The organism is Cohaesibacter haloalkalitolerans (assembly GCF_003574655.1).
Classification (GTDB): Bacteria; Pseudomonadota; Alphaproteobacteria; order Rhizobiales; family Cohaesibacteraceae; genus Cohaesibacter; species Cohaesibacter haloalkalitolerans.
On sequence record NZ_QNUM01000002.1, the window covers coordinates 288358 to 403700 of the forward strand.

The following is a 115343-nucleotide window of genomic DNA, read 5'->3' on the forward strand; positions in this document are numbered from 1 at the left end:
TCTTGTTTGCTGGCGGTTCGGCCAGAGGGCGGTGCGGGGCTTGAAACGCCAAGGCTCGAGCGATCAAGCCTTGGCGACGGGCCTCCTCACTTGCCCTTTACCCCCTAGCGAATACGGGGCAATTCTTCCCACTGGTGGAACGGTGGCGGTGAAGACAGCTGCCACTCGAGGGTATCGGCCCCTTCGCCCCATGGATTGTCTCCGGCCACGCGTTTCTTGGAAAAGGCCTCGAAGACGCCGTAAAGGAAAATGCAGACCGCCACGAAGGTGATGTAATAGCCGTAGCTCGAAACGGCATTCCAGCCGGCATAGGCATCGGGATAGTCGGCGTAGCGGCGCGGCATGCCCTGAAGCCCGAGGAAATGCTGCGGCATGAAGACGAGGTTGACGCCGATGAACATCACCCAGAAATGCAGCTTGCCGAGGGTCTCGTTATACATGATGCCGAACATCTTCGGGAACCAGTAGTACCAGGCAGCGAAGATGGCAAAGACAGCGCCGAGCGACAGCACATAATGGAAGTGTGCCACCACATAGTAGGTATCATGCAGGGCGCGGTCGAGGCCAGCATTGGCCAACTGGACGCCGGTGACACCACCAATGGTGAACAGGAAGATGAAGCCCACCGCCCACAACATTGGCGTGCGGAAGCTGATTGAGCCGCCCCACATGGTGGCGATCCAAGAGAAGATCTTGATGCCCGTTGGCACCGCAATCACCATGGTCGCAAACAGGAAGTAGGCCTGCGTGTCGACATCGAGACCGACCGTATACATGTGGTGCGCCCAGACGATGAAGCCGACGACACCGATGGCCACCATGGCATAGGCCATGCCGAGATAGCCAAAGATCGGCTTGCGCGAGAAGGTGGAAACGATGTGCGAGATGATGCCGAAGCCCGGCAAGATCAGGATATACACTTCCGGATGGCCGAAGAACCAGAACAGATGCTGGTAGAGCACCGGATCGCCGCCGCCTTCAGGCTTGAAGAAGGAAGTGCCGAAGTTGCGGTCCGTCAGCAGCATGGTGATGGCCCCGGCAAAGACCGGCAGGCTGAGCAGCAGCAGGAATGCGGTGACCAGCACCGACCAGGCAAACAGCGGCATCTTGTGCAGGGTCATGCCTGGCGCGCGCATGTTGAAGATGGTGGTGATGAAGTTGATCGCACCAAGGATCGAAGATGCGCCCGAGATGTGCAGCGCGAAGATCGCCAGATCCATCGCCGGTCCGGGGTGTCCCGTCGTGCTGGAAAGCGGCGGATAGGCCGTCCAGCCACCGCCAAAGCCGGTGCCGCCCGGAGGACCTTCAACAAACAGCGAGATGATCAGCAGCGCAAAAGACGGCGGCAGCAGCCAGAAGGAGATGTTGTTCATGCGCGGGAAGGCCATGTCCGGTGCGCCGATCATGATCGGGACGAACCAGTTGCCAAAACCACCGATGAGCGCAGGCATGACCATGAAGAAAATCATGATCAGCCCGTGGCCGGTGGTGAACACGTTGAACATGTGCGGGTTCTTGAAGAACTGCAGCCCGGGCTCGTGCAGCTCCAGACGGATGCCACCGGACAACAGGCCACCGACGATCCCTGCCGCAATGGCAAAGATCAGATACATGGTGCCGATATCCTTGTGGTTGGTCGAATAGACCCAGCGCTTCCAGCCGGTCGGAATTGCGTGCGCATCACCATGCGCAGTTGGGGCAGTGGTTACAGACATGAGTTTGCTCCCTTGTGCGTTGGCGCTATTGCGCGGCCAGTTTGAGGTTGGACTGCGGATAGATCCCGGCGAGCAGCGCCTTGTTGGCGGCTTCGACATCATCGGCGGCAGCGGCCAGCCACTGGTCGAACTGCTCCTGGCTCACCGCGCGCACCGCAAGCGGCATGAAGGCGTGATCCTTGCCACAAAGCTCGGAGCACTGGCCGTAATAGATGCCTTCGCGCTCGGCCATGAACCAGGTTTCATTGAGACGGCCGGGCACTGCATCCATTTTCACGCCCATGGCAGGCATGGCATAGGAATGGATGACATCGGCGGAGGTAATCTGCAGACGCACCACCTTGCCGACCGGGACAACCATCTCGTTGTCAACGGCCAGAAGGCGCGGCTCGCCTGTGCCTTTGGTGACCCGTTCCTCGTCGGAGAGCATCAGCGAGTCAAAGCTGACCCCTTCCGTGTCGGGATATTCATAGCCCCAGTACCACTGGTATCCGGTCACCTTGACGGTAAGGTCGGCGGCGGGCACCTCCATCTGCTTGTAGAGCAGGCGGAAGGAAGGAACCGCCAGCACCATCAGAATGAGGATCGGAACCACGGTCCAAGCAACTTCCAGCAGCGTGTTGTGCGATGTCTTCGAGGGAACCGGGTTGGCCTTGGCGTTGAAGCGGACAAGAACGATGACCAGCAGAAGCGCCACGAACAGCACGATCGGAATGACGATCCAGAAGGTGAAGCTGCCGAACCAATGGACGTCTTCCATCACTGGTGAGGCCGCCGGTTGCAGGGACGCGCCCCATTTGACGGGCTGTGACGCCAGCGCCGGTGCGCCTGCCGACATGCACCAGACGACTGCTGCGGCGATGAATGCCGCCATGCCCCGTCCCGCCGTGCGGATGAGGCATTGCCTGTTGAAACCCTGTTTGGCGATCACCACGGTCGCACCTCCCTTGTCAAACCTCTCAAATCCGGGGCGCCGGTCAACACGCATCGCCGGATGTCTTGCTGATCTGCTTTCTGGAATGATGGTTCGACGCGCCGTCATGGCCTTGAGCAAGGTCTCTGGCAAGGTCTCTGGCCAGATCTCGTGCAAGCTCTCGGGCCACAGGGCCTTTCCGCTCATGGACCGGTCGGTTTCCGCTTGTCTTGCTTTTCTGGAAACCGGCCTAAGAACAGGGTCGTACCGAATTTCAATTTGATTCAGATCAAGTCGGGAATATTCAGACACATGCGACCGGATGTCGCAACCTCTGCGCATAGTCCATTAGTGCGACAGAATGCCCTACTTCACAATTTATTCTTTATTATTCAAAAATATCCACATGCGTCATTCCCCGAACGAGACGCAATGCACTGGAAATATCCCCAATATTTTATTGCCACAATTGAAGCCTAGTGCTGTCTGTGGAAGCATTTCCAAGACAGCGGGTCGGCGAATCAGGCAAATAGAGTCCGGTTTTCGTCCCACACGCTTCATGCCCCTTCATGCCCTTTAGGGCGATAGTCATGGTGACACCTTCAATGACCTGCAAGCACGCCCCGGTTCGTTATTTCAGCAAGTTGCCATCTGGCGCCTTGTTTGCCGTAGCCCTTCTCCTGACATCTCTCGTGACCATCGGCTTTTCGGCCAGTGACGCCAATGCACAAGGGGCCGTGCGCTCCAAGCATGGCGATTGGGAAATCCGCTGCGATACGCCTCCGGGTTCACCGTCCGAGCAATGCGCGCTGATGCAGTATGTGACTGCGGCAGATCGTGACAATGTGGGGCTCACCGTGATTATCCTGAAAACCGCAGACAAGTCGGCTCGCATCCTGCGTGTGCTGACGCCGCTTGGCGTGCTGTTGCCCCATGGCCTCGGCCTGCATGTGGATAGCACTGATGTGGGCAATGCAGGCTTTGTGCGCTGCCTGCCACAGGGCTGCATCGCCGAAGTCATTATGGATGACCAGTTGCTCAAGCTTCTGGAAGAGGGCAAGACCGCGACCTTCATCGTCTTCCAGACGCCGGAAGAAGGCATCGGCATTCCTATCGAGCTCAATGGCTTCAAATCGGGCTTTGATGCCCTGAAGTAACGGCAGACGTTCGCTCAAGACGACATGACCAGAGGCCTCGCAAGGAGGCCTTTTGTTTGCCCGGCCAACGCTGATGCCAGCGGTTATTGATACCCTGCCGACACCCCCTATAGACCTGCGAAAAGGAGCATCCCATGTCTCATACCGAACAGACCACGCATCAAACGGACCATCACACGGGAAGCTGCCTGTGCGGCGGTGTGGCCTTCGAGATCAATGGCCCCTTCGAGCATTTCTTTCTCTGCCACTGCCAGCGCTGCCGCAAGGCCAGCGGCACGGCCCACACCGCCAATCTGTTCAGCACGACGGCAACTGTGGTCTGGCTCAGCGGCGAAGACCTGCTGTGCCATTATCATGTTCCCGAGAGCCGCCATGCGCGCTGCTTCTGCAAAAACTGCGGCTCGCCCCTACCCCTGGCCCAACCCGAACTAGGATTGGTTCTGGTGCCGGCAGGATGTCTCGACACACCGTTGGCGATGCGCCCCGAAGCCCATATCTTCACCAGCTCGCGTGCCGAGTGGGATGACGATCTGGCCGCTCTGCCGGAGTTCGACGGACTGCCCGGCTAGATGCCGAAAGGCGTGGCCAGCCCTCTAGTGCAGACGGTGGATGTTTGAAGGGGTATCATCGTTGCGATCAGATCCGTTCTGGCCACCATTGATCACCTTCAGGCGACCACGCCAGCGATCCGAGAGTGCCCGCATGCCGGAAACCTCGACCATGCCGTGGGAGCGGAAGCCCATCAGCTCGCGGATTTTTTCGGCCTCTTCCTCGGATGGAAAGGCCCCGAAGGCGGGCAGGCTGTCGCCATTTTCCAGAATGGGATGGATCTCGATCACCGTCTCGTCGGTCGCCCAGTTGGGGCGGTGAAACTCCAGAATGGAAATATCCGCAAAGGGCGTCCGTGTCTCGCGGCGGCGCAACAGCCAGTCGCGGGTGGTCTGGATCAGCTGCTGCCCTTCAAGATCGAGTCGTGTATCCCGCGCCTCCCCCATGAGCGCCGAGAGCAGGAAGGACGTTCCGCCCGCCGCGCCGAGCAGCCCCAGAAGACCATAGGGGATCAGCACCCAGTTGAAACGGTTCCACTGGGGCGCGACCAGCAGCGCATAGGGCAACAGCCACAACACCACCCCGAACAGTCCGATCATCACGCGAACCGGCAGGGGATAGTGATTGTGAAACAGGAAGGGATCATCCTTGGCCTTTGTCCCGGTGTTGATGCCGCAACTGCTCATCCTGTCCCTCTGTGCTGTCGCCGTTGATCCGGCCTGATCCTAGCGCTCGATGCCATAATCCATCGGTGTCCGGATGGAGCGATGGAAGCGAAGTTTCTTGAGATATTCGATCGGATCCTTGGGCGTGACCTGCGCCCCTTCCGGCACATTCAGCCAGTCATAGAGGCGCGTGAGATGGAAGCGCAAGGCTGCCCCGCGAGCCAGCAGCGGCAGGGCATTGTATTCCTCCACCTGTAGCGGACGCACCGACTGGTAGCCTTTCAGCATGGCGCGGGCCTTGGTAACATTGAACATGTCGTCAGGCTCGAAGCACCAGGCGTTGAGGCAGATGGCAATATCATAGGCCAGAAGGTCATTGCAGGCAAAGTAGAAGTCGATGATGCCCGACAGGGCGCCCCTCAGGAAGAAAACATTGTCAACGAACAGGTCGGCGTGAATGATGCCCTTGGGCAGATCGCGCGGCCAGTGAGCCTCGAAGAACTCAAGTTCCTTCTCGATTTCCGCCTGCAACCCCTTCTGCACCTCGTCGGCCCGGTTGGCGCACATGGCAAACAACGGCCGCCAGCCACCGACCGACAATGCGTTGGGACGCACAATCTCGAAGCCCTCGCCAGCCTTGTGCATGCGGGCCATGGCTTCTCCAAGCTGCTCGCACTGCTCGACGGAAGGACGCCGTACCCACATGCCCTCAAGGAAGGTGACCATGGCGGCGGGCCGTCCGGCCAGGTGCCCCAAGGCCTTGCCTTCGCTGTTCTTGAGCGGGGTCGGGCAGTTGAGGCCACGAGCCGAGAGATGTTCCATCAGCCCCAGAAAGAAGGGCAGATCGGTCGGGTTGACCCGTTTTTCATAGAGCGTGAGGATATAGGGGCCGGTTTCGGTTTGAACAAGGAAGTTCGAGTTCTCAACGCCTTCCGCGATGCCCTTGTAGGAGGTGAGTGCGCCCACATTGTAGTTGTCTACAAAGGCGCTCAGTTCTTCATCGCTGACTTCCGTATAGACCGCCATATCGGTCCCCTTTCAACTTGTCTTCTCTATTTCCGATGCAAGGGGGCCGCTTGTGCCCGGCCCTTCCCCATTGTTTCTATTCGAGCCTTTCAGGCTTGATGGCTCCGGCCGTTATCTGACGGGCTCTGCCTTGGGGCCTTCTTCCAGCACGCCTGCGGCGATGGCCGCTTCACGCAATTCGCGCGGGATGTTGAAGACCATGTCTTCCTTGGCGATGGTGACAACCTCGACGGTTACCGCATAGCGGGCGGAAAAGGCTTCGATGACTTCCTCGACCAGAATTTCCGGGGCCGAGGCGCCCGCCGTGATGGCAACCGACGAAATGTCGCCAAGGCTGCCCCAGTCGATGTCGGCGGCGCGCTGAAGCAGCAGAGACTGGCGACAGCCAGCCCTCTCGCCCACTTCGCGCAGGCGCTTGGAGTTTGAACTGTTGGGCGCACCGACCACAATCATCACATCGGCGCGGGGGGCGACGGTCTTCACCGCTTCCTGCCGGTTGGTGGTGGCGTAACAGATATCGTCCTTGTTCGGCCCCTGAATGTTGGGGAAGCGGGCCTTCAGCGCATCGACAATCCCCGCGGTGTCATCCACCGACAGGGTCGTCTGGGTGATCCAGGCCAGATTGTCCGGGTCGCGCGGCTCGAAGTCGGCCACATCGTCCACCGTCTCGATGAGCTTGACCACATTGTCGGCAAGCTGCCCCATGGTGCCGATCACCTCGGGGTGGCCGGCATGGCCGATCAAAACCACCTCGTGGCCGCGCTTGTCATGCAGCATGGCTTCCTTGTGAACCTTGGAAACCAGCGGACAGGTGGCATCGAGATAGAAGAAATTCTTCGCCCTTGCCGCTTCCGGCACCGATTTGGGCACACCATGGGCCGAGAAGATCACCGGTTGGTCGGTCTCGGGAATCTCGTCCAGTTCCTCAACGAACACCGCGCCCTTGGCCTTCAGGCTTTCAACCACATATTTGTTATGGACAATCTCATGACGCACATAGACGGGAGCTCCGAAGGTCTTGAGAGCCAGATCCACGATCTGGATCGCCCGGTCAACGCCTGCGCAGAAGCCACGAGGGGCGCACAGAAGAATTTCCAGCGGCGGGTTCGTCTTGCTCATGTTGTCTTCACCTTGAGGGAGGGGTTGAAGCAAATCGCTCATAACAGGGATATGAAGAGTGTGAACCGGCTCCTGTCAAGGTGAGAAGGTTTGGAAAAGTCATTCTCAGGCAGAATCCCCTGTAAAGAGAATGGATTTTTGCTGCCAGACTATGCAAGAAAGGAACGGTGGACAGCAATTTGGCTTTCCTGATGAATTGCAATTGGCAGGATGCCGGTTATTATTCGCCATCGGCCTCAATTATGCTATAAGTCTGGGCCAAACAAGGGCATGGGCCAGGATCGAGTCGCTCTGAAGACACCGGATCCCCTTTGCCATGGATGCGTAGTAAGTGGTGCGTTTAGAAAGAGTGGATGATGTCGGTATCTTTTTCCAATATCTGCAAACTGGCAGCCGTGGGCGCCTTGGGGCTTTCCCTTTCGGGTTGCATAACCGGCCCCGGCGGCATGAAGATGCCTTCCTTTGGCAACAAATCCACAGATAGTCAGGCCACCTCCCCAGCATCGGCCCCTGCAACACCGGGGGTGACGTCGAGCGCTGCGGATGTGGCCAACGGTGGCGCGATCGTTGACAGCACCACCAATCTCATTCTTTCCAACGCCAAGAATATCAACGGCTATTGCCCTTCGGTCAGCATTCTGGGTGACACCAATGTCTACCAGTCCTACGCCAAGGGTGGCGAGGGCAATGCCAATATGCTGATCCATCAGGCCAACATCACCCAGACCGCGCGGGAATGCACCGACATGGGCGCAGAGATGTTCATCAAGGTCGGCGTTGCAGGCCGGGTTCTCGGCGGGCCGAAGTCCACCGACAAGGACAAGGCCGTATTGCCGCTGCGCATCGTGATCAAGCAGAAGGACACCGTGCTCTATTCCCAGCTGCACAAGGTGCCGGTGATGCTGGCCCCGCCGGATCGCTCCGGCCTGTTTGCCAAAGTCGACGAGGGTATTGCCATTCCGACGCCGCGTGAGCGCAACGTTCAGATTCTGGTCGGCTTCGATTCCGGCCCGAGCAAGCGCTAGGCTTCCCTGCTCAACATGATCACGGCGACGAGAAGGGCCTTTTTCAAAGGTCCTTCCTCAGTGCATTAATGTAACCGGGAACGTCCCTCGGATCGACTGAGGCTTGCCGTATCAACCGGTCGAAATGGCTGGTCAGCGAAGCCACCCGTGCGCTCTCGCGAAAGGCGAGGTAGAACTCTCCGATATAGACAACGGCCAGCTTGGGGCCAAAGATGGTCACTGGCGCGCTGAATATGTGGTGCGCGTCAAACAGAAACAACCTCAGACGCGGGTAGAGATCCTCACACAAGCGGGAGATGGAGGAAAGTTGCTCCAGCCTCACCTCGCGCGCCAGCCCCGCGTAATAGGCACTACCCGAGGCAAGGGCGTTCAACTCATGCATCGGCATGGCGATCTCATAGTCCGATTGACCGGAGCGAAGCCACGCGAACAGCTCCTGCATGGCTTCGATGGCCAGTTGTGAAGTGTTTTCAAAGGCAGAGGCATATTCCCACTTCAGCATCGCCTCGGTCTTGAGCATGTCCGGCAGGGTTGCGGGCACATGCCGCAGCTTGTAGCCAGCCGCTTCCTTGTGCCAGCCCAGAATCTGGGCATCGGCTGCGCTGCGTTCGGCCGGGCTCAGCGCCAGAGACGCGGCCACGATGTCTCCCGGTCGTTCGGGCCGATCGGTGAGCCCAAGCAGCCAATCGGTGCTAACCCCGAGCGCCATGGCGGCATCGGCCGCAAGCTGGGCATTGGGCAAACGGGCGAGATCCTCTTTCAGCAACTGCCCGATGGTCGAGCGATCCACCCGGGTTGCCCGCGCCAAGGCACTGCGCGACATGGCACTGTGGTCCATCGCCGCCAGCAACCGTTCACGAAAGAGGGTTGCGCGGTCTCGCCTGTCCATTTTCTTCACCAATGTTGATTTAAGTCTGCAAACTGCATTTTATGCAGCAAAAGCACAGACTGTCTAGCCCCCGGACTCTGCGCTACAAACGAATAGCCGAGAAATCAAAGATACCTGTTCAGAAGGTCTCCCTCCCCCGGCATCCAGTTTATTTTCATTGATCAACCAGACTGCTGCGCGGGACGACCGCACAGCAAGGACGCAATGTGCCTGCCTGTCGCTCAGGGACAGCACAACAGCCAACCCAAAGTCGTGTCACATGGACAGGAATAATGGATAGGAAAAATGGATAGCAGAACAAGAACAATCGCCAAGGCCATCAGCTGGCAGCTCATGGGGCTCGTTTCCATGACCCTCGTGGGTTATCTCTTCACCCGCTCGCTGACCGCGAGCAGCGGCATAGCCATCGCTTCCGCCATCGTCAGTTTCATCTTCTACTGTTTTCACGAAAGGCTGTGGTCGCGGGTTCGCTGGGGCCGGGTGTCCGACCTGTCATCGTGAGGACGCTATTTCGTCCGGGTCTGCATCCTCGGCGACGGCGGCCTTGATGCGCGCCACGATGTCTTCGGCTTCGGCGCGGGTTGCGAAAGTCTCAATCTGCAGCAGAATGCCACCATGGATATCGGCCAATTCCACATTGGTCCTGCCTGCCGGATCACTGGAGCTATCAGCGGGAAGCAACTGGAACCCGGCAATGCGCACGAAAGGTACGACAAACGGTCTGGAACGCCCCAGTATCGATGCCGTTACCTGCGTCAACTCTCGGCGGTCCAGATCAATCTCATACTGGCGAGACCAGCCCATGATTCCTTGTGACGCGAAGGCCCAGCCAAAGCCGAAAGAGGCAAACGCCACAATCAGAACACCCGCAAGAAGATAGACATTTTCGCCATCGAAAGACATTCCGAAGACCAGATAGTAGGCAAGGATCAACAACGCGATGCCGCCGGTCCCCTTGATCGCGCGGGTCCGACCCGGAATCTGGTTCTTGACCCTTGTGAGTTGCGGACGGTTCTTGCGCATGATGCTGTCAGTCTCTTCGGTTACAGGTGGCTATAGACCACATAAAGACTGTATAGCGACATCATGGTCAAGCCGCAAAAGACCGCAAAGGACCCCAGATCCTTGGCCTGTCGGGCGAATTCGGCGAATTCATTGGTCAAATGATCCACCAGAACTTCCACAGCCGTGTTCAGGGCCTCGATGGCAATGGTCAACAGGAAGAGAAAGCCGAGAATGGCAAACTGTCCTGCATCAGCCCCCACGGCGACATAGACAGCCAGCAGGATGGCAAAGAACATGCATTCGGCCTGAGCGGCGGTCTCCTGCAAAAGCCGGAGAAACCCGGCGTAGGAGTAGGTCGCAGCGTCAAGGACATGCCGGATATGGTTCATTTGCTCATTCGCCTGTTGGTTTGAAGATGGGACATCAGCCAATCTGGATTTGGGGACTGTTTCACTTGATTGGTATGACAGGGAGATGACGAGCCCCCTCGCCTTTTCGCCGACAGGGGGCAAAAAGCAGGGGATAGGCAGGAAGCTTCGGCTCTCGGCGCCTGTTTTCGATGTACCCACAACCATATACACGACAAGATTGCGGGCCTCCAACGCTGCCTCAAAGGGAATCATCATGAAGGCTGTCAGACCCTGCCCTGCCGTTGCCTCGGGATTTCGGGGCGCAATCTGGGCCATGCTGCTCCTGCTTGCCAGCGGTTCCATTGTCGGCTGTTCCGGCGTGACCGAGGATGTGACTTCAATCACCGATGTGCGCCATGTGGAGCTTGATGGTCAATCCTATCGCATCATGGAAAATGTCGAGCAGAAGACGGTGACCACGACGCCATCGCTCGGAGCGTCCCTCAAGGGAGGCCTGATCAACGGGCTGGCGCTGGGCATGGCCAATGTCTTGCCCGGCAAGGAGACCCACCTCCGAGCAGCACGCAAATATCTCGATGAAACGGGCCGCAAGGATTGCCCGATCAGCAAGGGCCGACTGGTGGTCGAACCGCGCTATCGCTTCACCTATGCCTGTCCGGAGGCTGAGGATACCGGCAAGGATATCCCGACAATCGAATAGGGCCCCCGCGCGCGTGGTTGCTAGCTTCGGCCGAACAGCCGTTCAATGTCGCTCAGCTTGAGCTCTACATAAGTCGGGCGGCCATGGTTGCACTGACCGGAATGCGGCGTGGCTTCCATTTCGCGCAGCAGCGCATCCATTTCCTCGGCCCGCAGGCGACGACCGGACCGCACCGAGCCATGGCAGGCCATGGTGGCAGCCACATGCAGGATTTTTTCCTCGACGCGGGTCGACTTGTCCCACTCGGCCAGATCGTCGGCGACGTCGCGCACCAGCCGCTCGATATTGGGCTTGCCCAGAATGGCCGGGGTCTCCCGCACCGCAACGGCACCCGGCCCGAAGCTTTCCAGCGTCAGGCCAAGACGTTCCAGATCCTCGCCTGCTTCGAGCAGGCGGTGAACATCATCCTCATCGAGTTCCACCACATGGGGGATCAACAGCCCCTGCCGGGCGATGCCGCGTTGGGCAAGAGAGGCCTTGAGCTTCTCATAGACAAGGCGCTCGTGGGCGGCATGCTGGTCGACAATCACCAGACCATCCTCGGTCTGGGCGATGATGTAATTCTCGTGGATCTGCGCCCGTGCGGCGCCCAGTGGCCGGGCCAGTGCAGCGGCATCGAGGTCGCTATCGTTGGCGCGGGCATCTGCCGAGGGGATCGCAACATCAGCCATGCGGCCCTGAATTTCGAATGGGGGCATTTCGGATGGGGGCATCCCCGATACAGGCATTCCGGCAAAGTCACTGCTCATGCCAGCCTCGGCCAGCCCTGACGCTGCGCCGACGGATGATTGGGAAAAGCCGCTCTCAGCGCTATCCTGCCCTTCGGACAGGCTACCGGCTGCGGCTTCATCATCGGCATCGCCGGGGGCGTAGACACTCTGGCGCCAATCCCAGTTGAGTGGTTTGGCGGGCTGGTAGGCCTGCGGGCGCAGCCCTGTCACTGGACGCTCGGGCGTGCCTGTAGCAAGGGCCGGAGAAGTTCCTGAAAGGATCGCACTGCCAGCCCCGGTCGCCCGCACCCCGTCCGGACGCAGGGCGGCCAGCGTCGCCGAGCCTCCGGTGTTGGTGGAGCGATGCCCGGCTGCGGCGATGGCCTGCCGGATGGCCCCCACCACCAGCCCGCGAATATGACCGGCATCGCGAAAGCGCACGTCGGCCTTGGTGGGATGCACGTTGACGTCCACCTCGTGGGGATCGAGGTCGATGAACAGCACGACACAAGGGTGGCGGCCTCCGAAGAGATAGTCCGCATAGGCGCCCCGAATGGCGCCAAGCATCATCTTGTCACGCACCGGGCGGCCATTGACGAAGACGAACTGCTGCAGGCTGTTGGCGCGGTTGAGGGTTGGCAACCCGGCAAAGCCGGTGAGCCGCACCGTGTCACGCAGGGCATCGATCTCGACCGCATTGTCGCGGAAGTCCTTGCCCATCACCTGCCCCATGCGCACCAGATGGGCGTCCGGGCCATTGACGGAGGCATATTCGAGGCGGGAGCGGTCTTCTCCGGTCAGGCTGAAGCGCACCTTCGGATTGGCCATGGCGATGCGCTTGACGACCTCGGAAACGGCCATATTCTCGGCCCGGTCGGTCTTGAGAAACTTGAGGCGGGCGGGCGTCGAGAAAAACAGATCCTTGACGTCGATCCGCGTGCCGATGTTGAGGGCGGCAGGTTTGGGTTCGCTCTCCTTGCCCCCTTCCACTGCAATCTCCCAGGCGTGCGGCTCGGAGGCATGGCGCGAGGTAATGCCGAGCCGGGCGATGGAGCCGATGGAAGGCAAAGCCTCGCCGCGGAACCCCAGATGGCGGATGTCCATCAGATCATCGGGATTGAGCTTGGAGGTGCAGTGGCGCCTGATGGCCATTTGCAGATCCTGCCGGGACATCCCCAGCCCGTTATCCGATACACGGATCAGGTTCTTGCCACCACCGGCGGTCACCACCTCGACCCGGTCAGCCCCGGCATCGATGGCATTTTCCACCAGTTCCTTGACGACACTGGCAGGCCGTTCAACCACTTCGCCAGCGGCGATCTTGTTGATGGTTGCTTCGTCTAGCTGTCGGATCTTGGAAAGGCTTTCGCTCATCGAGAAGGGCACACATGATCTGGAGGAAAAGAAAGGCAGAATCACCACGATCGGCTTGTCTGGTCGCCGAGTCTGCCACAGACCGGACCGCGCTTCAAACAGCTTCGGACGATCCGTGATTTCGGCTCTGGATGGAGCGACTTGCGGCCCATTGTCAGGCGGCTGGACATTATCGCGATGCAGCCTGACCTTCAATATGGCCCGGCAGGTCTATGGCATCGCTCGGAAGGAGAACACCGTGTCGACTGAGCCCCATTCCCGATGCCTTTCTGCCGTCCGTCACCGTCTGGCGTTCAGTCTCGCCGCGATTTGAAGAAGGACGTCAACAGCTCAGCACATTGTGTCTCGCTGATACCGGAATAGACATCCGGGGCGTGGTGGCAGATTGGCTGGTTGTAAAGCCGGGGACCGCTTTCGACTGCTCCCCCCTTGATATCCACGGCGCCATAATAGAGCCGACGGATCCGGGCGAAGGAAATGGCGGCAGCGCACATCGGGCAAGGCTCCAGAGTCACATAGAGATCGCACTGAGGCAGTCGCTGGCTCCCCAGTTGCACACAGGCCTCGCGGATCACGACGATCTCGGCGTGGGCGGTCGGATCATTGGTTTCGATGGTCCGGTTGCCCGCCCGCGCCAGAACATTCCCCTCATGGACGAGCACCGCGCCGATCGGCACTTCCCCGCGTGCCTCGGCCTTGCGGGCTTCCTCAAGCGCCATTTCCATGAAGCTAGCCTTGTCGGCAACCTCTTTGAGGGTCGGTTTGGCCGGGTTTTGTGCCATGTATCAACTCTTCTGTTAGCCTTGTCGGCAAAATCTGACAGCTATGCATTCGCGAGCACGATTTCCTCTCGCCTTCTGTTCAGCACTTGTGGTAAAGGCTTTCGCCATGGAACGCAAATCTGCTCACAAAGGACACCGTTCTGCCGACGCGACGTCGCCAGAAGGGTCCGAAAATGCGCGCCGCGACGGCGCCCATCGCAACAATTTCGCATCGACCTCCGACAAGAGCGGCGGCATGCGCAAAAATGCCTCTAACAAATTTTCCGGTAAACCGGATGGCAAATTTTCCGGCAAACCGGGCGGCAAATTCTCGGGTAAACCGGGCGGCAAGTCCTTCGGGAAGCCCGGCGGGAAATTCTCCGGCAAGCCCGGTGGCAAATTCGCAGGCAAGAAGAGCTTTGACAAGCGGGATGATGACCGGAATGCCGGTTGGTCACCGAGTATCGACGCGCGCCGCGAAACAGCCGAAGAGCGCAACATGCGCGGTATCAGCGACCGTCCGGACCGGGACGGCCAGAATGACCGCAGCAACAGCCGCTATGACAGTCGCCCCGACAGCCGTCCAAAACGGGAAGGTGGCGCCGGCTTCAACAAGGACCGGAGTTTCAACAAGGATCGGGGCTTCAACAAGGATCGCAGCTTCGACAAGGGGCGCCGTTTTGGCGGAGGCTCCGGTGCAGGCACCGGCAAGAGCTTTGCTTCGGCACCCCGGATGAACAGCCAGCGCTTCCAGAAGCCTGCCGACGACAAGCCGAAAGGTCCGGCCTACACTCCACCGACCCGCGCGCTGGAAGAAGGCGAGCGCATTGCCAAGATCATGGCACGCGCCGGACTTTGCTCGCGCCGCGATGCGGAAACCTGGATCAAAGAAGGCCGCGTAACGGTCAATGGCAAGGTGCTGGAGACACCGGCTGTTAACATTCACACCAACGACAAGGTTCTGGTCGATGGCGCACCGCTGCCGGTGCGTGAGCGCACCCGTCTGTGGCTCTATCACAAGCCGCGCGGTCTGGTGACCACCACGTCCGATCCGGAAGGCCGACCAACGGTTTTTGAAAAGCTGCCGCAGGGTCTGCCGCGCGTGATCACCGTGGGACGTCTCGACATCAACACCGAAGGCCTGCTGCTGCTGACCAACGACGGCGGTCTGGCGCGGATTCTGGAACTGCCGACCACCGGCTGGCTGCGCCGCTATCGCGTGCGGGCCTATGGCAGGGTCACGCAGGCTCAGCTCGACAGTCTGGCTGATGGCATTGCGCTCGAAGGCGTGCTCTATGGCTCGATCGATGCCCAGTTGGAACGCGAGGTCGGCGACAACGTCTGGATCACGGTTGCCCTGCGCGAAGGCAAGAACCGCGAGGTCAAGAAGGTTCTGGGCCATCTCGGCCTTGATGTGAACCGTCTGATCCGCGTGTCCTATGGTCCGTTCCAGTTGCTGGATCTGGATGAAGGCAAGGTGCAGGAAGTCAAGGGCCGCGTGCTGCGCGACCAGCTTGGCGAACGCCTCGTTGAGGAAGCCGGTGCCGATTTCGACGCCCCGATCCTCACCGAACTGCCCAAGGAAGAGCCAAAGCAGGACAAGAAGGACGATCGCAAGAAATCCGGCGGTGCCAAGGGCGGCTATCTGTCGGCCAAGGAAGGCGCCCGCGTCATGTCCGAACAGAAGGGCGGCAAGAAGCGCTTCGAGGACAGTGACCGGGATCGCGGTGACAGGGATCGCGGTGACAGAAGTCGCGGCGACAGAGACCGTAGTGATCGGAATCGTGGCGACAGGAATCGCGATGATCGGCGAGATCGCGGCGACCGCAGGGATCGTCGCGATGGTGATGATCGCGGTGCTGATCGTGAAAAAGTCAGCTACAATGCCGTGCCTTACGCCGAACGCAAGAAGTTCGACCCGGCGGCTCCACGACGCACCAACTTCGTCTATCGCGAAGAAGGCGCCGATGGCAAGAAATCCGAAGGGCGCAGCGCCCGCAAGGTAGGCGGCCGTCCACACAAGGCCGATCTGATGGATCCGAATGCCCGCATCGTCAAGAAGGGTGGCTATTCCGGCGCAAGTAAGTTTGGCGCTGGCAAGTCCGGTTCTGGCAAACCCGGTGGCAGCAAGTTCGGCGCATCAGGCGCTCGTTCCGACGCTCGCCCAGAAGGACGCTCCGAAGGGCGCTCCGGTGGCCGTCCCTCTGGCAAGTTTGGGGACCGTCCGGCTGGCAAGTTTGGCGACCGTCCGTCCGGACGCAGCGGTGGCGGAGATCGTCCCGGCGGGTTCCGTGGCGGCAAACCGCGCGGCGGCTCGGATCGCGGTTCGCGCTGACGAGGCGGGCCTGATGCCCCCTTCAATACTCTCGGAGTGAGGACAGTTCCTGCCCTCCTCTTTTGATGGCATCGCCGCCTTGTCTTGGCGGTGCCTCACCGCACATCATCCAAGCCCAACCCAGGATCCGATCATGCGCATCGTAGGTGGACGCTCCAAAGGCAAACAGCTCGCCAGCCCGAAAAGTCAGGATATCCGACCGACAACCGACCGGGTGCGGGAAACGCTCTTCAACATCCTCGCCCACAGCTATGACAATGTCGTTGTCGATGCACGGGTGCTGGATCTGTTTGCAGGGACCGGGGCGCTGGGCTGTGAGGCCCTGTCACGCGGGGCCAAGGCGGCGCTGTTTGTCGAGGATGGCGTCGAAGGGCGCGGGCTGATCCGTACCAACATGGAAACCCTCGGTCTTAATGGTGTCGCCAAGATCTTCCGACGCGACGCCACCAAGCTTGGGGATGTGGGCACGATGGAGCCCTTTACGCTGGTGTTCATGGACCCGCCCTACAACAAGGGGCTTGGTGAACAGGCTCTGGCCAGCGCCGACAGGGGCGGATGGCTGGTGCCCGGCGCCCTGATCGTCTGGGAAGAAGATGCCAAGGCCGAGCTGTCGATCCCGGAGGGTTTCGAACAGCTCGAAGACCGCAGCTACGGTGACACCAGACTGACGTTTCTCAGCTACAAGCCACAATAAATCTCAACTTCGGTTTCGGGCCATGTTGCGCTCAGACAGCGGACGGCACTCTTCCCTGCCAGCCTGTCTGACATTTTGGGGTTCTATCTGGGGCCTTTAGGCGAGGACCCACAGGACAACCGCCGTGGCAACAAGACACCATGTCAACAGCACGGCGACGAGGCCGGCCCGGCTCATTGGCCGCAAGGTGAGCGCTTCGGCCTTCGCCCGGCAACGCACCAACACGTCGGGCGGCAACAGTTTCAGGACAAGCCAGATACCCAATGGCACGATCAACAGGTCGTCGAGCCAACCAAGCACAGGGATGAAATCTGGGATAAGGTCGATTGGCGAAAGCGCGTAGGCGGCAACAGCCGCCGCCAACACCTTCGCCCGCAATGGCGTCATAGGATCACGAGCGGCGATCCATACAGTCAGCGTATCCCGCTTCATCAACCCGGCCCATTTCGCAACCGTAGACCTGATTGCTTCAAAAAAATGTGTCATGCCGCGCGCCCGGCTTGTTCCTCAAACACCTCAGCCAGCTCCATCTCCCAAGCATACACGCCTGATAATACCCCAAGGTCCACCCGTCTCGTGAGTTTGCACCATTTTTTTGTCCATAGATGAGGAATACCAACTTAATTACCTGTTTTTTAATTACTTTCTCCATAGTTAGAGCAACCAACAAAGGGCATTGTTCATCAACAGGTGCTCGCCGTGCGAGGAACGCCAACACCGGCTGTCACGAGGTACCCCCCCCCCCCCGGTGTCCATGACGAACCGAGCCAGAGCAGGCAGTGCCTTTATCAATCAGATGTCCGGTTTGTTGGATGTGGTGAAGCATTCTCGTCCTGCCTCCCGACACGTCTGCTGAAAGAACGAAGGAGTGACCCGCCTTCGCTCGATGGATCAACTGAATAAAACAATAATAAGTGAGTAGGTGTCATGATCAACCTCAATAGCATCAGAGCGCAATTTCTGAAATTCATCGTAGGGCTTCTGTGGCTGAATGTCGGATTGGCTGCTGTCTTTACCGTCTCCCTGACCAGCAGTAGCAGCTGGATCGCAGTGGCGGTTGCGCTGGTCGGAGCCAGCGTTACGACGCTTTCGGCGCTCAAGAGCCGAGCCTCCCTGATGACACAGGATCTCAGCGCCGTGGCCCTTGCGTCTCAGGTCGCCCTGATTGTCTATATCTTCTCTGAACATCCCTACCAGATCGACTGGCACATGTATTTCTTTGCCACGCTGGCGGTTCTGGCTGGCTGGTGCAACTGGCGCACAATCGTGATTGGCGCGGCTGTGATGGCCGTCCATCATCTGGTGCTCAACTTCGCCTATCCGATGGCCGTGTTCCCGGATGGTGCCGACATGATCCGGGTTCTGATGCATGCTGCAGGGCTGATCCTGCAGGCCGGGGTTCTCATCTGGCTGACGGCAACGCTGGAAAAGGCCATCTCCGCCGCCAACGAGGCAATCGATGAGGTCAATGTCGCTCACAACAAAGCGACCACGCTGGCTGAGGAACAGGAACAGATCCAGGAACGGGCAAAGGCCCGCGCTGGCTCGATTGACAAATTGATCGATCAGTTCCAGTCGAGCATCAGCGACATGCTTGATCGTGTTGGTCAGCACAGCAACAGCCTTGAAACCATTGCAAAGGCCCTGTTCGACAAGACCGAGAGCACCCTTTCGCAGTCCCGTGAAGTGGCAACCGCCTCCACCCACGCGACGACCAATGTGGAAACAGTCGCCTCTTCGGCAGAAGAGCTTGCCTCTTCCGTCGACCAGATCTCCAACCAGATCGGCGCAGCCCAGCGCGTTGTACTGGACACCTCCCGGGCGGCCCAGAACACCAACGAGAAAGTGGCAAGCCTTGACAGCTCGGCCCAGCGTATCGGGCAGGTTCTGACCCTGATCCGCGACATTGCCGAGCAGACCAACCTGCTGGCGCTCAACGCCACGATCGAAGCCGCCCGCGCAGGCGAAGCAGGCAAAGGCTTTGCGGTTGTGGCCGCCGAAGTCAAGGAGCTGGCCAACCAGACCTCCAAGGCGACCGAGGAAATATCCGCCCAGATCAGCGACATCCAGCTGGCAACCAAGGACGCTGTACAGGCCATTGAGGCGATTGCTGCTTCGATGCAGAATGTCAACAGCTTCACCAGCTCGATCGCCGATGCGGTGTCGCAGCAGGGAGAGGCAACGCTTGAAATCAGCTCAAGCATCCAGAAGGCGGCCCATGGCACGACCGCCGTTGACGCCAACATCGACGAAGTCACAGCCTCGGTGTCCGAAACCTCCGAAAGCGCCCGCGAAGTGCTCAAGGGGTCCCACTCCGTGGCAGAGGAAACCCAGCGTATCCGCAATCAGATCGCAAGCTTCCTGTCATCGGTCAGGGCAGCCTGAACCGTTTCAACATTGCATCTTGATAAGGGGAGCTTCGGCTCCCCTTGTTGTTTCAGCGGCCAGCCAGCCCCCTCCCTCGGCAAACTGCCCCTTTATCCTGCCCGTCTATCCAGTTCTCCGGCAACGCTCAGGGCACCATGCGCAGATCATCGCTTCGCCGCGGCCGAGGTTGACGGGAAACTGGATAGTTTTGTCGTTTGCCGAATAAACACTTGAATTTATAACGATTGAAATGGATAATTATCACCATTCTTAAATTGCGCGATTGTTCGGTTTTCTCCGAATTCTGTCGCTCCCTCCCCCGTTTGAAAGCTGCCCCATGAGACTTTCCGGTCCCTTCTACGCAATGCTTGCCGTCACGATTTTTGCCGCTCAGGACACCATTACAAAGGTCATCGGCTCAAGCTACTCCCCGGTCCAGATTACCATGGTCCGCTATTGGGCGTTTGCGCTGTTTGCCATTGTCTGGGCGCTGAGATCGAAGAAGGGATTCCGACAGGCGATCCATACCAATCATCTCTGGCTGCAGATCGCCCGCAGCTTTCTGCTGGTCGGCCAGATCATCATCTCCATCCTCAGCTTCGCCTATGTGGGCCTTGCCATGAGTCAGGCGATCTTTGCGGCCAGTCCACTGGTTGTTGCGGTGCTCTCGGTGCCGCTGCTGGGCGAAACGGTTGGCTGGCGGCGCTGGTTGGCAATCGTTATCGGCATGAGCGGCATGATGCTGATCATCAACCCGTTCGGGCAGGAATTGTCACCGTGGCTTGTCATGCCGGTTCTCTGCACCCTGACGCTGGGCTTCTACAACATCATGACCCGCATCGCGGGGCGGCACGATTCGGCATTCGTCAGCTTCTTCTATACCGGCGTTATCGGCCTGATCGTGACCAGCGTCGTCGGTCCCTTCTTCTGGGCACCGATCACTCCGGTCGACTGGCTGTGGCTCGGCGCGCTCTGTGTGACCAGCGTGAGCGGCCACTATTTCCTCATCAAGGCGCTGGCCCTGACCGAAGCCGTGACCGTGCAGACCATCACCTATTTCCAGTTGGTCTATGAACTGCTCATTGGCTACTTCATCTTCACCGAAGACGTGACCATGGTCATGCTGCTCGGCTGCGTCATTGTCGTGGCTGCCGGAGCCTTCACCATCTGGCGCGAGCATGCTGTCAAACGTGCCAACCTGAAGGCGTTGAAAGCAGCGGAAGCCGCTGCCCAGCCGCTCTGACAAGTGAGGGCTATCACGCTGGAAACATTATAATTTCAGCATTCTGCGTACTGGTTTGACCACATCTACTGCCTAAGTATATACCCGAAGCCATTAAATCGGGGAAATGATTGATCCCTGTCAAAGAAGCCGGGTAAAGCCCGGCTGCATAGTTTCAGGCAAGGGATATTGCTCCGGTCTTTTCACGCCAGTGGCAAGGCCGGAAATAATGCGAGCAATATACACATGGTGCACAGCAAAAGTCGCTTGTGCTCCGGCATATAGAGGAGCCAAACATGGCCATTAAAGACGTTGTCTGCATTTTGGACATTGAAACGGATCTTACGACAGCCACGGTACAGATCGCCAACGAACTGGCCTCCCAGATGGGTGCCCATCTGACAGGTGTCGCGCCGCTGATCGAACCGATTGTTCCGGCACTCATGGTGCAACCCGTTCCAGATCAGTTTATTACCGACGCCAGAAACAGGGCCAAGGATAAGGCGGAATCTGCGATCGAGCGCTTTGCCGAATATGCCGAAGTCAACGGCACCCCGTTTGAAACCCGCATTCTGGACATCATGCCCGGCGGCCTTGACACGCTGCTCAACCATGCTCGCATGTGCGATCTGATCGTCATCGGGCAGGACCATCCGGACCGTCCCGAACCGCTGAGGGCAGACCTCATCGAAGCAGCCCTGTTCGATTCCGGCCGCCCCATCCTGCTGGTGCCCTATGTCGGAGTGGAAGCCTTCTCGGCCAAGAAGATTCTGGTCGCCTGGGACGGGTCGAAAACCTCGGCACATGCCGTCTATGCCGCCATGTCGATCCTTGAAAAGGCCGACGAGGTGCAAGTGGTGATGGTCGACGCCGAAAAGCTGCATCTGCCGGGTGATCCGGGTGCTGATCTTGCGGTCTATCTCTCCCGCCATGGTGTCAACGTGACCGTCCAGAAGATCCCCTCCACCGAGGGCGGGGCGTCCGATGCGCTCGTCAGGCACATTGAAGCCAACGGCAACGATCTGGTTGTCATGGGTGGCTATGGCCACAGCCGCGTCAGAGAGTTCATCCTTGGTGGTGTAACGCGCGACATGCTCGATACCATGCCGGTTCCGTGCTTGATGGCCCATTGATGATCGCCTGATCGACCGTTCACGACAGACAACAAAAAACCCGGAGTCCTCTGGACTACCGGGTTTTGCATACCATGATGGTTACCTGACCTGTACGATCACTTGAAGAAGATCGCCCAACTCAAGACCAACTGGATGAGGGCGAAAATGGGCAGCCACGTATGGCGCAGCTGTTCAACCGACATCAGCTGCTTGATTTCGTCCTGTTTTTTCAAACGCCGTTCAACACGCTCAAGCCTGTTTTCGACGGAGAGACTCTTGAGATGGATATCCTCGATGGGGGCAACCTGGTGAAGCAGCATGTTCACCTGCTCCTTGAGGTCTCCCATCTGTTTGGCAACCATTTTGGCGTCAGAGGAGTGTCCATAATCTGCCGCCCGGATCTTGTTGCCAAGGCTATTGATATCCGCCCTGATCCTTCGAATCTCCAGATTGAATTCTTCTGGTTCCACTGTTGGCCTCCCAGCAGCAATTCCACGAGTTTTCTCCAGACTATCAGCAATGGTTTAAATTTTTGTTCATATGCTTCAACTCGTTGCCGCAGCAATCAAGTTGACGATCCAGCAATCAGACCGCCAATTCAAGCCAATTACATAAATTTTTATTCAAATATTGTTATTTTCTTTTATGAACAAGTGCACTTCTATTTACAAACACACCCATATTGATATCAATACTGACCAATCCATCCAATTGACCATTATGAAATGATTAACCCTGTTCGGAAATAGATCGAAACAGTAAACAACTTTTCGGTTCAGCAGCCGATACGTCTCATGCATGAAAAGGCACGTTATACTTCTGGACGAATTGGAACGAAAACCTTTGAGAATCGAAGCACTTTGACAGAAACTATTGCCAGATCTGTCTTTTCAGCACCCGGCCGATGAAGCCGGGTCCACTCAGACCGAGGCTCTGATTTCGATATGAGCAGTTTCAATCTTGATGTCTTCTTTCGCCCTCGCAACGTTGCCCTGATCGGGGCATCCGCAACAACAGGAAGCATCGGCAATGCGCTGGTGAAGAACCTTCTGGAAGGCAAGTATCGAGAAAAGCTGTTTCTGGTGAACCCCAAGGGAGGGACGGTGGAGGGAATTCCGGTCTACAAGTCCATCCCCGAAATCGACGGGATCGTCGATCTGGCCATCGTCGCCATCGCTCCGCCATCCGTGGTTGAAACCATCGAACAGCTCGGCCAGAAGGGGTGCCGCGGCGCCATCATCCTGTCCATCAACATGGGGGCCGGAGAAGGCTCGCTGGCCGATGAGGCCGCCGCAGTCGCCGCCCGTCATCACATTCGCCTGCTCGGCCCGAACACCATCGGGGTGCTGTCGCCCATGGCTGGCCTCAATGCTTCCTTCAGCCATGTCCCCGGCCTTTCCGGTGATCTGGGGCTGATCTCCCAGTCGAGTGCCATCGTGACATCCGTCGCCGAATGGGCCAGCCACAACAATGTCGGCTTTTCCGGCATGGTGGCGCTGGGTGACAAAGCTGATGTCGATATTGCCGACATGCTGGACTATTTCGCCATGGATCCGCAAACCCGCGCGATCCTGCTGTATATCGAGAATATCCGCGATGCCCGAAAGTTCATGACTTCGGCGAGGGCTGCTGCACGCGCCAAGCCGGTGATCCTGATGAAGACGGGCCGCCATCCGCAAGGATTGGCGGCGGTCGCCTCGCGCAAGAGCGCTCTGGCGGGAGCCGATGAAGTCTATGATGCCGCCTTCGAGCGGGCTGGTCTGCTCAGGGTGTTCAGCCTGCATGCCATCTTCGATGCGGTGGAAACCCTCACCCATATCCGGACCCTCAAGGGCCATGATCTGGCAATCGTGGCCAACAGCAATGGCGTCGGTGTGCTGGCCGTGGATCACCTGGTGGAAAGCGGCGGCAGTCTGGCCACGCTTTCAGAGGAGACCATTGCCAGGCTGGATGACATCCTGCCCGCAGGATGGTCACGCAACAACCCGGTCTATATCGTTACCGACGCCAACACCGAGCGCTACAAGGCAGCTCTCGATGTGGTCATGGATGACAAGGGCGTCCATGCGGTGTTGGGCATGTTCAGCCCGTCGGCCATTGGTTCAAGCGAGGATGCTGCCCGCAGCGTAGCTGCCCTGATGGCCGAGCGCAAGAAGGCAGGCAAGCGGCGGGTGCCGGTCTTCGCCGTCCGGCTCGGCGGTGGGCCTGATGTGGTCAAGCTCTATGAGGATGCGGACATCGCCCATTTCGAAACACCTGCCGATGCCATTCAGGGCCTGAGCTATGTCCTGCGCCACATGAAGGCGCAGGATCAGCTGATGCTGATGCCCCCTGCCCTTGGCACGTTCCAGCCCGATTATGAGGCTGCCCGCACGGTGATCGACGAGGCGCTGGTCGAGGGGCATGACTGCCTCGATGCGGTTGACGTTTCAACGCTGCTGAAGGCTTATGGCCTGCCGATGGCAGCGTCGCACGCCGCCGCCAGTGCGGTGGAAGCTGCCCAGTTGGCAGCCCCGATCATCTCGGCCCACGGCGCTGCGGTGGTCAAGATCAACAGCCCGGACATTCGCTTCAAGTCCGATATTGGCGGCGTCGTTCTCGGGCTTGCCAACAGCGGAGCGGTGGCCACAGCCGCCCAGCAGGTGCTGGAGCGGGCCCGAGAGGCTCATCCACACGCCAACATCAAGGGCGTCACCGTGCACCCGATGATCCGCAAGCCACACGCCATCGAACTGCTGGCAGGAATGATGGTTGACGAAGTATTCGGCCCGGTGATGGTCTTCGGACGTGGCGGCACCGCAGTGGAGGTCATCCGCGACAAGGCGCTGGCCCTGCCACCGCTTGACCTTTTGTCAGCGCGGGCCATGATCGAGAAAACCCGCGTCAATCGCCGTCTTGAAGGCTATCGGGATACCGCGCCTTGCGACAAGGATGCGCTGGCGGAAATGCTGGTTCGGATGAGCCAGATGATTGCCGATTTCCCGGAAATTCAGGAGCTGGATTTCAACCCGGTGCTGGCAGACGTCAACGGCAACGTGATAGCCGACGCCCGGGTGCGCGTTGCCCCGACGACCCAGCACGACCATCCGCATCAACGGTTTGCCATCAAACCCTACCCCAACGAATGGGAGCAGGAGCGTCAGCTCAAGGACGGGCGTATTGCCTTCATCCGCCCCATGCGGCCGGAAGACGAGGCCCTGTTCCCCTCCTTCTTCGAGCGCGTTACCGATGATGACATGCGCCTGCGTTTCTTTTCGGCAGCGCGCAGCATGAGCCACGCCTTCATCGCCCGCCTGACGCAGATCGATTATGCCCGCTCCATGGCCTTCATCGCGCTGGACAAGGACAGCGGCGATATGCTCGGTTCTGTCCGTCTGATGGGTGATACGGACCATGAGAAAGGCGAATATGCGGTCATGGTGCGATCGGATCTCAAAGGGCTTGGGCTGGGCTGGATCCTCATGAAACTGATCCTTGCCTATGCCGAAAAGGACGGTTTCAGAGAGGTGGAAGGCGAAGTGCTGCGCACCAACCAGACCATGCGGCAGATGTGCGAAGCCCTCGGGTTTGACACGCGCATGGATCCGGACGATCCGGATCTGGTGCATATGGTCTTTCAGGTGCCCGACATTTCGGACAAGATCGCAAACCTCATCTGACGAGCCCCTCCCAAAGGGGCCATACCTGATGCCACACAACCATGCCCGAAAAAATCACGGGAGTGCAATAATGGGGGACCATTGCACTCCCGCTCTGTTCAGAAAAGCTGAAAGGAAAGCCGCCGCGCTCTTCTCTCATCTCTTTTCCCGTGGTCTTGCAGGCAACTCACCGGGCTCTCTCCCGAAATACTGAAAGGGCGAGGCCTTGCAATCCGGCTCAGGACGAAGGTGGGGACTCAAAACAAACTGAGACTTCGTTCCCGAACTGTTCGAGCATGGTGATTCTCGCGTATCGTCTCTTTGACTTGGCTCAAATTTTTGTCTGGGCCATGTAAAATAATATTCCTCCATAAGGAAAAATACAGGATATTGTATCAGATATCTGATAACGTACCCTATTTTAAGTGGAATGCGCCTCCTTCAGACTGGTTCAACCGTTACCACCTGAAAGGTGTAGAGCTCGCCATCCTCATCCTTGATAGAGACATATTCACCCGGTGTGAAGGCATGGGCGCCAAAGCGATAGCCTGCCTCGACATCGTCTTCTCCGTTGATGTCGTAGCTGAAAGCCCAACTGCCTCCAGGCCTGTGAATGAGATGGCCGATCTCATCATTCTCCCCCGCCCAGAAGCGGCGGACCCGGCATTGCTCCCGGTGATCTCGCCATTCCTCCGGATCGATAAACCGCTCTTCGTTGAGGGGGGCGACGAATTCGTAGCCATGAAGTGCGCTTCCTGCCGGAAATTCGGCATTGCGTGCCAGGTTCAGTCTTATTTTGTGCATGGTGCTCTGAGCCATTTTCTACTCCTCCGACAGATTTTTTCAGCTTGTGGTGAACGCTCTTTACAACTGTTCTGAAAATCACCCGGCAGCGACAGAAATTGGCCCTGTCGTTGCCATCGGATGACTACAGATAATTCCGGGACCACACTTTTGGTATCTTTGAGGTATTTGGCTTGATTATAACATTTCTCGCCTTCAAACTATAAAGTTAAACATTATGCCTATGTTATACTTTAGGAATTCTACTTTTTATTTATCTTGATTTCCATCAATGCAGTTACGCGCCATCCTCGCCAAACTCCGGCCCAAGCTCTCAACCGCCATTTGATTTGGTATTGCATGCAAAGTGAGAGTTTTACTCCAAGTAAAAGTGATCAGGACCGGATCCAATGGGTATTGAAAATTCCCAACGCAGCAGATCAGCCACATTATCTTCCAACGAGTCCGAGAGTGTTCTCCGTGAGCGCCATCCGGTGTCAGCGGATCGCTACGCGCTGTTGCAGGAAAAGGTCATTGCCTTTCTGAGTGCTCCGGAAAGCTACGGGCTGGAAGCCTCTGTCGAGCGCATGGAGACCCCTCAGTTCCTGTTCTTCATGGCGGGAGACTTCTGCTACAAGCTGTTGCGCCGCAACGCCCTCGGGCGCAACGAACCCTTCTCGCTTGATGAGCGCCACAGTCTGTCAGCCAAGGAAGTGTTGCTGGGGCGCAACTATGCGCCAGAGCTGTATCTCGATCTCATTCCCGTGCGCCAGCGTGGCACCATGCTGACCATGCAGGTTCCGACAGCGGAACAGCAGAGCCGCGTTGCCGACACCATCAGCCATGGCGACGAGAGTGCCATTGTCGACTGGGTGATCGTGATGCGCCGCTATGATTTCTCCAAACGCTACGATCATTTTGCTGAGCTCTATCAGCCCAATTTCGCCGAGTGCCGCGAGCTGGCTCGTCTGGTCACGCCGGGGCACACGATCGATACGCCAGCCAAGCACGTCCATGCCTGGCTCGACCTCATGGATGAGATGTTTGATGATCTGGAGCCCGTGGTCCGCAAGCTTGGCATCAAGTCCAAGAAAAACACCCTGCGAGCCTGTTTCAACCGGGCTCAGGACCAACTCGACCGCACCAGGGCAGCCATCCAGCGCCGGGCCGACCGGGGCCTGTTCGGTCAGATCCATGGCAACCTGCGTCTACGCAACGTGGTCAAGCTTTCGGACGGGCTCCGCATGGTCAACCCGAAGGTCAACGGCTCAAAAAGCGTGATGCGCGACCATATCGGCGATCCATTCTACGATCTGGCCACCCTGATTGGCGAGTTGTGGTCGCGCGGGTTCACCCGGCAGGCCAACTGGGTCTTCTCGCATTATTGCAATCGCCTGTTCGACAGCCATGCTCTCGAAGGCTTGCAGGTGCTGGACCTCTATATCTTCCTGCAGGCCCTAGCCGATGCCAAGAATATCAAGGCAACCCTCAATGCGCGCGCGGCCACCGGCCAGACAATGCCATCAGGGCTGTTACAGGGCGGCACGGAAGAGACCGTCTTGCAGGGCCATATCAAGACCGCCCGCGACAGCCTGTTGCAGGACGAAACCCGGCTGATCGCTATCCGCGGGGGCAGCCAGACCGACCGCTCCAATCTGGCCCGTCTTCTGGCCCCGACCTCAGGGCGGATGCCCGGTGCGCTCTATCTCTCGGCAGAGCAGGAAAGCCTTGCCCTTTACGAGGTCGATCGCGCGGAGGATCTGCCCCAGTCATCAAGCCGCAACTCGGTCTGGGAACTGGTCTATCGCCGCATGGCCGACAAGGCGCGGCATGCTCTGGCCGCCGGCTATTCGGTCATTCTGGAAGGCGCTTTCGACACGCCGATGCTTCGTCAGCAACTGTCGGATCTGGCTGAGGATGCGGGCATTGAAAACTCCCTGATCGCGCTCAACCTCTTCTCCTGCAGCAAGGAAGACCTGCGCCGCAGGGAAGCGCTCTCGGCCTTCATGCCTCATCCCATGAAGCCCGTGGGCAACTCGGTCAACACCCCTGCTGCCATCGTTTCGCAGACCGCCCTCCCGCCTCTTCAGGAGGCCTCCCTTGACCATCGGGACACTGTGCACTGGATAGAGCTGGATGCTTCAAAACCGGTCAGCGAACAGTTGAGTCTGGTCCAGCAGCATATCAACGCCGCCTGGACCCCTGCCGCCCGGGGAACCTTGCATTGATGTCCTCTGCAGGCGAGGAAGGCTGATTTCAAAGAGATTGGGCTTTTGCAAGGGCCACTTCAAGCCACCTTGCGCCCTGAGTTCTGTGCCTTCGTCTGCCGCTTCCTGAACCGGCAGCGCAAGTGGGTGCCCGCCTGGTGCTCACTGGAAATGGCAAACTCTCCCCCCATCGACTGGACGAGGCGAGCCACAAGAATCAGCGGCAGGATCTGATTGAGCCCCAGTTCGTCAAGGGCACGGTCTTCAGACAGAGGCTCACGAATGGCCCGGATCTGACGGTTTGACAACGAGGTGCCGGTGTCGAGGCAATCGAGCACAACATATTGCCCGGAACTGTGCTCCTTGAGTTCCAGCCGCACCGGCTTGATACCGGAAGACAATTGCCGGTTCAGGGCCCCTTCCACTGTCAGTGTCAGAATACGAGCAAAGGCGTTTGCATCGCCATTGACGGTCAGACCCTTGTTGACAGGACAATCGATCTGGACCGGGCGGTTACGCACTTCGGCAAGCGCCTTGATGCGGTCGGAGCGCTCATGCAGCAGAGCAGCGATGTCGCAAATATGGTCATTGGCGAAGAAGCCATCGATCTGAGCCTCCTCCAGATCGCGCAGCAGCTCGATCTGATGGGCACCAGCGGACAGCACTTCGGCCGCAGTGATGACAATCCCCTCAAGCTCTGCCAACTCGGCCTGCAGGGGAATGTGGCGCGCCAGCTTGTCGATGTCGGTCTTCACCGGGACCAGCAGGCGGTCTAGCGCTGCCTGGCCCCACTGCAGAAACTGCTCGCTGTTGAGGTCACCGGTGTCTCCCTTGCGCAGGATCTCCTCGAGCAGCATCATGATATCTTCCGCCTTCACCCGGACACTGTCTTCGGCCAGCCGGATTCGAGCCACCATGGCCGCCCCTTTTCTGGGGTCGGTGCTGGTAGACAGGATGCGATCGGTTGCCCGGATGGTGGCATCATGCAGCCCGACAATCGCCTGTGTGAAGTCCGTGGAGATCTTGACCAGCACAGAGTTACGTTCCCCGGAGCCGAGCATCTGGCGGTCATTGAGCCGCATGACATTGGAAATCATGAAGTCGGGCTCACTGAGGAAGCCAAAATGGGTAACGGAAAGACCTCGCTTTTCATCGATTTCGCTGACCCGCAAACCACCTGCGAACCTCAAAAACTGCGCCGCAATAAACGTGACGAGGAACGACCAGGCACCGATTGCTCCGATGCCGATCAACTGGATGACAAATTCATTGGCAAGGCTGTCGCCATATTCCTTGAGCGCGAGCGGGGCCATCAGCCCACCAACAAATCCGCCCGACAGGAAAGCCGAAATCAACTCGCCCGGATCATCGATCTCGATTGTCGCCAGAATACGGTTGAAACCGATGGAGACGGCACCGGCGAGCATGCCCGTAAGAGCCGCGTCAGCCGGCTCTGCATAAGCCGCAACCGAGGTCAGCGCGACCGTGCCGGCCAGCGCTGAAGTCGAGATATTCTGGGTCATTTCGCCCCGGCGCATGATCACCAGCATGAAAGAGCCAGCCAAGGTGGCAAAGCTGGAACCGATGAGCAACACGTAGAAGGCGGCTGTCATTTCGCCCAGGCTCGAGGAATTCATCGCCGTGAGCGTGACGATGGAAATGACAACGGAAATGACCCCCATGCCATACCAGGTTGGCCCCTGACCACGGGGTCGTCCCATCTGCATCGGGAAGCGCCCGAGGCGCGCACCAAGGCTCAACGATACCGCCAGAGCAGCGAAGCCGGACGAAATGAAAATCACAATGGTGCCGCCGCTGTCCAGAAATTTGCGAGCAAACAGCCATCCGTCGCCACTGGCGTCACTGTGCCAGGCCCAGTGCGCTGCCACCGGGGCTATGGCCACAGCCACAAACATGGAAAGCAGATTACCGGAGTGATATTTCCCGCGCTCGGCCATGGCGGCAGCTGTGCTAATGGCGGGAACGCTGAACAGCACCAGCAGTCGCAGGTCGGATTCCCCCTGCAACAGGTCATTGCGATGGGAAAAGCCGGTGGTGGATCCGATGAAGCCCTGAATGGTCTCGCCGCTGTAGAGCCCATATCCGATGGCCCAATAGGCGATGATTGAGATGCAGAATGCCGCTATAATCCTGAGAAACGTATCCAGTTCATTGCGATACTTGACCCGGCCGGACATCACCATGATCAGACCGAATGGCAGCCCCAAACCGAGAATAGACATGAGCATTCGGGCAAATTCGAGCATTCGGGTCTCTAAATCCAGCAAGCATGGCAATGTCCCCGAGCATCATAATCCAGACCCGGGCGCGGATATCACCCGAAAGCTTAACTGATTATGGTTAGCTTTGCGTTAATTGTGGCATTGCCGGAGCTCGGCCTAACTGGACGACGCGCTTGCCATAAGGCCATGCCTGGAGGCTGAATGCCTTCGGAACCGCCCCAGCCTACGGTCTGATTTCCGACAATGCCTCATTGGCCAACCCGACGAGCATATGGTCTCCATCGCTCCCCAGATGCATCATGCCGAAGCGGGCCGCGCTGAACTGGTCGCCATGGCCTTCCTGAAAGAAGAAGGACTGGGGCTCGATCCGGATGCTGTTACTGCCCTTGTCGGGCAGAAAGCGGAAGCTGAGCAGGCGTTCCTGCGGGGTGAGTGCCTCCCCCTCCCTGTGGAAGCGGTCAAAGCGCGCCCTTGCCTTGTCATCAAGGCTGAGCACGATCTTGCGCGAGGTCGGCCCCCGGGTTTCAAGGTCCGGATCCTCTTCTGTCAGGCGTTTCCATGCAGCTCCGGCCTTCTGCTCGGCCTCATAGCGCAGGCGCATGTAGTCACCCTGCATCAGGGAACGGGGATCAACAGGGGCCAGTTCGAGCAGCACCAGCTCTCCCCCGCGTCTCAAGGTTTCCCGCTCGAACAGCGAATAGTTGAGAACAGCCAGAACAGGCAGCAACGCCAGCAGAACAAGATGTCGTCTCATAGGCTGCGCCTCCGCGTGACCACCGATGGCGCAGGGCCGTCCGTTGCATTGCTCGCCGCATCCTCATCGGAGCTGTGCGACCAGCCGCGCCAGTAGATATAGCCCGACCCGATGAGCAGAATGGCCCCGGATGCGATAAGGATCAGGGATTTCTGCAACAGTGTCAGATCCAGCATGTAATAGTAGATAAAGCCGAAGACCAGCGCGAACAGCAACCCCAGCAGGATGTGCACCTGCCGGTGGGTGGCAAAGCCGAGGATCATCAGCCCCATGGCGAGCAGGATGCCGGCATTCGACAGCAGCGCCAACGCCAGCACACCGACGAAGGCGGCAATGATCGGTTCTGTTTGCTGGCCGAGCCTGCCCTTGCGACCGGCGACCCAGAGGATCAGCGCGCTCAGCGTAATCGCCAGCGTCACCTGGATCGACCATTTATAGCCGAACCCAAGGAACATCTGCAGCTTTTCCGACAGGTCTCCCCAATAGCTTTCGCCGCCGTTGACAAAGCTCTCGATGAGGCCGATGGCCAGACAGAGCGACAGCAGCAGCGCGTCATAGAAGGACGTCAGGGACTGCCGCAGCAGCGGCCAGCGCAGCAAGGCGGCAAGCGCCAGAATATGAGCCACCAGCAACAGGTCAAACCCGATAAGCTCCAGATTGCGCGGGCTGTCAGCCAACAGGCTGACCCACAGTGAGGCCAGAAAGACAAAGGCGGCAACAAAGCGCTCGATGGAGGACGGAAACACCACAAAGCTTATCACCATCACCAGTCCAAGAATGGCGGAGATCGTCCAGAACCAGTTGAGTTCGAATATGTCATGCACGATCTGGCCCAGCCCTGCGACCAGCGCAAATTTGCCAACCTGCAGGAAGGTCAGGGCAAGCTGGATGTAGAAATCACCACTGAGGCTGGTCTTCTTCATGCCGAGCCGATAGAGCAGCGACGCCAGCCCGATGAAAACCAGACCGTTGACGCTGAGGTTGACCATGCTGAGATCAAACAGGCCGAACAGATAGAGCAGATAGAGAAACAGGAAGCCGGAGATGATGGCCCCGATCGCACTGAGCGCCCTGAGATAGACGGGCGCCTCTTCTGTTCTGCTGGTCTTGATGACGAGGATGTCCCGCGCAATTGCATCGAGCCGATGGGCGTCAATCCGCTGGCTGTCGCGCAAATGCTTCAGCCAGTCCAGCACGCCGGGGGCTTCCATCAGGAAGCGGAAGACCTTCGGGTTTGGCATCTCGGTCATGACCCGGCCTCCTGCTCATCGATACCGCGCGCCAGCAGGCTGCGCAGATAGCCAGCAGCGCCACCGAAGCAGGCGACGGCGGCAATCGCGGTGAAGAATGTTGTTCCCAGAGAGGCGAAAATATCGTCAAACATGATGATGGCAACCGCCATGATGACCAGAATGCAGACCATCAGCAGTTCCATGGCCAGCGCAGGCACATCCGGTCGCCAGAAGCGAAAGGCCAGAAACAGCACCAGCGTGATCCCGGCGGCAACCAGAGCCGACAGGGCAACAGAGGCACTTGCCGTTTCCCAGTTGGCAATCCAGATCATCAGCGTCGGGAACAGAAAGCTCAACATGGCGGCCAGCAGCAGCCAACGCGTCCAGCGTGGTGCGAGCCAGCCGAAGGCTTCGCCCTCAGCCTCAACAGGGTCTGGCAGCAGCCATTCACGGGCCAGCAGCACCGCCCCGTTGGCCAGCGCATGGACCAGATACATCAGGCTGGTATGGTCATCCTCAAGCCCCGGCTGATCGCTCCACCAGAGATAAAAGGACAGGTTGGCAAGCAGCAGCCACAGCACCCAAAGCGGCAGGAACCGCCCGATGGCGGTCCAGAGGGTGATCAGAACCACCCAAAGCGCAAAGAACTGCCAGGCGTCGGCTCCGGTCTGGTAGATCTGACCGAAGACCGCCAGAAAGACGCCGGTCAGCACCGCCGCGGCAAGCAGCAGCAGGCGACCGGGCAAGGCCTCCTGTGGCAACAACCATGCACCAAGCGCGGTGAGGATGATTGCGCACTCGATGAGACCGAGCTTGACCAGATCGGGGATGGAGGCCCAGTTGAAGGCGAAGAAAAAGACAATCCCGGCCAGCACGAGACCTGCCCCGAAAGCCATCAGCATGACCATCGTCCAGCGTGCCCATAGGTGGCCTGGATGGAGCCAGCCAAGGCTTTCCAGTCGCAGATCCGGATCGATCGTACCTCTGGCAGTCAGTTCATCCAGCAGGTGGCGATCTATGCTCACGCTCTTGAGCAATTCAAAGCTTGATGGACCTTCTGGCTTGCTTTCCATGGCCGAGGCATTCCTCTGGTGTGCCGTTGTCGCAGACTCTCTTTGCCTTGCTGTATCCTCTGCCCAGAATTGGGGCCTTTTCAAGGATAATCTGCACGGCGTGCGGCGCTTGCAAGGCATTTTCCCAGCTCCTTGCCTGCTCTGTCCGCCCGGACGCCAAACGCCACGGCTCAGGCAGAGGCTGCTGCGGCCTTGTCCTTACGCTCACGCCAGCGCTCGGTAAGGATGGTCAGGAGCAGCGTCACCGAACCGCCGACCAGGAAGCTTGACAGCAGCGCCAGAATGGAGCCGTCATAGATCTGGCCCATCACCGTGGCGATGGTCATGGCGATGAGGGTCGAGATGGCTCCGATCCACGCAGAGGCCATGCCCGCCACGCGCCCGACCTCTTCCATGGCAAGCGTGTTCATGTTGCCAAACAGCAGGCCAACGCTGAAGAACATCGGACAGAAGAAGACAAACAGCATCCAGAGCTCCGGCACGAAGCCAAACGGCAAGCTGCAAAGCATTGCCAGCGCCGCAAGAGTGATCATGGCATAGAGCGCCCGGCGGACCAGATAACGCATGCCGAATTTCAGAACCAGACGGCTGTTCGTGAAGGAGGCAAAACCAACCGAAATCGCCAGACCGGCAAAGGCGAAGGGGAAATAGGTGCCAAGCCCGTAGGTGGTCTGGAACAGGTCCTGCGCCGTGCTCAGATAGAGCATGAAAGGCCCCTGCACAAAGCCCGCCGCAACCATGTAGCCGACGCAGCTTGGGGTCGTGAAGATCACCTTCGAGCCATTGAGCAGATTTCTCGGCGTCACCTTGATGCGCCTTGAAACATGCAGGGTCTCGTTCTGGCGGATCGCCAGCCAGATGCCGCCCATCGTGGCAAGCAGAATGAAGGTAAAGAACACCGATCGCCAGCCAGAGACCGCCATGATGACCTGTCCGGAGATCGGCGCCAGAGCGGGCACAAAAATGAACAACCCCATGACGAAGGACATGATGCGGGCCATTTCGCGACCGGCATAGAGATCGCGGATCAGCGCGATCATGACGATGCGCGGTCCGGCGACACCGAAACCTTGAAGGAAGCGGCCCAGCAGCAGCATTTCAAAGCTGGTCGAGAACCAGCTCATCACGTTGCCGATGATGAAGATCACCAGCCCGATGGCCATGCCCTTCTTGCGGCCGATCTGATCGGAGAGCGGGCCATAGATCAACTGGCCAATGGCAAGCCCGGCAAAGAAGATGGTGATGATCTTCTGCAGATCCTGCGGCGAGGAGTGGCCAAACTCGGCCCCGATGACCGAGAATGCGGGCATGATGGAATCCGTGCACAGGGCCGCGAGCGACATCAAGAGTGCCATCAGAATGATGAATTCCACGAAAGGCATGTTGGGCTCGGCAATATGCGTTGCCCGGGCACCTCGCGCCTGATTGTCAGCGGCCCCTGCAAAATGCAGACCGTTCTGTTTTGTCATTACGGGGTTCCTCAGAATCCCCCGGATGCCCAAACGGCACGAGGGAATCAAGTTCAAATATGGATTGCCATGAAATGCGCAGCAAATTGCCGCCACGAAAATCAGAAGAAGAAGTATTACCGCGATCAATATATACCGAAGTTCGATCGGAGCAGTCAGTCTTATCATCGGCAACACGACAAGGCCAGCCTAAATCGCATGCACTTTGTCCAAACCATGGTCCAGTGCGAACGCCCCGGAAAAGCCACTCAAAACACCATACCCAAAAGACCGCCGATCACGATTTGTTTGGCAGGCGCTGCCGAAATTCTCGCTGCCAGCCAGGGTCAATGGCGCTAAAATACTTCACGGATAACCGGAACGGACTGCCCACGACAGTGCTCCTCCCGGCTTTTCCACCTGCTACCTCCGATGAGAACGCAACCATTCCGTCACAGACTGGTCGCTTTGCGCTTGTTTTCCAGCATCGAACAACAACGCCCCGGGCCATCGGCTTCACACGGCAACCATGTAATATTTGATGCAAAAAACACAATCTTGCATGGCAGCCATCGCAAAAGCGCAACTCTTATGGTGTCAAATTTCACTATCCAGTCAGTAAAATTGATGAGTTACACAAGGTAAAGTTACCAATTTAAAAATTCACATAAAAATCATGTTATTAATTGTCAGCTTTATCAACACTCTTCAAGATAATCTATATATATTCAATAAAATATATTTGTTTGTATCTTAATAGATAATTTTACCCTCCTAAATTTCGAGAAATATTTTTCTATAACTTCAATGAATACTGATATTTTTCATTTTTTTAACTTATTTAGTTAAAACTACCAACAACTCTTGCGAGTTTTCTTCTCCTGAACACCCATCCCTTCCCGACACTACAATCGCAATGGGAGCCCCTGTCATGCTGTCATCCATATTGTCTCTATTACCCCATTGGGCACGCGGCCTGAGTGCCAAAATATATTCTATTGTATTTTTGGCAGTCCTTGGAATTGGAGCCCTCACCCTGCAGGCCAGCCTTGTCAGCAAAGTCGACCTCAAGAAATCCAAGGCCGAAGAGCTGCACCATCTGGTAGAAACCGCGCTTTCGTCCATCACTGCCCTGCAAAATGATGTCCAGGCGGGACAGCTTACGGAAAGCGAAGCCAAGGAAACCGCCATGAGCCTTCTGGCCAAGTTGCGATACAATGGCGAGGATTACTTCTGGATCAACAGCATGGGCCATCGCATGCTGATGCATGGCACCGACCCCTCGACCATCGGCAAGGACTTTACCGAAGCCAAAGACCCGGATGGACTGTTGTATTTTCAGGAATTCGTCAAGGTTGGCCGTCAGCCGGGTGGTGGCGTTGTCGAATATTCATGGCCCCATCCGGGCAGCACAAAGCCAGCTCCCAAGCTGTCTTACGTTCAGGCCTACGAGCCCTGGGGCTGGATTGTCGGCACTGGCACCTATATTGACGATCTGGATGCCCTGTTCTGGGAAAACCTCAAAGATCTGCTCGCCAGTGCAGCAACCGTTTTCCTGATCATTGCACTGGTCTCGTTTATACTGGCCACGTCTCTTACGCGCCCGATCCACCGGATTGTCAGATCGATGCTGCAACTGGCAGAGGGCAATCTTGATATCGAAGTCAACCTCAGCGACCGGCAAGACGAGATCGGCAACATGAACCGGGCCTTGCTGATTTTCCGGGACAACGCCAGAGAGCGGAAGGCTCTCGAACAGCAGCAGGCCCAGCGGGATGCCGAAGCGGAAGCCGAGAAATGCCGCATGGTTGGTGAAATGGCCGATGCCTTTGACAAGCAGGTCGGCTCGGTCATCGCCCAGGTGCAACAGGCAGCTCAGCAGCTAGGGTCGGAATCCAATGGCCTTGCTCACCGTTCCATCGAGAATAACGAGCGACTGCAGGCGGTTCAGTCTGCCATGGAAGAAGCCAGCACCAATGTCGAGGCCGTCGCCAGCGCATCGGAAGAGATGTCGGTCTCCATCTGCGAAATTTCCAATCAGGTCACCGAAAGTGGTAAGGTTTCGCAAAATGCCGTTGATGAAGTGAAGCGGGCAAGCAATGTGATTTCCACCCTCTCCAACGCTTCGCTTGCCATTGGCAAGATTGTTGGCCTCATTCAGGATATCGCCGCCCAGACCAACCTGTTGGCGCTCAATGCCACCATCGAGGCCGCCCGGGCTGGCGAGGCAGGCAAGGGCTTTGCCGTGGTGGCTGCCGAGGTGAAAGACCTTGCAGCCCAGACCGGCAAGGCCACGGAGGAGATTTCCGGCCAGATTTCCGCTATCCAGCACAACATCGGTAACGCCGTTGAGGCCGTAAGTGAAGTGGAACTCACCATTCACCAGATGACCGCCATTTCCGGCACGATTGCAGCCGCTGTGGAACAGCAGGGCGTGGCCGCTGGCGAGATCAGTGAAAACATCGTTCACGCAGCAACGGGAACCCGGGAAATTGCCAACAACACCAACGTCATGAGCGACCTAGTCAAGTCGAACTCGGAAAGCGCCGAGACCATGTCGGACAACACCAACAGGCTCAGAGAGCAGATTGAGGTTCTGGCCGATCAGGTCGACATCTTCCTGACAACCATTCGGCAACAGAGCAAGCCGAAATCCGCAGAAGGGGAAGCTAGACTTGCGGGTTAATCTTGCCCGTCAGAGAATTGACCGGATTGCAAACCCGATAATCTTCAACTGCGCCTAGTAAGGCGCAGTTTTTTTGTCCATACCTGAAGACAAAATTTGTACTGTTCCTTTTATACTTATTTCAAACTTTTCTGAGATAGTTCAAAGCCAATCACGATAGATGGCACTCTAAGTCCATGGCCCTGCACCGTGCTCATTTGTCAGATCCGGAAACGGCGGCCAGAACCAAGCCAGCCGAAATCGAGGTGGCAATGAAAGACCTTGTGAAGAGAAACCAGTTTGTTGCCCTCGTCGCGGGCCTCATTGTTCTGGCCTTGATGGATGAAGTGGTTCTCCTCTTTTTCATCGCCCCCGAAGCCCGGTTACAAGCTGAAGCCTTTTTCAAGCTGTTTTCCCAGTTTCTTCTGCTGTTGTCCATTGCCTTGGGCTTTCTGCTCTATATTGGCTACAGGAGCAGAAAAAAGCAGGCACAAATTCTGCAAAAGGAGCGTGACAGGTCTCGTCAGCTAGCCGCCCGGCTGGCATCGCACAAGCTGGGGATTGATGCCCACGCAATCGTTTCCATCGCCGACAAGAAGGGCCGGATCACTTACACGAACAGCAAGTTTCGCGAAGTGTCGGGCTACAGCGAGGAAGAGTTGCTTGGCAAGAACCACCGGATCCTGAATTCGGGTGTGCATGATCGCGCCTTTTTCGAAGAGATGTACAAGACCGTCTGGAAAGGTGAAAGCTGGACCGGAGAAATCTGCAACAAGGCCAAGAACGGCTCGCTCTACTGGATCACGACCACCATTGTTCCGATCATGGATACGGCAGGCAAGTTGGAAGAGACCATTTCGATCCGCACAGACATCACCGACATCAAGAAGAAGGAATCCGAACTCAAGAGCTATAGCCGGCTTCTGAAAACAACCTTCGAGAACTTCCCTGGCGGAATCTGTGTATTTGATGCGGAACAACGCCTGCTGTTGGCCAACAAGTCCTTTTACGACCTGATGGAATTAACCCCTGCCCAGTTTCCGGTTGGCAAGATCTACACGGATGTTCTCAGAGAGAAATTAAAATCAGGAACGATCAAGTTTGTTGGGGAAGCCTTGTCTATTGACGGAACGCCCGAGTCGTTTGCTCTGGATAAAAAATTCAAGTTCACCAAGAAGCTGCCAACCGGGCGTGATATCGAGATCGAAAGCTGGCCACTTGAAGATGGAAGCATCGTCGCCGCCTACTATGATGTCACCGAACACAAGGCCATGCTGGAGAACCTCTGCCGCAGAAACAAGGAAGCAGAGGCTTCTGCCGCCCAATTGCTGGCGGCACAGCAGGCTCAGGAACAGGCCCACAAGCGACTGATCGACTCCATCAACTCCATGCGCGGCGGGTTCGCGCTGTGGGACAAGGATGCGAGGTTGGTCACGGCAAACGAAGCCTACCGGAACTATCACAAGGAACTGGCCCATCTCATCCGCCCGGGCATGTCAGTGCGCGAGTTTCTGGAAGCCGGACATGAAATCGGCTTCTGGACCTGGAAGCAGGAGCTACCGGACAACTGGCTCGACATCTTTGTCGAGCGCTTCAAGACAGCAAACCAGTTTGAAGCGACCTTCGAGACCATCGAGGGGCGTCACCTGGTTCTCTACAGCAACAGACTTCCCAATGGCGACATTACTTCCAATTTCATAGATGTCACCGAGGAGCGTTTGCGTGAAGCCGAGCTGGTGCGCGCCCGCGATGCCCTCAGCCACATCGCCTATTTCGACGCCCTGACGGCACTGCCGAACCGGGCTCATGGTCAGCAGGATCTGGAAGCCCTGTTCAACAACAAGCAACCGAACTCACGCTTTGCCATCATCCAGATCGACCTCGACAAGTTCAAACGGGTCAACGACACGCTTGGTCACATATCGGGCGACCATCTGCTCAAGGAAATTGGATCCCGTCTGGCGTTTCTGGCTTCCAAGGTCCCGAGCTTCCAGCCCTATCGCTGGGGTGGTGACGAGTTTGTCGCCATTGTCAATGATGTCACCAGCACCGAGCTTGAAAGCCTCTGTCAGGAGCTGACCGACCTTATCGCCATTCCGGTTCCATACGAAAATTCTACCCTCTGGCCGACGGTCAGCCTTGGCGTTGCAATCTATCCGGACGATGCATCCGATCTGGCTTCGCTGATGATGTATGCTGATCTGGCGCTCTACAAGACCAAAGAAATGGGCCGTGACGGATATCAGTTCTTCTCATCGGAGATGAAGGAGCGGCTCGACAGCGAAGCCTCTATCGAGGCAGACGTACGCCATGCCCTGAAGATGGACGAGTTCGAGCTGCATTTCCAGCCGCAGATCAGCACCATTGACGAGAGCATCACTGGCATCGAGGCACTGGTACGCTGGAACCACCCCGAGCGCGGCCAGCTTCCTCCCGGTCTGTTCATGGATGTTGTCGAAGCCAATGGCATGGCCTCTGCCCTCGGCAAGACCATCTTCGAGAAGGCCATGTGGTCGGCCCGGCAATGGATCGATGAGGGCCTCTCCTTCGGGCGCCTGTCGGTGAACCTCTCCCCGGCCCACCTGCAACGGCAGACGCTGGTTGACGACTTCCTGCAGAGCATGGAGAAATACAAGATCAATCCGGATCTGCTGGCGGTGGAATTGCTTGAGGGCATCCTTCTCGATGACCAGTATACCAACATCAACGAACTGTTCGAAACGCTGTCAGCACGCGGCATTCATGTGGAACTCGACGATTTCGGCACCGGTTATGCGTCGCTTTCCCATCTCTCGAGCCTGCCGGTTGATGGCATCAAGATCGATCGTTCATTCGTCAACAACATCGTGGTCAACAAGAAGCAAAAGGCCATCGTAGAGGTCGTCATGTCAATGTCCCGCCTGATGCAGTTGCGCGTGGTCTGCGAAGGCATTGAAACCCATCAGCAGCTCTCCACCGTTTCCCAGATCGCCAACTGCTCGGTTCAGGGCTACCTTGTATCGCGTCCGCTGACTTTTGATGGCATGACCCGCTGGATCAGGGAGAAACGCAACGTTGGCATTCTAACTCCATCAGGGCCCCGTCAGATCCGCAAAAGCCATATGGGGATTGCATCCAGCGGCATGTGATCTGCCAAGCCGCTGCCTGATGCGAAACAATTTTGGACATCAGTTGCAATTTTGAAATCTGACAATCAAAAATAGAATTACTTTGATGCTTAGTGATTTTTACGTAGTAATTTGAGATTTTGTCTTGCTCACTATTTGATACGGGCAGTTTTGCTGCTATTCTTTTTCTTCAATATATTTCCATATTTTGATTTATTAATAAAAAATTAGATGCTTTACCCCGAGGATTACCCTAAATATAACAAATTCGGGACCCTCAAAATGAATATCGCCAAGCTCCCGCTGTCCTGGAAAATAGCAGCACCGACAATCGCAGTATTTCTTTTCATGATTGCCCTTTCGGCGATCAGCCTGACAAATTTGAAAAGCTCGATGCGCGCTGAGCGTATCAACAGCCTGAAAAATATCACCCACACCGCAGAAGCCGTCGCTCAAGCCTTCTTTGCCCTTGAGCAGAGCGGCGAACTGACCCGCGAAGAGGCTCAGGACCGTACCAAGATGGCGCTGGACGCCATGCGCTATGACGGTGGGGCGGGCTATCTGTTCGTCTACAAGTATGATGGCACCAATCTGGTCCTGCCAAACAAGAAGCTGGTGGGCAAGAACCTCATCGACATGAAGGATTCCGATGGCCGCTATCTTGTGCGCAACCTGATCGATATCGCCAAAAAGGGCGGTGGCGAGTATGCTTACAACTGGCCAAAGCCGGGCAGCGACAAGGCCTTCGAAAAATTGAGCTGGGCGGAATCCATCCCCGAGTGGGACTGGATGATCGGCACTGGCGTCTATATTGATGACATGGATGCGGCATTCTACAGCCAGGCGGCCTTTGCCGGGCTCGCAACCCTGCTGTCGCTGCTGCTGGCTGGCACGATCTCCTTCTTCGTCATTCGCTCGATCAACAGGCCGATCACCGGCCTCGTCGCCAACATGCGCTCGCTGGCTGACGGCGATTCCAGTATCACGGTGGCCGATCAGAACCGCTCTGACGAAATCGGCGCCATGGCCAAGGCAATGCAGGTTTTTGTCGACAACGAGAACAACCGCAAGGCCCTCATGAGCCAGCACGAGAAGAACCAGAAGGAAGCCCTGACCAGAGGCGAGAATGTCCAGGCACTCTGCCGGGCCTTTGATCAGGAAGTGGCACGGATGCTGGCAACCGTTGGCGATGCAGCCAAGGGCCTGCAGGATGCTTCGCAGATGATGAGCTCCGATGCCCAGAGCACCTCGGCCCAGAGTGAACAGGTCTCCAGCGCTTCCGCTCAGGCGTCCAGCAACGTTGAAGCAGTTGCCTCTGCCGCCGAAGAACTGGCAGCATCAGTCAGCGAAGTGGCCCGGCAGGTCCAGACCTCCAACGACATGGCGCACAAGGCTTCGTCCGAAGCTACCAGCACCAACCAGCGTGTGGAACGTCTTTCCCAGGCGGCCAAGCAGATTTCTGAAGTGGTCACCCTCATTCAGGCGATTGCCGAGCAGACCAATCTGCTTGCTCTCAACGCAACCATAGAGGCCGCACGCGCTGGCGAAGCTGGCAAGGGGTTTGCCGTGGTTGCCGCCGAGGTCAAGGAACTGGCCAACCAGACCAGCAAGGCAACCGAAGAAATCGACAAGCAGATCTCTGAAATCCAGCATGAGACGGATCTGGCGGTAAATGCCATTTCCGAGATTTCCCAGACCATTGAAAACCTCAGCACGATTTCCAGCCAGATTGCCACGGCTGTGGATCAGCAGCGGCTGGCAACCGAGGAAATCGCAACAAACGTTACTCAGGCCTCCCGCGTGACCAACGAAGTCTCCATGAGCATCGGCAATGTGACCCAGACGGCAGAGAAGACCCGCGAGACATCCTCGATGGTCAGCGATTCATCCCTGAAGCTGCAGCAGGAAGCCGAGCATCTCAAGAGCCGCGTCAACAGCTTCCTTGATGACGTACGCAACGAAAGCATTGCGGCAGCCTGACGACACCCCCGTCCCCCGACCTGCCTTTGACATTCCGTCACAAGACTGGTCTCCAAAAGCAAAAGGCCCGGGCAGCAATGCTCCGGGCCTTTTGTTGTTGAGCCTTATGACAGGGGCGCCTTGCCTGAGGCAGGGCCCAATCACCAATCCTCATGTCTGGTTATGGTTTGCCTTCAGAGCGGGTGGCCTCGCCTGGATCAGGTTTTCCAGGGGCATTGCTACTGGCCTCTTCAGGCTCGGCCTGCGGCTCTTCAGAGGGCTCCCAAGATTCGGGAACGACCACGAACCGGTCTTCCTCACTGAACATTTCCGGCGCAACCACACCGGCAACCGCAGCGGTCGCGGCAAGGTCGAAGTCTTCCTTCTGGGCTTCGTGAACCGGGTCCTTCTGGCGAATACGCAAAACCAGATAGGCCGACAGAACCGCCAGCAGAACGGTGGGGAACAGGAACAGGGCGTCCGGCCCGAAATACTGCATCAGCACGGAAGTGACGGTCGGGCCGATGGTCGAGCCGATGCCATAGGCAACGAGCAGGCCAGCAGCCATGCGCACATAGCCGTTTTCCTTGGCATTGTCATAGCCGTGCGCTGCCGCCAGCGAGTAGGCAGGCTGGGTCAGCGCCCCAATCAGCGCACCGACCGCCAGAAAGGCGTAGAATGGCAGATCGTGAAGCAACGTGATGGAGATGGAGGCCAGCCCGCCCAGAATGCTGATGACCAACAGGACGACGCGGCGGTCCATTCGGTCGGAAAAGCGCCCGATCGGCCATTGGCTGATGATGCCCCCGAGGCACAGCATGGCGGCAAAGACCGGGGCCTGCTTGAGTGCATCATAGCCCCTCTCCACTGCGTAGATGGGCGCAAAGGTCAGATGCGAGCCAACCACCATGCCGATCAGACAGGCCGAGACGATGGCTGCGGGCGAGGTCTTGAACACCTTGCGCAGATCGAGCCTGACAATAGCGATCGGCGCCGGCTGGGCAGCCTTGGTCATGGCGACCGGCATGACTGCAACGGAGATGATGATGGATGCCACGGCGAACAGATAAAAGCTTTCCGGCCGCGCCAGCGTGGCCATCAACTGCCCAGAGGTGAAGGCCGCATAGTTGACGATAATGTAGGTCGACATCACCAGTCCGCGGTTTGAATTGTCGGCGAACTCGTTCAGCCAGCTCTCGATGATCAGATAGAGACCAGAGACAGAAAAGCCGGTGATGAAACGGAACAGGATCCAGGCGTAGGGATCGGCGACCAGGGGATGCAGCAAGGCCGCCGCAGACATCGAGGACACCATCACCGCAAAGCCGCGAATATGACCGGCCCTGACCACCACATGCGGTGTGATGATGCCGCCCATGACGAAACCTGCAAAATAGCCCGATGCCGCAAAGCCGATGAGCAGGTCACTGAATGCAAAGGCGCGCGAGGCAAGCGGGATCACGGTGCTCTGCAAGCCATGCCCGAGCAGCAGAAGGGTGACGGAAATCAGCAGGGAAGCGATTGGTGCAAATATCTTGGCCATGACAACCATCCTTGAATAGGTCCGCGAGATTTGCTCAGAAGACAAAAGCCGGATCACAGTTTCTTCGACCGACGTCTTCGATCAATGATCCGCATCCTGTCTGACCCTGCCCCGCGATGGAGCGAGCCGGAAAGGCCGGACAGCGAGGTCAGCCATGCGGGAATTCGCCAATGGATGCAAGGGAAAAATGGCTCCGGTGAGAGGGTTTTTCAAGCCATGGCAAAAAGATCACGTGCTCCTTCCGGCCCTATCACCGGTCATCGGCCCAGACAAAGTGGGCATCAAAGGCGCAGACAAAGGGGATTGCGATGCCGATCAAAGTGACGCAAGGTTCTGCCATCATCAAGGCGAGCCCGAGCCGGTGCAACACCGCCATCGGCAAGCATCCGGAAGGACAAGGCAATGTGCGGACGTTTCATACTGAAGGGCTCATGGGCGGATATTCACGAGATGTACAATCTCATCCGGCCGGAAGACCGACAGCGCAACCTGCCTGCCCGTTACAATATCGCTCCGACCAATGATATCCTCTATGTGACCGAGGTCAATGGCGAGCGGCGTCTGCTGGAAGGGCGCTGGTGGCTGGTGCCCCATTGGGCCAGGGGGTTGCAAAGCCGTTACCCGATGTTCAATGCCCGCTCGGAAGAAGCCCATACCAAGCCAGCCTTTCGCGATGCCTACAAGACCGGACGCTGCCTCATTCCGGCAGACGGCTATTATGAGTGGACCACCAGCAAGGCAGACGGCAAGAAGGATCCGCATCTCTTGCATCTGCCCGATTTCGAGCCCTTCGCCTTTGCCGGTCTTTCAAGCTACAACCCAAGGCTTGACCTTTATAGCTGCACCATTCTGACCGCTCCGGCCGTGGACGAAATCCGGATGATCCATTCGCGCATGCCCATCATCCTCAAGCCTTCGGTATTTGACAGTTGGGTCAGCGCCAGCACGTCGGTTGATGCAGCGCGTCTGCTGCTGGAAGAGCATCGTGACCGGGAACTGATTTCCTATCCGGTCGACCGTGCAGTGGGCAACAGCAGCGCCTCCGGCCCCGATCTGATCAAACCGGCGGACACTCATCCCAAAACATTGTTCTGACAACAGCTTCTGCTTTCTTCTCAATGGCTTGAGCCAAGGTTTCCAGATGAGATCAGCCGTAAGCGCTCACCCGGTGCGGAACAAAACAGGCAAGTCTTACGTTGATCTGTCGAACAGGGATGCAAGTCGGGCTCGTTATGGGCGGACTTCCAGACCTTGATACATTGTTTTTGACAAAGACCTGGAGATTGACCCCATGACCCGATTGTTCAAGTATCTTTTTCTTGCAGCCCTCCCTGCCCTTACCGTCAGCGCTCCGGTGCGCGCCGAGCCCATCGACAGGGTCGAGATCGGCCAGTTGGATTGCGCCGTAAAAGGAGGAAAGGGCTTCATTTTCAAGTCCACCAAGGACCTGTCCTGCACCTTCAAATCCGCTCAGAGCGGTGTTCCGGATGAGGCCTATTTCGGCGCCATCAACAAGTTCGGTCTGGATATCGGCACCACGGAACATGGCGTGATCTCATGGCTGGTTCTGGCGCCGACCACGGACAAGTATCGCCCCGGGGCATTGGCAGGTGACTATGGTGGCATCAGCGCTGAAGCGACTGTTGGTGCTGGCGTTGGTGGCAACCTTCTGGTCGGCGGTTCCAAGGAAACCATTGCGCTGCAGCCGATCAGCGTGTCCGCCCAGACCGGCCTCAACTTCGCGCTGGCCGTAAGCGAAATCGAGTTGCGGACGTTGGCTGACTGACCCGGGCTGACCCGGCAGCGCCGTCTTGTGACACAGGATGGGCGAGGCCGGGTCCTTTCCCCCGCCCGCATCGCCACGACTATTGAGCAGCATCTCGCGGCACTTTGAATCCAGCACACCTGCACACCTGCATAAGGAGCTTTTCATGTTTACCGGCTATGGCCTGGTGGGCCTCATCATCCTGTTTCTCGACATCTACGCCATCGTCAAGGTGATCGGCAGCCATGAGAGCACAGGCATCAAGCTGTTGTGGATCCTGGGCATAATCATCTTCCCGCTACTTGGCCTGATTGTCTGGTTCCTTGCCGGACCCGGCGGCCGGCACACTGCCCGGCTTTGACTTTGGCTGCCCCTTGGCCTTTGTCACAAGGGGCACTGTGATCTCGACCGTCAGTCCGTTTTCCTCAAAACGGCGATCGATAGAGCCGCGCAATTCGCCCCGGATATTGGCATCGATCAGTCGCGTGCCAAATCCCTTGTGGTCAGGCGCCTTCACCGGCTCCTGACTGCGTTCCTGCCAGACCAGCCTCAGGATGCGATCCTTGCCCTTGAGATCCACCGACCAGCGAACGCTCAGAGCCGTATTGTCGCTTGCAACATCGCTGTATTTCAGGGCGTTGGTTGCCAGTTCGTGGAAGGTGAGCGCGAAAGCCTGAACCGTTGTTTCGTCCAGTTCCACAGTCGGCCCGGAAATCATGCCGCCAAACTGGTCTTCCCCCAAAACCTGCCCCAGTTCCTTTGCCAACAGATCGGACAGGTCCGCCCGCTGCCAATGAGAGCGCGTCAGGGCATCCTGCGCGTTGGCCATCGCCTGAAGACGAGCGGTGAAGCTTTCGGAGAAATCCGCAAGGGTATCGGAATGGCGGGCGGTCTGACGAGCCATGGCCAGAATCCGGGCGATGGAATTCTTGATCCGGTGTTTCATCTCCTGCAACAGCAGGTCCTTTTCCGTCAGGTTCTTTTCCGACAACTCCTGCATTGTTCTGGCGGTTCTCACCGCCTTCAGCTGCGAATGGGTGATCCATGCCAGCATGGTGGCAAGCAGCAGAAACACCGCAATCGACACATAGGGCGCCACATCCTCAAGATCGAGGGCCTGTTTCGGCTGGACGCGGATGTCGAGCACCCATTGCCGTCCGGCGACTGCGATAACCCGCGTCACGCGATCACCATACTTGTCGACATCGTCATAGAGCGCAGACTTGAACAGCGGATGGCTCTTGTCATCAAGGTCATGCGCCTGCAGGGCCACAGGCAATTGTGGCTTCTCGGCCAGCGCCGTCATGAACAGATCACCAGCCCGGAAGGGCGCATAGATTACCCCCCTTACCGGTTTACGGTCGACCGAGGGCTGCTCGAGGGCCTCAAAGGCTCCCTCGGCTTTTCTGGCTTCACTGCGTTCATAGCGTGAATAGACAAGAAAACCGGCCTGTTTGATCGCCGTGATTTCCTGCACCAGCTCGACAGGCCCGGAGGCCACCATCTCCCCGGTTTCATACGCCTTGCGGATAGCGGAGCGTCGGACCGGTTCGGAATACATGTCATAGCCGATGGCCGCCAGATTGCGATCGTCCATTGGCTCCAGCAGGGCGATGGCCGCCCTCTCGCCCCGGTCAGTCTCCGGCCAGACCTTCGCCCCGTCGCCATAGTCATAGGCCAGCACGGCATTCATCGCGGCATCATCGTCCGGATTGAAGGCCTCGGCAAAGCCGATCCCCTGCAGCCCCGGATAGTTTTCTTCCAACCGAAAGCCTGAAATGATCTTGGCAAACTGTTGGTGCTGGATGCGCGTCGGCGAGGCCTTGAAGAAGGCATTGGTTGCTCTCAATAGTGCAAAATGCTGGGACAGACGCAGGGATACCCGGTCAACCAACTGACCGGCGACATCCTCGGCCCGGCTCTCGTGAGCCCGCTCGGCGCCGTTATACAGCATCAGGGAAACCCCGGTTCCGATGATCATGACCGTGGAGAAGACGATGGGGGCAATCAGTCTGTGCATGGGCGTTCCGTCACTGAGGGCTTCCCGCCACAATCTTCTGGCGAGCCGGGCGAGTATAGAAAAAGTCAAAACAAATTGGCATCCCAAAAAGAAGTCATCCCCGAAAACCGCTGAGGGCGAAACAAAAGATGCTTAATTGCGAAATAACAGGAAAAGAATTACTGCCCATTTGTGGCGTCTTTTTGCTTTCAGATCTTCTACCCTGCCCAAAATTTCTGGAACATTCACAAGGCTGGACCGTTGATAGTATGAGGACGCAATGAAGTCCTTTTGTTCAACGAACTAAGGAGGAACGTTATGAATTGGAACCAGATCGAAGGCAACTGGGAGCAGTTCAAAGGCAAGCTGCAGGCCGAATGGGGACGTCTGACCGATGACGACATCGACGTGATTGCGGGCAACCGCAAACAGCTCGCAGGCAAACTGCAAGAGCTTTATGGCAAGCGCGAAGAGGAAGCGGAACGTGAAATCGAGAACTGGATCGCGCGACACTGACGGGTGCCCACCCCGTCTGACGGAACGAAGGCAGAGCCGGACCTGGCTCTGCCTTTTTGTTTGCCGCATTCGTTTTCGGTCCTGTCAGCGTCTCTCTGAACCAGGCAGTGCCAAGGCAGAAAAAAGCGGCTCTGATGATCCATCAGAGCCGCTTTTCCGTGAGATGCAGGTCTATCACCCTATCGTCCTCGAACGAGATGCATGAGCAGGGAGAGAACGAGGAACGCCAGAAACAGGAAGAACAGAATCTGCGCAATTCCGGCTGAAGCCCCCGCAATACCACCAAACCCAAGTACACCAGCGATGATTGCTACAATAAAAAATACCACTGCGTAATAAAGCATGTCATTTCTCCTTTGCACTACATCTCTTAAACGATCAATACTAGGAGTTTGTTCCATGCCTCATTCGCATTTTTCCTAAGCTTTTCCATCGAAGAACAGGGCCTGGCTGATCAGCGCCTTGACCATGTCTTCATTGAACGGCTTGGTGACAAGGAAGGTCGGTTCCGGGCGTTCGCCAGTCAGCAATCGCTCAGGAAAGGCAGTGATGAAGATCACCGGGATATCGCTGTCCTTGAGAATATCGTTGACTGCGTCGATCCCGGAGGAACCGTCAGCCAGCTGGATATCGGCGAGCACCATCGCCGGCTTGTCGCTGTTGTAAAGCTCGATCGCCTCGTCGTAGGTCCGTGCGATGCCGGTGACCCGGTGGCCAAGGCTTTCGACCATCTGCTCAATATCCATGGCGATCAGCGGCTCATCCTCGATGATCATGACATCGGTCGCAACCTGTTTGGAAATCATGACCGAGGCTTCGCCAAGGAGGTCGGCGACCACATCGGTTTCAACGCCAAGAACGAGAGCGATCTCGTGCTCTGCAAATTCCTCGACCGAGGCCAGCAGAAAGGCCTGTCTTGGAGCAGGAGGAACATTTTGCAGGTTTGCCTGCGCCCGGCTTTCCCAGCCATAGGGCGATTGGGCCGGAGGCACATCCACATTGGCCCTGCGGTAGAGATCAGAGAAAAGTTTATAGAGGGAAACACGATCACTGCCGGTTTCCGGGAACAGGGAAACATCTGAGATCAGTGCTTCCAGGGTGGCCGCCACAAAGGCATCTCCAGACGTTTGTGACCCCGTCACAGCACGAGCGTAGCGACGAAGATAGGGAAGATGCGCGGCAACTCGAGTAGAAAGCGTCATCTATAATACTCTCCTTGATGAGATCGATAGAAACATCGAAACTGTAGTATATCGATACAATTCATCAATCCAAAAAAAGTTCCCGACCCTTGAAACTTTTTGGGAAACGTTTTTGGGAACTTTTTTGCGAATGAGGCGTTTTGATAGCAAGACCGAGACAATTCCTTGGCCTCTATAGGTGTTCTAAATGGTAAAAGATAATGTAAAAAAGGGCATTTTGAGCGCATCCGACATGTTGGGGCGATCGATGCGCCCGGACGAAGAGTTGGATCCGAATGGTGCCATCGCGCAAAAGCTGAAAGCGCTATACACCCAGACCGAACAGGAAGCCATTCCAGACCGTTTTCTGGATCTGCTTGAGCGGCTGGATGAAGCAGAGCGCGCGGCAAACAGCCTTGGTGAGAGGTGAACGCTCAACATGCAAAATGCTGACAACAGTTTCAAACGGGAGATGCTTTCCGTTCTCCCGAGCCTTCGAGCCTTTGCCATGTCGCTGTGCGGCAAGCATGACCGGGCGGATGATCTGGTGCAGGATACGGTCATGAAGGCCTGGTCCAAGCAGGACAGCTTCGAGATCGGCACCAACATGCGCGCCTGGCTCTTTACGATCTTGCGCAATGAGTTCTACAGCCAGATGCGCAAGAGCGGCAGGGAAGTGCAGGACAGCGAAGGCACCTTCACCAACAATCTCAGCATCCAGCCAGCCCAGCACGGACAGATGGATCTGCAGGATTTCCGCGAGGCGTTGTCAAAGCTTCCGGACAACCAGCGCGAGGCGATCATTCTCGTCGGCGCATCGGGCATGTCCTATGAGGAGGCTGCCGAGATCTGCAATTGCAAGGTCGGCACCATCAAGAGCCGGGTGAACCGGGCCCGGACGCATCTTCAGGAGCTGCTGTCGCTGGATGAAGATGGAACCTATCATCCGGACAACACTGCCGCTTCCGTTGTTTCCCAGGCCTTTGTAAGCTGAGGCCCCGAATTTTTCATCACCAAATCCTGTTATACCCTTTCGGCCCGATGCGCCTCCAGCGCATCGGGCCTTTTGTGAGATCAGTCCAGCCTTCAGGACCAGAAGCTCAGCTTCTTTCAAGCCCCGCCCTTCAGGCGATCCGGGTGTTATCTGTCTTCCATCCGACATCGTCGCGATAGATGCTCCACGAGCTGGTCCCCCACCACGCGCTTTCCCCGCAAGAACAGCTGCCCCTAGCCGGGTCGGCACAAAAAGAACCCCTCCCCATCCTTGCTGGATGAAGAGGGGCAGGAAGCGAGCCTTGCCCTTTCCGGCTTCGCGATCACTCGCTGACGATTGCCCGGAGCATCCAGAGTGCCTTTTCATGGAAGGTCAAACGGGCGGTCAGCATATCTTCGGTCACCAGATCGCCTGCGTCGCCGGCGGCCTGTCCGGCGCGGCGCATGGTACGCACCAGTTCCTCATGCATGACGATCAGGTCTTCGACCATGTCCTTGGCCTTGAGATCCTTCACCTCGCCGCGCTCGGGCATGAAGGCGCCAAAGTTGGCCTGCCGCACGGGCGCCAGGGCATCAAGGGCGCGGATGCGCTCGGCAATGATGTCGGCTGCCACGAACAGATTGTTGTAGTGATCCTCTGTCAACTCATGGAGCGACTTGAACAGCGGACCGACAACATTCCAGTGATAGATATGGCTGACAACGGTCAGCTTGTAGGTGGCCCCCAGAATGTCTGACAGGGCCTCGGCCATATCCTTGCGATAGGTGGTGTCCAGCCCGTTGTTGAGGTTGGATTCACTGGGTGCAGTCTGCAATACAGCTTGAACAGTCATAATAAGATCCTTTCTTCCAATAAAAGCCCGCATCAGTAAGGACTTGCGCTCACAGACGGGCACGTGGCGGTCAGACCGATACAAAGGCGTCCGACCCCATTCTTGGGCGAAATTTCAACTGGCATGGAGCGCAATCAAAGGCTCTAGCGCCGCTTGCGCGAAACATATCCGGCAGCGGTGATCCCTGCTCCCAGCGCCATCATCAGCAGCGGTGACGCGCTGATAATCTGCAGGATCGCCCGTGTCGTGGCAAAGTCCACACCGGCGGTTGCCCGCGCGGCGGCCCTCTGACGTGCCCTCAGCCGACGACGGCGCGCCAGCAACAAAAGCACGATGGCGCAGAGAAAGAAGGCCAGAGCGGCGAGGATGATCGACGCCTCCAGGGCCCCCAGAGTGTGCTCCAGCCAGATATACAGCGCCAGCAGGCCAAAACCGGTTCCGATCAGAAAGGCGATCGAGGATGCCACAATCAGCAGTCCGTCCTCGACGCCTCCGCGAAGCTCACGTTTCATGCCGGGACCGGCGAGATCAGCCAAGATGGAGACAAGAGCACCCATGGGTTACTTGCGCACCAGAAGCGCTGCCAGAAAGCCAACCCCTGCGGCCAGACCGACGGCGGCCAGCGGCTTCTTGCGAATTTCCAGCATCATGCGGGCTTCAGCGCGACCGGCATCCTCGTTGAGGACGGTCAGTTTCTCCTGCGCCTTCTCAACGGCCGCCTTGGCCACACCACGGGCACGGTCCTGCAGGTTGATCACATCTTCGGACCCGCGCTTTGCCAGCAGTTCCGTGATGCTGGCGATGTCACTGCGAAGCTCTTCGATCTGCTTGGTCAGATCAACTTCCTTGGCGGTTTCGCTTTTGTTGTTGGCAACAGCCATAACGCACTCTCCTTTAGGATGTTTGTTGTCGTGTCTGTCATTGTTGTTGTTTGCCAGACACCAGACCAATGCGGGAAAACCGCGCTTTGTTCCTAAAATCACGCGATTTTTTAATTTGAATTTTGTTGGAACCTTTTCGCCTTGTGTGCGTTTGGGATATGAAACACACGCGGGCGCGTAGCCGCGGGTTCCAATCCACAACACCGTCAAGCCAGAAGGGCTGAGGCAGGAACACGGTTCTTGCAGGAAAGCGAAGCTATCCGGAATAACCGGATCATTTGCTGAGTTGAGGCCGCCATTGAAATGATCGATTTGACTATCATGCACAAAGAGTTGCTTGCGTTGGTGCAAGATACAGGGCGCCTGAAGGCCGTCGAACAGATTCGCGGGCTCGGCATCTACCCGGATTCAGATTTCGATACCCTGATCGACATGATCAGGAAGCAGACAGAAGCGGATACGGCTTTCATCGCTGTGGTGGAAGACGAGAAGGTACTCTATCAGGCCTGCTCCAGCGTCGACACGCCTTTGACCGAAATCACGGACTGGATTGCCGTATCCTGCCTCATCGAGCGCTCACAATGGCAACCCGCCTTCTCGCTGACCGCGCAGGATGGTATCGAAAGTCCTTATACGGGTCTTGTTTGGGGTATCCCGATCATGGTGGCCGGTCATGCGATCGGCAGCCTGTGCCTCATGGACCGCTCCGGGCGCACCGCGTCATGGGCGGCGGGCAACGACGATCTTCTGCCACGAACTGCACAATTGGTTGCCTCCCTATTCGAATTGAAGCAATCAGCGCGAGCAAGGACAATGGAAGAGTTCGACCTTTCCCGCGCCAACGTGCGCTACGCGCTGGCGCTCAAGGCCGGACGGGTGGCGACCTGGAGCTGGGATCAGGACGAACAGGTCATTGAGTGCGACGCCAGAATGCGCCAGCTGCTTGGCCTGCAGGAAGTGGGAACCGTCACCAGCAAGCGGCTGTTCCGCCAGCTCGATCGCGACGACCTTGCGCGTCTGCATGCAGAACTCAAGGACATGTATGGGTCGGACGAGGACGTCACCGTCGAGTTTCGTGTCCAGAGCACGGGCTGTTATGTTCTTGCCCTTGGCCATGTGTTCGAGCGCGACGAACAGGGCAACCCCCGCAAGATCATCGGGGTGGCCATCGACCTTACGGAAAGCAAGCGCAGCGAGGAGAAAACCCGGCTGCTGTTGCGAGAGGTCAACCACCGGGTCAAGAACATGCTCGCCATCCTGCAATCGCTGGCCAGCCAGACCCTGCGCCATGCCCAGTCGCCAGAGCGCTTCACCCGCGCCTTCTCCGGCCGTCTTGCCGCCCTTGCAACCTCTCACAGTCTGTTGTCTGATCAGGAATGGGAAGACATCGATCTGGTCAGCCTGATCCAGACCCAGGTCAAGCCCTTTGCCAGCCACTATGCAGAGCAGGTGACCATCGAGGGACGACCGATCGCCATCAATGCCGACGCAGCCATTGCGTTGGGGCTGGTGGTCCATGAGTTGGCAACCAATGCCATGCAGCATGGAGCCCTGTCACGCAGGGACGGCCATGTCGCCATCAGTTTTGATATCGATACGCCACCTTCCGGGCAGCCGACGCTCACGATCTTGTGGAGAGAAACCGGAGGCCCACGGCTCAATGAAGAACGGCGGCGCGGGTTTGGTTCGATCCTGATCGAGCACAGCCTCAACAAGATCATTGGTAGCGACGTCAATATTTCCTACGAAAAATCCGGGGTTACTGCCAAAATTTCAATGCCCGTATAGTCCATTTCACCTTCACCAGACAGAATTTTTGAAATTAATTCGGAACCATCTTCATACACTCCCGTTTTACTCCTGCAAGACGAGAGAAAAAGAAGGTTATTCTGTGATAATCTTCACGTTTCCTCACTTAACGAAAATATTTACAAGGAGAGGAATGATGAATTACAAGTTTATTGCCACCACTGCTTTGGTTGCCGTGATGTCTACCAGTGCATTTGCCATGGACAATTCTGCAAAATCCGGTGCGATGACCAACAATGGCCAGGTGGAGATGAAGGCTCAGGGCTCGGCATCCGGCGACAGCGCCGAAGGCTCCGAGACCATTCGATTCAGCATTTTTGCCAAGGAAGTCTCCCCTGACGCCACCGAAAGCCACAACGGTTATCTGACCGCCGCTCCGGGGCAGATCCTGGCCAGTGGCCTGATGGGCGAGACTGTCTATTCCTCCGTCAAGGACGTTGATGGCGTGCGCACGATCATCGGCGACATCAACGACATCGTTCTTGATGACGAAGGCACCGTGGATGCGGCCGTGATCGGCGTTGGTGGCTTCATCGGTCTTGGAGAGAAGGATGTCGCCGTGGATTTCAACAGCCTACAGTGGATGACCTGGGAAGGCGAACGTCATCTGGTGATGGCGTCTACCAAGGAAGAGCTCGAGGCAGCGCCCGAGTTCAACCGCGACGGCGTATCCACCATGACCAACGCCAACCTGCTGATCATCGATCAGAACAAGTTGAGCACCGATCAGCTGATCGGGACTGCCGTCTATGGTGAGGACCTCAAGGAAATCGGCGAAGTCGGTGACGTGCTTCTTGATGCCGACCAGACCGTCGAGGCCTATATCGTCGATGTCGGGGGCTTTCTGGGCATCAATGCCAAGCCGGTTCAGCTGGAAGCTGACAAACTGAATGTCTATGCCGACGCAGAGGGCGCCCTGCATGTCTACACGCCATTCACGCAGGAACAGCTGGAAAGCATGCCGTCCTACGAGGCGCAGAATGACAAGCTCAGCTTCCTGAAATAGCTTCGGCAGGATGCTTCGCCCGCACAGGATGCATCAGGCTGAAAAAGGCACCGCCCATTCGCTTGGGCGGTGCCTTCTCTGTTTTGGCGGTGTGGTTTGGCGCCTCACAGCCCGGCGGCGGTCAGGCGTGCCATGTCCTCGTCACTGAGGGCAAGTTCAACCGCCCGCGCGAAGCTTTCGATCTGGGCAAGGCTGGTGGCACTGGCTATCGGTGCGGTCACGCCCTCGCTGCGGATGATCCAGGCCAGAGCAACTTCTGCCAGCTCAGCATTGTGACTTGCAGCCACTTCATCAAGCACCGACAGCACATGCATCCCTTTCTCGTTGAAGAAGCGTTTGGCCATGTCGCCGCGTTTCGGACCCTTGAAATCGGCTTCCGTACGGTATTTGCCGGAGAGGAAGCCGGAGGCGAGACTGAAATAGGTGATCACGCCGATGTTCCGCTCGATGCAGAAATCCTTGAGCGGGGCGGGAAATTTCTCACGCGAGGCGAGGTTATACTCCGGCTGGAGCACCTGATAGAAGGGTAGCCCGTTGGCGGTGGATGCCTCCAGCGCCCCGGTCATCAATGCCATGTCATAGTTGGACGCCCCAATGGCGCGGATCTTGCCAGCCTTGAGCAGCTTGTCATAAGCGCCAAGGGTATCGGCATGGTCAGCCTCCGGGTCTGGCCAGTGGGAGAAATAGAGGTCGATATAGTCGATGCCGAGACGGGAGAGGGAATCCTCGACCGCCCTCAGAATCCATTCGGACTTCAGCCCCTTGTGGCCGGGAATGCCCATGTCCGATCCAACCTTGGTGAAGAGCTTGACCTTGTCGCGCATGCCGGGGCGCGCCTTGAACCACTTGCCAAGGATGGTCTCGGATTCGCCGCCCTTGTTGCCCTCTGCCCAGCGAGAATAGGCATCGGCCGTGTCGATCGCGTCAAAACCATGATCGATGAAGGCATCGAGAATGCGGAAGCTTTCCTGCTCATCGAGCGTCCAGCCAAAGACGTTGCCACCAAACACGATGGGGGCGATGTCAAAGCCGGTGTTGCCTAGTGCTTTCTTGTCCATGTGATAGTTTCTCCTTGCGGTTTGGTCTCATCATCCGGCCTTTGCAGACTGTCGGTCCCGGTCTGCAATCCGGGCGGAAGACAAGGCCTCTCAATCCTCCACAGCCTTGTGAGAGCCCCCAAAATGGCAGGACAAACTACCGCTCTGCGCTGCACCACACCAAGCTGTTTTGAGCCCACGTCAGGCATAAATAATAAAGATCTGAGTTAATCCTCCAGAATGGGAGGGTATCGAGGATCGCATCCAATATTTAACCACAAATTGTGCAGCTTTGAAATCAGGATGGATGCCTGCCATCGAGAGCAGTATTCAAAAACTGTTGTCAAAAGTATATTTGCAAAATTGCCTAGGTTTCACTCCAACCCCGGCTTTATGACAAGCCTGTTTGGCAATCAAATGGATTGCAGACGAGAGATCACAACTGACCGGATTGACAGGTCTCCATCATTCCTCTTGCCTTTACCCTCGCAAGGCACAGAAAAGCCGGGTTGTTGCCCGGCTTTTCTTTCAGCAGCTGAAAACCCATCCAGCGCCTTTGTGTCATGCTCCGCGCTGATAGGCGGAATGGAAGGTGCGGCGGCGCTGGGCAGCCTTGAGGGCTGAGAATTCCGCCTCCAGCTGATCGCCCCATGCCTTGATGTCGCGGCGGGAGACCGCATCACGCAGCAGCTTCATCCGGGCGCGACGCTCTTCCTCTGGCATGTTGAGCGCGGTCAAAATGGCCTCATCCATCGAGCGGTGCGAGAACGGATTGGCAATCACCGCCGACCCCATTTCGACCGCGGCACCGGCAAACTCCGAGAGCACCAGAACGCCATCGCCATCGACGCGGGAAGCGACATATTCCTTGGCCACCAGATTCATGCCATCGGCCAGCGGCGTGATCCATGCCACGTCGGCCGCCCGGTAATAGGCCACCAGATCGGAGAAGGGAATGGCGCGAGAAATCAAGGTCACCGGTTGCCATGCAAGGGTGCCGAAGCGGCCGTTGATACGACCGGCTGCGGCCTCGATGTCATTCTGGATCTCGTTATAGGCGCTCATGTTGCGATTGGCGCTGACGGAGACATGCATCAGGCGCACCTTGCCGATCAGCTCCGGGGTCTTCTCCAGCAGACGCTCGAAGCTGTCGAGCTGCTCAACGCCGCCCTTGGTATAGTCGGTGCGGCCAACCGAGAGAATGAGCTTGCCATCGCCCATCTCCGCAGCGATGCGCTTGGCCCGTTCAATATTGACCGGATCATTGCCGCACTCGGTGATATAGTCGACATCGACACCGACGGGAGCAACAGAAACGCCGATCTCCCGGTCTTCCCAGCTCAAAAGGGTCGGAACCCGGCGTTCGGTAAGGGCGGTGCCTTCGAAGATCATGTCCTCGCTGACCAGCTCACGGCGCAACACCTCGACATCCAGAAGACTGCTGGCCGCCGACACGAAGTTGGCGGCATAACGCGGAATGTGGAAGCCGACCACGTCACACTGCAACAGGCTCTCGATGATCTCCTTGCGCCACGGCAGGATATTGAACATGTCTGCCGAGGGGAATGGCGTGTGGTGGAAGAAGGCGATGCGCAGATCCGGACGCATCTTGCGCAGATAGCTCGGCACCAGCCAGAGGTTATAGTCATGCACCCAGATCATGGCGCCCTCGGCCGCCTCGGCGGCGGCAGCCTCGGCAAAGGCCCAGTTGACTTCGCGGAAGTTCGGCCAGTCCACCGGGTCATAGTTGTAACGCTCGCGGAAGCCATGCAGGATCGGCCAGAAGGCCTCCTTGGAGGTCACATGGTAGAACTGCTTGACCTGATGGGCAGACAGCGGCAGGCGGGAGACAGAGTATTTGCCGTGATCGTCCTCCACTTCGATGACCTGCTCAAAATCCGGGTTGGCAGGATCCTCGGCCAGTTTCCATGCAATCCAGGCGCCGTGATCGACGGCACCGAAGAAGCTCTTGAGGGTCGGCACAATCCCGTTGGGGCTCTTGTTTTCCCGCAGCTCGGTCTTTCCGTTGACTTCGACTTCTTCATAGGGTTGGCGATGATAAACGATGACAAGATCAGAAGACATGGGTCTAGCTCTGTTTCCTTTTGCTCAATGGGTGAAATAGGGTTCGGTTTGAAAAACGGGTGTCAGATGTCCGGGTGCATGGCGAGCGACCGGATGGCCTCGGCAATGCCTGCCGCGCCGATCGCTTCGGCAACATAGACATGATCAAGAAAGCTGACGCGCTCGAGAAGGGGCCGCTCTGCCCCGCCCACCGCCACGGCGGGCACGCCGCACTCAAGCATGGTGAGGTCGTTGAGCGTATCCCCGGCAGCAAGAACACGGGAGGCGTCAAGGCCAAGATGGGCGATCAGCTTGAGTAGCGAAGGCCCCTTGGAGAAGCCCTTCGGCAACACGTCGAAATAGCTGTCGGCGGATATGATCCAGTCAAGCCCCATGGCATCGATGATCGAGCAGGCGGACGGGTCAAACAGCGCCGGGTCCATGTCGTAGCTGACCCGATAGCGAAACCGGGTCGGCTGGATGGTCAGCCCCCTGATGTCGGCCAGCGCATCGCGGACACGGTCACCGCTATCACCCCAAGCAGCAGCGATATCATGCTCCAGATCGGGGATCGGCTCGACATGGCCTTCAGCCGTCACTCTTGCGATGGTCGTGCCTATGTCGCCAACAACGAATTCCGGGCGCGGCACGCCCTGACGGGAGGTCAGCTCGACGATGAATTCCGGGTCACGCCCTGTCACGAAAACAAGGCCGACACTGTCCCGATTGGCCTCGATCCAATCATAGAGGGCCTTGCGATCGGCATCACTCCCGCCAAGGAAGGTGCCATCAAGGTCCGTGGCCAGCACGAAGGGTTTCCGGGCAATGTCTGGCTGAATGTCTGCAGTCAACTGGTTCATGGTTGCTCCAAATGGTTGCTCCAATGAAATCTGAAATGTCTGTCCTGTTCAGTATCACGAAATCTTGTCGCTGACGCGGCCAATCATGGCCTGCTGTGCCGGATGGGAATAGGACAGATCCATGGCGCTCGGCTCGGCCTCGATGGGGCGCGACCAGAGTGCGGCGAAGGTCTTTTCGATATCGGCACCTTCGTATAGAATACGCCGCACGGCCTCACAAATCGGCATGGTGACCCCAAGTCGGCGCGCCAGATCGGTAATCGAACGGGCGTTGGCTTCGCCTTCGACCACGATGGGCCGCCCTTCGAAACAGGCATCTCGGACGATCCCCTGCCCCAGCTGCAGGCCAAGAGACATGTTGCGCGAGGTCGGCGATGAGCAGGTCAAGGTCAGGTCACCAACGCCGGACAGCCCAGCCACCGTTTCGCGGCGCCCACCCAGCTTCTCGGCCAGCACCATCATCTCGTCGATGCCGCGGGTGATGAGTGCGGCGCGGGTATTCTCCGCAAAACCGACGCCCTGCATCATGCCGCAGGCGATGGCGACCACATTCTTGACCGCCCCGCCGATTTCCACCCCGACGAGATCATCTGAGACATAGGCGCGGAACGCCTCGGTACTGAGCGTCATGGCAAAGCGCACTGCCGGGCTTTCATCCGGCGTCAATCGGTCCGCATAGCTGAAGGGGAAGGCGGAAACGACCGCTGTCGGATGCCCCAGTGCCGTTTCGCGGGCAAAGGTGGGGCCGGAAATGACCCCCACCGGATGGTCGACAAGTTCGGTCTCTGCGACCTGGGTCATCAGCAGGCCGGTGTCCGCCTCGATGCCCTTGGCACAGACGGCAACGGGCACGCCTTTCGGGATGTGGGCAGCCACCTGGGCCGAGACAGACCGGATGGCTCGTGACGGCACGACAATCATCACGGCATCGGCATCCCGCAGCGCCAGCTTGATGTCGCTTGTTGCCCTCAGGTTGCGAGGCAGCTTGCAATCGGGCAGGAAAACCGCATTGGTGTGTGCACTGTTGATCTCGTCAACCACCTGCCGGGAGCGGCCCCAAATGGTGGTTCGGGCGCCCGAACGCGCTGCGGTAGCAGCAAGGGCGGTGCCCCATGACCCGGCACCGATCACCGTCAGGCGGGAAAAGGGATGCGCGTGGGCGCAGGTTCGTTCCGGCTCGGCTGCCTCTGTCCTCGGCTTTTGCTGCCCGACCGAGTTTGGAGTCGGGGCCGGTGTCGGGGCTGGCGAGAATTCTGCAACAGGCATCCGCCGTCCGCCCATTTGCCAGCCACCCAAAAGAGAATCCCAAAGCGTTCTCACAGCAGCACCATCCTGCACTTTGCCTTTCCGTAAAACAAACATCATCTTTCGCAAATTCACTCGTTCATATTCGTGACGCCGATCCAATCGGCAATGTGGACTGTCCATTCAGACAACGCATCACACTGAAATTGGTTTCAAAATTTTGTGAAATTGTTTTGAAACTCAGGAAATCGCCACAAAATAAATCATAGTATCGATATTTCAAAAAATATAACCAAAATTTAAACATGTCAAATTTTGTAAATTTACAACAATCCAATATTTTATTACTTGTCCATAAATTTTATTCTTGAAAAATTCTATATCAATACGATTTAATACGGAAATTACAAAAAATTATTTCTTACATATATTTTTGAAAAAAATCTTGAAATCCTGCAAAGACAAGCAAAAAGCAAGACGATACAAAGCAACCACCCCGCCCGACAGCAACTAGCGCAAGACATCGTTCTGCGCCAAACGGGCGGCAATGAGGACAAAAAAATGTCTGCAGCCAGCTTTGGAGACCGACTACAGACATCCTTCTTAGAAGACAGCAAGTGCTGATCACCCGATCAATATTGCCCTGAAATCATTCACATTGGTCATGGTGGGGCCGGTGACGACAGAATCCCCCAATGCTTCAAAGAAGCCATGGGCATTGTTGTTGGCCAATTCCTTGCGCGGGTTCATGCCCGCAGCAAAGGCACGGTTCAGCGTATCGGGAGCGATGACGGCTCCAGCGATTTCCTCGGCGCCATCAACGCCATCGGTATCCCCGGCCAGAGCATGAACGCCTTCAAGGCCATCAAGCCCCACAGCCAGCGACAGCAGGAACTCGACATTGCGCCCACCCCGGCCATTGCCCTTCAGCGTCACGGTGGTCTCGCCGCCGGAGAGCAAGAGGCAGGGTTTTGCAAACGGCTGTTGCCGCGTCACGATCTGCCGGACAATCCCCGCCATGACCGTCCCCACATCCTTGGCCTCGCCTTCCAGACTGTCGCCCAGTATGTGGGTTTCAATGCCTTCTGCGCGCGCCAGCGTGGCGGCGGCCTCAAGCGCCAGTTGCGGCGCGGCAACGATGTGATGGCTGCTGCGGGAAAGATGTTCATCGCCCGGCTTGAGGCTTTCACTCTCAGGGCTGTTCAGCAACTCCAGCACGCTGTCCGGCACTTGCAGCTTGTAGCGATCGATAATGTCGAGCGCATCCTGGCGTGTGGTCGGGTCGGAGACGGTCGGGCCGGAGGCGATCACCTGCGGACTGTCGCCGGGCACATCGGAAATCATCAAGGTCGTCAGTCTGGCGGGATAGCATTGCGCCGCCAGCCGTCCGCCCTTGATCGCCGACAGGTGGCGCCTCAGAATATTCATTTCGGTAATAGTGGCACCAGAGGCGAGCAACGCCCGGTTGACCGCCTGTTTGTCTTCAAGCGTGATGCCATCAAGCGGCAGGGACAGAAGCGCCGACCCGCCGCCGGAGATGAGGCAGAGCACCTCATCATCTTCGCCGAGGGTGGCAACATAGTCCATCATGCGCCGGGCGGCCACAAGGCTTTGTTCATCCGGCACCGGGTGGGCCGCCTCGACAATTTCTATCTGCTTGCACGGCACGGAATAGCCGTATCGCGTGACAACCAGTCCTTCCAGCGGCCCGTCCCAATGATCTTCCACTGCACGCGCCATGGCAGCACTCGCCTTGCCTGCCCCGATGACGACAAAGCGTCCGCGGGGTGGTTGCTTCGGGAGGAACGGTTCAACACAGCGGGCTGGCTGAGCTGACTGGATGGCCGCATCAAAGAGCGACCGCAGGAAGGAACTGGTATCTCGCATCAGGCTACCGTGTGGTTTGCAAGCATTTCGAGGGCCTTGACCATGGCAGAGTGATCCCAAGCCTTGCCACCGTTGGCTGCGCAGGCGTTGAACAGTTCCTGTGCGGTTGCCGTGTTCGGCAGGCTGATGCCCATGGCTCTGGCGTTGGAAAGGGCCAGATTGAGGTCCTTCTGGTGCAGCTCGATGCGGAAGCCCGGATCGAAGGTGCGCTTGATCATGCGGTCACCATGGATTTCGAGGATCTTGGAGGAGGCAAAGCCGCCCATCAGCGCTTCGCGCACCTTGGCAGGATCAGCACCAGCCTTGGAAGCAAACAGCAGGGCTTCACTGACGGCCTCGATGTTGAGAGCCACGATGATCTGGTTGGCAACCTTGCAGGTCTGGCCATCGCCATTGCCGCCGACCAGAGTGATGTTCTTGCCCATCAGGTCGAACAGCGGCTTGGCTGTTGCAAAGCCCGTCTCGCTACCACCGCACATGATGGTAAGGCTGGCAGCCTTGGCCCCCACTTCGCCACCGGAAACCGGAGCATCGACATATTCGCAGCCCAGATCGTTGATCTTCTTGGCGAATTCCTTGGTATCGACCGGAGAGATCGAGCTCATGTCGATCACGGTCTTGCCAGCAACAAGACCTTCGGCAACGCCGTTTTCACCGAACAGCACAGCGGCAACATGCGGTGTATCCGGAACCATGATGATGATGATGTCGGACTTTTCAGCCACATCCTTGGAAGAGGCACCAAGCGTTGCACCTTTGGCAATGAGGCTTTCAGGAACCTTGAACGCGTCAAAGACCGTCAGTTCATGGCCACCATCGATCAGGTGCTCCGCCATGGGAACGCCCATGATACCGGTGCCGATAAATCCTACTTTGCTCATAAGAAAAGCTCCTTGTCTGATGCGCCCGAAGGCGCCAGTTCAATCGATTGGAATGCGAGCGCGGCAGGGATCATGTGCGCCCTGCCCCTATTCTTCAGTCAATGGTCTTCAGAGAGGCTTTCTCTGTCAGGAGGCCCCGGTCAGGCGTCCTTGAGTTCGGCCAGCTTGGCAATGGCACCTGCCCGCATCAGGGCCACTTCAGCTCCGAGCGCCACGAAGGTGTAGCCCCATTCGAGATAGCGCTTGGCGTCTGCCGTGACAGGAGCCAGCGTACCGATGGGAATGCCCTTGGATTTGCAGACATCGCAGAGATATTTCATCATGCCCTGCACGTCCTTGTGGCTCGGGTCGCCCAGATGATCCATGCTGGCAGCCAGATCCGACGGGCCGATGAAGACGCCGCCCAGATTGGCCACATCGCAGATCTGCTCGATGCGTTCCGCAGCGGATGCCGTTTCCACCTGCACCAGCGCACAGGCGCGAGCGTTGGCGGACTGGATATAACCGGCTTCAGCCCCGTAGGAGCAGGACCGGTGCATGGTGGCAACACCGCGCACACCTTCTGGCGGATAGCGCATGGCAGCCACGGCAGCCTCGGCCTCGTGTTCATCCTGCACATAGGGGAAGAGGATCGTGCGGAAGCCGATGTCCATGAAGCGTTTGATGAGAACCGGATCATTCCAGGTTGCCCGAACGACTGGCTCACTCATGCTGCCTCGGAGGGCCTGAAGTTGAGGTATGAGAGTGGCCAGATCGTTCGGGGCATGCTCTGCATCAAGAACCAGCCAGTCGTAACCGACGGCACCGATGACCTCGGTCGCGATATTGCTGGTCAGCGCAAGCCACAACCCCAGTTGCGTCTCGCCCTTCCTGATGGCTTCCATGAAGCGGTTTTCCGGTGGGTTAATCAGGTTCGTCATAATGCTCACCCCTTTGGGTTCGTGGGTAAACCCGAGCAGAGGGCACCAGCAGAACAGTCCGCTGGCAAACGCCACAATGCTCATGGCTCAAGATCCATCTGTGTGGGGAGAAGAGCGCCGTTTCCATCGAAACAGACACGATCGGTCGCCTTGACCTTTGCTGCTATCGCAAGTGGGCGTATCTTGCCTCATGGAACCACACCCTTGGCAAGAGCCGCAGCAAAAAGTGAAACCGTACCGGCACTCCTCCCAGAACGCAGACGCATTTCCGTTCAATTTCCACACTCATCATATGAATTAATCTGTTTTATTTTCAAGATGAATCTCGACGTCAGCGACAATTTTCATTCGCCCAAACTCAAAATTGGCTATTTTTGGCCATTTTCGTATGATCGCTTGTGGATATTCCCCACCGTGACCTATTCAGGATTGCGCTTAATATCTGAAATTGAAATAATTGATCAGATTAATTTTCCTTACTTCGCCGTCCTGCAATCTTTTGCTTGCCAAGACGACGCGGAAAAGGTCTAAACAACTCGCCGACGATCTCGTCGGCACAAAGCCAGATTCAGCAGGATCGCCATGTCGCTTGAAGACACCAGCATGACACCGACCGGCACGCTCAGCGACCGGACCGCCAGACAGATTGAACAGATGATTGCAGCGCGGGGGTTGCTACCAGGCGATCGCCTACCCACCGTGCAGGAGTTGAGCCAGCGGCTCGGGGTCAGTCTTTCGGTGGTGCGTGAAGCGATCGCCTCGCTCAGGGCTGGTGGGCTGCTGCATACCCGTCAGGGCGCGGGCATCTTCGTTGCCGAGCCAAGCGCGATTGACAACCGCGGACTGTTCTTTGGCGACCTGTCGCAGATATCATCAATCGTGGAAATTCTGGAATTGAGGCTGGCGGTAGAGGTAGAGGCGGCAGGCCTTGCAGCCGAGCGCCTGTCGATGGCGCAGGAATCACGCATCTATGAAGCATTTCAGCAGATCGAGGTAGCGATGCAGCAAGGCGGGACATGCGAGAAAGAGGATTCGCTGTTTCACATCGCCATTGCCGAGGCAACGAACAATCGCCGCTTCGTGGAGTTCCTCACCCAGCTTGGCAACGCCATGATTCCGCGCAACAGGCTGCGCCCCCTGCCCGCTTCGGCCAAGGAACAAACCGCCTATCTTACGCAACTACAGGACGAGCATCGGATTATTCTGGATGCGATTTCCAGACGGGATCCCGAGGATGCGCGGCGCGCCATGCGCAATCATCTCTCGCAAAGTCGGGATCGGTATCACAGCATGATCAGAGCCAGAGCCTCGTTGCGCTAGGCAGGAACTGCGGCTGGCTCGCCCGCGCATATGGTTGCACTCGGGCGCTGTGGGAGGCTATTGCAGCAGGCCTCTAGCGGGGAAATACATCCGCCACATTGAGTTTTTCAAGATCGGCCTGATCGGGCTGACGGCCAATTTCAACATCATAAGCAACGCGCGAAGCTGCCGGCAGGCAAGCGATAACGTGGCGGGTGGTCTCAAAGAATTCGCTAAACATGTGAAACTCCAGTTCTCTCACGGACTTCCTATACTTTAGTATGAAATATACGCTCACTTCGTCCAATGTGAAAGTGACTAGTCTGCTGCAGCAGTTATGCAGTTAATGCATAGAAAACGCAAAAGCAGAACAGAGAGCGGCCGAGCCAGTTCTTAACTCGTTGAAAAAATTCATCTATTTTAGAGAAAGCAAAATCAGTATCAAGCCGTATCGCGCTCGATGATCTCGAAACCGACGTCCAGAACCGGCTTGGCTACCGGCCTGTCACTCAGACGTGCCAGCAGGGCACTTGCCGATTCCCGCCCCATGGTTGCCCGATCGATGCGCACCGTCGATAGCGCCGGATAGGTGTATGCGGCAAAATTCTGATCGCCAAAACCGACAATCGCGATATCGTCCGGGATGGAAAGCCCCCGAGCCTGAACTTCGGTCAGCACCCCGTGCGCCAGCGTATCGGAGCTGCAAAAGATCAGATGGCCATGCAGTCCCGCGTCGAGCAGACGGGCTGCCCCCTGCCGCCCGAGCTGCAGATTGGAAATGCCCGGCACGATGCTCGTCGGCACATCCGTTATGCCCTTGTCAGCCAACGCCCTGAGGAAGCTCTCATTGCGGAGCTGGGCACGCTGGTCCTCCGCCGAAACTATAGCGAATTTCCGGTAGCCCTTGTCATAGAAATAGTTGGCCGTCCGCTTGCCAACACTCTGCTGGGAAAAGCCAACAACGATGTCGAGCGGCGTCGGGGTTACATCCCACGTCTCGACAATTGGAATGTTGGCAGCCAGAAGCTGTCGGCGGCAATTGTTGGAATGCTGGATGCCGGTAAGGAAAATGCCATCGGGACGGCGACTGAGAATGGCCGTTACCAGCTGTTCCTCCTCCTCCAGCGAATAGCCAACCTCGCCCTGCAGCACCTGATAGCCAGCCTCTTTCATCGGTTTGGCAAAATGCTGCACCGTTTCGGCATAGACGATGTTGACGAGACTGGGCACGATGACGGCAACCAGCTTGCTCTTGTTGGAGGCCAGCCCGCCGGCCAGCATGTTGGGCACATAGCCGGTCTGCTCGATGATCGCGTTGATGCGAAAAAGGGTCTTCTTGGCGACCTTGTCAGGATAGTTGAGCGCACGTGAAACCGTGGTCGGCGCCACACCGGCCAACCTGGCCACGCTCTCCAGCGTAACCTGTTGCGAGCCCTGTCGCGTTTTCTTGGTTTCTGCTGTCAGCAGTTGCTCGTCAGATAGCTCAGCCACGTATCAACTTCCCAAATTGCAGCCCCTCTTCAAGCGAAGCCCGGGGACAACCGCAAAGAAGAAAACCGCACCAATCTATGTAACCGGCGCCGGATTGAACAGAACCAGATCATTTCGAATGCCAAGCTTGTCGGCTGCCGTCTTGCGGCGCCCGCTTGCAATGTCAAGAATGAGCCTGAACAACTCCCAGCCACCTTCTTCAACCGTAATCTCGCCGGATGCAATCCGGCCAGCATCGACATCCATGATATCGAACCAGCGCGAAGCCAGCGTGCTGTTGGTTGCCACCTTGATGGTCGGCGTAGTCGGCAGATTATATGGGGTTCCGCGACCGGTCGTAAATATATGCAGGTTCATTCCCGCGGCCAACTGCAGAGTTCCACACACAAAATCGCCCGCCGGGGTGGCGGCAAATGTCAGACCCTTGCGCCTGAGGCGTTCTCCCGGCCCGATCACGTCAACAATCGGGCTGGAACCGGATTTGGCTACCGAACCCAGGGACTTCTCGACAATGCCGGAAAGCCCCCCCGCCTTGTTGCCCGGCGTGGTGTTGGCAGACCGGTCGGCTCCGCCCTTCGCTAGATAGGCATCATACCAGGCCATTTCCCGCACCAGCCCTTCCACCACTTCAGGGGAAGCGGCGCGCGGCGGCAACAGATGAACGGAATCCCGAACCTCGGTCACTTCGGAAAACATCACGCTGCCCCCGGCCCGGACGATGAGATCTGCCGCGGCCCCGAGCATGGGGTTGGCGGTGATGCCGGAAAAGGCATCGCTGCCGCCACACTGCATGCCGACGACGAGATCGGAAACCGGACAGGTTTCACGCTGGCGCTTGTTGAGCCGCTCCAGATGAATCTGCGCCTGCAAAAGGATGTCGTCGACCATGGCCGAAAAGCCAGTCAGCCCCTCGTCCTGAAGATACATTTTCGTCGCGGTGGCGTCGCCTTCGGTCATGATCATCTCAGGCCGGAGCTTCTCACAGCCGAGCGCCACAACCATCACCTCACCGCCGAAATTGGGGTTGAGGGCAATATTCTTGATGGTGCGGATGGGGATATAGGCATCGGTAGCATTGATGGCCACGCCGCAGCCGTAGGAGTGGGTCAGGGGCACCACATCATCAACATTGGGATAGAGCGGCAGCAGCTCCTCGCGGATGCGCCGAACGGCATGTTCCACCACACCGGCGACACACTGCACACTGATGGAGATGCCCAGCAGGTTGCGCGTGCCGACACTACCATCGGCATTGCGATAGCCTTCGAATGTGTAGCCCTCCAGCGGCGGCAGAGAGGCTGGCGCCTCAGCCGGAGCCTTGAGGCTATCAAGGTGCGGTGCCTCGGGCAGTTCAATCATATATTCATTGACCCACGCGCCCTTGCCCAGATCCTGCCGGGCAAGGCCAATGGTCACGCCATAGCGGATGACGGCGCCCCCCTTTGGAATGTCGGTCAAAGCAACCTTGTGGCCGAAGGGCACATCGTCCTTCAGCACAGCGCCGGTGTCCAGTTCCGTTCCCGCTGGCAATCCACCCGCGGTCAGGACGATGGAAACATTATCATCAGGATGAACCTTCAGGCTGGGAACGGGTTTGGACATTGATGCCTCACGCTTCTTTGTTGTTGTTGTTTTTCTTCTGCTTGATCATGCCGTAGATCGAGAAGACCACGGAAATCAGGATCAGCACCCAAAGCACCATGGCAATCGGGCTCTTGGTGAAGAAGATCGTCAGGGTGCCAAAGGATTCAAGGCTCTTGACGAAATAGACCTCTGCCTGTTTGCCCAGAATGAAGCCGATGATGAAGGGCGCAACCTCAAGCCCGACCTTCTGGCCAAGAAAGCCAAACAGGCCGAAGAACAGCAGGGTCCAGACATCGAACATGATGCCGAAGTTGATTGCATAGGCCCCGACCACGCACATCATGATGATACCGGGATAGAGCAGATATTTCGGGATGGTGATGACCTTGACGATGGTCCGGATGGCAAAGAACATCACGACGAACATCACAAGGTTGGCAAACACCAGCGCCACCATCATGGTGTTCCAGGTGTCGAGATTGTTGCCAATGAACAGCGGCCCGAGCTGGATACCCTGCAGGGTGAAGGCACCAATGAGAACGGCGGTCGTCGAGTCTCCGGGGATGCCGAGCGAGAGCAGCGGGATCAGCGCACCGCCCGTCAGGCCGTTGTTGGAGGATTCCGATGCAATGACGCCCTCGGGTGCCCCCTTACCCAGCTTCTCGGGATGCTTGGAGAAGTTCTTCTGCTGGGTGTAGGCCAGAACCGACGCAGCGCTTCCACCGACGCCAGGCAGCATGCCAACGAAGGTGCCAAGACCGCTGGAGCGGATCAGGTTGACAATCTGGCCCTTGAAAACCGACAGGCTGAAGGAGGTGCCACCGTTGAGCTCAAGCTTCTTGCCCTTGCCGACTTCCTCCTTGATGCCTTTCTGGGCCTCTTGAAGAATGGTACCCAGACCAAACAGGCCGATGAGCACCGGCAGCAGCGAGAAGCCGCTTTCCAGATAAGGCACCATGGCATCGGTCATCAGGCGATATTCACCGTTGCCGCCAGAGGAAATGTCGTAGGAGCCGATCAGGCTGAACCAGACACCAAGCACACCGCTGAAGATGCCGAGCAGCAGGTTGCGCGACAGCGAGGCGATCACCGTGAGCGCAAACAGGATGATCAGGAATTTCTCGACATAGGAAAATTTGATTGCGACATCCGCAAGGCTCGGAGCAAAGAAGAACAGGACGATGGCGCTGAACAGCCCGCCGAAAAGCGATGACGTGATACCGGTCTTGAGGGCACGTTCGCCCTCGCCCTTCTGGGTCATCGGATAACCATCGAAGGTGGTGGTAATCGATGAGGGCGTGCCGGGAATGTTGAGCAGGACAGCCGGGACCAGCCCGCCAGAGATGCCGCCAACATAAAGCCCGAGCAGCAGGGCAAGGCCATTGGTCAGGTCAAGCCCGTAGGTCATGGGCAGACAGACGGCAACGGCCATGGTGGCGGTCATGCCGGGAATGGCGCCGAAAATGATGCCCACCACGACGCCGAACCCGACCAGCGCAAAAAACATGGGCGTGAGATAGCTTATGAATTCCATGAGTCAGCCTATTGTTTCGGGGTCAGGGCAGCGTGATGTTGAACATCTGCGCCAGGACATACCAGGCGACGGCAGGCGAGATGATCGAACTCAGCGTGATGGTAACGAACTCCCGCCGCCCCGGCTGATGCACGAACAGAACAGAGAGCAGGAACATGAAAGGGATGGACGTGAACAGGAAGCCAAACCCAGTATTGGGGAAGAGGTCTCCGACCGTTTCCATTAGCGAGAAATAGATGATCGTGAGAACCAGTGTTCCAAGCAGGCGCACCCAGTCTGTGGGCGCACCGGTCTGCTTGTCATCCTTTTTCTTCTCGCGCATCTGGCGCAGAAGTTTCGGCCCGCTGGTGAGAGCGATCAGGACAGCCAGTATCAGCAGGATCCAGTGAATGATGTTCGGGAAGAACAGGTGCGACTGACTGAAGTCGATCGATACCTTGAAGAGTGAATTGCCATCTGCCATTTGCGTTTCTCCGGGGTGCCCCCGAAAGCCGGGCAGGCCTGCCGCCCGACCTCAGGATACGGATAGAGTGCGGAGAGCCAGACCCGACATCTCCTGGAGAGGCTTGCCGGGTCCGGAAGAAATCCGAGGACTAGTGGATGCTCTTGATGATCCCTTCATATTTTTCCATCTTGTCCTTGAGATAGGCCGAAGCTTCAGCAGATGGTTTGAAGTTTGGAATGAAGAAGGAGTTCTTCTGGACTTCCTGAATCTTGCCTTCGGCATAGATTTCGCCCAGAGCCTTGTCCAACACCTCGATCAGAGCCGGGTCCATCTTCTTGTTGTAGAGGAAGAAGAATTCCTTATCGAACGTGAAGTCCTGCTTGCCATCAAGGGTGACGGACACCTTCGGGGAAACGAAATCAAGCAAATGCGCCTGAGTGGTGCTGCCCATGCCTTCCGGTTTGGTTTGCTTGATGGTTTCTTCGCGGGCAGTCAGCCAGACAAAGCGCATGGCTTTCTGATCTTCAGCTGGCAGTTGCGTATATTGTTCGTTGGCCTGGACAGAGCCCTGAATAAGATCAGCCTGTCCGTCAAACAGCAGCTGGTTCTTGTCGGACTGAGAGCCGGTGTTCACGGCAACCAGATTGCCTTCCTTGCCCGGATAGCGCAGCTTGATGGCGTTTTTTAGAGCTGAATAGCCAATTTCGGAAACACCGCCCGGCTGAATGGCAACGCGAATCTTGGTATCCTTGGCGCAGGCCTGAATGATGTCTTCAATGGTCTTGTACGGAGAGCTCTTTGGAACCAGATAGGCGTTGCCCGGATTGATGGCGATGGTTGGTCCCACAATGAAATCATCAAAAATGTCGAAGTAGCCCTTAACGCCGTAGAGATAGCCAAGATAGGACTGATCATGGAAGATCATGATCGTGCTGCCGTTGGAGATGCGTGCCAAGGCCTTGAAGGCAGCGCTGGAGCCAACTGCGTCGACCTTGACGTTGATGCCGAGTTTCTCGCCCAGAGCCTGTGCTACGATGGCCGAGTTTTGATAGGTGTCACCACCGGTCGACTTGGAGCCGATAACAACGCGCAGGTTGTCGGCGAACTTGGCATCGGCAGCAACAGCCTGCGATGCAGCAATGCCCATGAACGCGGCCATTGCGACCGCGAGCCCGCTTTTCAGAAACTTCATTTTTTCTCTCCCTAATGGAACGCCCCGGCGGATGTCCCCAAGACAAGGCTCCGGACAACATCCTGCTGCCGACCCATCGGCACGATTGTGGCGCTCTGATCATGACGGCACATTGCGTCCGTCCTACCTCCTTTGATTGCCAACCGAGACCCAATTCGCCAAGCCCATGATGCTGACATTGGCGCAACTGCAGTTTCGAAGCATGCAGCGCAGTCAAGTTTCCTCCAAATGAAAACGCTGTCATTTTATATTAAGTTCACATCCCTCTTTCTGTCAAGCGCCCTGTTATGGGGATCGGATCCTTTGAAAAAACTGGCCAAAATACTAGGAATTTAGTCTAATATTTCATTTTCTATCCACAAAACTACGCTCAGTTCAAAATAATGGTTGCGCTTTCATTGTTTGTTTGTCGAAATAGAATGCACGTCCCCAGTCGGAACGAGGAGCCGCAAGAGGAGACGACAATTCGGAGGAAATTCAAGATGGTAGCGCCAGAAGCATTCGGGACGGGTTCCCCGAAGGTTACGTCCATGCGTGTTGTCCCGGTTGCCGGGCAGGACAGCATGTTGCTGAACCTGAGTGGAGCGCATGCGCCCTATTTCACACGCAATGTGGTTTTGCTTGAAGATGAAACCGGACGCATCGGGGTGGGCGAAGTGCCCGGCGGGGAAAAGATCCGCCAGACGCTGGTCGATGCCATCCCGCTGGTCGTAGGCCAGCCGATTGCCCGCCTGAACGGCATACTCTCCGCCATGAACGAAACCTTCGCCAACCGGGACAAGGGTGGACGCGGCACCCAGACCTTCGATCTCCGGATCGCCATCCATGCGGTCACGGCAGTGGAGGCAGCCTTGCTCGACCTGATGGGACAGTTCCTGGATCTGCCGGTTGCTGCCCTGCTCGGCGAGGGCCAGCAGCGCGACAAGGTGCGCATGCTGGGCTATCTCTTCTATGTCGCCGACCGCAACAAGACCAACCTGCCCTATCGCGCCGAGCGCGATGCCGCCGACGACTGGCTGCGCCTGCGCAACGAGGAAGCGATGACACCGGAAGCCGTGGTGCGTCTGGCCGAGGCTGCCTATGAGCGCTATGGCTTCGAGGATTTCAAGCTCAAGGGGGGCGTCTTTGCCGGTGAAGAGGAAATGCTCGCCGCTGCCGCTCTCAAAGCCCGTTTCCCGGAAGGCCGGATCTCGCTTGACCCGAACGGCGCGTGGTCCCTTTCCGAAGCCATTGCCCTTTGCAAGGGTCAGGGCCATATTCTGGCCTATGCGGAAGATCCGTGCGGCGCCGAAGACGGCTATTCAGGTCGCGAGATCATGTCCGAGTTCCGACGGGCCACCGGCCTTCAGACCGCCACCAACATGGTCGCCACGGACTGGCGGCAGATGGGCCACTCGGTGATGCTGCAATCGGTCGACATTCCGCTGGCTGACCCGCATTTCTGGACCATGCAGGGCACGGTGCGGGTGGCGCAGATGTGCCGTGACTGGGGCCTCATCTGGGGCTCTCATTCCAACAACCATTTTGATATTTCGCTGGCCATGTTCACCCATGCCGCAGCCGCCGCTCCGGGTCGCATCACACCGATCGATACCCACTGGATCTGGCAGGACGGTCAGAGGCTGACCAAGGAGCCACTTCTCATCAAGGGCGGCGAGATTGCTGTGCCTGAACGCCCCGGCCTTGGCATCGAACCGGATGTTGATCAGATCATGGCGGCGCATGAGCTCTATAAGAAGAAGGGGCTGGGCGCGCGCGATGATGCCCTCGGCATGCAGTTCCTCATCCCCAACTGGCAGTTCGACAACAAACGCCCCTGTCTAGTGCGATAAGTCTAGTCGGCAAGCAGAGCGCGATGAAGCCCTGACCTCTCCTGACCTTGGATGCCCCGGTCTCTTGATTGAGCCGGGGCCTTTTCTGTTGCCCCCAAGAGCGCAGGGGCAACGCCGGAATCACCCCGTGAAGCGCGGGCTCTTGCGGCAGACGAAGGTCAGTTCCGTGTTGGGCTCGGCGGAAATGTCCGAAAAGATCAGGGCGCCATCATAGGGGGCCCGGATTTCCTCGCCCGAAGCACGGTGACCGATCACCTGCCCTTCCCTAACCTCGGCGCCGGTGATGAATTTCTCCACCAACCGGTCATCGGCATGCTCGGCCAGAATTGCATCCATCATTTCATAGACGCGCGGCGCGGGACGGTCGGCTGGCAGGGAAAAGTTGATCATGTCGAGATGGGCAAGGCCGTTGAGAATGCACTGCCAGGCAACCTCGGCGGCGGCCGGATCGTTGTGGTTGCCACATTCCACCGTGATGCCATAGCCACCGGCAAACCGCATGTATTCGGTTGTTCCGACCCCGAGATTGGCAGGCATGATACCGCGGTCCCCTGCCGCCTTCTTGCGGGCCTTGATGGCCTTGTCAAAGGCCTCCATCCAGCCATGCACCATCAGGCCCAGCCCCATGGCACTGGCAAGGGCCAGTTCGGCATCCGCATGGGCGAATGGCTCCAGCGGGCCATCATTGTCAAACGGCCCGAACAGGACAAGCGGCTCACCTTCAGAGGTGAAGGAATGCAGGTCGATAAGAACATCATGGTCACGCAGAATCGGGCAGATGACATTGCAGAGACGATCCTCGAAATCCTCCGGCACGGTCTTTTCCGAGAGGTTGCGATTGAGGTTGCGCATGCCTTCGCGCTGGTTTCTGCGCCATGCGAGCGGATTCATCACCGGCACAAAGGTCACCGAACCGCGCGTCAGGCGCAGGTGCCCGGACTTGAAGGCGGCGATGGCTCGGGTGATAGCCCGGGTGCCGCAGGGCTCATTGCCATGCACGGCCCCGGTGATCAACAGCTTCGGGCCGGGACGGAGCGAACGGAACGTCACGGTTTCGAGCGTTTCCATGTCCGGTCCATCGGCCAGCAAGGGCAAAGCGAGCGCATCTTCGACGCCCACCATGTCAGCAGGCGCTATATCGATGACCATGCCCGGCTCAAGGCGGCGCGCCAGCTCGAGGAGATGCTCATGGGCAACCGCGACGCAGCCAGCCGTGCCGGAGAAATCCTCGCGCGCCGCATGCAGAAAGATGGCACTGCCGCCACCGATCGCCGGCGTTGCATCATTCCAGCCTAGCGGCACAAAAAGATCAAACAGCCGTTCTCCCAGACGCGAAGGTGCGTCTTCGCGCATATCCAGCAAGAACCGGTTGTAAAGCCTGCCGGAAGCCTCTTCACTCCAGTTGTAGTTTGCCGGTTTTTCCTTGAAGGGAAAGGCAAATGCGCCGGGTTCATCACCAAACACAGCCCGGTCATAGAAGCCATACCGCAGAGGGAAACAGCCAATGGGGGTGCAGCCGTCGCCCTCTCGCTTCAACTGCGGGGCGACCAACCCGTTACGGCCCACCACGCAAGGCACCTGCCAATCGCCAATCGACAATGTTGCAAGATGAGGCGCTTCCGGATCAGCGCCCGCCCGCACCCGGATCATCGGCTGGTGGAATGCGCTTTCCTCTCCATGCGCTGGGGCAGAAAGATTGCTCACGGTTTTGTCTTTCATGGCTATTGGCCTTGTTCTGGAGAGGGCATCTCACAGAATGCCCTTGACGGAGAGTGACAATCCGCCCCCTTGCCGATCCGATGGAGGCAAAGGCAACCGGACAGCCCCGATCAAAAGCACAGCGGTGCGGTGCTTGCAAGGCAGAAGGCGGTTGGGGTTCGGGTAACCTGTGCAACCCCGCCAGCAATGGTGAGGCGCAAGCCCTTGCGACAGCTTACTGACATTCCTGCCTTGCCCCCTTGTTGCCCAGATCGACCAGCACATCCTGTAGATTCTGACCCAATTGCTTCGGCTCCAGCCATTTGCCGCCTGTTGCGTTGGCCACGCAGGCAAGGGCTTCCTCTCCTCCAAGAGAGACGACATCGATTTCGATGTCAGGATTCTGCCGTGCAACGGCACAGGGATCGCCATCGCAAGAATCCTTGCCATCACTAACCAGAATAATGCGGCCGCCGCCATTACGCTTGACCTTCTGAATGGCCAAGTTGAGAGCCTTGGCTGCCGCAGTTGACTGATCGGCGGACAGCTGATTGATCTTCTGGATCATGCGGCCGCGCCTGTCATGGGAGTAGTTGCCCATATCCAACACGTCATCGCAGCCGGAAAAGGCGACCACTCCGATGTCAGTGTCCGGATCCAGTTGCCCGGCAACTTCAGCGACAGATTCCTTGAGGGCATCAAGCCGCTTGTGACCCGGTTTCTTTTTGAGACCTTCATAGACCAGCAAGGCGGCGCTGCCCAAAACCCCTCCTGCTGCCATGCGCTTTTCAAGTTTCGTGGCCAGAGCACTGTCGATATCCGAAGGCAATGCCATGCTGGAGGAATGATCAAGAGCCAGAACGATGTAGCCCTTGTCCTCCGGGCGCAGGCATTGCCGGGTCGGGTCGGTTACTGGTGGTGCCTCCGGCTGTGTTTCTGGCAGTTGCGCCTTGGGCGGTTCGGGCATTTCCGGTTCACAGCGGGCGGCTTCCTCTCCGTTCAACTGCATGAGGGTGTGGAGTTGCTGTTGCAGGTCATCGAGACGGCCATTGTCCGGCATTTCCTCCGCCGAGCACCAGCTGACACCATACCCCCAGAAACGGATGCCGCAGGCCTTCAGCGAGAGATAGCCGATCACGCCGACGAGACCGGCAAATACAAGCCACAAAGTGACGAGAACCACCAAACGCATCCCTTTCATCGGCATTGCTCCCTTGCACCATTGAGGCCCAGATCGACAAGGATCTGCTGCAAACTGCGCCCCTGCCGTGCTGGTTCCACCAAACGCCCGCCCGTTGCTTGCGCCACACAGGCAAGGGACTGCCTTCCGCCGAGCGAGATGACATCGACCTGCACCCCTGATATCCGCTGCGCAACAGCGCAAGGGTCGCCGTCGCAGGTGTCATTGCCATCGCTGACCAGAATCACGCGCCCGCCGCGGACCCTGCCCGCCTTTTCCATCGCGACCTTGAGGGCATCGGCAGCTGGCGTGGCGGGCATGGTTTCGAGCTGGTTGATCTTGCCGATGAGCCGATCGCGCCTTGCCTTGTCATAGTCGCCCATGTCGACAACGCCATTGCAGCCAGCAAACGTGACCACCCCGATCCTTGTCTCTTCTCCCAGCCGACTGGCCACTTCACCGACCGAGCTTTTCAGCTCATCAAGGCGCTTACGTCCGGGGCTGGCGATATAGTCGTTGTAGGTGCGGGAAGCCTTCCATGCATCGGGACTTCCGGATTCCATCTCGGCCTCAAGGCGGATCGCCAGAGCAGGATCCATATCGAGCGGCAAGCCCATGCTCTTGGAATGATCTAGCGCCAGAACGACATAGTCGGTCTTCGGCTTGCCATCGGGGCATTGCGCCGATGGTGGAGGACTTGCCACACCAGAACCACCGCCAGCGCCTTTGCCACCACCACCAGAACCGGCCCCACCGCCAGTTCCACTGCCTGATCCGCCTCCCCCGCCGGCTCCGGTTTCTCCACCTGATCCACCTCCGGCACCAGCCCCTGCGCCGCCCCCGGCTCCTGAGCCATCACCTGAGCCAGCACCAGCTCCTGCACCATCGCCTGATCCAGCCCCAGAACCTGCAGCACCTTCAGCTCCGCCAGCACCGGCCATCTTATGGGGAGCCGGTTCGGGCAGCGGCATGGCTCCCTCGTCAGCGGCACCACCAGCTGCGCCACCACCTTCGGCCTTTCCTTCAGGAGAAACATCATCACCATCAATCGCGGCCTCAATGGAAGCCCCATCGGAAGGCTCGGCAGGAGGAGCGCCAGCAGAACCGTCATCCGGTTTGCCCGATCCGATACCTGCTTCCGGGACAATGTCAGCCGTACCGCCGCCCATTGCTCCACCAGCCCCTCCTGATCCCAAGGCAGGCAGCGAACCGGCAGGTCCAACGCGCCCCGCCCCGCCAACGGCCGACCCGTTGGGCATGCGTTGCCCCGGGACCACATTCGCCCCCATGGCCGGAGCGGGAGAACAGCGGGCGCGCTCGGCAGCGTTCATCTGCATCAGGGTATGAAGCTGCTGTTGCAGGTCGGCAAGGCGTGCGATATCCGTCCGACCGCCCGAAGTGCACCAGCTCACTTCGAACCCCAGAATCCTGATACCGCAAGCCTTGAGAGACAGGCCTGCCAGCCCCGTGACCAGAGCCACGAAGCCCACCCACAATGCGACCACAACCGCCAGACGCGCGCCCTTCATCAGATCTGATCTACTGCGTTTGCATCAGGGTTTCGACCTGGCTGCGCAGAGCTGCCACTTCCGCCTCGAGCCGGGCAATCTGGTTGGCCGGACCATTGTTCGAGCGGGCGGCGGCCAGCTCGTTCTGCTTGGCGGCCAGTGCGGCTCTCACCCGGGTCAGTTCTCCCTGCTGGGCGTAGAGATTGGCCTCGGCATTGGCTTCCTGATACTGACGCTGAGCGGCGATGGACTGTAGCTGATTGGTTTGTTGCTGATAGACGCCGTTGCTGAGGTTGCTTCTGGCGCACCAGTAGTCATCAAACCGGGCGTCTCCCGTGCAGGTCGACTGGCAAGCCGCCAGCAATGGCAACAGGGCACCCAGCGCAAGGCCGGGCATGAGGGTGGTTGATCGGATCATCTTCATGACTGCTTCTCTCGTTCACACTGGTTAGATGGTTACGCCGACTTCGGACGGCACCCGCGAATAGGCGGAGACCAGCGCGTCACGCTGGACGACAAGCGAGGCTTTCTGCGCCTTGAGTTCCTCGATCTGCTTGGTGACCTGCATGCCGTTCTTGGCCGCGCCTTCAAGGTCCTTGATGTCGCGATCGGCATTGGAGATCTGGCCGTTGACAATCTTGACGTTGCTCTGGGCGCTGGCCATCTGGGCGCGATAGGCCGTTGCATCAAGCTGCCCCGCGCTCAACATGCCGTTCAGCCGTTCAATCTCGGCCTGTTCCTCGGCCACAAGCTGGCTGGTATAGCTCGCCATGCTCTTGTAGGTGGCGATATTCTTTTCGGCGTTGGCGATGATCGATTTGAGCTGCCCCTGCTCGGCGGCCTGGGCTCCGGCCTGCTGGTTGACCCGATTGGCATCGGCTGCCCCAAGCGCACCGCCACCGATGGCACCGATGAGCGCACCTTTTGCCATCGAACGTTCGTCACCACCGAGCAGCAGCCCCAGACCGCCACCCACGATGGCACCGACAGCAGCTCCCGTAGCGATGCCCTGAACGATGCGCACATTCTCGGTTTCCTTCTGGCGCATTGCCATCTCGGTCGGGCTGAGGGTGCCGGTCGGCTGCTGGGTTGTCACGCAACCGGAAAGGGCGAGGGAGACGGCCAAGGCCGTGATGACGGTGAGTTTCTGCGACATGTCAATTGGTATCCTCTGGAAATTGAATAGATGGAATGGGTGTCAATCGATCGAGGCCGTGGGGATCTCGTCGAGAAAATGCAGCACGCTCTGCCGACTTCTGGACTGGCGGAATTTTGCGACCGAGTTTTCGAGCACTTCGACAAAGCGGACCATATCCGTATCGTGGCGCTGGGACAGGGCCTGCCTGACCACACCGGCCTGTGTCTGCAGCTCCTGCTGGCCAGCATCGGCAAGCGACTCCACCGTCTCGTAATAGGCATTGGCGATCAGCGAGAAATGGTTGAATTCCGCCTCGATCCGTGGGGCATAGAATTCCGGATGGGTGTTGGTCTGCCTGGCCTGCTGATAGGCGGCCTTGAATTTCTTGATCGCCCGGGCAGAGAGGAACACTTCCATGGCCTGAAGGCCGCCATTGGAGAGCGTGACCCGCATGGTGCGGGCCTCTAGTTCGTTGCGGCGGGCAAACTCATCCTGAAGCTGGCCCTGCAAGTCGCGAATTCTGGTCTGCAACTCGGTGTTCTGGACCTGATTGGCGACGGCCGCCATCTGCTGTAATGGCTGTTCGTCCAGCGGTCCTTCCACCTGCCTCTGGGTTTCTTCAAAGGCCGTTTCGAGCCGGGGAACCTCGGATACATCGCGCGGCAGCGACGAGGTGCTGACGGCAATCCGGAAGCCCATCGTGCGGCGCTTGAATTCCCCGCCCAGTTGCGCGTCAAAGAAGGGATATTCATCCCGCCGCGCCGAGTTGATGAGATCCGGGCTGTCAAGGAAGGAGCCACCACGGGCGACGAAGCCGCCGATGGCCCCATGCAGCCGGTCGGAGCGGGTCATGCGGAAGGAATCCTGCACGATCTCGGCGGCGTTGCCATAGACATCGTAGAGGCCGAGCGGATTGGGCTTCTTCTTGCCGACCGGTTTGGCCTTGCCTGCCGATGACATGGCGCCGTTATACCAGGCGTAGTCGTCAATCGTGCCATCGCTGAAGAACATCGGCTCGTTGCGTTGCGCAGGCGGCACCGCGCTGCCGCCGCGGGCGGCGAATTCCCATTCCACCTCGGAGGGCAGCCGAACAAAGCCGTTGGCAGCGCCGATCTGCGACAGGGTGGCCATCATGGACGAGGCATTGCCATAAATCCAGGCATTGAGCTTGCGCGTGAAGTCGATCGCGTCATACCAGCTGACATCGGTAACGGGAACATTCATCTTGCGCGACATGCGCGCCGGGCAGGCTTCCGGTCCCTTCATCACCGCATCATACTGGCCCTGGGTGACCTCATAGGCGCCGATCAGATAGTAGCGCTCGTGGGTCTCGTCATCGACGAGGGTGCCGGAGATGTATTCGTGATGGTTTTCCTCGATATAGCCTCTGGTCCGGCCCGCATCGCGACCAATCTGGATGCGCTGGTCACTGAGTGGCCCCATCGGCGACTGGGGATCCTCGGTGATGGTCACCACCTTCTTGAGGGCGATCTTGCCGCCACAGGGAATGGGCAGTAGCAGGACATCGGGGTCGCCCGCCGGGTTGTAATAGTCGGCGTCCCATGCCTGCTCGGCAAGGACTGCACCGGGGGAGAGGCAGAATAGCGAAGCACCAACGACAAACGGGCCAAGGGCACGAAACAGGCTAATAGTCACGGAACAGGTCTCCCGGGCGAATATGAGTTGACTTCAAGGCGACAAAAGATGCGAGCATGAGCTGCAGCAGAAAGGCTCCGGCGTTGATCAGCGCAACATGGCGGGGTGGCAGAGCAAAGATGGCCGTCAGATTGCCGTAGACGCCCTCAAACTGCAGGTTGCCAAGCCGAACCATCAGCAGGGTCATCAGGTCGGCCAGCACAATCCCGCCCAGCGCATTGAAAAGGCCGATGAAGACAAAGAACATGGCAACCCCGAGCACGCCCTGCCCCATCAGCCCCAGCAGAGCGACATGATGTCTGAGGCGCTCCAGCTGGGCCACCATGCCCGACCAGACCGCCAGGGCAAGGCCGACGAACAGCACCAACCCGATGGCCAGCACGATGCCGCTCAGAATCCTGTCGAGCCGCTCGATCGCCTCGATCCGGGCGGCATTGCTCTGCACCGAAAAGCCAAGATCGGTCATCGCTCGTGCAAGTCCCGCGACATGTTCGATCCGGTCGGCATAGAGCCGCAGACCGGAGTAGACATCCGGGCGCTCGGCCAGCGGTCGGCCTTGCTTGCCGCGATCGGGCAGCGCAAAACCGTCAATGAAGGCCTCGACCTCCTGAATGACCGAGGGTGCGATCAGCGCCCATTGGCCGACGACGCTTTCGGAAGAGACAATGCCGGTGATGGTGAGGGGGATGCGCAGCACTTCCCTTTGCTGCTTGCGATTGGTCGAAATCTCGAAGGCATCGCCGATTTTCCGCCCGAGTTTATCGGCCAGATCCCGCGTGATGATGGCCTCACCAGCCTCAGACGGCATTTGGCCCTTGTCGAGCAGCGGGTCCCCCGCCCCGGTCGGCAGCAGGGAAACCGGCGTCCGGTCACGGCCATTGTCGTGGCTGGCAAAGGCGCGAGAGGCCAGAAAGCGGGCGGTCGGCAGCACGAAGCCAACGCCGTCCAGTGCCTCGATTTCCGCCAGTTTCTGCGGCGTCAGAACATAGTCGCCCTTCACCCGGATTTCGAGGCTGGCGGGCGAATTTCGCAGCTCGTCAAGCATCGACTGGATGAAGCCAACCTTCATGCTCCACAGCAACATGGTGGGCACCAACACGGATATCAGCGCGATCATCGCCGCGATATTGGGCTTGGGCGCGCGCATGATGCTCTTCATGGCCAGATCGAGTGCTATCATTGCCTGCCCTTGCCCCCATTCTTCTCCGAGCGGGGTAACAGCGTCGCGCATATGGTACTGTTTGCCTGGGTGCTGGTGCTGATCTCGTAGAAGTCGAACCCGAAGGCCTCGGCCAGTTGCCAGTCGTGGGTGATCATGATGAGGACCGCTCCGGTGCTCTCAGCCGCCCAGATGATGGTCTCGATGCAGTCTCGCGCCGTTTTGGGATCAAGCGCACCGGTTGGCTCATCGCAGAGGATGATCGAGGGGTGATGGGACAGCGAGCGGGCGATCGCAGCCCGCTGCCGCTGCCCGACCGAGATTTCCGACGGCAGGGCGTCGGCGATCATGGCGATCCCCAGCCGCTCCAGCAGCTGGTGGACAAAGGGGGTGTCGGGGCGGTCGGAAATGCGTTGTTGCAGCAGCACATTTTCCCGCACCGACAGAAAGGGAAAAAGCGGGCTCTTCTGCATGACATACCCAAAGTGGCTGGCACGCAGTCTGGCACTGCGGCGGCGGTTGCCGGACACGACACCGAGGTTGTGGACCATATCGCCCACCCTGAGTTGGAAGCGGTCGCAGGACGTGGGGCGACTGGCCATGGCGAAGATGTCCATGGCTGTCGTCTTGCCGGAGCCAGTGGTGCCGACGACGGCGATCTTCTCGCCGCCCCGCGCCTGAAAGGCCGGGATGGAGAGCTCGAATGCCCGGTCGGTATCCCTCAGTTCCTTGCGCATCCCGCGAACGTCCAGTTCGATCATGGCATGCGGTCCAGCGAAATGGTCGTCACGGCTTCGCCGGGCGCTGCATTCTCATGCAGATTGAACCAGCGGTCCGGATCCGCATGGACACGCTCATAGTAGCGCAGCTTCGATTCCAGACCGTTCATGATGTCCCGCTGCTCAGGCGCACTGAGCGTGACCCAGTCGGCCATAGTCATGGCTGTGGTCTGGCTCTTGTAGGGCAGATCGTCGAGATATTCGGCAATGGCATCGCCAAGGCTCTGGTTCTCCCTGAGCTGGGTCGGATCATTCGAGGTTCGGAGCGCCAGATCCTGAATGCTCTGAAAGAAGGCGTTTGCATCGATGATGCCGCCGGGCCGGTTGGCTTCATCGACAATCTCGTGCAGGTTCTCAGCCATCGTCGAAAGCTGGTTCTTGGTCAGCAGGATACGGATGTCCAGCGCCTGCCGGGCATAGGCTCCGAAAGCCCGATCGATGGTCCAGGCCCGATAGAATTCCGGGGCCTGCTCACCCTGCTGGTTGCCGCGATATTCAAGCTGAAAGGCCTTGGCGGCGCGCCGGAGATTGGCCTCGGTGGAATTGTCATTCTCGTCCGGGGCCAGGATCTCCTTGTCCTGCTGGATGTCCTGCGAGGTGGTCACGATCTGGTCGGCAATGAGGCCAACACCGTTGCCAAATTCCTGAACGTTGCCCTCGCGAATATCGGTGTAGAGATCATTCATCGACCCGACAAGGCGGGAGGCCTGCCGGTATTTAAGCTCGGCGAAGCTATGATCCTTCGCGCCCGCCGGGGTTTTCAGATGCATCACCAAAAGGCGGATGCCCTTGTCGTTGAGATCGCCAGCCAGTTCGGGAATATCAAGCTGCTGGGCGTAGTTGTCGCCGAACTTGGGCGACTTGGGGCCAGCGTCGGTGATCAGGATCATGTATTTGGCGGCGTAGGGCTGCCAGTTGTTGTCCTTGCTCGCAAAGGCAATACCCCCAATGGAATCCTCGTCGAACCCGACCGTCGGCACGCTGGCCACGTCCATCTTGTCAATGGCCGCAAGGAACCGGTCGGTGTCGGCCTGCTCGTCCAGCGGCAACAGATTCTTGACATGATAGCCAATGCCCGGGTTGGCACTCTTGGACTGACGGAAGCCGACCAGCCCGAAGGACACCTTGCCCGCAAGCGGCGAATTTTCCAGCTGGACGCCGATCTGCTCGATGACCTCCTTGGTCTGGCGGATATAGGGGCCCATCGACTTGGTGGTATCAATGACAAAGACCACACCGGCACGGAAGTCCTGCCGGTCGGCGCGGACCTCTGGGGCCGTGACCGAGCCGACCTCGATCATGTTGCCTTCGTTGTCATCGGGAAAATAGATCGATTCGTGATCCAGAATGGGCAGAAGGTAGAAATTGTTGTTGTCGTTGATGGCGTTTTCCGGCTCCACCGCAACGATATTCTGGCTGTTCTCAAAGGCATCCGGCGACAGATTCGCCTCGATGTCGCTGGCCAGATCATCCATCGACTTGAAGAACAGATGGCGCACCCGCCCCGCTTCGGCCCGGTTGTTGAAGGCAACGACGATGGATTGCTTCCAGTCCACCACCTTGTCGGACTTGATCCAGCCAGCGGCGTCGCCATGGCTGTTGATGCCAACCTCGGTGAAGCCATCCTGTTCGCCATAGACATAATAGACCGAGAAGGCAGGAACATTGCCCCGGATCACCTGAGCACTTGGCGAGGCAGCAGACAAGAGTTGACCGCCCGGCTTGGTAACGATACGTCGGAACAGGGTCTTTTTGCCCTGCATCAGCAGCGCATCACGAGCCTCAGCCGTTGTTCCGAGACCCGGCAGCGGGGTCACCATCAGGTTTGCAAGGAACAGGGCGAGGGCGAGAACAATCTTTTTCATGGAGCCAACCTTTCAAACCTATTTGCAATAATCATCGACTGCTGTACGGGCGTTTGCGTCCTGATAGTATTGAGGCTGCAATTGCTGGCAGAGCGTCCGGATGTCTGCCGCCGCAGCCTCATCTCCCCCAGCCTTCAGGCGCGTATAGGCATCAAGGGCAGTGGTCGCGTTCTTGATGGTTTCGGCCCCCGCAGCGGCCGGTTTGGCCGGATCATATTTTTCGGCATACTGACGCAGCGCGGGCATGTAGCCCTTGTTGGAGGCAAGGCGCAGGAAGTCGGCTGAAATGTCCCTGAGCTCGTCGCTGCCAGCGGTTTCCTCGGCTGCGGCAAATAGCTGCTCGCCGGACATCTGACCATCCAGCAACTGCTGTTGCCAGTAGGACCGATCCCGGACCATCGGGCCCGGCTGCGGTTGTTCGGTCGCAGCCGACTCGGCTGGTGCGGCCTGTTCCGCGGTTGCCTGCTGGTCGGCATTGTCCGACGCACCAAGCCAGGAATCGCGGAAATACCAGCCAAGGCCGCAGACCAGCAGCAGAACAAGAGCCGCCACCAAGCCGCCCTTTACCGCCCGGCTCATTGGCGCTTTCGGTGTCTTCTCCGGTCGCACCTTCTTTGGCTTCGGCGTCTTTTCGGGAGCTTTCACCTCAGGGACAGCCTCAACAGGAGACTTTTCCGGCACCGGCTTGTCTCTGACTGGTTTGGCACCGAAGGTTTCCGGATCGGCGAAGATAATGGGAATACCATCAAGATACACCGTGCCATCGTCGATGCTCTCGCCATGGGGAAGTCCAACTTCCCCCTCGCTCATGGCGGGCTGCTCTGCCCTGTCGAGCGGAGCCTTGACCTTGAGGCTGGATGCCACCGGCCCCTGATCATCTGCGGCCATCACCTGTGGCGACACGATGCCAAAACCGGAAGACCGGCGCCCGGAGATGGGCACAACGGGCCAGAAGTCCTCCTCGAAATGATTGGTGCCAGCAATGATGATCTTGATGAAGTCACCATCCTTGAGATAGTCGACAATGCTCGGCCCGAGCAGCATCCGGTTGCCGTCCACCGCCTCGATGGGCAGGCTCTGGGGCGTGCTCTGCCACCCCTGCAAACCGAGATAGCGGTCCTTGTCCGTCTCGCGCTCGATGACCAGAGCGGTCGCGGGCGTTGCGGCCACTTCCATGGTCAGCCAAGCATGACCGGGACCGCGCTCCTTGTGTGCCGAACTAATTCTCATTTCCTGCTCACTTTCAAACCTGTCTCGTTTGCAATCCATTGCCCGATGGGCCGCCAACGCCCATTAGCGCGCGCCTCGTGGCTTCTGGGTGTCTCTGGCCTTCTCTGCCCGTCTCTGGCCCTGCCGTCTGCCCTAGCTCGACAGCCTTGTCAGAATGTCGCCCAACTGCGCGTTGAGTTGCGGGTCGACGTCCAGCGTATCGCCAAGGGCGTTGTCCTGAACCACCTTGAAGAAGGCATGCACCCAGTCATCGACATAACGGCGAGCGTAGGGGTCCGGCTCAAGGGTGATGCCGCTCGCGTCGAAGGCCGAAGGTCGGGCCCGGAACACGGGTGCGCTGCCAACATCCCCCTGCACCACGGCGCGCTTGTCTTCAGGGACAAGGGAATTGCCCAGATCGGAGACAAAGCCGTTGGTGATGCGCTCGGCGGCAAGGGTTGCCTTGTTGAGCAGCTCATCACGGCGATCCACAAAGGCGATCCGCGTGATCTGCTCGGCCAGCACATCGGTCAGTTTCATCCGGCGCACGGCCAGAGCGATCTCCTTGGCGATTTCGCGCAGGGCCTCTGTCGAAACGCCCGTTAGAGCCGACAGGCTCTGGTTGTCGGCCTGATCAAACAGATTCTCGATCATGGTGACGATGGCCGCCTCGGCCAGCAGATACTGCCGCGTGCGCGAGGGGGCTTTCGGCGCGTTGAGGGACACTGCGGCGGCTGGCGCAACTTCGGTTGCTACCGGGGCTTCACCGCCTCCGGCAGCCATGGGCCTTGGCCGGGCTCGCCCTGCTCCGGGCCTTGGCCGCGACGGCGCAAGGGGGGCTGCAAGTGGTGCGCCCGCTGCCTCCCGCTCCTCGGCGTGGGGCTCGACGACCCGCTTGAGACTTGCCTCATGCAGGCGGCTGGCCAGCACGCCCGCATCAAGCATCAGACCCTTGAGCAAGGTGCCAAAGCGCATCCGCTCTTCGTCACAGACATAGAGCTCATCAAGCACCCGGTTGGCCACCGCAATCCGCTCGTCCAGCCGTACCGAGGCGTCGGAACTGACGTAATAGGCGGCGAGGCGCTCGGACAGGCGGGCGCGCAACTTGTCAAGGCGGAACCGGATCTGCCGTTCCTTGATCGCCGGGTTGCAGACCGGGGCCAGATTGCGGGCAATATGGGAGGCGCCACCATCATTGAGCGTCATCATCTGATCGAAGGCTTCGGCCGGATCCCTGAAATGCTCCTGCGCGGGCTGCACGCTGACAAAGGTGCTCTTGAGTTCGTTGAGGAAGCTCTGTTCACTATCCCGGACACCGACCTCGCTCTGGCCCTCGATCTCGAAAATTTCCCGGTTGAGGATGTTCGGGTTGCGCATCAGGTAGCAGTTGCGGAACGGCTCGCCCGGTGTCCAGTTCTTCACCCAGGTGTCGGCGCTGCTGCCGTAGGACTGGATCAGCGGGTTTTCGATGGCGCCACCAAGCCGCCCCTCAAGGCCAAAGGAGCTGTCGCTGGTCTTGCGGGTGAAATGCAGATCGAACTTGGTGAAGATGAAGAACAGCAGCACTTCCTTGCCCATCCGGTCTTCCGGTTTCGGGCCATGGGTGGCGGTGATCCACTTGGCCACCACCTGCGGCAGCTGGTCGACATCGAGGTTGTTGGGCTGGGCGCAGAGCAGCATGGAGGTGATTTCCTGCTCGGCCACATAGCGCTGGAAGAGATATTCCACCTTGCCACGCAGCAACAGCGTCTGCAGCGTCTTGTCCGGGTTCTGTGCCAGATATTTGGCGATGCCCTTCTTGTCACTGTCCTGTTCGTCTTCCTCGAAATCGGCGGCCTTGAGACCACGGCTGCGGTAGCCGGGAAAATCGAGCAGATCGGTGTGATCGAAAAAGTCCCATGGCTTGTCGCGAATGGTGATCAGGATTTCCGCCGTCAGGGCAGCGACCGACGAACGCGGCAGGGTGGCCGAAGCGCCGCTCAGCGTGCGGACCTCGATCATCTCTGCCGAGCCCCCGGAAAGGTCGGCCAGTCCGGCAACGGTGATGATGCTGGTGATGTCCTTGTTGGTCGCATCGATCGCCGACAGCGGCACATAGGCATTTTTCGGAAAGTCCAGCCGCTGCAACGCCGAGACCAGATCGACATAGAGGCGGGTGATCGCCTCTTCACCACCCCAAAGGATCGAGAAGAAACGCCCCAGATCGGCTATCGGCAAGGTCGGGCAGATCTCTGCTGCCGCCATCCAGAAGGCATCGAGTTTGGCGGTAAGAGCCGAGGCGCTCATATATTGGGCGAAATAGTCCTGCAGGTCCCAGATGTCTTCCGGCTTGAGGCCGTTGGGCTTTATCCCGTTGGCCATGTGGGTGAAGCGGGTGACATGCTCGGCTATCTCACCACTTTCGGGGAAGCTGTTGGGGCGTCCGTCGAAGAAATAGGCATTGGCGATGATCTTGATCAGGTCCGCATGGGACAGCCAGCGCAGGCAGACGGGGAAGCCAGCGGGCGTCGTCTCGCGGTTGATGGTGAAGCGGGTGACAAGGCCAGTGGATTCCCCTTCCTTGTCGATATTGATCTGCCGGATGTAGCTGACCGGTTCGTCAACGCCGTCAAACACCGCATAAAGCTCGTCGTTGCTGCGAGCCAGCACCGAGATGAGGTGTGACTTGCCGACCTGGCTGGCGCCGAAGACGGCCACCGCCATCGGACGGGTGGCTGCCTCGCTCAGCCGTTGCGCCTCGACCACACCGCGCTTGAGTTCGCGTTCGATCGATTTCGACGCCTCGCCGATGCGCTCGGCATTGGCGGGAGCCTTCAGCCAGTTGACCCCATCCTGCGCGGCGCTGGCGGTCTGCTGGGTGCTTGCAAGCAATTGTTCATTGATGTCCATGATTGTGCCGCCCCGCTATATGTTCAAGATGCCGGAATCGAGCCAGTAGTCGCTCTGGGACAAGGGGAAGGTGCGGAAGGATATCGACACCGAGCGCTGCACGTCACTCTCGTTGGCGTCCAGCGCCTCGATGATCTTCAGATCTTCCTTGGTAGCCTCGTAATTCATCAGCTTGGAGGCCTTCACATCGGGATGGTCATCATCCTGAATGTCGAGTTCCTCGTTCATGTCGCGAGCCAACCGCACGGCAATCGGCTTGGCCGGTCCGTTGTCCTCGAGCTTGATGTGATAGAGAGGCGAAGTGACCCAGCGCTCGAAAGGCAGCTGGCGATAGCCGATCAGGCTCTCGGTATAGAGCTTGAGCACCTTTTCGCGATCGGCGTTGGGATCTTCCAGTTCATCGAAGGTGAACAGCACATTGGCATTGTTCAGCTTCATGTCCTTTTCCAGCTCACCGATGTAGCGCGAGGTCGAATAGCCCTGCAGCATGTGGGTGTAGAGCGTGAAGTTGGTGATGCTGTGCTCGGCCAGCGAACAGAGCATGCCCCCGACCACGGCGCAGGACTTGGGATCGCCGATACGGGTGTTGTCGCGACTGCGGAAGGGATACCAGTTGCCTGCGCGATAATCGCCCATGGGCAGCAGCCTGTCTGGCCGGATGAAGAGGCGATTGAGCAGGCTGTCCTGCACGGCGGCCAGCTTGGAGGGGCGACCGGACAACAGCACGAAGTCGCAATCGAAATGGGCCAAAGCCTCGGCCACCGGATCGAACACCACGTCCATGGTTTCCTGTATCGCGTCGGAGACCAGCCGGTAGTTGAGCGGCACGTCCATCGACATGATGTCGAACGGCTCGTCGACGAACTGGCTGAAACCGGAGACCAGATAGCGCTGTACCTTTGGCGAGACATGCATGGCGTCCTTGATCAGTTCGGCCATGGTGGCCGAGTGGACGACCTCGTAGCGATCCTGGCCGGAGTTCTCGTAACGCTCCATGATGCCAAGCGCGGCGGGCACCAGCACCTGCTGCACGAACTGGCGGCGAGCGTGTTTTTCATGCTCGGCCATGTTCGCACGGTCGCCGTGGAACAGGTCGCGAAGGACTACAACGGCATTGGCAAGACCATATTGCACCAGCGCACTTTCCAGCACCGGCATGATGCAATGTTCTATGACTGCCTTGATGATGTCATCGCCGGCGATGCGCACCCCTTCGCGGAACGTTTGGACCGGCACGATGGCCCGGTCGTCATCCTGAAAATAGGTAGTGATCATCAGATCCGATGTACCACCGCCGATATCGAGGCTGGCAACCCGCAGCGACGGTTCCAGCGGCGCGCCGGGTGCGGGGGCCTCATCGGGCATGAAGCGCTGACGCGGCTTGCCAGTCATGGTGAAGAATTCGCAGATCCGGCCACCGAAGCGACAGCTGATTTCGCCATAGAGCCAGACGAGCTGGACACAGGTGGACTCATCCCACGCCACATGGATGGACGGGCGGACGAGCCCCGGCGGCGGGCTTTCATTCCACTTCATGATATCCCACAGGAAGCCGATCGCCGCTTCTGCCCGCATCTTCATGATCTGCTGTTCGCGCACAGGCAGGGCGGTGGGCAGCGTCAGGATGATGCGCCGAAGGGTGCGCGGTGCCTCGCTCTGGCGCCGGTCGGCCCTGACGGCAGGATCGTTGATCATGACCATCGCCTGATAGACGATCTCCGACAGCATGAAGCTGTAGAAGGATGAGCGCGAGTAGCTGAGCTGCTGGCTGGGGCGGGAATAGTCGCCGCGCGGGCTTCTGGGATAGAGCGAGGCAAACAGCTCCTTGTCCTTGCGCACCTGAGAGAGCACATCGCCATGGCCGTTGAGATAACGGCGGGCAACGCGGCCGACCGGAGGCAGATCGCCCTCTTCGGAATAGTCCGACTGGGGGAAGCGCCATGGCTGGTTGACCGGGGAGACGTCCCACAGATAGCGCTTGGGCGCGGACATGCCGATGATCGACTCAACGCCCGACTGGGCTGACTTGACCCGTGAGGCTTCCGGCCCGACGCGTACCATGGTCGGCCAGAAGAAGGCATCGCTGCGACCGGACATCCGCGACAGGTTTTCCTTGCCGAACCAGGCCTGTGACAGCGAGACATGGCTCTCGAACGGTTCGTCATAGGTCAGCCACGGGCGTTGCAGATCCCGCAATTGCAGCTTCATGGAGTTGTTGAGCTCGACCGAATCCTCGTTGGGGTAATTCTCGATCAGCATGCCGCACGTGCGGCTGTTGCCAACATCGAGGATGAGATCCACATTGACCGGGCGCACGGAGCGATTGTCCGAGATGGTATCGACAAAGCGGACAACACCGGGCGAGACCAACTGATCGAGCAGTTGCAGCAGCGCGATCCAGCGGGCGGCATGTTCGAGATGATATTTGCGCTGCGGCGTCCGCCCCTTTGAGCGCTTGGTCAGATATTCCTCAAACAGCTCGTCAAGCCATTCGGCCACCCAGATCTGATAATCCTGCTGCGCCTCGTAGCCTTCCACCCGGATCGGATTGGAGAGGAACCAGCCGTTCTTCTTCATCGAGGACACCAGACGGAACTCGCAGGGATTCTCCACATCGAGCTTGCGCGGAGCGACATAGAGCTGGCTCATGTCCTCGCTGGCGTTGACCGTGACATTCTCGGCGGCGTCCATGGCCAGTGCGGTGTCGAAGGCAAAGATCACCTTGTACCAGAGGCCGTCATCGGCGGTCTTCTCATAGTCGCGTACGACCATGGCGCGGGCCCAGTTGGTCGGTCCCTTGTCGAACATCATCTCCCCGTCGGCCCCGCGCCCCGGCAGGCGGCGCAAATAGGGCACCGGCACCCACTGGCCCAAAAACGGTTCGATGGCGGCAATCTTGTTCATGTCGTAGCCGATGTCATCCATCTGCTCGACTTCGCCATTGTCATCATCAGGATCGGACTGCAGCAGCTTCCAGGGGACGCCCTCCTCGGTTGCCTCCTCAGGATAGGGCCGCTCGATGAAATGCAGGCGAAAGCTGTTCAACTGGTTGAGATCGAAGCTGTAGTCTACAAATTGAATGCCGGAGAATGGCACAAGGGTAATATCTGCAAATATCGTCATGTGTTTGCCTGCTTTGACCTATTGCTTGTTGGCCAGTCCTATCTGCATCGGCTTTTGCAGCCAGTTGCCCGCAGCTACGCCGTTGATCGAATATTGGGAAATGACTTCGTCGCCCCGCCGCCGGACAACCCGCAGCGTGTAGGGGATGTCCTTCACCGGAAAGCCGTTGTGGCTGAAGAGCGAAACGAAAACGGGCAGATCCCCCGCCGGGATCGCCGCTTCGGTCGGCCAGACGATATTCTCGACCGGTTTGTCCGTCCTGATGCCGCGACCGTTGGAATCGGTGTCGAGCGTGGCACCGCAGTTGTTGGGCTGAGAGAACCAGACCACAGCACCTCCGCAGCGCACCGCCAGATCGAGATCGGCCAGACCGTTCCATGCCAAAGACACCTGCAAGGCCCCGGCCCCGGCGTTGCGCTCTTCAAGGCGCTTGCTCAACTCTGCTTCCGCAATGGGTTCGGCATCAGCCGCTAGCGCACAATTCTCGTTCTTGAAGGCCAGCGCATTTTCCAAAAGGCGGATTTCCTGTTGCAATCCGTCAAGGTCCGACTGGTAGTGCCCCGGGCAATAGTTGACCCACGGATAGACCACCGAAATGGAACAGGCCTTGAGCAGCAAATAGAGGATGGCGGCGATGAGCAGCAGCAGAAGTGCCCAGAGCAGGGCTGCAAGCCAGCAGAAGCGTCGCTTTTTCTTCTCCGGACGCCGTTCTTGCCCCTGTGCCGGTTGGGAAGGCAGTGGTTCAGGGATCGGCTCCTCGACGGCCTGCGGCTCGAAAACCTGCGGCGCGGCTACTTCTGCCATTGCGCCCCTTGTGGCCGCGACCTTGCTAATGCCGCCGGTCAGGGGCCTGGCATCGCTATGGCGATAGCCCCAGGCGACAAGCACGGGATTGCCATTGACCGCATAGACATGAGAAGAGCCGGGCACTTCGAGCGCATTGTTCAGCGCCTTGCCGAGAGCGCGGTCACCAGCATTGCCAGTTGCGGCGATGTCATCTGCAAAGCGCCGGATCCGGGCTTTGTGTTGCTCCAGCCGTTGCAGAACGGCTACCCGCTCGTCCTCGCCGAGTGTATCAAGTGCCTCGATGCGGCCAAAATGGTTGGTGTACCAGTCAATGCGGGAGCCATCGCGACTGCCCACCGGTTCGGCGAAAATGGATGCCACATCAGCGCCAAGGGCGTCAGTGACACTATCAACAATCCGGTCGAAATCCCTCTCCTGCACGCCCCCTATGGGCGCGAGCCCGGCGGATGCTGTTGACGCGATCTTGATGCTCTTCGCCATGTCACTGCCCCGCCTTGACCTGAGCCGGAGCCATTGAACAAGGGTCATTGGCGGAGGCAGCGCTCACGCCGTTGCGGGCAAGGAACTCCTCAAGACTGTCGCTCTTGAGCGCGAAGTTGAGGCGCACCTGCGCTTCGCCACTGGTCTTGATGAAGGTATTGACCCCGACGACCCGGCCACAGGCATCCACCAACGGTCCACCGCTGTTGCCCGGCGAGATATCAGCACTGTGCAGCACCAGCTTGACGCCGGAGGGGCTGTCCTGAAAGACGGTGACAATGCCTTGCGTCAACACCATGCTCGGAGCGGCGTGGGTGTCGCCGTTCAAGAGTTCGCGGAATTTCGAGTCTGTTTCCATGAAGAAGCCGGGAAAACCGGCCGCATAGGTCTGCTGGCCCTTGTCGATCACATTGGTCAGCTGCAAAAAATTGCGGGCAGGCGCACCCTCCATCTGCAACAGGGCATAGTCCTTGTCGCCCAGATCATCGGAACTGCTCTTGGCCAGCACCTTGGCCGGGCGCAGGCCACCGAGCGTTTCGTTGATGACAAAGACCTTGCCCTCGGCTGCCATTTCAACCACATGCCGGTTGGTGACGATGCGGTCCGGCGCGATGAGGAAACCACTGCCGCTGCTGACCTCATTCTTGGGTCCGGAGGCCAGCACCAGAACCGTTGTCCGGTCGAGCAGCGGGACAAGATCGGACACCGAGCTGGCGGCAACAGGCCCAATCGGCTCCTCCGCCTTGCCGTCTGGCCCAATCATGCCGGAACCATCCGGACCAAGAAGTCCGGGAGCGGCCCGGCAGGACCTCTGCCCGAGTTGTTGGCGCAGTTCGGCAATCCGGCCACGCAAGGCTTCTTCGGATTGGTGCAGCGTTGTCTGGGAAAGCAGGGAAGCGTTGGAGGAACCGTAAGGGTAGATGAGAACACCGGGGATAAGCACAATCAGCAGAACCAGAAGAGCGACGATGCAGGCGATCAGAACCGGCATCCAGCAGCCCCTGCTGCGGGTATCGTCCCCGCTGTTCTGGCGGTTGCCGGGCATCCCTTCACCACCTGCGCCAGAGCCTCCAATGCCTGAACCTCCAATACCGCCGGCGCCACCCAGCGCGGCGCCATTTGCAGCTGCTCCGGCGCCGATGCCAAACCGGGTTTCATTGCCTGCAACATCTTGAGCGGAAGCCCTGAACCCTGATTGGGTCGTTTCTTCCGCACTGTCTCCGGTATTGTCCTGGGCCCTATCCGGGGTGGTGGCAAAGTCGATGTCAGAAGAGCGGATGTCGAGCGGATCAAAGCCCGCCGAGGAAGCCGTTGCCACCCCAACAGTGGCACCAGCAGCAGAGGCGCCGGCAGCAAGGCCAGCGGCCACCCCTGCCCCGCCAGAACCGGCATCAACAGCCGGAGCGGGAGACACAGACGGCTGAACTGTCCCACCCGCAGGGGTGCCCGGCGCGGCGTCACTCTCGTCACTGGCTCCACCCACGCCAAGTTCCATCATCAGGTGGGTCAGTTCCGTGAGATCATAATGCTCGGGCAGGAATTGCCCGATGCCGCGTAGCAGATGGTGGGTCATGCGATCGGCATCGGCCGCAACACCCCTAGGGACGATGCCCCAGTTGGTGATGACCGGTTGACCGTTGACCACCAACAGGTCGCTCTCGAAGGACAGGATATTGAGCCAGCCCAGCAGCATCCGCGCTTTCGGTTCATCGAACCTCTGGATCCGTGCCAACAGGTCGCCGATAAAGGAGCGCAGGATGGTGGCAACCCGCACCCTGCTGGTCTGATCCAGAGTGCCCCATGTCTGGATCTGTCCGGCCCCATCGCCGTACCAGGCCACGGTGTGCAGCATATCGTCTTCGTTGCGCTTGACCGCCGGAGAAGAAAACAGCCGCACGTAGCGTGGCATGGTTGCAGCGAGGAAGCCAATGCCATCCTCATAGGTGTCCAGAATGGGAATGCCCTGAAACCTGATTTCTTCTTCGTTGCCGTATTTGCTGCTTTTAAGGAAGCTGTGCTGAGCGCTCACGAAAATCCAACCCCCAGAAAGACCTCTTGACGATCAAAACAATAATCGAAACAGAATTTAAACCGTAAATTGAGTAGGCGTCTCCTTTTTAAACACAAGCTAATTTTTTGCAACCATAAGATTCATTTATCCGTATGTTGCTGCAAACAAATATCTATTTTCTAGAAGAAAAAGCTATAGCTATTAGAAATATTGAATTTTTCGCGTATTTCGAGCTGCTTTTCGCCCGCTTTGTTATCGAGAAATACAACCTTTAATACGTATTTACACAAGCATATGCAAATGCCTATCCGGCGTGGAAATCGGACCAGAAACAGACTGGCGAGAAAGCATCCTTGCCATCTGCGGGGTCTATCACCCTGAGCATTCATGAGGTCAACCCATGAGCCTTAGTGCTCTGAAGCCACGGTCGGGTGCTGGTTTTCCTCCCTCGGCAAGTCTATAAGGATGGCGACCACCAAGGACGAAAAGACACTCCCATGCAGATGAAGGCTTCCCACAGGCCACCCCGGCAGTTGGCGCTCTGGCACGTTGGCTCGGTGCTGGCAGCCCTGATGGCATTTGCCTCGATCTCCACTGATTTCTACCTGCCCGCCATGCCCGAGATGGCCAAGGACCTTGCCGCCGCTCCGGGGCGGATCGAACTGACCATCACCGGCTATCTGGTCGGAATATCGCTCGGCCAGCTGGTCTGGGGGCCTTTGAGCGACGGCATAGGCCGCCGTTTGCCGATCGCGCTCGGCATCGTCCTGTTTCTGATCGGGTCAGCCGGATGCGGTCTTTCGACAGATGTCACCGGCATCATTCTCTGGCGCGTTGTGCAGGCGGTGGGTGCTGCGGCCAGCATCGTGCTCTCCCGCGCCATGGTGCGGGATCTCTATGAGGGCGACCGGGCAGCACAGGTCATGTCGCTGCTGATGGCCGTGATGACGATTGCACCGCTGGTGGCCCCGAGCGTCGGGGCGCAGATTGTCTCGCTCTGGGGCTGGCGGATGATCTTTGCCATGCTGGTACTGATCGGCCTCGTGACGCTGGCGGCTCTTTTCACTCTGCCGGAAACACTGCCCAGAGCGCGCTCCGGGCGTCAGCAATCCGGCGCACCCGATGCCCTTGTGCCCTCTGGACCAGCCTCGGGGGTGATTGCTGCCTTTGCTGGCTATGGAAGACTCCTGAGAAACAGGCCCGTGATGGCGCATGCCCTCGTCTGTGGTTTCTATTATGTCGGCATGTTTGCCTATGTCGCGGGCTCACCCTTTGTCTTCATCGATTATCACCAGCTGCCGCCGAGCCTCTATGGCCTCATTTTTTCGGCCTGCGTGGTCAGCATCACCTTGGGTAACATCGTCAATGCCCGTCTCGTTGTGCGCATCGGTCGCCTCAAGAGCCTGAAGATCGGCGGTGCGGGGTCCTGCCTGTTCGGGGCGATACTGGCGATGACAACATTTTCCGACCTTGGCGGGGCGTGGGGTGTCTTCCTGCCACTACTCGGCTTTGTGTCCTGCACGGGGCTCATTCTCCCCAACGCACTGTCAGGAGCCCTTGAAAGCAGCACCAATGATGCCGGAGCGATTTCGGCCCTGTGCGGTGCCATCCAATATGGCGGCGGCATCTTCGGCTCGGGGCTGGTCGGTCTTTGCGCCGACGGCACCGCGTGGCCGTTGGGGCTGGTGCTGGCGGGCGCGGGAGCTGGCGCCTTGATCTTCAGCCAACTGCTGGCCAGACATGCTTAACTTGGCTGACTGGGCAATTCGGAACCAAACCGACGGCAATAGAAAAGGGGCACCCCGGAAAATCGGGACGCCCCTTCCTTTCACAATCAATTCGGATCTGAAACCCGGGAGCCAAGGCTCAGGGCAGGTAGGCCCCACCACAGACCGGCAGATAGACGCCTGTAACGTGGCCACTGCTTGCGCTGGTCAGGAACCGGACAGCATTGGCGATGTCATCAGGGGTTGCAATCTTCTGGGTCGGTGTGAAATTGCGGATCATTTCCTTGAACTCATCCGGTGCATCCTTGGTTGCGTCCGTTTCGACAAGACCGGGAGCAACGATGTTGGCGGTGATGCCGAGTGGGCCGAGTTCCTGCGCCAGATATTTGCAGAAGCTGTCGAGCGCGCCCTTGGCCGATCCATGGGCAAGGAAGCTTGGAGCCGGGGCTTCGGACAGGGTGCTCGAAATGAACACCAGACGGCCAAAGCCCTTGGTCTTCATGCTGTCGACAGCGAATTTGGCAGACTGATAGGAAGCATGTAGTTCGTCGTTCAGCTTCTGGGAGAATTCTTCCCAGGTCTGGTCGACAAACGGCTTGGCGGTGAAATTCATGTTGGCATTGGAAACCAGAACATCGACGCCGCCATAAGGTTTGACTTCGTCGAACATCGCCGCAAGCTGGGCATCGTCGCGCACGTCGGCCTTGATGGCATAGGCTTCGCCACCCTTGCTGTTGATCTCTTCAGCCAGCTCGTTGGCCACGGCAGCGCTGTTGACATAGTTGATGAAAACCCGATAGCCATCTTCGGCCAAGGCCTTGCATGTGGCAGCACCAATACCGCGTGCTCCCCCCGTTACCAGGGCATTCCGTTTCGTCATGAATCGTCTCCGTTGTGTAAGAAGCTAAAAGTTTGAAGGGTCGGGAAGCGCCGACGTGTCTGATCCGGGCCTGTTTCAGGCCTGATCCTGCTAAGGGTCGACGCTCCTCAAGTTCGAGATGATTTTGGTAAGTATCTGTTTCTGGACCGTCAGGTCATCGTCATCGAGCCCGACCTGCGCATCGCTCAGGACGGATCGGGCAATCGGCGAACAGCGGATGGCAAGATCCCTCGCCGTCTCGGTGGCGACCAGCAACTTTTTCCGACTGTCGTCAGGATCTCTTGTGCGCTCGACCCACCCCCGTTTCTCAAGCCCTGCGATCAGGCGGCTGACACTGGATTTGTCCAGATAGAGTTGATCACCCAGATCCCGCTGGGAAAGAGCTTCCGTGTCGAGCAGAACGACAATCGCCCCCCATTGCTCCGGGGTCATATCGATCCCGGCAGCCTGAAACCGCGCCGACAACAGATTGCCAAACAGACGGCTTGCCAGACCGGTCAGATGCCCCAGAGAATTTGTTATGTCATAGATCGTCTGCATGATAGTTGCATATACAACTAAATCATGCCTGTCAATATGCAGGTCTCGCTATCCGAGGTCGAGCAACGCCGGTACGGGCCTATAAAACTCCGGATTCGTTAATGAAATCAATTCATGACTGTCAGATTTTGGAATGGCATTAATTTGCAGGACCGCCGAACCAAATAAGACATGTCATCACGGCGAGGCGCTTTCAAGCCTTGGTTCTGGTCTGAGGGCGGCATCGACCGCCCACGACCGCCACTTCAATTCCCGTGGAGGGAGAGTTTCGATGGTCTGGAAAAAACAACAACTGCTGGCGTTTACCAGTGTAGATGATTGTCGCGTATCCCCCTTCCGCACAGATGGCATCACTTATGGCACCCCGACCTTCATCTGGTCGGTCGTTGTCGGGGATGCCGTGTTTGTCCGCGCATACAGCGGCACCCGCTCCAGCTGGTATCAGGCGGCGCTCGCACAGCGGGCGGGGCGTTTGCATCTGGCTGACAGGGACCATGACGTTGCCTTTTCCCCGATCTCAGACCAGATGAATGACCTTGTCGATGAAGCCTACCGGGAAAAATACAATCACAGCCGCTATCTCGCCGCGATGATATCGGACCGGGCGCGGCAGGCGACCCTGATGGTCACCCCCTTCCCTGCCGAGACATAAGAACAGTCCCTTTCGCCTCTTGGTTCCGAGGGGCAATCATCTCTCCCGAAAACCAGCACAGGTGACGGCCTATCTCCCCGCCGTTGCCGGAAGCGCATGTCACGCGATGCGTTCCATTTCATGACCATTTCAGAAAGGAAACAACAATGAAAAGCAAACTTCTTGAAGGAAAAACAGCTATTGTAACCGGCGCCAGCAAGGGCATCGGCTACGCCATCGCCTCTCTCTATTCGGAAGAAGGTGCCAATGTCGTCCTGACGGCCCGCGGCAAGGAAAGCCTCGACAAGGCCGTTGCCGAAATCAAGGCCAAGGGCGGCAATGCCATCGGCGTCATCGCCGACAATGCCGATCCGGATGCTCCTGCCCGTGTCTTCAAGGAAGCAATCGCAGCCTTTGGACAGGTCGACATCATGGTCAACAACGCCGGTGTCGGTGAAATGTTTGCCGTTGAAAAGACAACCACTGAACATTTCGACAAGATCCTGCAGATCAACCTGGCCGGACCGTTCCGCTATTGCCGTGAAGCGATCAACCACATGATGCCACGCAACGAGGGGCGCATCATCAACGTGTCTTCTGTCAATGGCACCACCCCGATCTGCGGCGTTGCCTACACCTCCACCAAGGGCGGCATCAACACCATGACCCTGAACATTGCAATGCGGCTGTCCGGTACCAAGATCCGCTGCAACGCGATCGCTCCGGGGGTTACCGACACCGATGCGGCCCGAGCCTGGGCCTCCGGCGAACAGGAGGGTGGCAGCGAGATGCTGGAATTCTCCGACAAATACACCAACACGACGGTTCCTTCGACCGAGCCGATCGATCAGGCCTATGCGGCCCTGTATCTGGCCAGTGACATGGGCCGCGCCGTAACCGGTCAGGTCATTCAGGTGGACAACGGCCAGTTCCTCTGAGCCAATTGGAGACAAGGCAAGTTTTGGGCCAGGCGCACCGTCTGGCCCGTCCTTCATCCTCGCCCCATTCCGCAGCTTTCTCCCAGCAGGAAGCAGCGCCCTGATTGTTGCATCCGCTTCATGATTGGCTTGTGCTGCGACAGCGTTGTGCGGAGGAAGAAAACAGGTCATCCTTAGCGGGCTCGCATCTGATCAGGAGAGATTTGTTGAAAGTCACATCGAGACAATTTGGTTCCCGCGCAGGCCTGTCGCTCTGCGCATGCTTCTCAATGCTCATGACGATCACCGCCCCGTCGCAGGCACAGCATGCGTCGGCGGAGGGTGTCCGCGTACGCTTCACAATCGAGGGCAAGGCTCTGAGCGCCACACTGGAAGACAATTCCGCAAGCCGGTCCTTTCTGGCCATGCTGCCCGTCGAAGTGACGCTGGAGGACTATGCCAGCAACGAAAAAATCTTCTACCCTGCCGAAAAGCTGTCGACAGCCGACGTACCCGACGGAGTGGATCCAGAGCCGGGAGACATCACCTACTATGTGCCATGGGGCGACGTGGCACTGTTCTATCGCGATTTCCGCTATTCGGCGGGGCTGGTTCGCCTTGGCCGCTTTGATGAAGGCGCTGTTCCGGTGCTTTCTGCCTCCGGCTCACTCAAGGCGCGTATCGAAATCATCAAGTGACATCATCGCAAGACCAGTAAACAAAAACGCCGCGGGCCAAGCCAGCGGCGTTTTTCGTTGGGCAGTGAATGATCTGCTTAGGCTAGTCCGCCCGGTTGATGGTGACCGAAATGCTGCGAGGCAACTGGTCAAGGCGGGAGAGCGGGTCCGTTATCCGGCCGAACTTCACCAGCGGCCCGCTTGAGCCGGATTGTTCCTGCCCCCCGTAAAGAATGGTGAACCAGTTGGCTCCCGGCCCGAAAGCGATATCGCCATCTTTCCAGCCAACAGTAGCTTCGCTTTCGTCATAGGCGAGTGCTTCAGGCATTACACCGCAGAAATCGAATTCATAGCCCTGCAGATCGAGGGTCAGGGGCAGTCTGGACAACAGATCGCCTGAGGTGCTGCTGTCGTCGAGGACCGCGTTGATAACGGTGCCCCTGACAGTCAGTGTTATTCTTGTTTCGTTTGCCATTGCCTTGGTCTTGCTTTCCTCCGCCCCTACGTCGCTGGCGCTCAGTCCTGTCGTGATCAGAATGGCAATGAGGCTCCCTTGCAGGAGCCTCACAGCGGAATGGGTCTGTATCATTGCCTGTCTATCAGGCTTGACGCATGTCGATGACGAAGCGGAACTTCACATCCTTGTTGATCACGCGGGAAATGGCCTCTGTGATCTGGTCTGGACGTATGATTTCCACGTCTGGCTGCACATTGTGAGCTGCGCAGTAGTTGACCACTTCCTGCGTCTCTGCCATGCCGCCGATCATGGAACCTGCAAGGCTCTTGCGGCCGAAGCCCATCATCATGCCGGACAGGCCGTCGATCTGAGCCAGCTGGCCGACGTTGACGAGGGTCGCGTCAAGTTTCAGCAGATTGATGTATTTCTGCATGTCGAAGGCATAGGGCACGGCGGCGATCATCAGATCAAGGCTGTTCATCATGCCACCCATCGTCGCAGCATCAGTGTCGAGAACCGGGGTTGCGCCCATCGCCTTGATCAGCGGCATCTTGTATTCAGAGGTCGTGAAGGCGGTGACATTCGCACCACGGGCAACGGCGAGCTTCACAGCCATGTGACCCAGACCACCGATGCCGACAACGCCGACGCTCTGGCCTTTTTCAAGCTTCCAGTGCTGCATCGGAGAATAGGTAGTGATGCCTGCGCACATCAGGGGCGCTGCACGGGAGAGATCAAGGCTTTCCGGCACGTTGACCACGAAATGGTCCTTGACAACGATCTTGCGGGAGTAACCACCAAAGGTGAGACCGCCGGATACCTTGTCTTCAGCGCCGTAGGTCCAGGTGGTGCCGTTGAGGCAGTTCTGCTCGCGACCGGCGAGGCAGTTTTCGCATTCGCCGCAGGAATCCACCATGCAGCCGACGCCGCCAATGTCGCCAACCTTGAAACGGGTCACGTTGCTGCCAACGGCTGTCACGCGGCCGATGATTTCATGGCCAGGCACCAGCGGAAATGGCCCTGCACGGCCCCAGTCACCATTGATGGTATGAATGTCGGAATGGCAGATGCCTGCGAACAGGACATCCATCTTGACGTCGTTCGGACCAACGGCACGACGGGTGATTGACATGGCCTTGGCCGGACCGTGGGCGGCGTTGAAGCCGAAGCCCTCAACAGTCTCGGCAGCCATTGGGTCAGCCCCTTGTGCCATGGCTCCGGTGGCTCCGAACATGGAGCCCAGAGCGACACCAGCGGCCAATCCGGCACCCCCGAGCATTACGTCGCGGCGCCCCAGATCGATGGCGTCGTGATGACGGTGCTGATGACCGTTCTTGCATTTTTCACACATGGTATACCCCTTGGTTGGTTATACTTTTTGTCCGAAGAAGAGTTCCCTGGCCTTGTGGCCGGATGACAGAATTGCAGTCAGGGGGCAGAAGCCGAACGAACGAGCGCGTCGGCTCATGATCCGCGGAGCCAAGGTCAGGCAATCCGCAGCAACACTGTCCCTGCATGGCTGCAAATCTACTGGCACGGAAGGGACAGGTTAATACTCGGATGCCTCATTCTACTTATTGGCGGGGCTCATGAAACAGATCACGGCCCCGCACTCATGCGCCCGTCTGCATCATTCGTCTGTCAGCCGACCGTTTACGCTGCCATGGATGCCGGGGAGGTCCGGCGGGCAATGAGGACCATCACAATGAGACCGAGGATGCTGAAGCCAGTGGTCGCCATGACCGCTTCGCGCCAACCGAGCGACAGCGCCGAGCTGCCTGCGTTGGAGATGAGCACAGCGCTGACGGTTATGCCGATCGCCGAGCCGAGATAGCGGGCGGTGTTGTTGGCAGCGGACCCCATGGCCACCCGCTCCACCGGAACGCTTTCAACAGCAGCATGGCCGAGAGATGCGTTGAGAATGCCATTGGCAACGCCCGAAACGAACAGTCCAGGCAAGGCAACCGGCCAGAGATAATCGCCACTCATCAGCAGCAACAGCATCTGCCCCAGAATACACCCCACCATACCGAGCACCACCCTGCGGCGGGCCGTCAGGCTACGCGGCAGCCGCTGAGCCGCCAGAGCGGCCACCACGGTGATACCGGACCAGGCCAGCAGGATTGTTGCGGCAAACAGCGGGCTGATCCCCAGTCCCTGTTCCAGCACCGTGGGCACCATGGTCATGATGGACAGAACCCCTGCCCCGGAGGCAAAGGCCGCCAGCGTCGCCCCGACGAAATCGGCGCGACGGAAAAGGTCGAGCTGGATGATGGGGTTGCGAACACGCAGTTCCAGAAAGCAGAAGAGCGTGATCAGAACGATGCTGGCAAGCAGCATCAGAAGCGTCTGCACCGAAATACCCATCCTGAGCTCTGTCAGCGACGACAGCAGAAAGGCCATGCCGGCCATCATCAGAACACTGCCCAAGAGATCGATCCGTTCGGGAATTCTGGTGCTTTCCGGCAAGGGCCGGATGGACGCAAGCGCAAGCGCACCGGAGGCAACAGCTGCCACCCACTGGATTGCCTGCCAACCACCAAGCGAAAGGCAGATCGAAGCGAGGATCGGGCCGATGGCAACTCCTCCCCCCAGAGAGGCAGCCCAGATGGCCGTCGCCCGCGCGCGTTCCTCGCCGTGATAGACCTGACCGACAAGGCCGAGGCCACAGGCCATGACACCGGCATTGCCCAGCCCCTGTGCCACACGGGCCAGAATGAGCACCAGTCCGCTTTGGGCAATCGCGGCAACCACCGAGGCGATGACGGTGACCACCAGCCCGCCGATAAAGACCTTCTTGCGACCGTAGGTATCTCCCAGTGCACCGGAAGTCAGCAACCCGACCGCACAGCCAAGCGGCATCCCGCTCATGATCCAGGCAATCTCGCCAGCACTCAAATGCAGATCGAGGGTCACTGCGTTGATCGTCGTCAGCGGGATCGTGAAAATGATCAAGGAAAGGGCGGTTGAAATGGCAACAATGAGCAGTGTTGCCGCCCGCGCGTCGCGCTCGGTGGAAATGGGCATGAAATATCCTTTTGAGAAAGTCGATAGATGTCTATTGCGGCGCATAGTCAGGGCCACCCATCGGGAGCCCCCTTGGCGCAGCCGCCGATCAATCGGGCTTGATCTGGTGATGCATCCAGACGGCATCATAGGCGAGCGTTTCGACATCAAGCAGTTTGAGGCTCTTGCCACGCAGCTTGCCCTCGTGGTCATAGATGGACGGGATACCGGATTCCCCATCGAGCACCGGCATGACCAGCGTGCTGGTCTCATCGATCATCCCCTGTTCCAGAAAGGCTCCGTTCAGCACGCCGCCACCCTCTAGCAGGAGCGCACTGACCTTGAAAGCATCTTTCAGGCGCCCGATGGCACCGGCGATATCGTTGCCGTCCGGTCCGGCAAACAGCACCGACACACCCTTGGCGACGAGTTCTGCGACGTGGGACCGGGAAACCCGATCCGACAGGATCAGCACCAGATGGCTGCCCTCGACGTCATCGGTCTGTGGCTTGAGCTTTCCCTTCCGGTCAAAGCAGATGGCAAGACTGCGACCAGCGGGGGTGCCGACATGGTCGAGCGGTTTGATGGCGGGATCGAATGCGGGTTCCAGATTCTCGTCTCCTGCGGGGACGAAGCTCGACATGGTGGTGCGGCCGACGATCCAGCCGTCGGCATCCAGCCGGTCGGCGATCTCTTCATAGAGGTCAAGCGCCTCTTGCGGCAATCCGTTCCAGCGTTCCGTCAAGAGGCGACCATCGAGAGACGCCACCATGTGGCAAATGATACGTGGTCTGGACATTTCGAAACGCTCCTGTTGTTGTTTTGCTTTTGGCCTCCTGCCTGTATCCAGCGGGTCTCAGGCATATCTGGAAGCGGTCAAATGTTTGTGATCGAGATAGCTCTTCCAACGTAAAAATACTATCGCTCCCCGGGCACAAGCCGTCATGAGCAGAGATAATAAATCATCGATTGGCGGCGTCTTTTCCGCGCGTTCATCAAGTAACTGGCACGCATTGCTGCACGACTTGTCCCGCATCCAGCGAAACCGGTGTTGATTTCATGAACCTTGATCATTATTGCTTTCGTTGCTGCCCTCTTAATCCCGCAGCACATTTGCGTTTCAATTCCCTCTGCAAATGCCTGCCAACGGCCAGACCCAGCCAACCATAAGAGGGACCATTGAAAGCCATCATAGCCACAGCCCTGCTCATCGGATTGACGATGGGTACACCACTCAAGGCCCAGTCGGTCGCATCCGACCATGTCGCCCTTCCAGAGACCTACCGCAGCGAGGTGCATTTCTCGACCTACAAGCGCGGTGGCATTACCGAAGAGCTCTTCGCATCCCAACAGGCCATCGAAGCCGCCAAGGCTGGTTCGCCTTTTCCGGAAGGCACAGTCGTAACCATGGAGGACTTTCGCGAAGGCAGCCTCTATCGCGTGCTAGTGATGGAAAAGAGAGCCGAGTGGCAGGGGCAGTCGCTGTCCGGCAACTGGCGCTTCGGCGTCTATTGGCCAGACGGCAAACCGAACCTTGCGGAAGATCTGCAACGGTGTGAATCCTGCCACGCATCGGCGGCAGACCGGGATCATGTTTTCCGTAAGGAGGACATGCTGGATGACTGACCGGAAGGCCGGTCCATCCTTTCACAAACAGCCATCGGTCGGACCTGAACCAGAATCCGGCCGATGATCAGTTTTCATACCTGCCGCTCAAGGCATCCGGGTCATTTGCCCAGATAGTCCTCGTCTGACACCTTTTCCATCCAGGTGACCGGGCTGCCATTGACGCTTTCCTGAATGGCGATGTGGCTCATGGCCGTATCCGGCGAGGCACCATGCCAGTGCTTTTCACCAGCTGGGAACCAGACGATATCGCCTTGCGTGACTTCCTCGACTTCACCGCCCTCGCGCTGGACGCGGCCACGGCCGAAAGTGATGATGATGGTCTGACCGGCCGGATGGGTGTGCCATGCTGTACGGGCACCCGGTTCGAACGTCACATGCGCACCACCGGTGCGCCCTGGCTCTTCCGCCTGGAACAGGGGATCGACGCGAACCGTGCCGGTAAACCAGTCTTCCGGGCCGGCAAAAGATGGGGCGCTGCCCCCGCGAATGATTTTCATTGTCATTTCCTTTCTATATTTGTCGATAGACCCCAGACCGTGATGCGCCTTTTGCGCCTGTGGGGCCTTACGCTTGCAGTTTCTCGAAACGATAAGTGAGTGCCTCGCCACCGGGATGGCGATAGGCCAGAACTTCTGTCACCATGGCAAAGGGTTCAACGAACCTTGCATTGCGCAGTCCCCCAAGATCGAGCGGCTCGAAGCCGACATCTTGAATCAGTGTTGCGATCTGAGCCTTGGCATCGGCATCCTCACCATAGAGCATCAACTGGGGCGGATGGGCACCGCCGCATCCGGCATGGACCAGCGGCAGGCTTTCGGACGGGCAGGTATTGAAGGCACCAACCCATCGCGCTCCGGGATGGGCTACCGCCAGCAGTTCCGCCCCCGACGTGCCGATGCCAACCACCAGATTCTCATCGGCTTCATCGAGAGGGATGCAGCAGTTTGCCACGATTTTGCCCGCCAGGCTCCCTGCCCTCGACAGGGCGTCTTCGACACGGGACCAGTGAACGGCCAGCAGCACGACTTCCGCCTCTGCCACAGCGTCCAATACGGAGCCACAGGACGCGCCCAGTTCATCTGCCAGCGCCTGCAGCTTTGCCTCGCTGCGGCTGTAGGAGAAGGTTACCTGGTGACCACGATGCGCCCAGATCCTGCCGAGCGCCTCGCCCATGTTGCCTGTTCCGACAATTCCGATTCTCATGATCATGGCTCTCCGTCACACGAAGAAAAGCTGGCAACATCGCCAGCCTTTCCGTCGGCATCATCCTACCGGCAATGACTGTCCGGAGAAAAGCCCCGATCAGTTGGTGCGGGATTCAAATACCGCCTTGGCAACCGGCATGGCAGAGAAGACCTTCGGCCAGCCAGCATAGAAGGCCAGATGAGACAGGACGGCACCGGCTTCAGCCTGGGTCAAGCCGTTGTCCATGGCCTTGTTCAGGTGAAAGGTCATCTGCTCGGGCTGGCCAGCAGCGATCAATGCTGCCACGGTAATCAGGCTGCGGTCGCGCGGTTCAAGACCGGGGCGAAGCCAGAGGTCGAGAAACAGCAGTTGTTCGGTATCGCGGACAACTCCGGGGCTGACAGTACCGAAAGTGCTGGAAACAAAATTCTGGCGGCTGTCCTCGGCTTTCTGATCGAGTGGCAGCAACTCGGGGTCGACCGGCGCCAGATCCTCGACAGAAATGCCGCGGGCTTCAAACACAGGAGCGGCGGCCTCGGCTGCTGCGGTTGCATTGCCCCAGCCAGTATAGAAGGCCAGATGGGTGATGGTCTCGGAAATCTCCAACGGCTTGACGCCAGAATCCAGGGCCAGTTCGACGAATTTGCCCAGCCCTTCCGTTTCATGCCGGGTCATCAGGGCGGCAAAGGTCACCAGCGAGCGATCACGAGCCGAAAGGGTCTCATCCTGCCAGACCTTTCCGACGAGATCGTCCATGGCATAGGCTTGCAGGGCTGGCGATACTCGGGCAACGGCACCGGGAATGGTCTTGGCTGCATCTTCGGCCAGAGCACCGCCGGACAACAGCGCGAAGGCAGAGGCGGCAACAATGGTCTTGACTTTCTTCATGGAAAATCTCCTTGAGATCTAAAAAGGTGATTGAAGCGACCTCATAGATCTGGGGCAGAAAGCCTTTCAGTTAATAGCCTCGCGTCCAAAGACAGTCATGAGAGAGATTGATCAATCCCCTCCAAGGTCGCTCAGACACCTTCCCGCAGGGCATCCAGGACAACCTGAAAGGCCGAAGAGGTTCTCAGGCGGCTCGGATAGTAGAGGTGGAAGCCGTCGAAATAGGGCGAGTAGTCACCCAGACAGATCTGAAGGCGTCCCTCGGCCAGATCTTTCTCCACCAGTCGTTCCGGCACAAGTGACAGGCCATGACCGTCAAGCGTTGCTCGGTAGATGGCCATGATGGTGTCGAAGCACAGTTGCCCCGTCACCTTGACCCGGATTTCGCGCTTGTCCTTGCCTTCAAATTCCCATGCATAGAGCGCACCGTGGGTCGAAAGGCGCAGATTGATGCACTCATGATCGGCCAGATCATTCGGCGTCTGAGGTGTGCCGTGATCCGCAAAATACTGCGGCGTCCCGATGCAGACCATCCGCTCATCTGGGCCAATGCGCATCGAGATCATACCTTCGCTCACCTGCTCACCATAGCGCACCCCGGCATCACACTGGGCTGATGCCAGATCGGTATAGCCATAGTCGTTGACAAACTCGACGCGAACAGCCGGGTAGTTCTTGATGACCGGCGCGATCTTGGGCCAGAGCAGGGTTTCAATGGAATAGTCAGTTGCCACGATCCGGACGGTGCCGGTCGGTGTGGACTGATTTTCCGTCAGGGCAATCAGGCGCTCTTCAATGGTCTCGAGAGCCGGTGCCAGCGTGGCCAGAAGATCCTCGCCCTCGATGGTCGGGGCCACCGAGCGGGTGGTTCGGGTCAGGAGACGCAAGCCAAGACGTTTCTCCAGCGCCTTGATTGTGTGGCTGAGAGCTGACTGTGACACATTCAGGCGCGCAGCAGCACGGGTGAAGCTTCGCTCCTCGGCGACGGCCATCAAGGCAATCAGGTCGTTGATGTTTTCCCTGAGCAGGAGTGACAGGTCCCGCTGGCTCGTGTAGTCGCCCGTTTCTGGCATTGGTAAACTGTTTCCCTTGCTGGAGGACTTACTGCCATGGTGTCAGTCCCGTTGGGTCGAAAAGACCGGTTGGCCACCCTTCTGCCTCAGGCTGAATCTACCAGCTTCATGTAAGGGTATAATACACCCTGACAGAATTCTATAATGAACAGGTCTCATGAATAGGTTCACTCTGGCTGTTTTCCGCCACCTTTCACACCCTTGACGCAGCAAAGCAGAGCACTTCGGGGGTAAGCTGCGTCGGGAAATGCCTGCATAATCCACCAAAATCAATGACCCTCGCTCATGAATGCTATCTCGCCAGAGCTCTTAGTCCGGCGTGCACATTCCGCTATATTGAATGCAGACCAAGGCAATCATAGTCCGGCACCGGGCCTGGCGGCAGGCTGGCCAGCAGCCGGCCAATGTCAGGATCGCTTGAGGCGACGCTTGGCCAGCCCCCTGACAGCCTGACCTAAAGAAAGAATGAACTCATGTCCAATCAATCAGGAATCCGAATCCGTATCACCGTTGGCTCTCAGACAGTATCAGCCACGCTGGACGACACACCATCCGGGCGGGATTTTGCCGCGATGATGCCCCTTGAGCTGACGCTCAGTGACTACAGCCGGACCGAAAAGATAGCCGACCTGCCGGGGCGTCTTTCGACCGATGGCGCGCCGCGCAGTTATGCGGCATCATCAGGTGACATCACCTATTACGCGCCATGGGGCAATCTGGCGATTTTCTACAAGCCCTTCCCCAGCGCCAGCGGTCTGGTGCGGCTCGGGCACATTGACGGCAGCATGGAACCGTTGCTGCAGAACGGTCAGTTCGAAGCCCGACTGGAAATAGCCGAATAGATACACCACAAGTAATCAAACAACGAGCAAATACACCCAAGGAGGGAGTAATCATGACAGATCGTATCAAGGACAAGGTCGTCGTTATCACCGGCGCATCAAGCGGCATGGGTGAAGCGACCGCCCGCTCGCTGGCTGCACAGGGAGCCAAGGTTGTCGTTGGAGCCCGCCGCGCCGATCGACTTGAGGCTCTGGTGGCCGACATCACCGCAGCGGGCGGCAGCGCCGTTGCCGTGGCCACCGACGTGACCAGGCTCGATGACGTCAAGAACCTCGTCGACACCGCAGTCAAGACCTACGGCAAGATCGATGTCATCTTCAACAACGCCGGCCTCATGCCACTGTCGCCATTGGAAAGCCTGAAGATCGACGAATGGGATCAGATGATTGATGTGAACCTGAAAGGTACCCTTTACGGTATCGCGGCCGCCCTGCCCTATTTCAAGGCGCAGAAATCCGGTCAGGTGATCAACGTCTCTTCGGTCTACGGCCATATCAGCGTGGCGACTGGCGCGGTTTATTGCGCCACCAAACATGCCGTACGGTCGCTGTCCGAAAGCCTGCGCAAGGAAGTCAAACCCTATGACATCCGCGTGACCGTCATTTCTCCGGGTGCCGTCAACACCGAGCTGACGCAGCATATTTCCGAGCCGGGGCTTGGGGATGCCGTGCGTGACATCGTCGGTCAGATTGGCGTTCCGGCCAGCACGATGGCCGATATGGTCTCCTTTGCCATATCGCAGCCAGCCAATGTGGACATTAGCGAAATCCTGTTCCGCCCGACCGTGCAGCCTGAATAGGGGCGATTGCAGGCCTTGAAGCGGCTGGCCATTGTGCTTGCTTCTCCCGACTTATTACCCGACCCCGGGGCCTTGCCAAAGGCTCCGGGTTTTTCATGCAGCTGAAGCACGGCCATCCACGACTTCACAATCATGTGATGATATTCATGACCAATACGGTTTTCATGAATTTAGTTCACATAAGTTAGTGACCTTCGAGCCATTAATTCCCTCGTTTGATCGCCTATCTTGAAAGGGCAACCGGTGTGCAAGACATGCCTGTTGTCTGGCCGCGGAGCCGTGCAAGGGCAGTGCACGCATCCGCAACGAACAGGCCGGGCCTCAGACAAAGGCGACGCCAAGATCGCCTTGCTGGCGCTTATCACCAACAAGGAGACCAAACCATGTTCAAGAAATCCCTGATCACTCTCACAGCTCTCATCATCAGCACCGGCGCCTTTGCGCAAGGGATGGAGAAGTTTTCTGGCAGCGACCGCAAAGGCGTCATGGCACCAGAACAGAATTTCACCGGCACCGCCTATGTTGAAATGATTTTCGAGAACAAGGATCCATTTGTCGTCAACGCGGGCAAGGTTACCTTCCTGCCCAACGCCCGTTCCAACTGGCACACCCACCCCGCTGGCCAGATGCTCGTTGTTACCGAGGGCCGTGGTTGGGTTCAGGAAGAAGGCAAGGAGCGGCTCGTCATGGCCGCAGGCGATGTCATCTGGTGCCCCCCGGGGGTGAAGCATTGGCATGGAGCCACCGATTCCAGCTCGGTCACACACTACGCAATCCAGCAGTTTGAAGAGGGCAAGAATGTCGACTGGATGGAAGCCGTAACCGATGCACAATATAATCCTGTGTCAGCTGACTAGAGCCCTGAAGCAGGTATTGCCCCGCCTGCTCTTTAGCTGACGGCATATTGTCAATAAACAGCCGCACCGCATCGCACCCCAGATGTGGTGCGTTTGTTTGTTCGACCGGGCGGTCCCTCCCTCACAACTGATCTGGACGACAGAAGCGAGAAAGATTGATGAGCTGCATTCATATTTGGTTGTTAATCTGCGCGTCTACACCGCCCCTGCATTCTGCCCTACATTCCGACCATACCATCATTGAGACCAATGCGACGCAGCTGCCATCGAGATGAGGACCAACCTGCCATCCCCGATGAGCGCAACTGAGTGGAGTGTTGCCCAGGCATCATTCCCCGTGTCCCTGCCGCTGCTTTTGTCGCACACAGGAAAACCAGACCAGCAATGACCAGCACAATCCATACCAAGACCAGGCTTTCTGACCGTTTTTATGAAGGAGAACGTCCGCTCTATGCACTCGGCGAAACCGAGCTCGACAATGTTCGCTTCTACCCCGGGGAGTCGCCGCTCAAACACAGCCACGACGTCGTCATCCGCAATTGCGAGTTCATGGGCAAGTATCCCGTCTGGCACAGCGACAGGGTTCTGATCGAGGACAGCCTGTTCACCGTCTATGCCCGCGCAGCCATCTGGTACAGCCGCGACCTCACGATGCGCAACTGTACCGTCGAGGCCCCCAAGATGTTCCGCCGGGTGTCCAATCTCACCATAGAGAATTGCCGCTTTCCCAATGCCGGTGAAACGCTCTGGACCTGTGATCACCTTACGCTCAGGGATGTTGACCTAAAGGGGGCCGACTATGTCTTCATGAATTGCTCGGACATCGAGATCGACGGCATGACGCTGGAAGGCAACTATTCCTTCCAGGATGCAAAGAATGTCACCATCCGCAATGCCCATCTGGCTTCCAAGGACGCCTTCTGGGGCACCGAGAATGTCACCGTTTATGACAGCGTTATCGAGGGTGAATATCTTGGCTGGCACTCGAAGAACCTGCGTCTGGTCAATTGCACCATCCGTGGCGAACAGCCGCTTTGCTATGCGACGGATCTGGTGATGGAAAACTGCCGGATGGAAGACACCGACCTGTGCTTCGAATATGCAACGCTTGAGGCCGATATCATCTCGGACATCATCAGCATCAAGAACCCGACCAGCGGCCACATCAGAGCCCGCAGCATCGGTGAAATCATCATCGATGAGCATTGCATCACGCCAGGTGCCTGCGTCATCGAAACCGGGCTTCAGGACGTCGCCTAGACCATGACCTCGCAGTTTGATGTCATCATTCCGCGCCGTGGGACCAATTCCTACAAGTGGGACAGCTCAGCCGATCCCGACAGCCTGCCAATGTGGGTGGCAGACATGGATTTCCGCACGGCGCCCGCCATCATCGACGCGCTTTCACGCCGGGTGGCCCACGGTGTCTTTGGCTACACAAAAGTGCCTGACGCCTATTATGCGGCGCTTACCGGCTGGTTCTCCAGCCGCCACGGCTTTGCCATCGAGCGGGACTGGGTGATCTACACTTCCGGCGTGGTGCCTGCCCTATCGGCAATCCTAAAGGCTCTGACAAGACCCGGCGAGCGGGTATTGATCCAGACGCCGGTCTATAATTGCTTCTTCTCCTCCATCGCCAACATGGGATGCTCACCGCTGGAAAATGCGCTGATCACTGGCGAGGATGGACGGTATGCGATCGACTTCGATGATCTGGAAGCCAAGGCGGCCGAACCCGATGTACACGTGATGCTGTTGTGCAATCCGCACAATCCGGTCGGGCGCAGCTGGAGCATCGAGGAGCTGGGCCGCGTCGGCGACATCTGCCTGAAACACGGTGTGACCGTTGTCAGCGACGAGATCCATTGCGATCTGGTCTTTCCCGGCCATACGCATCAGCCCTTTGCAACGGTCAAGCCGGCGTTTCTTGCGGCATCGGTGACCTGTTCCTCGCCCAGCAAGGCGTTCAACATCGCCGGGCTGCAGATTGCCAACATTGTCGTGGCTGATGAACACTTGCGCAATCGCATCGACAAGGCGATCAACATCCATGAGGTTTGCGATGTCAATCCGTTTGGCGTGGAGGCTCTCATTGCCGCCTATAGCGAGGGTCAACGCTGGCTCGACGAATTGCGGCTCTATCTGTACCAGAACTACCTGATGGTCAAGGAGTTCCTTACGGCTCATCTGCCCGCTCTGCGCCTTACACCGCAGGAAGCAACCTATCTTGCCTGGATCGACTGCCGCGCTCTATCCCTCACCTCCGATGCCATCGAAGACAGGCTTGCCAAAAGCGGACATCTGCTGATCAACAGCGGCACCCTTTATGGAGCCGCCGGAGAAGGCTTCATCAGGCTCAACATGGCCTGTCCACGCGCAACGCTGATCAACGGCCTTGAGCGCCTGCGCGACGGATTGCAAGGATAACCAACAGCCCGTTTCCATGTCACTCGGGCCAATGATCCACAGGAATGACAGGGATTCCACTCCTGTTTTCCAGACAGCACAACCTCAGGGGCGTCACGCCCCTGTTTTTTGCCCGGATTTCTCATTTGCCGCCCCAAGCCATGGGCATCGGCCAAAGACCGCGCCGTTTGATCACTCGTCTAACCTGGCGAGAAAACCGGAAACCGCGCATCCGGCAGAGCCGGCATGTTTCAAGTGAATGAATTTTTCTTTCGACTTGCCAAAAAATGCCGGTTTTGCAATATTGACACCGGTCTCAATGACGAATTATCTATAAGACCTCATATAATGTCACTAAGGATCTCGGTATGAACGATCAAGTCAAGAACTACGGTTTGGATGAAGCCATCGCTGCAGTGGCTGCGCGTGGCACCATCTCCGAAATTTATTTTGTTGCATGTGGCGGATCCTATGCCCTCCTGCAGGAAGGGCAATATGTGGTAGACCGTGAGGCCAAGGCGATCGCCTCCTATGGCTACAGCTCGGCGGAATTTCTGGCACGCGCTCCGGTGCGCCTTGGCAAGGACTCGCTCGTCATCACCTGCTCCCATTCGGGCAACACCCCGGAAACCGTTGCGGCCACCGAATATGCCCGCAAGGCCGGTGCTCTGACCATCTCCCTGACCAATCTGGCGGACTCGCCGCTGGACAAGGCTACCGAAAACACCGTCTTCTACGAATGGGATCCACTTTCGGTAACCAGCAAGCACAATTCGGTCATGCTGCTGCTGCTGGTTTTTGGCATCCTCAACAAGCTGGAAGGCAACAGCAAGTTTGATCAGGTCAGCAAGGCTGTGCCTGCGCTGCACGAAAAGGGCGAGGCGCTCAAGGCGAAATATGCTGCTGCTGCTGCCGAGTTCGGCGAAAGCCACAAGCGCGAACCGGTCATCTACACGATGGCATCGGGTTCCAACCACTCGACCGCATATGCCTTCGCCATCTGCCTGTTGCAGGAAATGCAGTGGGTCCATTCAGCTTGCATCCATTCTGGCGAATATTTCCATGGTCCGTTTGAAATCACTGATTTCGACACGCCGATCATCATTCTCAAGGGCCTTGGCAACGCACGCAAGATGGACGAGCGCGCCCTTGCCTTCGCCGAGAAATATTCCAAGCGTCTGTCTGTGCTCGACGCTGCCGATTTCGGCCTTGAAGCCCTGGCTGGTGAGGCTGCCGAATATCTGACCCCGATCATGTTCAACCTCGTACTGCGCCTCTATGCCGTCGAGCTTGGTGATCGCCGTGGCCATCCATTGACCGTCCGTCGCTACATGTGGCGCATGGAATACTGATCTCTACGGGCGGGGGGCTTTCCCCTCTGGTCTCCTGCCCACCCTCTCCTCCTCCCGAACACAGATACGTGGCGCATGAACAATTCAGACACTTTCCGGCGGGAAAGTGGTCCATTAGAATTCCAGCGACAAGACAGCAATTGAAAGCCCACTCAATGACCCTCTCCAAGAACAAGGCATCCCTGCTTGGCATCGGTGACAATGTCGTCGATTTCTATAAAGACCGTAGTGAATTCTTCCCCGGCGGGAATGCGCTCAACGTTGCTGTTCTGGCCAAACGGTTTGGCCTTGAGAAAGCCGGCTATATCGGCCTTGTCGGCAATGACGTGGAAGGCGAGCATGTCATCAAGAGCCTC

The 115343-nt window shown here is 58.2% G+C and carries 101 protein-coding genes (1 of these 101 running past the window's edge); 38 read left to right on the plus strand and 63 right to left on the minus strand.

Annotated elements, in window-relative coordinates; translation table 11 throughout:
* Positions 1–104: 104 nt before the first annotated feature.
* On the minus strand, positions 105–1715 hold the full coding sequence (ctaD, locus tag DSL70_RS05160; RefSeq protein WP_119306843.1) for a cytochrome c oxidase subunit I: 1611 nt from the start codon (positions 1713–1715) through the stop codon (positions 105–107).
* Between the two features lie 25 nt (positions 1716–1740).
* The gene (gene coxB / locus DSL70_RS05165) at positions 1741–2589 is read right to left on the minus strand and encodes a cytochrome c oxidase subunit II (RefSeq protein ID WP_119307276.1); all 849 of its coding nucleotides are present in this window, start codon (positions 2587–2589) and stop codon (positions 1741–1743) included.
* Between the two features lie 629 nt (positions 2590–3218).
* On the opposite strand from coxB, the gene DSL70_RS05170 reads away from it, so the two are divergent.
* Entirely contained in the window at positions 3219–3785 is a 567-nt protein-coding gene (locus tag DSL70_RS05170; RefSeq protein WP_245418099.1) for an invasion associated locus B family protein, read from the plus strand.
* 134 nt (positions 3786–3919) lie between these two features.
* Positions 3920–4354, plus strand: a complete 435-nt coding sequence (locus DSL70_RS05175) for a GFA family protein (RefSeq protein WP_119306845.1) — start codon at positions 3920–3922, stop codon at positions 4352–4354.
* 24 nt (positions 4355–4378) lie between these two features.
* On the opposite strand, the gene DSL70_RS05180 is transcribed toward DSL70_RS05175, so the two are convergent.
* From DSL70_RS05180 to ispH, 3 genes are all read right to left on the minus strand, one after another.
* Positions 4379–5020 (minus strand): hypothetical protein, encoded by a 642-nt coding sequence (locus DSL70_RS05180; protein WP_119306846.1) that lies wholly within the window; start codon positions 5018–5020, stop codon positions 4379–4381.
* A gap of 39 nt (positions 5021–5059) precedes the next feature.
* Positions 5060–6025: a homoserine kinase gene (locus DSL70_RS05185; RefSeq protein WP_119306847.1), complete on the minus strand. Its 966-nt coding sequence runs from the start codon at positions 6023–6025 to the stop codon at positions 5060–5062.
* A 111-nt stretch (positions 6026–6136) separates the two neighbouring features.
* On the minus strand, positions 6137–7144 hold the full coding sequence (ispH, locus tag DSL70_RS05190) for a 4-hydroxy-3-methylbut-2-enyl diphosphate reductase (RefSeq protein WP_205563160.1): 1008 nt from the start codon (positions 7142–7144) through the stop codon (positions 6137–6139).
* A 356-nt stretch (positions 7145–7500) separates the two neighbouring features.
* On the opposite strand from ispH, the gene DSL70_RS05195 reads away from it, so the two are divergent.
* Positions 7501–8169, plus strand: coding sequence for a hypothetical protein (locus DSL70_RS05195; protein WP_162916372.1), 669 nt, complete (start codon positions 7501–7503; stop codon positions 8167–8169).
* 43 nt (positions 8170–8212) lie between these two features.
* Here the strand turns inward: DSL70_RS05195 and DSL70_RS05200 are convergent, their stop codons facing one another.
* Complete coding sequence (locus DSL70_RS05200) at positions 8213–9058, minus strand: XRE family transcriptional regulator (protein WP_119306850.1); 846 nt, start codon at positions 9056–9058, stop codon at positions 8213–8215.
* Between the two features lie 285 nt (positions 9059–9343).
* On the opposite strand from DSL70_RS05200, the gene DSL70_RS05205 reads away from it, so the two are divergent.
* Entirely contained in the window at positions 9344–9559 is a 216-nt protein-coding gene (locus DSL70_RS05205; RefSeq protein ID WP_119306851.1) for a DUF2061 domain-containing protein, read from the plus strand.
* Here the strand turns inward: DSL70_RS05205 and DSL70_RS05210 are convergent.
* Both DSL70_RS05210 and DSL70_RS05215 read right to left on the minus strand, forming a co-directional pair.
* The gene (locus DSL70_RS05210) at positions 9551–10081 is read right to left on the minus strand and encodes a hypothetical protein (RefSeq protein ID WP_119306852.1); all 531 of its coding nucleotides are present in this window, start codon (positions 10079–10081) and stop codon (positions 9551–9553) included. The two genes, DSL70_RS05205 and DSL70_RS05210, sit on opposite strands and share 9 nt — an antisense overlap.
* Positions 10082–10101: 20 nt before the next feature.
* Positions 10102–10452: a diacylglycerol kinase gene (locus tag DSL70_RS05215; RefSeq protein ID WP_119306853.1), complete on the minus strand. Its 351-nt coding sequence runs from the start codon at positions 10450–10452 to the stop codon at positions 10102–10104.
* A gap of 235 nt (positions 10453–10687) precedes the next feature.
* On the opposite strand from DSL70_RS05215, the gene DSL70_RS05220 reads away from it, so the two are divergent.
* Positions 10688–11134: a hypothetical protein gene (locus tag DSL70_RS05220; RefSeq protein ID WP_119306854.1), complete on the plus strand. Its 447-nt coding sequence runs from the start codon at positions 10688–10690 to the stop codon at positions 11132–11134.
* Positions 11135–11154: 20 nt separating this feature from the next.
* Here DSL70_RS05220 and mutL read toward each other — a convergent pair whose 3' ends face one another.
* Positions 11155–13218 carry a DNA mismatch repair endonuclease MutL gene (mutL, locus tag DSL70_RS05225; RefSeq protein WP_119307277.1) on the minus strand — a complete coding sequence of 688 codons (2064 nt, stop codon included), beginning with the start codon at positions 13216–13218 and terminating at the stop codon, positions 11155–11157.
* Between the two features lie 293 nt (positions 13219–13511).
* Entirely contained in the window at positions 13512–14000 is a 489-nt protein-coding gene (locus tag DSL70_RS05230) for a nucleoside deaminase (RefSeq protein ID WP_205563161.1), read from the minus strand.
* A gap of 478 nt (positions 14001–14478) precedes the next feature.
* Here DSL70_RS05230 and DSL70_RS05235 point away from each other — a divergent pair, with 478 nt between their 5' ends.
* Both DSL70_RS05235 and rsmD read left to right on the plus strand, forming a co-directional pair.
* On the plus strand, positions 14479–16314 hold the full coding sequence (locus tag DSL70_RS05235; RefSeq protein ID WP_119307279.1) for a pseudouridine synthase: 1836 nt from the start codon (positions 14479–14481) through the stop codon (positions 16312–16314).
* Between the two features lie 133 nt (positions 16315–16447).
* The gene (rsmD, locus tag DSL70_RS05240) at positions 16448–17008 is read left to right on the plus strand and encodes a 16S rRNA (guanine(966)-N(2))-methyltransferase RsmD (RefSeq protein ID WP_119306855.1); all 561 of its coding nucleotides are present in this window, start codon (positions 16448–16450) and stop codon (positions 17006–17008) included.
* 96 nt (positions 17009–17104) lie between these two features.
* Here the strand turns inward: rsmD and DSL70_RS05245 are convergent, their stop codons facing one another.
* Positions 17105–17494 (minus strand): YkvA family protein, encoded by a 390-nt coding sequence (locus tag DSL70_RS05245; protein ID WP_119306856.1) that lies wholly within the window; start codon positions 17492–17494, stop codon positions 17105–17107.
* A gap of 441 nt (positions 17495–17935) precedes the next feature.
* On the opposite strand from DSL70_RS05245, the gene DSL70_RS05250 reads away from it, so the two are divergent.
* The 3 genes from DSL70_RS05250 (at position 17936) to DSL70_RS05260 (ending at position 21730) form a co-directional block, all read left to right on the plus strand.
* A complete protein-coding gene (locus DSL70_RS05250) occupies positions 17936–19393 on the plus strand; it encodes a methyl-accepting chemotaxis protein (RefSeq protein WP_119306857.1) in 1458 nt (485 codons plus the stop codon).
* A 319-nt stretch (positions 19394–19712) separates the two neighbouring features.
* Positions 19713–20618 carry a DMT family transporter gene (locus DSL70_RS05255; protein WP_119306858.1) on the plus strand — a complete coding sequence of 302 codons (906 nt, stop codon included), beginning with the start codon at positions 19713–19715 and terminating at the stop codon, positions 20616–20618.
* Between the two features lie 275 nt (positions 20619–20893).
* Positions 20894–21730 carry a universal stress protein gene (locus tag DSL70_RS05260; protein ID WP_119306859.1) on the plus strand — a complete coding sequence of 279 codons (837 nt, stop codon included), beginning with the start codon at positions 20894–20896 and terminating at the stop codon, positions 21728–21730.
* Positions 21731–21828: 98 nt separating this feature from the next.
* Here DSL70_RS05260 and DSL70_RS05265 read toward each other — a convergent pair whose 3' ends face one another.
* On the minus strand, positions 21829–22182 hold the full coding sequence (locus DSL70_RS05265; protein WP_119306860.1) for a hypothetical protein: 354 nt from the start codon (positions 22180–22182) through the stop codon (positions 21829–21831).
* 474 nt (positions 22183–22656) lie between these two features.
* On the opposite strand from DSL70_RS05265, the gene DSL70_RS05270 reads away from it, so the two are divergent.
* Positions 22657–25371: a bifunctional acetate--CoA ligase family protein/GNAT family N-acetyltransferase gene (locus DSL70_RS05270; RefSeq protein ID WP_119306861.1), complete on the plus strand. Its 2715-nt coding sequence runs from the start codon at positions 22657–22659 to the stop codon at positions 25369–25371.
* Positions 25372–25791: 420 nt separating this feature from the next.
* On the opposite strand, the gene DSL70_RS05275 is transcribed toward DSL70_RS05270, so the two are convergent.
* A complete protein-coding gene (locus DSL70_RS05275; protein ID WP_119306862.1) occupies positions 25792–26169 on the minus strand; it encodes a hypothetical protein in 378 nt (125 codons plus the stop codon).
* Between the two features lie 374 nt (positions 26170–26543).
* Between DSL70_RS05275 and DSL70_RS05280 the strand changes: the two genes are divergently transcribed.
* A complete protein-coding gene (locus DSL70_RS05280) occupies positions 26544–28361 on the plus strand; it encodes a P-loop nucleotide/nucleoside kinase family protein (protein WP_119306863.1) in 1818 nt (605 codons plus the stop codon).
* Between the two features lie 59 nt (positions 28362–28420).
* On the opposite strand, the gene DSL70_RS05285 is transcribed toward DSL70_RS05280, so the two are convergent.
* The 5 genes from DSL70_RS05285 to DSL70_RS05305 form a co-directional block, all read right to left on the minus strand.
* Positions 28421–30607, minus strand: a complete 2187-nt coding sequence (locus tag DSL70_RS05285) for an ammonium transporter (protein ID WP_119306864.1) — start codon at positions 30605–30607, stop codon at positions 28421–28423.
* Between the two features lie 199 nt (positions 30608–30806).
* Complete coding sequence (locus tag DSL70_RS05290) at positions 30807–31337, minus strand: GDYXXLXY domain-containing protein (RefSeq protein WP_119306865.1); 531 nt, start codon at positions 31335–31337, stop codon at positions 30807–30809.
* Positions 31334–32587 carry a DUF4401 domain-containing protein gene (locus DSL70_RS05295; protein ID WP_119306866.1) on the minus strand — a complete coding sequence of 418 codons (1254 nt, stop codon included), beginning with the start codon at positions 32585–32587 and terminating at the stop codon, positions 31334–31336. The genes DSL70_RS05290 and DSL70_RS05295 overlap by 4 nt, the downstream gene beginning before the upstream one ends.
* Positions 32584–33642 carry a DUF2157 domain-containing protein gene (locus tag DSL70_RS05300; RefSeq protein WP_162916373.1) on the minus strand — a complete coding sequence of 353 codons (1059 nt, stop codon included), beginning with the start codon at positions 33640–33642 and terminating at the stop codon, positions 32584–32586. The genes DSL70_RS05295 and DSL70_RS05300 overlap by 4 nt, the downstream gene beginning before the upstream one ends.
* A gap of 170 nt (positions 33643–33812) precedes the next feature.
* Positions 33813–35111, minus strand: a complete 1299-nt coding sequence (locus DSL70_RS05305; protein WP_162916374.1) for a multidrug effflux MFS transporter — start codon at positions 35109–35111, stop codon at positions 33813–33815.
* Positions 35112–36096: 985 nt separating this feature from the next.
* Here DSL70_RS05305 and DSL70_RS05310 point away from each other — a divergent pair.
* The 3 genes from DSL70_RS05310 (at position 36097) to DSL70_RS05320 (ending at position 42842) form a co-directional block, all read left to right on the plus strand.
* Positions 36097–37776, plus strand: a complete 1680-nt coding sequence (locus tag DSL70_RS05310; RefSeq protein WP_162916375.1) for a methyl-accepting chemotaxis protein — start codon at positions 36097–36099, stop codon at positions 37774–37776.
* 176 nt (positions 37777–37952) lie between these two features.
* The gene (locus DSL70_RS05315) at positions 37953–40883 is read left to right on the plus strand and encodes a sensor domain-containing protein (protein ID WP_119306870.1); all 2931 of its coding nucleotides are present in this window, start codon (positions 37953–37955) and stop codon (positions 40881–40883) included.
* A 327-nt stretch (positions 40884–41210) separates the two neighbouring features.
* Complete coding sequence (locus tag DSL70_RS05320; RefSeq protein WP_280955341.1) at positions 41211–42842, plus strand: methyl-accepting chemotaxis protein; 1632 nt, start codon at positions 41211–41213, stop codon at positions 42840–42842.
* 160 nt (positions 42843–43002) lie between these two features.
* Here the strand turns inward: DSL70_RS05320 and DSL70_RS05325 are convergent, their stop codons facing one another.
* Both DSL70_RS05325 and DSL70_RS22710 read right to left on the minus strand, forming a co-directional pair.
* Complete coding sequence (locus DSL70_RS05325) at positions 43003–44364, minus strand: MFS transporter (protein ID WP_162916376.1); 1362 nt, start codon at positions 44362–44364, stop codon at positions 43003–43005.
* A gap of 250 nt (positions 44365–44614) precedes the next feature.
* The gene (locus tag DSL70_RS22710; RefSeq protein WP_280955334.1) at positions 44615–44740 is read right to left on the minus strand and encodes a hypothetical protein; all 126 of its coding nucleotides are present in this window, start codon (positions 44738–44740) and stop codon (positions 44615–44617) included.
* Between the two features lie 26 nt (positions 44741–44766).
* Here DSL70_RS22710 and DSL70_RS05330 point away from each other — a divergent pair, with 26 nt between their 5' ends.
* The 3 genes from DSL70_RS05330 to DSL70_RS05340 all read left to right on the plus strand — a co-directional run bounded on the left by DSL70_RS05330 (position 44767) and on the right by DSL70_RS05340 (position 46490).
* Positions 44767–45459: an SOS response-associated peptidase gene (locus DSL70_RS05330; RefSeq protein WP_119306873.1), complete on the plus strand. Its 693-nt coding sequence runs from the start codon at positions 44767–44769 to the stop codon at positions 45457–45459.
* A gap of 196 nt (positions 45460–45655) precedes the next feature.
* On the plus strand, positions 45656–46150 hold the full coding sequence (locus tag DSL70_RS05335) for a DUF992 domain-containing protein (RefSeq protein WP_119306874.1): 495 nt from the start codon (positions 45656–45658) through the stop codon (positions 46148–46150).
* 145 nt (positions 46151–46295) lie between these two features.
* Positions 46296–46490, plus strand: coding sequence for a PLDc N-terminal domain-containing protein (locus tag DSL70_RS05340; RefSeq protein ID WP_119306875.1), 195 nt, complete (start codon positions 46296–46298; stop codon positions 46488–46490).
* Here DSL70_RS05340 and DSL70_RS05345 read toward each other — a convergent pair.
* Positions 46428–48149, minus strand: coding sequence for a CHASE domain-containing protein (locus tag DSL70_RS05345; RefSeq protein WP_119306876.1), 1722 nt, complete (start codon positions 48147–48149; stop codon positions 46428–46430). The two genes, DSL70_RS05340 and DSL70_RS05345, sit on opposite strands and share 63 nt — an antisense overlap.
* Positions 48150–48446: 297 nt before the next feature.
* On the opposite strand from DSL70_RS05345, the gene DSL70_RS05350 reads away from it, so the two are divergent.
* Positions 48447–48644, plus strand: a complete 198-nt coding sequence (locus DSL70_RS05350) for a CsbD family protein (RefSeq protein WP_119306877.1) — start codon at positions 48447–48449, stop codon at positions 48642–48644.
* Positions 48645–48823: 179 nt separating this feature from the next.
* On the opposite strand, the gene DSL70_RS05355 is transcribed toward DSL70_RS05350, so the two are convergent.
* The gene (locus DSL70_RS05355) at positions 48824–48988 is read right to left on the minus strand and encodes a DUF1328 domain-containing protein (RefSeq protein ID WP_119307280.1); all 165 of its coding nucleotides are present in this window, start codon (positions 48986–48988) and stop codon (positions 48824–48826) included.
* Between the two features lie 75 nt (positions 48989–49063).
* The gene (locus tag DSL70_RS05360) at positions 49064–49846 is read right to left on the minus strand and encodes a response regulator (protein ID WP_119306878.1); all 783 of its coding nucleotides are present in this window, start codon (positions 49844–49846) and stop codon (positions 49064–49066) included.
* A gap of 187 nt (positions 49847–50033) precedes the next feature.
* Here DSL70_RS05360 and DSL70_RS22175 point away from each other — a divergent pair, with 187 nt between their 5' ends.
* Entirely contained in the window at positions 50034–50255 is a 222-nt protein-coding gene (locus DSL70_RS22175) for a NepR family anti-sigma factor (RefSeq protein ID WP_280955335.1), read from the plus strand.
* 9 nt (positions 50256–50264) lie between these two features.
* Positions 50265–50819 carry a sigma-70 family RNA polymerase sigma factor gene (locus DSL70_RS05365; RefSeq protein ID WP_119306879.1) on the plus strand — a complete coding sequence of 185 codons (555 nt, stop codon included), beginning with the start codon at positions 50265–50267 and terminating at the stop codon, positions 50817–50819.
* 322 nt (positions 50820–51141) lie between these two features.
* On the opposite strand, the gene DSL70_RS05370 is transcribed toward DSL70_RS05365, so the two are convergent.
* The 3 genes from DSL70_RS05370 to DSL70_RS05380 all read right to left on the minus strand — a co-directional run bounded on the left by DSL70_RS05370 (position 51142) and on the right by DSL70_RS05380 (position 52532).
* Positions 51142–51651 (minus strand): Dps family protein, encoded by a 510-nt coding sequence (locus tag DSL70_RS05370; protein WP_119306880.1) that lies wholly within the window; start codon positions 51649–51651, stop codon positions 51142–51144.
* 143 nt (positions 51652–51794) lie between these two features.
* On the minus strand, positions 51795–52208 hold the full coding sequence (locus tag DSL70_RS05375; protein ID WP_119306881.1) for a hypothetical protein: 414 nt from the start codon (positions 52206–52208) through the stop codon (positions 51795–51797).
* Between the two features lie 3 nt (positions 52209–52211).
* The gene (locus DSL70_RS05380; RefSeq protein ID WP_119306882.1) at positions 52212–52532 is read right to left on the minus strand and encodes an ElaB/YgaM/YqjD family protein; all 321 of its coding nucleotides are present in this window, start codon (positions 52530–52532) and stop codon (positions 52212–52214) included.
* Positions 52533–52835: 303 nt separating this feature from the next.
* Here DSL70_RS05380 and DSL70_RS05385 point away from each other — a divergent pair, with 303 nt between their 5' ends.
* Positions 52836–54320, plus strand: coding sequence for a sensor histidine kinase (locus DSL70_RS05385; RefSeq protein WP_119306883.1), 1485 nt, complete (start codon positions 52836–52838; stop codon positions 54318–54320).
* A gap of 157 nt (positions 54321–54477) precedes the next feature.
* On the plus strand, positions 54478–55347 hold the full coding sequence (locus DSL70_RS05390; protein ID WP_162916377.1) for a PRC-barrel domain-containing protein: 870 nt from the start codon (positions 54478–54480) through the stop codon (positions 55345–55347).
* A 104-nt stretch (positions 55348–55451) separates the two neighbouring features.
* On the opposite strand, the gene DSL70_RS05395 is transcribed toward DSL70_RS05390, so the two are convergent.
* The 7 genes from DSL70_RS05395 to DSL70_RS05425 all read right to left on the minus strand — a co-directional run bounded on the left by DSL70_RS05395 (position 55452) and on the right by DSL70_RS05425 (position 64241).
* A complete protein-coding gene (locus tag DSL70_RS05395) occupies positions 55452–56405 on the minus strand; it encodes an aldo/keto reductase (RefSeq protein ID WP_119306885.1) in 954 nt (317 codons plus the stop codon).
* Positions 56406–56945: 540 nt separating this feature from the next.
* Positions 56946–58469 (minus strand): glucosylglycerol-phosphate synthase, encoded by a 1524-nt coding sequence (gene ggpS, locus DSL70_RS05400; RefSeq protein ID WP_119306886.1) that lies wholly within the window; start codon positions 58467–58469, stop codon positions 56946–56948.
* A gap of 62 nt (positions 58470–58531) precedes the next feature.
* Complete coding sequence (locus tag DSL70_RS05405) at positions 58532–59308, minus strand: HAD family hydrolase (RefSeq protein ID WP_119306887.1); 777 nt, start codon at positions 59306–59308, stop codon at positions 58532–58534.
* Positions 59309–59362: 54 nt separating this feature from the next.
* The gene (locus DSL70_RS05410) at positions 59363–60574 is read right to left on the minus strand and encodes an NAD(P)H-dependent glycerol-3-phosphate dehydrogenase (RefSeq protein ID WP_119306888.1); all 1212 of its coding nucleotides are present in this window, start codon (positions 60572–60574) and stop codon (positions 59363–59365) included.
* A 603-nt stretch (positions 60575–61177) separates the two neighbouring features.
* Positions 61178–62440, minus strand: coding sequence for a glycerate kinase type-2 family protein (locus DSL70_RS05415; protein ID WP_119306889.1), 1263 nt, complete (start codon positions 62438–62440; stop codon positions 61178–61180).
* The gene (gene glxR / locus DSL70_RS05420) at positions 62440–63321 is read right to left on the minus strand and encodes a 2-hydroxy-3-oxopropionate reductase (protein WP_119306890.1); all 882 of its coding nucleotides are present in this window, start codon (positions 63319–63321) and stop codon (positions 62440–62442) included. The genes DSL70_RS05415 and glxR overlap by 1 nt, the downstream gene beginning before the upstream one ends.
* 140 nt (positions 63322–63461) lie before the next feature.
* Positions 63462–64241 (minus strand): aldolase/citrate lyase family protein, encoded by a 780-nt coding sequence (locus DSL70_RS05425; RefSeq protein ID WP_162916378.1) that lies wholly within the window; start codon positions 64239–64241, stop codon positions 63462–63464.
* Positions 64242–64391: 150 nt separating this feature from the next.
* On the opposite strand from DSL70_RS05425, the gene DSL70_RS22180 reads away from it, so the two are divergent.
* Together DSL70_RS22180 and DSL70_RS05435 are read left to right on the plus strand one after the other, a co-directional pair.
* Complete coding sequence (locus DSL70_RS22180; RefSeq protein ID WP_162916379.1) at positions 64392–64772, plus strand: hypothetical protein; 381 nt, start codon at positions 64392–64394, stop codon at positions 64770–64772.
* A 51-nt stretch (positions 64773–64823) separates the two neighbouring features.
* Entirely contained in the window at positions 64824–65561 is a 738-nt protein-coding gene (locus tag DSL70_RS05435; RefSeq protein ID WP_245418101.1) for a FadR/GntR family transcriptional regulator, read from the plus strand.
* Positions 65562–65634: 73 nt separating this feature from the next.
* Here DSL70_RS05435 and DSL70_RS22185 read toward each other — a convergent pair whose 3' ends face one another.
* From DSL70_RS22185 to DSL70_RS05460, 6 genes are all read right to left on the minus strand, one after another.
* Complete coding sequence (locus DSL70_RS22185; RefSeq protein WP_162916380.1) at positions 65635–65781, minus strand: hypothetical protein; 147 nt, start codon at positions 65779–65781, stop codon at positions 65635–65637.
* 200 nt (positions 65782–65981) lie between these two features.
* Positions 65982–67031, minus strand: a complete 1050-nt coding sequence (locus DSL70_RS05440; RefSeq protein ID WP_245418102.1) for a LacI family DNA-binding transcriptional regulator — start codon at positions 67029–67031, stop codon at positions 65982–65984.
* Between the two features lie 75 nt (positions 67032–67106).
* Positions 67107–68633, minus strand: coding sequence for a galactarate dehydratase (gene garD / locus DSL70_RS05445; protein WP_119306893.1), 1527 nt, complete (start codon positions 68631–68633; stop codon positions 67107–67109).
* Positions 68634–68640: 7 nt separating this feature from the next.
* Positions 68641–70149, minus strand: coding sequence for a tripartite tricarboxylate transporter permease (locus DSL70_RS05450; RefSeq protein WP_119306894.1), 1509 nt, complete (start codon positions 70147–70149; stop codon positions 68641–68643).
* Between the two features lie 22 nt (positions 70150–70171).
* Positions 70172–70612 carry a tripartite tricarboxylate transporter TctB family protein gene (locus DSL70_RS05455; protein WP_119306895.1) on the minus strand — a complete coding sequence of 147 codons (441 nt, stop codon included), beginning with the start codon at positions 70610–70612 and terminating at the stop codon, positions 70172–70174.
* Positions 70613–70742: 130 nt separating this feature from the next.
* Complete coding sequence (locus tag DSL70_RS05460; protein WP_119306896.1) at positions 70743–71786, minus strand: type 2 periplasmic-binding domain-containing protein; 1044 nt, start codon at positions 71784–71786, stop codon at positions 70743–70745.
* A gap of 482 nt (positions 71787–72268) precedes the next feature.
* Between DSL70_RS05460 and DSL70_RS05465 the strand changes: the two genes are divergently transcribed.
* On the plus strand, positions 72269–73618 hold the full coding sequence (locus DSL70_RS05465) for an enolase C-terminal domain-like protein (RefSeq protein ID WP_119306897.1): 1350 nt from the start codon (positions 72269–72271) through the stop codon (positions 73616–73618).
* 120 nt (positions 73619–73738) lie between these two features.
* Here DSL70_RS05465 and DSL70_RS05470 read toward each other — a convergent pair whose 3' ends face one another.
* The 14 genes from DSL70_RS05470 to DSL70_RS05535 all read right to left on the minus strand — a co-directional run bounded on the left by DSL70_RS05470 (position 73739) and on the right by DSL70_RS05535 (position 95138).
* A complete protein-coding gene (locus tag DSL70_RS05470) occupies positions 73739–75337 on the minus strand; it encodes a L,D-transpeptidase family protein (RefSeq protein WP_119306898.1) in 1599 nt (532 codons plus the stop codon).
* A 214-nt stretch (positions 75338–75551) separates the two neighbouring features.
* Positions 75552–76517 carry a vWA domain-containing protein gene (locus tag DSL70_RS05475; protein WP_162916381.1) on the minus strand — a complete coding sequence of 322 codons (966 nt, stop codon included), beginning with the start codon at positions 76515–76517 and terminating at the stop codon, positions 75552–75554.
* Positions 76514–78025, minus strand: a complete 1512-nt coding sequence (locus tag DSL70_RS22715) for a vWA domain-containing protein (RefSeq protein WP_119306900.1) — start codon at positions 78023–78025, stop codon at positions 76514–76516. The genes DSL70_RS05475 and DSL70_RS22715 overlap by 4 nt, the downstream gene beginning before the upstream one ends.
* 10 nt (positions 78026–78035) lie before the next feature.
* The gene (locus DSL70_RS05485) at positions 78036–78428 is read right to left on the minus strand and encodes a hypothetical protein (RefSeq protein ID WP_119306901.1); all 393 of its coding nucleotides are present in this window, start codon (positions 78426–78428) and stop codon (positions 78036–78038) included.
* Positions 78429–78452: 24 nt separating this feature from the next.
* Positions 78453–79160, minus strand: a complete 708-nt coding sequence (locus tag DSL70_RS05490; RefSeq protein WP_119306902.1) for a hypothetical protein — start codon at positions 79158–79160, stop codon at positions 78453–78455.
* Positions 79161–79202: 42 nt separating this feature from the next.
* A complete protein-coding gene (locus DSL70_RS05495; RefSeq protein ID WP_119306903.1) occupies positions 79203–80798 on the minus strand; it encodes a formylglycine-generating enzyme family protein in 1596 nt (531 codons plus the stop codon).
* The gene (locus DSL70_RS05500) at positions 80788–82029 is read right to left on the minus strand and encodes an ABC transporter permease (protein WP_162916383.1); all 1242 of its coding nucleotides are present in this window, start codon (positions 82027–82029) and stop codon (positions 80788–80790) included. The genes DSL70_RS05495 and DSL70_RS05500 overlap by 11 nt, the downstream gene beginning before the upstream one ends.
* Positions 81975–82718 carry an ABC transporter ATP-binding protein gene (locus tag DSL70_RS05505; RefSeq protein ID WP_119306905.1) on the minus strand — a complete coding sequence of 248 codons (744 nt, stop codon included), beginning with the start codon at positions 82716–82718 and terminating at the stop codon, positions 81975–81977. Before DSL70_RS05505 ends, DSL70_RS05500 begins: the two co-directional genes overlap by 55 nt.
* A complete protein-coding gene (locus DSL70_RS05510; RefSeq protein WP_119306906.1) occupies positions 82715–84601 on the minus strand; it encodes a vWA domain-containing protein in 1887 nt (628 codons plus the stop codon). The genes DSL70_RS05505 and DSL70_RS05510 overlap by 4 nt, the downstream gene beginning before the upstream one ends.
* Positions 84602–84619: 18 nt before the next feature.
* Entirely contained in the window at positions 84620–85831 is a 1212-nt protein-coding gene (locus DSL70_RS05515) for an NADH-quinone oxidoreductase subunit E (protein WP_119306907.1), read from the minus strand.
* A 132-nt stretch (positions 85832–85963) separates the two neighbouring features.
* Positions 85964–88699 (minus strand): virulence factor SrfC family protein, encoded by a 2736-nt coding sequence (locus DSL70_RS05520; RefSeq protein WP_119306908.1) that lies wholly within the window; start codon positions 88697–88699, stop codon positions 85964–85966.
* Between the two features lie 15 nt (positions 88700–88714).
* Positions 88715–91822 carry a virulence factor SrfB gene (locus tag DSL70_RS05525; protein ID WP_119306909.1) on the minus strand — a complete coding sequence of 1036 codons (3108 nt, stop codon included), beginning with the start codon at positions 91820–91822 and terminating at the stop codon, positions 88715–88717.
* An 18-nt stretch (positions 91823–91840) separates the two neighbouring features.
* Positions 91841–93109: a hypothetical protein gene (locus DSL70_RS05530; RefSeq protein WP_119306910.1), complete on the minus strand. Its 1269-nt coding sequence runs from the start codon at positions 93107–93109 to the stop codon at positions 91841–91843.
* Position 93110: 1 nt separating this feature from the next.
* Positions 93111–95138, minus strand: a complete 2028-nt coding sequence (locus DSL70_RS05535) for a S1 family peptidase (RefSeq protein ID WP_119306911.1) — start codon at positions 95136–95138, stop codon at positions 93111–93113.
* Positions 95139–95617: 479 nt separating this feature from the next.
* Between DSL70_RS05535 and DSL70_RS05540 the strand changes: the two genes are divergently transcribed.
* Positions 95618–96868 (plus strand): multidrug effflux MFS transporter, encoded by a 1251-nt coding sequence (locus DSL70_RS05540; protein ID WP_205563164.1) that lies wholly within the window; start codon positions 95618–95620, stop codon positions 96866–96868.
* A gap of 118 nt (positions 96869–96986) precedes the next feature.
* On the opposite strand, the gene DSL70_RS05545 is transcribed toward DSL70_RS05540, so the two are convergent.
* Positions 96987–97727: an SDR family NAD(P)-dependent oxidoreductase gene (locus tag DSL70_RS05545; protein ID WP_119306912.1), complete on the minus strand. Its 741-nt coding sequence runs from the start codon at positions 97725–97727 to the stop codon at positions 96987–96989.
* A 90-nt stretch (positions 97728–97817) separates the two neighbouring features.
* Positions 97818–98267: a MarR family winged helix-turn-helix transcriptional regulator gene (locus tag DSL70_RS05550; protein ID WP_119306913.1), complete on the minus strand. Its 450-nt coding sequence runs from the start codon at positions 98265–98267 to the stop codon at positions 97818–97820.
* 271 nt (positions 98268–98538) lie between these two features.
* On the opposite strand from DSL70_RS05550, the gene DSL70_RS05555 reads away from it, so the two are divergent.
* The 3 genes from DSL70_RS05555 (at position 98539) to DSL70_RS05565 (ending at position 100513) form a co-directional block, all read left to right on the plus strand.
* On the plus strand, positions 98539–98919 hold the full coding sequence (locus DSL70_RS05555; RefSeq protein ID WP_119306914.1) for a DUF2255 family protein: 381 nt from the start codon (positions 98539–98541) through the stop codon (positions 98917–98919).
* A 146-nt stretch (positions 98920–99065) separates the two neighbouring features.
* On the plus strand, positions 99066–99836 hold the full coding sequence (locus DSL70_RS05560) for an SDR family NAD(P)-dependent oxidoreductase (RefSeq protein ID WP_119306915.1): 771 nt from the start codon (positions 99066–99068) through the stop codon (positions 99834–99836).
* Positions 99837–100105: 269 nt separating this feature from the next.
* A complete protein-coding gene (locus DSL70_RS05565) occupies positions 100106–100513 on the plus strand; it encodes a cyclophilin-like fold protein (protein ID WP_205563165.1) in 408 nt (135 codons plus the stop codon).
* A gap of 82 nt (positions 100514–100595) precedes the next feature.
* Here DSL70_RS05565 and DSL70_RS05570 read toward each other — a convergent pair whose 3' ends face one another.
* The 4 genes from DSL70_RS05570 to DSL70_RS05585 all read right to left on the minus strand — a co-directional run bounded on the left by DSL70_RS05570 (position 100596) and on the right by DSL70_RS05585 (position 104754).
* Positions 100596–101081 carry a cyclophilin-like fold protein gene (locus tag DSL70_RS05570; protein ID WP_119306916.1) on the minus strand — a complete coding sequence of 162 codons (486 nt, stop codon included), beginning with the start codon at positions 101079–101081 and terminating at the stop codon, positions 100596–100598.
* A 10-nt stretch (positions 101082–101091) separates the two neighbouring features.
* Positions 101092–102300 carry an NAD(P)-dependent alcohol dehydrogenase gene (locus DSL70_RS05575; RefSeq protein WP_119306917.1) on the minus strand — a complete coding sequence of 403 codons (1209 nt, stop codon included), beginning with the start codon at positions 102298–102300 and terminating at the stop codon, positions 101092–101094.
* Positions 102301–102602: 302 nt separating this feature from the next.
* The gene (locus tag DSL70_RS05580; RefSeq protein WP_162916384.1) at positions 102603–103976 is read right to left on the minus strand and encodes an MFS transporter; all 1374 of its coding nucleotides are present in this window, start codon (positions 103974–103976) and stop codon (positions 102603–102605) included.
* An 88-nt stretch (positions 103977–104064) separates the two neighbouring features.
* Positions 104065–104754 (minus strand): dihydrofolate reductase family protein, encoded by a 690-nt coding sequence (locus tag DSL70_RS05585; protein WP_119306919.1) that lies wholly within the window; start codon positions 104752–104754, stop codon positions 104065–104067.
* A 380-nt stretch (positions 104755–105134) separates the two neighbouring features.
* Here DSL70_RS05585 and DSL70_RS05590 point away from each other — a divergent pair, with 380 nt between their 5' ends.
* The gene (locus tag DSL70_RS05590; protein ID WP_119306920.1) at positions 105135–105581 is read left to right on the plus strand and encodes a cytochrome P460 family protein; all 447 of its coding nucleotides are present in this window, start codon (positions 105135–105137) and stop codon (positions 105579–105581) included.
* 101 nt (positions 105582–105682) lie between these two features.
* Here DSL70_RS05590 and DSL70_RS05595 read toward each other — a convergent pair whose 3' ends face one another.
* The 4 genes from DSL70_RS05595 to DSL70_RS05610 all read right to left on the minus strand — a co-directional run bounded on the left by DSL70_RS05595 (position 105683) and on the right by DSL70_RS05610 (position 108685).
* Positions 105683–106081: a (R)-mandelonitrile lyase gene (locus tag DSL70_RS05595; protein WP_119306921.1), complete on the minus strand. Its 399-nt coding sequence runs from the start codon at positions 106079–106081 to the stop codon at positions 105683–105685.
* Positions 106082–106148: 67 nt separating this feature from the next.
* The gene (locus DSL70_RS05600; RefSeq protein ID WP_119307285.1) at positions 106149–106787 is read right to left on the minus strand and encodes an NADPH-dependent F420 reductase; all 639 of its coding nucleotides are present in this window, start codon (positions 106785–106787) and stop codon (positions 106149–106151) included.
* Positions 106788–106886: 99 nt separating this feature from the next.
* On the minus strand, positions 106887–107657 hold the full coding sequence (locus tag DSL70_RS05605) for a carboxymuconolactone decarboxylase family protein (protein WP_119306922.1): 771 nt from the start codon (positions 107655–107657) through the stop codon (positions 106887–106889).
* A 131-nt stretch (positions 107658–107788) separates the two neighbouring features.
* On the minus strand, positions 107789–108685 hold the full coding sequence (locus DSL70_RS05610) for a LysR family transcriptional regulator (RefSeq protein ID WP_119307286.1): 897 nt from the start codon (positions 108683–108685) through the stop codon (positions 107789–107791).
* A 518-nt stretch (positions 108686–109203) separates the two neighbouring features.
* Between DSL70_RS05610 and DSL70_RS05615 the strand changes: the two genes are divergently transcribed.
* From DSL70_RS05615 to DSL70_RS05645, 7 genes are all read left to right on the plus strand, one after another.
* Positions 109204–109572 (plus strand): cyclophilin-like fold protein, encoded by a 369-nt coding sequence (locus DSL70_RS05615; RefSeq protein WP_205563166.1) that lies wholly within the window; start codon positions 109204–109206, stop codon positions 109570–109572.
* A gap of 53 nt (positions 109573–109625) precedes the next feature.
* Positions 109626–110372, plus strand: a complete 747-nt coding sequence (locus DSL70_RS05620) for an SDR family oxidoreductase (protein ID WP_119306923.1) — start codon at positions 109626–109628, stop codon at positions 110370–110372.
* A gap of 383 nt (positions 110373–110755) precedes the next feature.
* Positions 110756–111229: a (R)-mandelonitrile lyase gene (locus DSL70_RS05625; protein ID WP_119306924.1), complete on the plus strand. Its 474-nt coding sequence runs from the start codon at positions 110756–110758 to the stop codon at positions 111227–111229.
* Positions 111230–111613: 384 nt separating this feature from the next.
* Positions 111614–112489, plus strand: a complete 876-nt coding sequence (locus DSL70_RS05630) for a DUF3737 family protein (protein ID WP_119306925.1) — start codon at positions 111614–111616, stop codon at positions 112487–112489.
* Between the two features lie 3 nt (positions 112490–112492).
* Positions 112493–113656: a MalY/PatB family protein gene (locus DSL70_RS05635; protein WP_119306926.1), complete on the plus strand. Its 1164-nt coding sequence runs from the start codon at positions 112493–112495 to the stop codon at positions 113654–113656.
* 347 nt (positions 113657–114003) lie between these two features.
* Entirely contained in the window at positions 114004–114987 is a 984-nt protein-coding gene (locus DSL70_RS05640) for an SIS domain-containing protein (RefSeq protein WP_119306927.1), read from the plus strand.
* Positions 114988–115142: 155 nt separating this feature from the next.
* Positions 115143–115343 carry the beginning of a PfkB family carbohydrate kinase gene (locus tag DSL70_RS05645; RefSeq protein WP_119306928.1) on the plus strand. Its footprint extends 648 nt past the window's final position, so the window shows 201 of its 849 coding nt (coding positions 1–201); its start codon is at positions 115143–115145; its stop codon lies beyond the right edge, outside the window.

Coding starts and splice junctions, on each gene's coding strand:
- DSL70_RS05170 (WP_245418099.1), top strand. CDS start 3,219: ATGGTGACACCTTCAATGACCTGCAAGCACGCCCCGGTTCGTTATTTC.
- DSL70_RS05560 (WP_119306915.1), top strand. CDS start 99,066: ATGAAAAGCAAACTTCTTGAAGGAAAAACAGCTATTGTAACCGGCGCC.
- DSL70_RS05255 (WP_119306858.1), top strand. CDS start 19,713: ATGAGACTTTCCGGTCCCTTCTACGCAATGCTTGCCGTCACGATTTTT.
- DSL70_RS05285 (WP_119306864.1), bottom strand. CDS start 30,607: ATGCTCGAATTTGCCCGAATGCTCATGTCTATTCTCGGTTTGGGGCTG.
- DSL70_RS05485 (WP_119306901.1), bottom strand. CDS start 78,428: ATGAAGATGATCCGATCAACCACCCTCATGCCCGGCCTTGCGCTGGGT.
- DSL70_RS05415 (WP_119306889.1), bottom strand. CDS start 62,440: ATGCGAGATACCAGTTCCTTCCTGCGGTCGCTCTTTGATGCGGCCATC.
- DSL70_RS22710 (WP_280955334.1), bottom strand. CDS start 44,740: ATGGCGGTGTTGCACCGGCTCGGGCTCGCCTTGATGATGGCAGAACCT.
- DSL70_RS05325 (WP_162916376.1), bottom strand. CDS start 44,364: ATGGCCAAGATATTTGCACCAATCGCTTCCCTGCTGATTTCCGTCACC.
- DSL70_RS05395 (WP_119306885.1), bottom strand. CDS start 56,405: ATGGACAAGAAAGCACTAGGCAACACCGGCTTTGACATCGCCCCCATC.
- DSL70_RS05175 (WP_119306845.1), top strand. CDS start 3,920: ATGTCTCATACCGAACAGACCACGCATCAAACGGACCATCACACGGGA.
- DSL70_RS05305 (WP_162916374.1), bottom strand. CDS start 35,111: ATGACAAAACAGAACGGTCTGCATTTTGCAGGGGCCGCTGACAATCAG.
- DSL70_RS05330 (WP_119306873.1), top strand. CDS start 44,767: ATGTGCGGACGTTTCATACTGAAGGGCTCATGGGCGGATATTCACGAG.
- DSL70_RS05315 (WP_119306870.1), top strand. CDS start 37,953: ATGGCCCTGCACCGTGCTCATTTGTCAGATCCGGAAACGGCGGCCAGA.
- DSL70_RS05455 (WP_119306895.1), bottom strand. CDS start 70,612: ATGGCAGATGGCAATTCACTCTTCAAGGTATCGATCGACTTCAGTCAG.
- DSL70_RS05185 (WP_119306847.1), bottom strand. CDS start 6,025: ATGGCGGTCTATACGGAAGTCAGCGATGAAGAACTGAGCGCCTTTGTA.
- DSL70_RS05365 (WP_119306879.1), top strand. CDS start 50,265: ATGCAAAATGCTGACAACAGTTTCAAACGGGAGATGCTTTCCGTTCTC.
- DSL70_RS05450 (WP_119306894.1), bottom strand. CDS start 70,149: ATGGAATTCATAAGCTATCTCACGCCCATGTTTTTTGCGCTGGTCGGG.
- DSL70_RS05260 (WP_119306859.1), top strand. CDS start 20,894: ATGGCCATTAAAGACGTTGTCTGCATTTTGGACATTGAAACGGATCTT.
- DSL70_RS22175 (WP_280955335.1), top strand. CDS start 50,034: ATGGTAAAAGATAATGTAAAAAAGGGCATTTTGAGCGCATCCGACATG.
- DSL70_RS05385 (WP_119306883.1), top strand. CDS start 52,836: ATGATCGATTTGACTATCATGCACAAAGAGTTGCTTGCGTTGGTGCAA.
- DSL70_RS05605 (WP_119306922.1), bottom strand. CDS start 107,657: ATGAAGAAAGTCAAGACCATTGTTGCCGCCTCTGCCTTCGCGCTGTTG.
- DSL70_RS05540 (WP_205563164.1), top strand. CDS start 95,618: ATGCAGATGAAGGCTTCCCACAGGCCACCCCGGCAGTTGGCGCTCTGG.
- DSL70_RS05180 (WP_119306846.1), bottom strand. CDS start 5,020: ATGAGCAGTTGCGGCATCAACACCGGGACAAAGGCCAAGGATGATCCC.
- glxR (WP_119306890.1), bottom strand. CDS start 63,321: ATGAGCAAAGTAGGATTTATCGGCACCGGTATCATGGGCGTTCCCATG.
- DSL70_RS05205 (WP_119306851.1), top strand. CDS start 9,344: ATGGATAGCAGAACAAGAACAATCGCCAAGGCCATCAGCTGGCAGCTC.
- DSL70_RS05195 (WP_162916372.1), top strand. CDS start 7,501: ATGTCGGTATCTTTTTCCAATATCTGCAAACTGGCAGCCGTGGGCGCC.
- DSL70_RS05520 (WP_119306908.1), bottom strand. CDS start 88,699: ATGGACATCAATGAACAATTGCTTGCAAGCACCCAGCAGACCGCCAGC.
- DSL70_RS05550 (WP_119306913.1), bottom strand. CDS start 98,267: ATGCAGACGATCTATGACATAACAAATTCTCTGGGGCATCTGACCGGT.
- DSL70_RS05405 (WP_119306887.1), bottom strand. CDS start 59,308: ATGAACCAGTTGACTGCAGACATTCAGCCAGACATTGCCCGGAAACCC.
- DSL70_RS05500 (WP_162916383.1), bottom strand. CDS start 82,029: ATGCGCGACGCTGTTACCCCGCTCGGAGAAGAATGGGGGCAAGGGCAG.
- DSL70_RS05220 (WP_119306854.1), top strand. CDS start 10,688: ATGAAGGCTGTCAGACCCTGCCCTGCCGTTGCCTCGGGATTTCGGGGC.
- coxB (WP_119307276.1), bottom strand. CDS start 2,589: ATGGCGGCATTCATCGCCGCAGCAGTCGTCTGGTGCATGTCGGCAGGC.
- DSL70_RS05390 (WP_162916377.1), top strand. CDS start 54,478: ATGAATTACAAGTTTATTGCCACCACTGCTTTGGTTGCCGTGATGTCT.
- DSL70_RS05230 (WP_205563161.1), bottom strand. CDS start 14,000: ATGGCACAAAACCCGGCCAAACCGACCCTCAAAGAGGTTGCCGACAAG.
- DSL70_RS05630 (WP_119306925.1), top strand. CDS start 111,614: ATGACCAGCACAATCCATACCAAGACCAGGCTTTCTGACCGTTTTTAT.
- DSL70_RS22185 (WP_162916380.1), bottom strand. CDS start 65,781: ATGTTTAGCGAATTCTTTGAGACCACCCGCCACGTTATCGCTTGCCTG.
- ggpS (WP_119306886.1), bottom strand. CDS start 58,469: ATGTCTTCTGATCTTGTCATCGTTTATCATCGCCAACCCTATGAAGAA.
- DSL70_RS05555 (WP_119306914.1), top strand. CDS start 98,539: ATGGTCTGGAAAAAACAACAACTGCTGGCGTTTACCAGTGTAGATGAT.
- DSL70_RS05530 (WP_119306910.1), bottom strand. CDS start 93,109: ATGGCGAAGAGCATCAAGATCGCGTCAACAGCATCCGCCGGGCTCGCG.
- DSL70_RS05295 (WP_119306866.1), bottom strand. CDS start 32,587: ATGACCGAGATGCCAAACCCGAAGGTCTTCCGCTTCCTGATGGAAGCC.
- DSL70_RS05600 (WP_119307285.1), bottom strand. CDS start 106,787: ATGAGAATCGGAATTGTCGGAACAGGCAACATGGGCGAGGCGCTCGGC.
- DSL70_RS05345 (WP_119306876.1), bottom strand. CDS start 48,149: ATGCACAGACTGATTGCCCCCATCGTCTTCTCCACGGTCATGATCATC.
- DSL70_RS05545 (WP_119306912.1), bottom strand. CDS start 97,727: ATGACGAAACGGAATGCCCTGGTAACGGGGGGAGCACGCGGTATTGGT.
- DSL70_RS05575 (WP_119306917.1), bottom strand. CDS start 102,300: ATGTGTGAAAAATGCAAGAACGGTCATCAGCACCGTCATCACGACGCC.
- DSL70_RS05210 (WP_119306852.1), bottom strand. CDS start 10,081: ATGCGCAAGAACCGTCCGCAACTCACAAGGGTCAAGAACCAGATTCCG.
- DSL70_RS05355 (WP_119307280.1), bottom strand. CDS start 48,988: ATGCTTTATTACGCAGTGGTATTTTTTATTGTAGCAATCATCGCTGGT.
- DSL70_RS05250 (WP_119306857.1), top strand. CDS start 17,936: ATGATCAACCTCAATAGCATCAGAGCGCAATTTCTGAAATTCATCGTA.
- DSL70_RS05515 (WP_119306907.1), bottom strand. CDS start 85,831: ATGAGAATTAGTTCGGCACACAAGGAGCGCGGTCCCGGTCATGCTTGG.
- DSL70_RS05235 (WP_119307279.1), top strand. CDS start 14,479: ATGCGCGGTATCAGCGACCGTCCGGACCGGGACGGCCAGAATGACCGC.
- DSL70_RS05275 (WP_119306862.1), bottom strand. CDS start 26,169: ATGGCTCAGAGCACCATGCACAAAATAAGACTGAACCTGGCACGCAAT.
- DSL70_RS05565 (WP_205563165.1), top strand. CDS start 100,106: ATGCTCATGACGATCACCGCCCCGTCGCAGGCACAGCATGCGTCGGCG.
- DSL70_RS05200 (WP_119306850.1), bottom strand. CDS start 9,058: ATGGACAGGCGAGACCGCGCAACCCTCTTTCGTGAACGGTTGCTGGCG.
- DSL70_RS05460 (WP_119306896.1), bottom strand. CDS start 71,786: ATGAAGTTTCTGAAAAGCGGGCTCGCGGTCGCAATGGCCGCGTTCATG.
- DSL70_RS05640 (WP_119306927.1), top strand. CDS start 114,004: ATGAACGATCAAGTCAAGAACTACGGTTTGGATGAAGCCATCGCTGCA.
- DSL70_RS05615 (WP_205563166.1), top strand. CDS start 109,204: ATGTCCAATCAATCAGGAATCCGAATCCGTATCACCGTTGGCTCTCAG.
- DSL70_RS05380 (WP_119306882.1), bottom strand. CDS start 52,532: ATGGCTGTTGCCAACAACAAAAGCGAAACCGCCAAGGAAGTTGATCTG.
- DSL70_RS05620 (WP_119306923.1), top strand. CDS start 109,626: ATGACAGATCGTATCAAGGACAAGGTCGTCGTTATCACCGGCGCATCA.
- DSL70_RS05375 (WP_119306881.1), bottom strand. CDS start 52,208: ATGGGTGCTCTTGTCTCCATCTTGGCTGATCTCGCCGGTCCCGGCATG.
- DSL70_RS05525 (WP_119306909.1), bottom strand. CDS start 91,822: ATGACGATATTTGCAGATATTACCCTTGTGCCATTCTCCGGCATTCAA.
- DSL70_RS05510 (WP_119306906.1), bottom strand. CDS start 84,601: ATGAAAAAGATTGTTCTCGCCCTCGCCCTGTTCCTTGCAAACCTGATG.
- DSL70_RS05320 (WP_280955341.1), top strand. CDS start 41,211: ATGATTGCCCTTTCGGCGATCAGCCTGACAAATTTGAAAAGCTCGATG.
- garD (WP_119306893.1), bottom strand. CDS start 68,633: ATGTCCAAACCCGTTCCCAGCCTGAAGGTTCATCCTGATGATAATGTT.
- DSL70_RS05280 (WP_119306863.1), top strand. CDS start 26,544: ATGGGTATTGAAAATTCCCAACGCAGCAGATCAGCCACATTATCTTCC.
- DSL70_RS05580 (WP_162916384.1), bottom strand. CDS start 103,976: ATGCCCATTTCCACCGAGCGCGACGCGCGGGCGGCAACACTGCTCATT.
- DSL70_RS05340 (WP_119306875.1), top strand. CDS start 46,296: ATGTTTACCGGCTATGGCCTGGTGGGCCTCATCATCCTGTTTCTCGAC.
- DSL70_RS05470 (WP_119306898.1), bottom strand. CDS start 75,337: ATGAAAGACAAAACCGTGAGCAATCTTTCTGCCCCAGCGCATGGAGAG.
- DSL70_RS05465 (WP_119306897.1), top strand. CDS start 72,269: ATGGTAGCGCCAGAAGCATTCGGGACGGGTTCCCCGAAGGTTACGTCC.
- DSL70_RS05625 (WP_119306924.1), top strand. CDS start 110,756: ATGTTCAAGAAATCCCTGATCACTCTCACAGCTCTCATCATCAGCACC.
- DSL70_RS05435 (WP_245418101.1), top strand. CDS start 64,824: ATGTCGCTTGAAGACACCAGCATGACACCGACCGGCACGCTCAGCGAC.
- DSL70_RS05300 (WP_162916373.1), bottom strand. CDS start 33,642: ATGGAAAGCAAGCCAGAAGGTCCATCAAGCTTTGAATTGCTCAAGAGC.
- ctaD (WP_119306843.1), bottom strand. CDS start 1,715: ATGTCTGTAACCACTGCCCCAACTGCGCATGGTGATGCGCACGCAATT.
- mutL (WP_119307277.1), bottom strand. CDS start 13,218: ATGAGCGAAAGCCTTTCCAAGATCCGACAGCTAGACGAAGCAACCATC.
- DSL70_RS05335 (WP_119306874.1), top strand. CDS start 45,656: ATGACCCGATTGTTCAAGTATCTTTTTCTTGCAGCCCTCCCTGCCCTT.
- DSL70_RS05290 (WP_119306865.1), bottom strand. CDS start 31,337: ATGAGACGACATCTTGTTCTGCTGGCGTTGCTGCCTGTTCTGGCTGTT.
- DSL70_RS05360 (WP_119306878.1), bottom strand. CDS start 49,846: ATGACGCTTTCTACTCGAGTTGCCGCGCATCTTCCCTATCTTCGTCGC.
- DSL70_RS05570 (WP_119306916.1), bottom strand. CDS start 101,081: ATGATACAGACCCATTCCGCTGTGAGGCTCCTGCAAGGGAGCCTCATT.
- ispH (WP_205563160.1), bottom strand. CDS start 7,144: ATGAGCAAGACGAACCCGCCGCTGGAAATTCTTCTGTGCGCCCCTCGT.
- DSL70_RS05370 (WP_119306880.1), bottom strand. CDS start 51,651: ATGACTGTTCAAGCTGTATTGCAGACTGCACCCAGTGAATCCAACCTC.
- DSL70_RS22715 (WP_119306900.1), bottom strand. CDS start 78,025: ATGAAGGGCGCGCGTCTGGCGGTTGTGGTCGCATTGTGGGTGGGCTTC.
- DSL70_RS05410 (WP_119306888.1), bottom strand. CDS start 60,574: ATGCCTGTTGCAGAATTCTCGCCAGCCCCGACACCGGCCCCGACTCCA.
- DSL70_RS05505 (WP_119306905.1), bottom strand. CDS start 82,718: ATGATCGAACTGGACGTTCGCGGGATGCGCAAGGAACTGAGGGATACC.
- rsmD (WP_119306855.1), top strand. CDS start 16,448: ATGCGCATCGTAGGTGGACGCTCCAAAGGCAAACAGCTCGCCAGCCCG.
- DSL70_RS05425 (WP_162916378.1), bottom strand. CDS start 64,241: ATGACGAACCTGATTAACCCACCGGAAAACCGCTTCATGGAAGCCATC.
- DSL70_RS05585 (WP_119306919.1), bottom strand. CDS start 104,754: ATGTCCAGACCACGTATCATTTGCCACATGGTGGCGTCTCTCGATGGT.
- DSL70_RS05635 (WP_119306926.1), top strand. CDS start 112,493: ATGACCTCGCAGTTTGATGTCATCATTCCGCGCCGTGGGACCAATTCC.
- DSL70_RS05215 (WP_119306853.1), bottom strand. CDS start 10,452: ATGAACCATATCCGGCATGTCCTTGACGCTGCGACCTACTCCTACGCC.
- DSL70_RS05350 (WP_119306877.1), top strand. CDS start 48,447: ATGAATTGGAACCAGATCGAAGGCAACTGGGAGCAGTTCAAAGGCAAG.
- DSL70_RS05245 (WP_119306856.1), bottom strand. CDS start 17,494: ATGACACATTTTTTTGAAGCAATCAGGTCTACGGTTGCGAAATGGGCC.
- DSL70_RS05595 (WP_119306921.1), bottom strand. CDS start 106,081: ATGAAAATCATTCGCGGGGGCAGCGCCCCATCTTTTGCCGGCCCGGAA.
- DSL70_RS05490 (WP_119306902.1), bottom strand. CDS start 79,160: ATGTCGCAGAAACTCACCGTCATCACGGCCTTGGCCGTCTCCCTCGCC.
- DSL70_RS05475 (WP_162916381.1), bottom strand. CDS start 76,517: ATGAAAGGGATGCGTTTGGTGGTTCTCGTCACTTTGTGGCTTGTATTT.
- DSL70_RS05270 (WP_119306861.1), top strand. CDS start 22,657: ATGAGCAGTTTCAATCTTGATGTCTTCTTTCGCCCTCGCAACGTTGCC.